The following is a 114,011-nucleotide window of genomic DNA, read 5'->3' as shown; positions in this document are numbered from 1 at the left end:
ACCAGCAGCGCGACGAACATGTAGAACTGCATCTCCAGCGACAGGCTCCACAAATGCCCGGCGAAAAAGAGATAAGGTTTATGGTTGTTGGCGAAGAACAGAAGATTTGCGGCGACCGTCTGCCAGGACGATGCCTGGGTCGCGACGACCAGCAGGACGAACGTCCATGCCAACGGAACGATGCGGAACAGCCGTTTGATCAGGAAAGGAAGGACCGACGAATCCTTGAGCAGCGCCTTAGTGATCAAAAAGCCCGACAGAGTGAAGAACAGCGACATCCCCACCATGCCGACGGCTTCGTTGAGCTTCAGCGCCTTGGGACTGAGCGGCAGCATGTGTGCCGCCAGCACGAGCAGGATCGAAATCCCGCGCCAGCCGTCGAGAATGGAGACATGCGGCGTGTCGGCTTCGGCGACGGGTCTGGCCAAGGGGTGCGGCGCGGCGATTGAGGCGTTCATCGCAGCATAGCTGAAGCATTGCGAATCATGGTCGGCATGAGGCGCATATGGATCGGAAAAAGACGTGGATAAAGGACAGAAATTCCTCAATGCTCCGCTATGGCACAATCCGAACCCATAGCTGATCGACCGTATATGGATAGTTCAATTCCTGCCGCTTTTACGTTAGGAGTCCGTGCGACTTGGGGCCTTCATGACGGATTCCGGACGGAAAAGGTCATCGGCAATATAATGGGACAACAGATGATCATCGGATATTTCACCAACCAATATCCAAAGGTCAGCCACACCTTCATCCGGCGGGAAATACTGGCTCTGGAGGCGGCAGGCGTGACCGTCGAACGCTGGGCATTGAGGGGATGGGACGCTGACATCGCCGATCCCGCCGACGCGTCGGAACGGGACCGGACACGCTATATCCTGCAACGCGGCCCCTTGCCGCTGCTGGTCGCGGCGCTGATTCTGCTGATTGCCCATCCGGTGCGGTGGCTGAAGGGGCTGCGGCTGACCATGCGGATGATGCCCAAGACCGATCGGTCGATCCCGCTGCACCTGATCGCCTTTCTGGAGGCGGCGTTGCTGGCGCGGCAGGCAGCGGCGGCAGGCGTGCGGCAATTGCATGCCCATTTCGGCACGAACGCCGCCGAAGTCGCCATGGTGGCCGCGACCCTGGCCGGCATCCCCTACAGCGTCACCGTGCATGGATCGGGCGAGTTCGACCGGCCCATCGGCCTGCATCTGGGGACGAAGATCGAAAAGGCCGCCTTCGTGATCGCCATCACGCATTTTTGCGCCAGCCAGCTCTATCGCTGGTGCGATCCGCAATATTGGAACAAGATCAGCGTCGTGCATTGCGGCCTGTCCCGCGAATTTCTGGATGTCGAACCGACGGCCCCGGTAGCGGCCCCGCATTTCGTCAGCGTCGGACGGCTGAGCGGCGAGAAGGGGCATCTGCTCATGCTGGAGGCGCTGGCCCAGGTGCGTGACGGCGGCGTTCCCGCCACGCTGACCCTGGTCGGCGATGGCGAGATGCGCGGGCGGATCGAGGCGGCGATGACGCGGCTGGGGCTGAACGAGGCGGTGAAGATCACCGGCTGGGCCGACGAAAGCCAGGTCAGGAGCCATATCGCAACCGCCCGCGCGCTGGTGATGGCGAGTTTCGCGGAAGGGTTGCCGATCGTCGTGATGGAGGCGTTCGCCCTCGGTCGCCCTGTGCTGGCCACCAATGTCGGCGCGCTGGCCGATCTGGTCGTCAACGGCCGCACCGGCTGGCTCTTCACGCCGGGATCGGTCGACGCCATCGCGCGGGCGATGCGGGATTGCGCCGACACGCCCCCGGCTGCGCTGGCCGCGATGGGCGAGGAAGGACGGCGGATCGTGCGCGAAGAGCATGATGCGCAGCGGGAAGCCGCGAAGCTGAGGGTCCGCTTCGCCGAATCGCTGGGCCATGCGGATGCGTCTTCCAAATATGAATGGCCGGAGCGGACGGAAATCGAGCGCGCCTGACCGTCGGAATTAACCATTTTCCAGTGCAGAGATTAAAGCTTCTTGAACCTTCTTACCGATTTTCAAGCATTTTAATTGCGACCGGGCGGCGGTTTGTGTATCCGAAGATATATGTCGAAGTTTTTTATTGCCTGCATGATCGCCTGCGCTTTACCGTCTTTCGCGCAGGCGGCGGCGCCGGAAGGGGCCGCCGTGGAACCGGCGGCCGCGACGGCCGATGCGGCGGCATCGACGCTGACCGATTACAAGCTGGGCGTCGCCGACAAGGTCAGGATCATCGTCTTCAATGAAGAGACGCTGTCGGGCGAGTTCATCGTCGGCGACGGCGGCACCCTGTCGCTGCCGCTGATCGGCGAGGTCAAGGCCATCGGCCGCAGCCCCAGGGAAATTACCAGAGATATCGAGGCGAAGCTGGCCGACGGCTATCTGCGGGAACCCCGCGTCAGCCTGGACGTGCTGAGCTATCGCCCCTTCTATATTCTGGGCGAAGTGTCCAAGCCCGGCGAATATTCCTATTCCAACGGGCTGACCATATTCAACGCGGTCGCCCGCGCCGAAGGTTTCACCTATCGCGCCAACAAGCGAAAAATCTACATCAAGCGCTTCGGCGAAGTCGTCGAGAAGGAAATCAAGCTGACGCCGGACCTTCAGGTCTTTCCAGGGGACACGGTCCGGATCGGCGAACGTTTCTTTTGAAGTTGTCGGCTATCGACCGGCGATATCATGAAGTGGTTCATGGGGGAGGTTGAGGGTTTCCGCCTTGCGTGGAAACGCTCTTTTATTTTGGGTGACGCATTTTCGGGGCCGCCGACCATTGGCGACCCGGAAATGCCCTGAATTTCGAAGGGGGAAATATTTCATGCCTGTCCAGAAAAAAGGCGCAGCGGTCGCCGCGTTGCTTTCCGTCGTTTCGGCGTCGCTGGCCGCCATGCCGGTGCACGGGCAGACGGCTTCCGCCCCGGCGGCCGAACCGGACCCCGCCGCCGTGGAGAAGCTGATCGCCAGCATCGACGCCGCCGTGGCCGCCCTGCCCGGCACCGCCACCGCGCAGGATGTGGAGGCCGCCGTCACCTTCGCCATCGACCAGCAGCAGCAGCCGATGAACGTCAATCTGGCCGCGCTGGAATTCATCGCGGCGCGCAAGAACAAGCCGCGCAAGGTTGAGACCGCCGTCGCATCGGTCATCGCTTCGCTGCGGCGCGGACTGGCGGGCACCGGGGGTATTTTGTCGGGCGGCGGAGCGTCGCTGGCGGCTGGCCCCAATGTCGGCGGCGGCGGCACGGGCGCGAGCTACACGCCGCAGAACTGACAACGTCGCAGCCCGTCTGCCGTCATCCCGTCCATCGATGATCGAATTCGAAAAGGCCGATCATGACCTTCCGCTTCTGCTCGCCCATCGCTGCCATCGGCGCGACCATTTTCCCCGCCATCGCCATGGCGCAGTCGACGATCGATACGGTCGTCCCGATCATATATGACCGGGGCCGGAATGTGAGCGTGACGGAACGGGCGCGGCCGGAAACCAACCCGGTCGGCCTGCCCGCGGGCGGCTTCACCATTTTCCCGTCGCTGGACGTCCAGCCCGGCTATTCGGACAATGTGTACCAGACGCCGGACGACAGGCAGGGCGATTTCTTCGTCAGCGCCACGCCCCGCGTCCTGGCCCGGTCCAACTGGTCCCGCAACAGCCTGCAGGTCGAGGGCAGCGGCAATCTGATCCGCTATGCGACGGAGACGCCGCGCAACCAGAACGGCTGGCAGGTCGCGGCGCGCGGCCGCTATGACGCGGGTAGCAACCTGACGCTCAATCTGGGCGTCGACACGGCGCGGCTGTTCGAATCGCAATTTTCCGGCGCCGCCGTCACCGACGTGCGCAGCCCCACCCCCTATCAGCGCAGCCAGGCGCGGTTCCTGACGGATGCCCGCTTCGCCCGGTTCAGGGTCGTCGCTGCGGGCGCCTATGCGGATTACGACTTCCATTCCGTCGACACGCTGGCGGGCGCGATCCTTTCGCAGGAAAATCGCGACCGCAGGATCGCCAGCGGCGCGGTGCAGCTTGAATATGGGGTGACGCCCGACACCGGCGTTTTCGCCCAGTTGACCTACACCGACACGAAATATGACCGGGTGCTGGCGCCGGGCGTCGCCAATCGCGATTCCACGGAATATCGGCTGCTGGGCGGCATCACGCTGGACATAGCGGCGCTGGTTCGGGGCACGTTCGGCGCGGGCTATATCGACCGCAAGTTCGATTCCGCCCTCTATCAGGATGTGAAGGGCTTTTCCTTCGACGGCAGGATCGAATATTTCCTGTCCGGGCTGACGACGATCACCCTGTCGGGTTCGCGGGACATACAGGATGCGTCGGCCACCGGCAGCGGCTTCTTCACCACCATGGGCGCGGTCCGGGCCGATCATGAACTGCTGCGCAACCTGTTGTTGAACGCCACCGCATCGCTGTCGGAAGACAAGTTTTTCGGATTTGACGGCAAGGCCAGGGTCACGCGCCTGTCAGGCGGCGCGACCTATCTGACCAACCGCATGTTCAGCGCGAAGCTGGACCTGTCCTATGCCCGGCGCAAGAACGACTTCGCCGCCGGCAACGGCACCACCCTTTCCGAATTCCGGCTGCTTGCCGGCATTTCGGTGCACCCCTAACCCGATAGGGCAGTCAGAATGTTGGACCAGACCGGCGCATCCCACGCGGACATCACCGCCCAGGCTTCCGCTTCGGGGATAATATCCTCGCTCAATACGGCAGTCATCGGCATGTTCCGGCGGCGCTGGCGCACATTCGCCATCGTGTCGACGGTCGCCTTCACAGTCGCCGCCGCGCTGATCCTGATGATGCCGTGGAAATATTCGGCGACGGCGCGGGTCAAGATCGATCCTTCGGCCAACGCGGCCCTGGGGCAGATGAGCGGAAACGAGCGGCCGGACCAGAATATCTTCGACACCGAAGTCAATGTCATGCGGTCCCGCGATATCGCCAAGGGCGTGGTCCGCGAACTCCGGCTGGACAGCAATCCGGAATTCGTCAAGGGGCTGGATCCCCTGCCCGCCCGGCCGACGGCGCATGAGCGCGACGAGTTCGAAACCGCGCTGGCCGACAGGCTGCTGGGCAATCTGGAAACCGCCCGCGACAAGATGACCTATATCGTCAATGTCGGCTATACCGCCAGGGAACCGGCGGCGGCGGCGGCGATCGCCAACGCCTTCGCCACCCAATATATCGCCTACAGCGTGGGGCGGCGCACGGGCACGGCGTCGCGCGAAACCAGCTATCTTGACCAAAGGCTGGCGACGCTGAACGATCAGGCGGTGCAGGCCGACGCCCGGCTGGCCCAATATCGCGCCACCGCCGGCATCGTCAGCGGCGGCGACACCAGCGTCACCGACCAGCAGATCGCGCCGCTCGCATCCCAACTGGCGACCGCGCAGTCCGAAGCGGCCGCCGCAAGCGCGAAACTGGCCGCCGCACGGGCGCAGGTGGCTTCGGGCGGGCTGGACGCGGTGTCGGCCGTGCTCAATTCCCAGGTCATCGCCGACCTGCGGTCGCAGCGCGCCCAACTGATCCAGCGGCAGGGCGAGGTCCTGTCCCGCTATGGCCCCAAGCATCCCGAATCCGTCAAGGTCATCGAGCAGTTGCGGGCGCTGGACGCCCAGATCAAGGATGAGGCCGACCGCATCATCGGCGGCCTGGTCAGCGAAGCCAGCGCGGCCAACGCCAGGGCGGCCAGCCTGCGGTCGGACATGGGCCGCCTGCGCAGCCAGCAGTCGACGGATACGCGGGCCAGCGTCATGGCCGACACCTATCAGCGCCAGGCCGACGCCGCCCATTCCGCCTATAACAAGCTGGCCGAACAGGCGCAGGGCATGAGCCAGGTGGCGCGCAGCGCGCTGACCCAGGCGCAGGTCATCGAAACGGCGGTACCGCCCGCGAAGCCGACCTCCCCCAATCGCAAGCTGCTGTTGGCGCTGGCATTCATCGGCGCCGTCGCCGCGGGCAGCGGGGTCGTGCTGATGCGCGAGATATTGGCCAAGGGCCTGTACAGCGTCGCCGACCTCGAACGGCTGGGCGTGCCGGTGCTGGCCAGCATACCGCGCATCGACACGGGCAAGCTGCGCGATGCGGACGGACGGCCCTGTTCGGCGCCCGCGACCCTGATCAACAAGGCGATGAGTTCCTATGCGGAATCCTATCGCGTGCTGCGCCGGTCCCTGCTGGGCCGGGACGGCGCCGATATGCGGGTCATCACCATCGTTTCCAGCCTGCCGGACGAAGGCAAGACGAGCAGTTCGCTGACCCTGGCCCGCATATGCGCCATGGCGGGCGAGAAGGTGCTGCTGATCGACACCGACCTGCGCCGCGCCGGTCTGCGCGAGGCGGCGGGGATCGACGTCGACCGGGGGCTGGTCGAAATCCTGACCGGCGACCTGCGCGCGGAGGACGCCATCGTCCAGGACGCGGTGGCCGGGCTGGACATATTGCCGGTCGCCTCGACATCCTTCGTGGCGGAGGATCTGTTCAGCGGCAGGAAGATGCGCGACCTGATCGACGCGCAATCGCGCATCTACGACCGGATCATCATCGACACGCCCCCGCTGCTGGGACTGGCGGATGCCCGGACCGTGGCGCTGCTGGCCGACGCGGTGGTGCTGGTCGTCAAATGGGGCGACACGCCCGCCAATGCGGTGAAGACGTCGCTGTCATGGCTGACGAGTGACGATGCGCGGCTGGCCGGGGCCATCTTCTCCATGGTCGATGCGGGGGAAGAGGCCTATGGCGCCCTCTATTATTCGCGGAAATATTCGCATTACTACCACTCCGAATAAGGGCGGAAGGCGCGGCAGCCCCATCGCGAACGGGGCAGCGCTCGTCGTGCTGGCGGCTTGCCTGGCCTTCGCCGGGCGGATGCTGGCGGTGGAATATGACGTGATGGCGGCGAAGGCCGCCTCGGCGCGGCAGGCGGGCGGCTTGTCCGGGTTCCAGGCGGCGGTGGATTCGAACCGGCCGTCAGCGGAACTGCCGCCGCGCAGCGCACTGTTCCGCGGGATCATGCGTGCCCATGCCGCGGTGGAGGAACCGGGCAAGGCGGCGACGCTGCTGCGGCTGGCGACGGCCGACATGGATCATGCCCTTTCGGCGCGCCCTTCCTGGGGAGAGGCGGAGGTCAGCGCCGCCTATCTGGCGATGCTGCGCGACGGGGCGGAAGCGGCTTCGGCGCGGGAAGCGCTGCGCCGCAGCTATGCGGCCGCGCCCTTCCTGCGCGGCAGCGCGCCGTGGCGCATCCGCTATGCCGTGTCGGTCTGGGGCCTGCTGGACCCGGAGACTCAGTCGCGGGTCGTGGACGAGACGGTGTGGCTCGCCCGCGCCACGAGCCGCACCTATAATTATGCGCGCGGGCTGGTGGCTCAGACCCCTGCGGCTCCGCTGGTCGAAGCGAAGCTGAGCAGCAGCGGGGATTGACTGCGGTGGTGGGCGCCGGCCGCGGCGCCCCATGTCAGGCCCAGCAGCATCGCCCCCAGCGCCGCCATGCCCGGCATGTCGAGCGCTATGTCCACGCTGGAGCAGACGAGAATGATGGCGAGCGCGCCGACGGCGGATGCCAGTGTCGCGCCCTGTTCGCGGGCCGACGGCCGGCGCAGCGGGAACAGCAGGGCGGCGGTCAGGGCGATCAGCAGCAGCAAATAGGGCCAGCCGCCGTTGATCAGCAGCGACAGGAAGACGTCATGCGCGGAGTTCACGAACCAGAGCATATTGGCTTCGTTCACCGATGCATAGGCGTGGAGGGCGGCGTCCTCCAGGCCGCCCGGCCCATGGCCCAATGGCGCGGATCGGGCCAGCCGCCAGTAGAATGACCAGATTTCCACCCGCAAACTGCCGTCCTGGTCGACCTGCCTGAATCGTTCGGCCGTGCTTTCGCCCACCAGCGCCAATATCAGCAGGATCGCCGTGGCGGTGCCGGCGAAGACGAGCGCGGCATGCCCCTTCGCCCGGTTGCGATATTCGGTCCAGCCGAACTGGATCGCCAGCAGGATCAGCGCCGCAAGCGCTGCGACCAGAGCGGTTCGCGATCCGGTGATGGCGCAGGCGCCCAAGCCGCCCAGCAGCGCGACCGGCGCGACCATCTGGGTGATCAGCGGCGCCGGGGCAAACCGGCCGCGCCACAACATGATGCAGCGCCCCAGGGCCAGCGTAGCGAGCACCGCGTAAAGGCAGCCCGCCGCATTGGCGTTGACGAAGGTGCCGGTGAAGCGGTCGCGCAGGAAACCCTTGTCGACGCCCCAGACGCTGTTGGGGTCGGACTGGCGCAGGAACAAGGCGACGGCCAGTTGGATAAGGCCCAACAGCAGCCAGCAATCGATCGAAAGGCGCAGGCCGCGCCGCCGCCAGCCGACCGCCGCCGACGCCAGCAGGACAGCGCAGCCGCCAAGAAAGCGGGCAAGCGCGGAAGGCAACAGGTCGGGCGCGGCCCAGCTTCGCCCGAACATGTCAGGCCCCGGCATCATCGCCGACGCGAGCCAGGCCCATGCCGCCGCCGCCGCCAGCAAGGGCAGGGAGAAGGCGCGCCAGAAAGCGACGCTGGGACGCAGCAGCCAGAGGACGATCATCGCCCCGGCAATTTCCGCCACCGCCGCAACCGCGCCCAGAAAGGGGCCGTCCGCACCCAGGGCCAGCATTTCGCAAAAGAGGATGACCGGCATGATAAGCGCGGCCTGCGGCAATCTGTTCGTCATGAAGTCCCCCGCCGCCCTGCATCGGGCGGCGGGGGACTTCTTAGTTCGGACGAGGCCGAACACCAAGAAATTTAACCATATTCGGGCGCGTCAGGGCATTTCCAGATCGTCGACGGTGACGACGTCGATATTGGCGCGCTGCGCGTCCAGATAGGCCATCATCGCATCGAAGCTGCTCTGCCAGCTTACCCCCGCCGAATTCAGCCCGCCATGGAACACCAGGAAGGCGACCCCTTTTTGCGCGATGGCGCTGTCGATATAGGGTTTCCAGCGGTTGGTGAATAAATCCGCGTCGCTATTATATTGAAATTCCCCCGCGCCCTGCGCCTTGATCCGCATGGGATCGCCCCAGGGGAAGGTTTCCGGCGGGACCGGCCCGAAATAATAGGCCCGCATCGACCGGAAATGCTGACGGAACATGGGATAGGCGATCATGTCCGCCACGCCGACATTGCTGAAATAGCTGCCATGCGCGCCGCCCGTCAGGCCCAGCGCATTCTGCATGTTGCGCAGCTTCGCCATTTCCGCCGTGCGCTGGTCGTTGGTCATCAGGTCGATGCCGCCCGCGCCGACGTTGTTTTCCGTGGACCAGGCCTGGCTCGCAATCTGCCAGCCCAGATTGTCGTGCAGATTCTTCACCATCGGCACCGTCAGCTTGCCCCCCTGCCCCAGCGTGATCAGGCTGCTGGGATAAAGCATGGCGCGAAAGCCGTAACGGGCCATGACGCGGGACGCATATTGCACCGTCTGCGGATACATGTCGTCGAAGGCGACAATGAATTTCGCCTTGGCGATGCCGTTGGGAACGACCTCCACATTGCCGAAGCGCAGGATCATCTGGCTGGTGGTGGACGCGGCCGCCATGTCGACCACCGCGAAGGTGATCGCGGAAAGGTCGGCGCCCGTGCCCACCGCCGTGAAGGCGGCGGGCGACGCGCTGAACGACATCCACCGCGTTTCGCCGTTGCCCATGGCGGTCTTCACGTCCCCGCCGGCGGCATAGACATGATAATTGGCGCCGGGGCTGGACGGGGAGCCAGCCGAATAGAGCCGAATGCTGAAAGTGCCGAGGCGGGCGTTGGCGTCCTGCCCGCCCTTCACCCACCAGCGGATGATCTGGCCCCGCACGTCGACCGGCGCGCGCGCGGCGGCGGGCCGCACCTGCGTGGTTGCGGTGGACGATGGCGTGAAGGTGAGCGACGAAGCGCCGTACAGCGCGTCGTCCGCCGTCACGTCGGCGATGCCCGCCGGACTGCCGGACAGGCGCGAGACGAGATCGAAGGACGCCAGCACGGCGTTCGCCTGGCCGACGTGGTAGCGTTGGTTGATGCGTCCGCCGACGCCGGGCGCCTTGTCGCCGTCGGCGGGCTGGGACAGCCATTCGGCGCTCGCCTGCGCCGTTTCGGCCGGACGGACGGCATCCACATCCTGCGCCGTCCCCGAACCGGGGAGAGCCGACAGGGCGAGCAGCGCGATCTGCGCGATCGTCTTTCTGATCATATCAGGGAACCCTCGACAAAATGGCGTTGCAGCCCGTGGTGCCGGAAATGGCGGCGTCCACCACGGCGGCGTTGGCCAGATAGACGGACGTGCCGGTGGTCGCGTCCGACGCGCCCTTCGTCACCAGCGGCAGCATCGTCGCGCCGTCCGCGCCCCGGTAGCGCAGGGCAAGCGTTCCATAGGCGCCGCACGACTGGCTGAGAATATAGCGGCCGCCCAGGACAGTGCGGGCCGCCGCCGCTTCATTCCCCGACACCAGGACCAGCCGTTCCTGCGGCGGCGCGACCGGCAAGGGGGCGTCGGCCGAAAGCGGACGGCAAATGCCGTCCGTCTGGACCGAACAGGGCGCGGACAAGGGAGCATAGCCGCCGGGCGCCTCCACCTTTTGCGCCATGGCGGGCCATGACGGGAGCAGCAGCAGGGCGGCCATCAGCCCATATTTACCTATTTGGCTATATTTTGACATGAGTCCTCCTCCTCAACGATGAGGAACCAGCCTATGCGCCATGGCCGAGCCTGTAGGACAGCATTATTTTTTCGGGATAGAATCAGTCGAAATCAGAGATTTTTCTTGGGTCGACACGGTTCCGGGAAGGCATTGGCGAGGATTGTCGCGGACCATGCGCTGGCAATCCCATTGTACCATATCGGCTCTTCCGGGGGCTTTCGAATAGATGAAGAGGATCTGGGCAGGGCGCGCTTCCGTCACGGCGACGGGCACTTGCGCGACCGCGCCCCAGCCGTAGACGCTGCATATCTTGCGGCTGGCGCAGATCTCCACCGCCCGCACGGCGAAATGGCCGGGATAGTCCGCCGGACTGAAATAGGCATAATAGATGCCGCGCCAGTCGTCGGACCGCACCACGCCGCCGCTAGGCACAGTGGCCGTCGCGGACATGGCGGGGGACGGCGCGCCATCGTCCGCCACCGCGCTGCCGTCCGGCTGACCGGGGGCCGCCGCCGCCACGAAGCGGGCCAGCATCCCCGGCGATTCCCCACCCGCATAGCGCCCGGTGAAATTGCGCGCATCCCCGGCGGGCCCGCGCCAGCGGAAGAACAAATGACCGTGAAAGGCCAGTAATTTGTCCATCGCGCCGCTCCACTGCGGGACGACATAGTCGGCATGATAATGGGTGGCGTTGCCCGCCATTGCGAAAACGCTGCCGTTCATGGCCAGATTGGCGGTCGCCCGCGCCAGCGACAGGGCCGCGGGCGAAGGAGAGCGCCGCTTCAGCGATCCGTCGCACGTAAAGCTGAACTGGCATCCGGTCGCGCGTTCGGCGCCCTGCAGCACCACCCCGCAAATCGAATGGGGAAATGCGGGGTGCCGCGCACGGTTGAGGATGACCTGAATCACTGCCGCCTGACCCAGCGGATCGTTGCCCGCCTCATAATAAGCGGCGGCCGCCAGACAGGCCTGGGCCCCGGCCGCATCCTGCGCCGCGCCCGCGAAACGGAAGGGCTTTGCCGCCGGATTCGGCACGGCGGCCAGAGGAACCAGCGCGTTGATCCGCCGCGCCCGGTCGGGCGTCACATCCAGATTCCTGACCGGCTCCACCAGCGGAACCAGCGGCGCTGACGGCAAGGGCTGTAGCTTCATGGCCGACGGCATCGGCCATGGCGACCAGTCGCTGACCACAAGAGCGGCAAGCGCCGCCGCCGCAATCAGGAAAGGCAGCAGCAGCCAATTCCCCCCACGAACCGGCAAGCGCGGCGCACGGACAAGGGCTGGCAGATCGAACCGCATTACGACGCACACCCCTTCACCCGCCGGACCGCCCCGCATCGCTAGACGGATTTTGCTGCGGATGCGAACCTTTTCGCGAGAGCAGCCTTGGATAGTGAGATTGGGATGAAAGCGACCTATCCCAATCCTCCCCATCGAGAGATGGGGAGGGGGACCGGCCGAAGGCTGGTGGAGGGGAATGAGGCACAACCTCCGAATTTCTCCTACCGCACAGCAGTTCATATATAGTTAATCATAAAATAACTTCAATATTTTACTATGTAATAACCAAGTAAAATTCAATATCTCATGATAAATTTCGAATAAACTATTTCCCTCAATTACGGATAAATTGGCGCAAACTTAAATAAACCTCCTTCGCAAAGGGGGTTTCGTGCGTTCAGCGTTCCTATCCGCTATTTCCGCCATTGGCCTGATTGCCCTGGCCATACAGCCCGTTCATGCGCGGGCGGGCGCCTCCTTCTTTATCTCCAGGGGGGCGCCGGTGGAGGCCCCTCGCGGTTTCGTCGCCATGTGCAACACCGACAAGACCTTCTGCGCGACATCCAGCCATGAGGCCCCGACGGAGGAAAGCGGCCGCCAGACGCTCGACATGTTCGAACTGCCAGGTTTCGCGCGGTTCAGCGAAGCCGGACGTGGCCTGCCAAGACCGTCGGCTTGCGGAGCCTTTTCCTTCACGCCAATGGCGAGCGGCAACAAAACCACCTCCCCCGCCCTTGACGAACTGGACGAATTACTGGCCAGGCTGAAGGCGGTTCCTGTCGGGAACGGTGCATCGCTCTGCATGGCAAGCCATGAAGCGCCCGTGCTGGCCGCCTTTGCGGGGATGCCGACCGCCGGGTTGAGCGTGAAGCCCTTCCGCCTGACGCGGGAGACCGGCGCGGCGACGCCGCAGGCCGAAACGCTGAAGCCGGATGACGGGCGGCGGAAGGCCGCGCTGCTGAAAGAAGTCAACAATCTGGTCAACGGCCGGGTCCGCCAGCGCCCCGACATGGAAATCTACGCCGAAGCCGAGCATTGGGTACGCAGCGGCATCGGACCGCGGGCGGCGGGGGATTGCGAGGATCTGGCGATCGAGAAACGCTATCAATTGCTGGCGCGGGGCTTCGATCCCGCCGATGTCAGCTTCGCCGTGGTCTTCTCCACCGCGACCGGCCTGCACACGGTGCTGGTGGCGCGCACGGAAGAAGGCGACATGGTACTGGACAGCGCCACCCCCTGGGTCCGCCGCGCCGACCAGACCGGCTATAGCTGGATCAGCATCCAATCCACGAACGACCAGATGACGTGGGTCAGCGCCCGCGTTTGACGCTTAGGCGGGCGCGTGCCTTGACGGGGCCGTCATGGACGGCTTGCGGGTAAGGGAAGCCTTCACGATATTCCTGATCGTTCCGGCCTCATCGCTGTCGGGCGCGTGCCGCGTCAGGAACCGGGCGAAGCGGGCGAGGGTCATGGGCAGGTTGCGCGTCGCCAGCACCCGGCGGAAGGCCAATTCCCTCCGCACCCCAGGCACGTCGCCAAAGGCCACGACAAGGATCGCCTCCATCGCCGCCCAGCGCGCCGCGAGATCATGGGGGGAAGTATCGCGGTAAAGGCGCGCGCCGTGATTGCAGAACGGGACCGGGTCTTGCCAGTCCACGCCATGATGCGCGGCAACCAGTTCCATCAGATGGCGGGATATGTCGGCGGACAACAGCATCTGCCGGTCGAAATTCATGACGCTGGTCGCGCCAGCATGCCTGCGATAGCGCAATATGGGCACCGGGACGTTGCCGCACAGTCCTAGCACCGCCAACTGCCCGAACAGCAGATAGTCTTCGGCGAAGTTCGTCAGTTCCATGGGCGCGATCCCATAGCGGACGGCCAGTTCCGACCGGCCATAGCGCAGGCCCAGATCCTTGAACGCGCCGGTGCGCAACATGACCGTCGGGTGCGCGACAGGGTTGCTGAAGAGGTAGGCGGTTGACAGCCGCTTCGGATCGGAGGGCAATAGGCGCGAAGAGAGGCGCGCGCCGTTTCCGTCCATGATCTCATAGCCTCCGCCCGCGAGCACCAGTCCGGGCTGGGCTTCCAGCAGCGCCAGTTGCAGCGTCATCCGCTCAGGGAGAGAGGCATCGTCGGCATCGTGCAGCATGGTGAATGGCGCATCGCACAATGCGATGCCCGCATTGCGGACGTCGGATACCGTCATTTCCGCGCCAAAGGCCACGGTTTCGATCCGGCTGTCTTCGCGGCATAGCCCGTCCACGATCGCGGCCGTCCCGTCACGGGAAGCATGGTTAAGGACGATAAGCCGCCAGTCCCGCTCCGTCTGCCCCATGATGGAACGAACAGCCTCGTCAATATAGGCTTCTCCGTCGCGGACAGGCATGATGATATCGACGCGCGCCATTCCGTTCCCTGGATCGAACCATTGAAATCCGCAAATGATTGGGCAGGATCAATGAAGAATTATCGAATTTCGTGCCCCCAATAATGCCATGCACGATTAATCCTAAAGAAACTATAGACGTTCGCGGGATCATTTCGCATAGTTGATGCTGCAATGCGGTCGGGTCTGCACCCTGACGCTGCGGCGGGGCAAACAGAAACGGGATATCCATTCATGACGACGATTTCGGTCGTTATTCCGGCGCGCAATCGCGCCGCCGTGATCGGGCGGGCGATCGAAAGCGTGAAGACGCAGAGCTTCCGTCCCATGGAAATCATCGTCGTCGACGATGGATCCGACGACGATGGCGCGACCGTCGCGGCCGTGCAGGCCCAAATGGACGGAACGCTGCCAATCCATCTTATCACCCTGGAGAAGCGAGGCGGTGCGCCCCGCGCCCGCAACATCGGTGCGGGCGTGGCGAAGGGGGAATGGATCGCCCTGCTCGATTCGGACGATGCATGGGATCCGGAAAAGCTTCGCGAACAGGTGAAGCTGATCGACGACGACGTTGGTGCGGTATTCACCGATACGCTGTTCGAGAATCCCGGTGGACAGAGGACGACGAAGTTCGCCGGGCAAGTGATTGATCCCGCGGATCTGGTCTTCACCAATTGTCTTGGCGGCTGTTCCGCGGCGCTGATCCGCCGCGAAGCGTTCGACGCGATAGGAGGATTCGATGAAAGCCTTCCTAGCTGTCAGGATTGGGATTTGTGGATCAAGCTGCACGACCATGGCGGCATCCGTGTAAGTCCCCTTCCCCTCACCCTCTATTATTTCGACGGCAATGAACGCATTTCCCGCAACGTCCAATCCGTCGTCAAAGGCCATGAAAGCCTGTATGCGCGCATCATCGCGCGCATGGACGAGGGTTCGGCCCGCAAGATGCGGCGGTTCCAGTCCTTTCACCTGGCCCAGACGAAAGTCTATTTCGCCAATACCGCAAGGGGCGCATTCGCGCCCGCCCTCCTCAACCTCATCAATCCCCATCCCCGGACATTGAGACGGTCTTCCCTGCATCTTCTATGGTCTGGCCTGAAACTGAAGATGGAAACGATGGGCAGAGACCAGCGGTAGAACGTCATAGGTATCGGCATGACATCGCAATTCGCACGCCTGTTGGAGACGATCCTTGTCGAATGAAGGGGGCTATGGGCGGAAAGTCGCGGGGGGGATAGGATCGACCGCCGTCGCGCAACTGATTCGCATCTGTTCCAGCATGGGACTGGTGATCATCGCTTCTCGCATATTATCCCCCGCCGACTATGGCATCTACGCCATGGCAGCGCCCATCGTCGGCCTGGCGATGATGTTCCAGAATATCGGCTTCGACCATGCGATAGTTCAGGCGAAGCAAGTGTCTGACGACCAGATATCGTCGCTATTCTGGATGAATATCCTGATGTGCGCGACAATATCGGCGGTCTTGATCATGATATCCCCGCTGGCATCTATATTCTATCGGAACGACGCGGTCGGGCCGTTGGTCGCAACGTCGAGCCTGCTGATATTGGCGATGGCGCCCAGTCCGCTCTACAATGCGCTGCTCAACCGCCATTTGCGGTTCCATACGCAAAGCCTGATCGATATCGCCAGCAGCGTGACGGGCTTCGTCGTCACCATCGCAGCGGTATTCCTGATCCGATCCTATTGGGCGCTGCTGGTGGGGGCGCTGGCGACCACGATCGTCAGCGTGATCGGATTCATGACGGCGGAACGGTGGCGGCCGCGGCTCGTCTTCCAATGGCGCGATATCGCGCCGATGGTCCGTTTCGGCGGCGGCGTGTCGGTTTTCGGCATGGCGACCTTCGTCACGCGCAACATCGACAATATCCTGCTTGCCCGCGTCTGGGGCGGGCAGACGCTGGGCTATTACGACCGGGCTTACCGGCTGATGTTCCAGCCCCTGCAAAATATCTGCGCCCCGCTGGCACGCAACCTGTTGCCGGTGCTAGCCCGCACGCGGGATGATCCGGAGCGGTATCGCCGGGCCTATCTGCTGTTCGTCCAGGGCATCGCCGCGTTGGTGATCCCCGGCGTCATCGCCTGTTCGGTGAGCTCCCATGAAACGGTCGGCCTGCTGCTGGGGGGGAAATGGCACGCGTCGGCGCCTATCTTCGCCTGGCTGTCCGCCGCCACGCCGCTCCTGCTGATCAACGAGACGGTTCCCTGGCTGTTCATGTCGTCCGGACAATCGCGCAGGATGATGCATTGGGGACTGTTCGCCTCCGCCACCGTGATAGTGGGCTTCGCCATCGGCGTGTTCTGGGGCGCGGTTGGCATGGCGATGGCTTATTTCATCGGCGAAGCGGCGCGTTCGCCCCTGCTGTTCAGACTGGCGTCGCGGGACATGCCCGTCAGCTTCGGAGACTTTGCGCGGCTGCATATCGTCACGGTCGTGTGCGGGGCGGCCTGCTGGAGCGCGGGAGCGCTGCTGCCCGTCGAGGTCGCCGGCGTGGTCCGCTTATCGAGCCTGGTGGCAATTTCCTATCTGGCGGCGCTGGCGGTGCAATTCGCCTCCGAACCTGGACGGGAATTGTTGAGGATCGCGCGCGGCGTGCTGCTGAACCGTTTGGTGGAGCGGCCTAAACCGCGCCATGAGCGTGGCTGATCGTCCATGATCATCATGCCACCCCAGTAATTTGCGAATTGGAGGAAATATTCATGCGCGGAACGCTCCGGCGGTCGGTTGGACAGGAATTGCTGAAACATTTCGGCGCCATTCGCATTATCAACCTGGCGTCGCGAGCGGATCGGCGGCGTGAAATAACCAGGGAATTCGCGAAGATCGGCCTGGAGATCACGGCCGACGGCCCGGTCCGATTCCATGAAGCTGCCCTATTTTCCGACCCCGGTCCCTTTCCGCTGATCGGTGCTCGCGGCTGCTGGCACAGTCATGTGGACATATTGAGGGAAGCGCTGGACGGGCAGGACAATATCCTGATCTTTGAGGATGACTGCGATTTCGTCGCCGGTATCGAAGACAAGCTGCCAAACGCCCTAGCCAGCCTGGCGCAAAAGCCATGGTCGATATTCTATGGTGGCCATGACCTGATCGACAAACCAGAGCAGGTGGATCCCTTCATCCATATCGACCATGGCGTCCAATGGCTTCGGGGCACGCATTTCGTCGGTTTCCACCGATCCATATTGGAACAACTGGTTGCCGAACTGGATAAATATCTACTGGACCTGACCGCCGGCAAGGATGCGCCGAAGGGAATTGACGGCGGATATTCCTGGTTTCGGAACCGGTATCCTGATCTGCAGGTCTATCTGGCATGGCCGAAACTGGGTTTTCAGCGGCCCTCTCATTCCGATATTTCTGGGTCCTCTGCAATGACCCGGCTGATGCCGCCAAGCTTCCTTTCCGTCATCCGGGCATTCAAACGCCATGTAAAAAGGGCACGCACCGCCTGATCTTCGACATGGTTCGAAAATTATCGAGCGACCTCCTCCGCGACCCGCCTTATGGAAAGCAGATAGTCGGCCAGTCCGAATTTTTCACGAGCCGCTGTTCGGCCAGCGGCGCGGATATGATCGACAGCGGCGCGGTTATTCTCATCCCTCGCCCAAATGACGGCGTCCGCAATGGCCTGAGGCGTGCTGTCAACGATGAGGCCCGTGACGCCATGTTCCACATAGTCGCGCACGCCGATCACGTCATTGACGATCGTCAATTTTCCCAGAGCCATTGCGTTCAGATAAGTCTGCTGTCCGGCGCTGCGCTGGCTGGGCTGCAATGGAACGACCACAATGTCGGACCGGCGAAGCTCTTCCATATAGGCCTGGTGAGCCAGAGGGCGGCAAAGCACGTTGACGGGCAGATCGTCCATCCTGAATGACGACGCGATCCTCAGCGGCTGCGATATTTTCTCGAAAGCCCTTATCAACAGGGGATAATCGCGCAGGGAGTTGCCACCGGAAAAGACATAATCTTCCGGCGCGGCTTCTTCCACCACGTCGAATAAAGTGTGACAGAATGGTGTGAAATATATTCGGGCCGAATCGACGCCCCAATTTTCGCCGAAATTCTTCTTTTCGTCAGAGGAAAGCACGCAATAAATCGCCTTGCGATGATCAAGGCAGGAAATCATCCATTTCGACAGCTTCGGCCAAAGCCATGCAAGCATTGGCAGCTTGCGAGCCAACGCCCTGCTTCCCGTCTCCCACGTGCAATCGACCAGAATGACCCAGGGTCTATGAACCCGCAATTTCGCAACCAATGCGGCGAGCAAATCGCAATATCTGTCCGGCCATCCCAGAGCGCCATTCAGGATCAGGACATCGCTCTCCCCCGCTCCTTTCCATATGCGCCAAAGATATCGCAAAAGGCCGACATCCCGGCGGTCGATAAGCTTGGTCGCGCTCCAGACCGCCTCATTGCTCCAAATCGACGTCGCAATTCTGGTCATCGATCAACCCCTCTGGACATACGCCAATCTTTTTATCGGACCAGTTAATCTATCATCTCCCATATTGCACATTGCAAATATAACAAACCAAATCGCGATATTTATTGATAAATAATATAACATATTATCAGAATAAGAAGCCACGGAGTATGTGACAATTAATAACCAGCAATAAACTTTATCAAATTTATTTATATTTTTATTGTAAAATTGAATAAAAATAATAGAAAATATTATAAATATATAAGATATCAGCATAATCATTCCGCCCTCAAACAATATCTGAATATAGACATTGTGAGCGCCACTCCCGTTCTCGGAACTGAGAGGAAAGAAATCCAGGGAATAATATTTAAATGACCCCAAACCGTAACCGAATATCCAATTCTGCTGTATCCATGGCCACGACGCCTGCCAAAGATAACGGCGCCAGGTTCCAGAATCGAGCTGCAGCACACCTGAATCGGAAACATCGCCGCGCATAGCACTGACCAGATAGTCGTAAGTGACAGGCGTTGTACCTGATATGGCATCATTGATGCGCTCAGCTACCGCCGGGATCAGCAAAACGATAGGAGGCAAAAGGAGGAGCGGCAGAATAAGTAAGGGTTTACGAAAAGCGGAGTAAAGAAGGAGAAATAAATATGTAGATAAGTAGGCGGAGCGAGTGCCCGTCAGCAACAGCGCCAGCGTTGCAGCGCCAATCAGCCCCCAAATCACCGACTTTCCCGCGAATGAACGCAGATAACCGCTGAGCTGCGCGTGAAACAAAAACGAAATATATAAGAAGCAGAAAAATGCCAAGATGTTAGGATGGCCGAAAGTGGATGAAATCCGGGACGGCGCCGAACCCAGCGCGACCTGAAAAAGGCCAAAGAAAATGGGAACCACGCCCGAAAGCGCAATGATGATGGTCAATGACCTGCGACTTAGGTCGGCGCTATATACCAGTCCGATATAGGCGATGGCGCCATAAGTCAGGAAATTGAACAGGATTTGAATGCCATCGATTGGCACGGGCGCGCGAACCGCAGCCATTGCGCTTGCCAGCAGGAACGGCATCCAGATAATCGACACCGTCAATACGACGCGCTGCTGAAGCCGATTGACCAACAGCGCATGGCCCATAAGAACAGCCGCCAAAGACACGATGAAAATATTGAATAGGAATCCCAGGCTTAAAGACGTCCCCGCCATAGGCAAACGGATCAGCCCGAACAGATTATCCAACGATGGACGCGCCACAAGGAGAGGAATCGCTATGGCTCCAAAGGGTGGCATTCTAACCGCGGGATAAGTTGCAATTGCCACATTCTACCCTTTAGCAAAGCTCGATTCTGTCACCAGATACTGCTCTGGCCGTCGCAAACGACCTAACCAAACTTTGCGGCGAAGCAAGCCCAAGCCCGCTGCCGCGCCATCCTCTCATTCATGAATTTTGCCGGATCAGGCTTGAAGCATTCCAAACAGCATCGTGGCCGGTCGAGCAGAAGAAATACCCTTGATGCGCGTCAAGCCTGACCTCTGCATTTTGCAGGAAAACCCAACCCTATAAGCGCGAAAACAATGAACCAAAATATGACATTTATCGAAAGATAGAAAATCATATTATCAAACATCGCCGCTATCAAGAAAGACATAACGACAAGAATGCAGTAAATTATATCACATTTCGCAAATTTTATATTTGTTATAATTTTAAAAATTTGCGCATGCATGAATATATATGGAAAAAGCACCATGCACCCACCATCGAACAGAAGTTGGATGTAGACATTGTGCGCCTGATTACCTTCTTCGGCGCTGAGAGGGAAAAAACTTCGCGAATAGGTTTGAAATGACTCCAGGCCATATCCAAAAAATGGCTTTTGCTCGATCCACGGCCATGCGGCTTGCCAGAGATATCGCCGCCACGTTCCCGAATCGAGGATCAATATCCCGGAATTTGCGACGTCGCCGCGCATCGCGCTTATGAAATAGTCGTAGCTGACCGGGCTCGACCCCGACAGGGCGTCAGTGACGCGGTCGGCGACCGCCGGAATGAGCATGGCCAGCGGCGGCAGCAGCAACAGCGGAATGAGCAGCAACGGCTTGCGCAGAGCGGAATAGGACAGGAGAAACAGGAAGACGGTGATGTAAGCCGCCCGCGTGCCGGTGAAGAGCAGCGCCAGGACGGCGGCTCCGATCAGGCCCCATATCGCGACCCCCGCCGCCCGATTTTTGACATATCCGCTCAGTTGCGCGTGAAAAAGGAAGGATATGTAAAGCAGGCAGAAGAAGGCGAGGATGTTGGGATGGGCAAAGGTCGAGGCCAGCCTTTCCTCCGACATGCCCAGCGCCACCTGCCCCAGCCCGAACATTATCGGAACCACGCCGGACAGCGCGACGACGATCGTCAATCCCGTCCGGCCGAGCGCCGGGCCATAGATCAGGCCCAGGAAAGCCACCGCGCTGTAGGTCAGGAAGTTGAACAGCATCTGCACGGCCTCGACCGGGACCGGCGAGTAGGAGGCGGCCAGCGCGCTTGCCAGCAGGAACGGACCCCAGATGACCGCCATCGTCAGCACCGACCGCTGCTGCGTCCGATCCACCAGCAAGGCATGACCTGCCAGCGCCGCGGCCACCAGCACCATGAAAATGTTGAACAGGAAACCGGGACTGAGCGACGCGCCGCCGACCGGCAGGCGGATCATGCCGAACAGATTGTCGAGCGATGGCCGGGCGATCATGAGGGGAATGACGACGGTGCCGAACGGCAGGGTTCGTTTCACGCTAGCCGAAATTGCCACATGCTTCCCTTCATCAGCCCAGGGACGCAGTTAGCGGCTTCACATCATATGGTAAACCATTCAAAAACCATGAAGGATCATGAGTGCCATTGCGGCACAGAAAGAGCCGCCCCCTGCCCGCGCTCAGGCAGCGGCTCGCGGATCCCTCGTGGTCAGTTCCAGCCTCATGCCGGCCTGCGGTCCTGCCGGTTTGTCGATCTGCATTTCGACCAGCGTCGCGTCGGCAGGCCACAGGAAGGTCTGCCCTCCGCCGGGGGAAAGGATGTCAGTGGCGCCGACCTGACGATATTCGCCGTTCAGGAACAACAGCCTGCCCTCGATCGCGCCCACCCCCACGGCGGCCAGCCGATATTCCGCACCCAGCACGGGATTGGAGAAAAAGGCCTGCCCCGTCATCCACTGCCGCCAGGATGCCGTCTGGCCGGGATCGCGCCGGACGAGACGCTTGACCATGCCGCAGGGCGCGGATGTCGCCGGAACCAGAAGCATGTCGGCCGCGCCATCATAACGCCCCAGGGCCGATCCGCCCCCAGCCGCCGACCAGGGCCCCCGCATCGACAGGATATTCTGCCACCCCCAAGGCGTGGGGGTAAAGGGCGCCCCATTGGCGTCGAGCCAGCCCGCGACGGACGTGACCGCCCGCAGCGCGCCGAATATCCGCTTCACATCCTGAGCCCAGCTATTCTGCCAGACGCCGTCGACCGAGGATTTGCTCCAGCCGGACCCGATTTCCGCCGAAAGGGATGCCGTCCCTATGGTGGCGTCGACCAGATAGGCGCCATGCCGCTTCAACGTGCGCGCGATCACCCGCGCCTCCTCCCAATGCAACGCCTCCGCATCGAAATGGGGCGGCAGCAGGAACAGCGTGCCCATTTTGAACGACTGACCGGGCTTGCCGGTATAGTCGCCGTGGACGCCCTTATAATCCTCCATCGTCGCGGGAAAGACGGGACCGGACGAAAAGCTGGACAGGTCCAGGCAAAGCGCCAGCGCATGGGGCAGGACGGCCAGCCCGCGTTCCGACGCCAACATCATGCCGGCGACGGACGAGGTGCCGGAGGCGCGCACATTGTCGGGATTGCTTGCCGTGCCGAAACCCGTGCCCGCCAATGGGGACGCCACATATTTGGTTGCCCGCCATTGTCCACCAACCTTCTTCAACTGCCAGAAGCTGTGCAACAGGCCCGTCGCGGGATCGACGATGGCGCAATGGCCGTCCGTTCCGGTGGCCGGCATAGTGTCGGCGGGAAAGCGGGGGATGTCGACGGCGCGCCAGACGCCTTCGTTCGCGACCTGAATGTCGTCGCCGCCCGTCCTGCCCATGATCGTCATGGGCTTGTCGTCCTGTGCCGCGAAGAATATCCGCGAGGCATAGGCGCCCTCCTCTATCCACGGCGTCTGCGCGGGTGAGATGGGAATGTCGCCCAGCAGCGGATCGACCGGCGTGGCGTTCCACAGCGACTGCGGCGAAAAGAGAGTAGGCTTGGCGGTAACGGGCGGCGTCGAGGGCGGCGCCGCATCCGCCGCCTCCTTCCCGCCCAGCGCGACCACCGGAAGCGACGACAGCAACGAAAGCATCCGGCGGCGATCGATTATCGGGTTCACGGCTTTCGCGGCCTTCCTGCATGGGATGAAAGTGGCCTAGCCTATCCGCAAGGCCGGGAAAATCCCCAAGCCATATGATATCAGAGCCTTGGGGCGGATTTAGGCATGGCTTTCATGCCGTTCGGACCATTTGCCCATTTTTTTGAGGCGGGCGGCTTTCCAGCCCCTTGCCATTTGCGGAAAGCCGCTGCATATGCGCGGCCTGCCCAGCGGAAGCCGGGCCGCTCCCCGATAGCTCAGCGGTAGAGCATTCGACTGTTAATCGAATGGCCGTAGGTTCGAATCCTACTCGGGGAGCCAATTTTCACCCTTTCCCGCAGGCACGAATGGCCGGGAGTTTCCGGAAATCGGCGATGTGCCTTTGGCGCTGACAAAGGGAATGGGCGCCCCTCCACCACCGCGCGAAAGATCACCCTCCCCACGCTGCGCGCAGGGAGGATTGATCGATTAACGGGAGGCGTATTGGCGTGCGCGGGTAGTCAGGGCCCAGCGTTGGGGCGTCGCGTCGACCGCATTTTCACGGACGAAGCATTTGCCGCGACGGGCCTGAATGGTCCGGCAAAGCGCGGCGGCTTCGGCCCGGTCGTCAAAGCCGCTGACCGCCAGCCGGGAAAAGGTCGCGCCATTCAGCGTGATCTGGCTGGTGACGACGGGCAGGTTCGCCAGCGCGCTGTTGCGGCTGGCCATGGCGTACCATTTTTCCTTCGCGATGGCCGCATTGTCATAGGCGCCAAGCTGGACCACCCAGTTGCTGCCGCCCTTGCCGCTAGGGCTGAAGGCGGCTTTCTGGATGCGAGCCGGGGCGGCGGCATGACGCAGAGCGGCGCTGCGGGCCGGAGCGGCGAATGTCTGGATGGCTGGCGCGGGCGCTTCTTCGGCGACCACGGGCTGCGGTGCGGTATCGGCGGCGGCGGTTTCGACCGGGGCAGTTTCGACCGGGGCGGTTTCACCCGGCTGTTCGACCGGTGCGGCCTGCGCCATCTGGACCGGCGCGGACGCGAGGGCGAGGGCCACCGGCTGGCCTGCGTCGGCGCGATCGATCGCAACGCCCATCAGGGTCGCGACCCGCTGCTGCGAGAGGCCCGGCGCGGCGTTCTGCGCCCATTGGGTGATGCGCTCGTTCGCGGCGAGCGGATCGAGGTCGAAGCCCGCCATCATGCGCGCATCCTTCCACCGGCCCGCCAGCGCATAGGCATAAGCGAGATTCTGCCGGGTCTGCGCGGTGGCCGACGGATCGTGGATCACTTCGGAAAGGATGCGCACGCCTTCCGCCGCGTCGCCAGCCATCGCCATGGCAAGGCCATAGTCGGCGGCGGGCACGATATCCGCTTGGGTGGCAAGCAGATCGCGAGCGGCGCGGTCCTTGCCCAAGGCCACCTCGACCAGCGCCAGCGTGATGATGGTGCGCGCATCGCGGTTGCCCAGCGTCATCGCGTCCGTCAGCGCGGTTTCGGCCGAGGCGAAGCGACCCGCCGCCACATAGGCACGGCCCAGCAACTGGCGATGGCGGACGTCCTGCGGCGCGGCCTGCACGGCTGCCTCCGCCAGTTCGACGGCGCGAACGCCATCGCGTTCGGCCAGCGCTTTTTCGACCTGCGCGGCAAGGCGATCCGGATTTTGCTTCGGAGCGATGGCACCAACATGACCGGCATTGCGGAAGGCCGCGCCGGTGCATCCCACCATGGTCGTGCCGACGAGCATCGACGCGACCGCCGCTTTGGCAAAGGCCTTGCGCTTCATGGCTTTGCGAAATCCCTTAATTGTCGCCGCGAGAGCGCGGCAGTTGCTGGGCCAGCCGGTCCACTTCGGGCAGGCTGCCGAGATAGGCGTCGAGCGCCTCGGTCACCATCTGCTGCGCCGAACGGCCGACGATGGCGCTGGCAAGCCGCAGCTTCAGATGGCGGTCGGCGTCGAGGCGCAGGGTGAAGGCGGCCTTGCGGCCCTTCGTCACGGCGGCGGTGCGGGCCTTGGCGGGCTTTTTGGGCTTTTCGGCCTTTGCCGGGGCAAGCTGCGCCGGAGCAATCTGCGCCGGTACGCCAGCTTCGGCGATGCGTTCGGCCAGTTCCTCGCGCTCGGTCACGACGGCGGGGATCGGAGCCAGGGCCGGAACCGCTGTCATCGGCGTCAGGCCCGCAACAGAGCGCGCCTCCGTCGGCGCGGGTTCGGACTGGGTCACGTCAAAGCCCATGTCGTTCCAGCCCAGATCCTCCTGAAGCGCAGTCGCGCCGGAGGCCATGCCGAAGACGGGACGGCGCATGGCGGGCGACGCGCCCCCCTTGCGGGCCAGCAGGCCGGAGGTCAGCGAGGCGAGAGGTTTCGGTTCGACCATGATATTCCTTCCCCTCTTATTGCGAGATGCGACGGCCAAAGCCGCCATTTGCCGGACGGACCGCGCCCGCCGCGCCGACCGCATTGTGCGGAACGGCAAAGACGGTGCGGCGGAAATTCTTTTCGAGCCGGTCCGATATATAGGTCCATAGGTGCGCGACCTCCCCAGCGGAGCGGCTGTTGGGGTCGACCTCCATCACCGTGCGGCCGTCGATCATGGACGCGGCGAAATCGGTGCGGTGGTGCAGCGTGACCGGCGCGACCGTCCCGTGCTGCGACAGGGCGACGGCGGCTTCGGAGGTGATCCGCGCCTTGGGCGTGGCGCCATTGACCACGAAGATCAGCGGCTTGCCCGCGCGTTCGCACAGGTCGACCGTGGCGCCCACGGCGCGCAGGTCGTGCGGGCTGGGACGGGTCGGCACGACGATCAGTTCGGCGACGGAAATGACGCTCTGGATCGCCATGGTGATCGCGGGGGGCGTGTCGATGACGGCCAGCTTGAAGCCCTGCTGGCGCAGTATCTCCAGGTCGGCGGCCAGGCGGGCGACGGTGGTCTGGGCGAAGGCGGGATATTCGGCCTCCCGCTCGTTCCACCAGTCGGCCAGCGATCCTTGCGGGTCGATGTCGATCAGCACGACCGGGCCTGCGCCCGCCATTTGGGCCTGAACGGCCAGATGGCCCGACAGGGTCGTCTTGCCCGACCCCCCCTTTTGCGATGCCAATGCCAATATGCGCACGCAACTTCCCCCAAGAAATGCAATCGGTGGAAGGAGTGCCACAGGCCCGCCTAAGAATTGGTTAATCGGCGCGGAAGCGTGAAGGGGGGCAAAAAGACGATGTTCTTAATGCTAAGTCGCTATTAACCTTGGTGCGGCATAGGATGGACGCATAGGTTTTGACGGGACTCGTTGGGAGCATGAGCATGAAGCGCATCTGGGGCATGCTGGCCGCTGGAACGATGTTGGGCCTGACGCCATTCGGCCTGACCGGGGCGGCGCGGGCCGATGTGAAGATGGGCGTCGATGCCTGGCAGCAGGGCGACTATGCCAAGGCCATCGCCGTGTGGCAGCCGCTGGCGCAGGCGGGCGACCCCGACGCGCAGTTCAACATGGGCCAGGCCTACAAGCTGGGCCGGGGCGTCAAGGCCGATCCCGCCGCCGCGATCGACTGGTATCGCAAGGCGGCGAAGCAGGGGCATAGCCGCGCCGAGGATAATCTGGGACTGCTGATGTTCCAGCAGGGCGACCGGGCGGGCGCCTTTCCCTATTTGCAACGCGCCGCCGAGCGGGGCGAACCGCGCGCGCAATATATTGTCGGCACGGCCCTGTTCAACGGCGACCTGACGGCGAAGAATTGGGTGCGGGCCTATGCGCTGATGACGCGAGCGTCGGACTCCGGTCTGGCGCAGGCGACGGCGAGCCTTCGCCAGATGGACAAATATATCCCGCAGGAGCAGCGCAACGACGGCATCGCCATGGCGCGGTCCATCGCCCGGCAGGGACAATCCGGGCTGGCGGCGGACGAACCCCGTCAGGCCGCGCCGGTATCGCGCGATGCGCCCAAGCCGATCCGGTCGGCGGAATTGCCGCCTTCGACGCCGCCCAAGCCCAAGCCCGAACCAAAGCCCCAGGCCAAACCGGCCGAGGCGGCCCCTACCCCCAAGCCCGCACCCCCCAAACCCGCGCCCGTGAAGGCGGCCGCGGCAAAGCCTGCCCCCTCCCCTGCCCTGCCCAAACCGGCGAGCGGCGGATGGCGCGTGCAGATCGGCGCGTTCAGCGCGGAGGCGCGGGCCCGGACGCTCTGGAGCCAGCTTAGCGCCAAGGTCAGCGGCCTGTCCGGATATCAGCCCTATATCACCACCAGCGGCGGCGTGACCCGGTTGCAGGCCGGGCCTCTGGCGAGCAGCGCGGACGCCAGCAAACTATGCGGCGCGATCAAGGCGGCGGGCGCGGAGTGCATGCCCAAGAAGATGTGAATCTTGCAGCATCTTGGAATTTTATTTCAAGCATGCGATAAGGGGGCTTCATCAGGGAGCGTCCCATGACGGTCGAGAATCAAAGGGTGGTCAGCGCGCTGGTCGAGGGGATTTTGGGCGCGGAGGCGGCGAATACGGCGATGGACGCGCTGGAAATCGATCCCGCGCTGATGAACGAGCGCGGCCCCCATGTTTCCCGCGCCGCCTTCGCCATGGCGATGAATGTCGCCCTGTTCCACGGCCTGCTGGAGCGGGTGCCGAGCGGCGCGGCCTATGTCGCCGACCGGCTGGCCCGTGGGGGCAAGGTGGTGTTCGATCATGGCGCCTTGCGCACCGTGCGGCTGATTGACGGACCTACCGGTGAATTGCCGCCAGGCGAAGAGGCTTTCTCCCGCATATTCGCCCCGTTGGGCTATCAGATGGCGGCTGTCTATCCGCTGGACCGGCTGCGGATGACCGGGCGCGCCTATCGCCACGCCGATTTTCCAGAGGGGATCCCGCAATTCTTCCTGTCGGAACTACATGTCGACCGGTTCGACCCTGAATTTGCCGATGCGGCGGCGCGGGTGTTCGGCACGTCCCGCGATCCCCTAACGGCAGAGGCCAAGGCGGTGCTGCGCAAATATGCGGACGGCGCGCCGGTCTCGCTGGCGGAGGCGGAAGCGGCGCTGCCGGTGATCGTCGCGGCCTTCGACCGGCAGCATGCGCCCGTCTCCATCGAGGATTATGAACTACTCCTCTCCCGATCCCATGAGGCCGCCTGGATCGCGACGGAGGGCAATGCCTTCAACCATGCGACGGACCGGGTGGCGGACGTCGCCGCACTGGCCGAGCGGCTGAAGGCGGAGGACTGGCCGATGAAGGACAGGCTGGAAATCTCCCGATCCGGCCGGGTGCGGCAGACGGCCTTCCGCGCCGACACGGTGGAGCGGCTGTTCGCCGGAAACGCATTGCGGCAGGTGCCGGGGTCGTTCTACGAATTCATCAGCCGCGATATCGATCCGGAAACCGGCGGGCTGGACCTGGCCTTCGACACCGGCAATGCCACCGGCATCTTCGCGATGACCAGCGCGCCGGGCGACGAACGCGCATAACGGGTTGATCGGCGGGCAGGCTTGGGGCAACGCATCCGGCAGTTTTGCGGGGGAGATGCGCGTTGACTGATCCGGTTGTTCCATCCTGGGTGCTGACCCTGGCCTGCGCCGACCGGGTGGGCATCGTCGCAGCGGTCAGCCAGTTCCTGGCGGAGCGCGGCGGCTTCATCACCGACAGCCAGCAATATGCGGACCGGGAAGCCGGCCGCTTCTTCATGCGCGTCGCGTTCGAGGCGACCGATGACCGCATGGGCGATACGGACCGCCTGCGCGGGGATTTCGCCGATGTGGGGACGCGCTTCGCCATGGACTGGCGGCTGACGGCGGCGGACGAAAGGCCGCGCATGCTGATCGCCGTGTCCAAGGGGTCGCATTGCCTGGCCGACCTGCTGCACCGCTGGCAGACGGGGACGCTGGCGGTCGACATCATGGGCGTGGTGTCCAACCATCCCGACATGCGGCGGATCACCGAATGGCACGGCATCCCCTATCATGAACTGCCGCCCAACGGCGACAAGGCAGCCCAGGAGGCCGCTTTGCTGGGGATTTTCGAGCGGACGCAGTCGGAATATCTGATCCTGGCCCGCTACATGCAGGTTCTGTCCGAAGGGCTGGTGGAGGCGCTGGCGGGACGTTGCGTGAATATCCATCACAGCTTCCTGCCGGGCTTCAAGGGCGCGCGCCCCTATCATCGGGCGCACGAGCGGGGCGTGAAGCTGATCGGCGCGACGGCGCATTTCGTGACGGCCGATCTGGACGAGGGGCCGATCATCGAACAGGCGGTGGAGCGGATCGACCATCGCGCCACGGCGGAGGACATGATCCGGATCGGGCGGGATATCGAGGCGCAGGTGCTGGCGCGAGCGGTGGGCTGGCTGGCCGACCGGCGGGTATTGCGGAACGGCGGCAAGACGGTGGTATTCCGCTAGGCAGCACAAACCTTCCTATTCCTCCCCATCGATAGATGGGGAGGGGGACCGGCCGAAGGCTGGTGGAGGGGAAATGGCGTGACCTCCGAATTTCCCCTCCACCACTCGCTACGCGAGCGGTCCCCCTCCCCACGCTACGCGCAGGGAGGATTTGGCGGCTATCCCCCCGCCTTCTTCCGCCGGGTTTCCCAACCCTTTTTCGCAGCGGCAGAGCGGTCGGCCGCCGTTCGACGGGACGAGGCCGCCCCACCCTTTTTCCCGCCCTTGCGGGATGAGACGCGGGTATCGGCCTTCCCCCGGCCGGAACCGGATTTGTTCCCGCCGCCCGATTCCTTGTTCACCGTGGCCCAGGCGCGCCGTTCCGCCTCTTTTCCTGAGACGCCGCGATCCTCATAACCCTTCTCCATATGCTCGGCCTTGCGCTTCTGCTTGTCGGTGTAGCTGCTCTTGTCGCCCTGGGGCATGGCTCTCTCCTTTCGATCCCCGCTTCGCTGCAACGAGCGACGGGCGTTGCCGTTCACTCCGTTACGAGGCGGGAACAGAGCGATGCCGCCCGCGTTCATCCCGTCATGGAGCAGCGCACCCTATTGGAACGGCTGGCCCGCCACCTGGCCGCCGGGAACCCCGATGACTGGCGGGATCGCGTGGAGCAGGCGGCCGGTCTGATCGCGATCATGAAAGACCCGGACGACGCCATGGCGGAGGCGGGCGATGGACAGGTATGGCGAGCGATGATCGACGCCGCGCTGCGCCAGCGCTGGTCCATCGCCGCCGCGCCCGCCGTCGAACCGCCGGGCGGCACCGACGAGGAAGGCGAAATTCCGCTGGCGCCCGACAGCGTCACCGGCAACCGGGCCGATTGGGTTCATCTGCATGACAGACAGGAGAAGCCGAAATGAAGGGGTTATTGAAACTGGCATTCCTGACCGGATTGGGCGCTGCGGCGTGGAAGGGATGGAAGCGATCGCAGGGCAAAGGCGAAACCGGGGACCAATGGGGACGCGCCTTCACATCCGGCCGGGTGCGCGATGCCGGGCCGGAAGAGCAGCATATCGACGCGCGCGACTGGGATTTGGTGGACGAGCAGATCGACGAAAGCTTCCCCGCCAGCGACCCGCCCGGCAATTATCGCGGGCTGCACTGATAAACTGCGCGCCGGCCATTTGTCGGTCAAAGCCGTTCGGGTCCATTGCCCCGCCCTTGCCCCGCCTCTATGAGACGGCTTCCGGTTCCGTGTCGGGATCAACAGGGGAATTTTATCAATGCCTTCGGGTCTGATTGCGCTGCTGGACGATGTGGCGGGGATTGCAAAGCTGACCGCCACTTCGCTGGACGACGTCGCCGCCGCAGCGGGCAAGGCGGGGTCCAAGGCGGCAGGCGTCGTGATCGACGACACCGCCGTCACGCCGCGCTATGTCATGGGGCTGACGCCCGACCGCGAACTGCCGATCATCTGGAAGATCGCCAAGGGATCGCTGCGCAACAAACTGTTGTTCCTGCTGCCCGCCGCGCTGCTGCTGAGCGCCTTCGCGCCATGGCTGTTGCCGCCGCTGCTGATGCTAGGCGGCGCGTTCCTCTGTTTCGAGGCTGCGGAGAAGCTGCTGGAAGCCGTGCAGGGCGGCCATGATCTGGCCGAAGAGGCGCTGGAAACGCACAGTTCTAAGGAATTGGAGGACCAGAAGGTGTCCGGCGCGATCCGCACCGACTTCATCCTGTCGGGCGAGATCATGGCGATCGCGCTGGGCACGGTGGCCGCGGAACCGATCTGGGAACAGGCGATCATATTGGTAGTCGTCGCGATCCTGATCACGGCGGGCGTCTATGGCGTCGTCGGCTTCATCGTGAAGATGGACGATATCGGGCTGCATCTGGCCGAACGGCGGTCTGCGGGTACGCGGGCGCTGGGCCGGGCGATGGTGAAGGCCATGCCGGTGCTGATGCGGATATTGTCGGTCGTGGGCACGGCGGCGATGCTGTGGGTCGGCGGCGGCCTGATCGTCCATGGGCTGCATGAATTCCACTGGGATCTGATCCCCGGCGCGATCCATCATGTCGCGGAAAGCGCCGCGCAGGCCGTGCCAGCCGTCGGTCCCGTCGTGGATTGGGTGGTGAACGCGGTGGGCGCGGGCATCGTCGGGCTGGTCGTCGGCGGCATCGTCGTGGCGGTGCTGCACCTTTTCAAGAAGCATTGATGGCGTCACCCTGGCGTCTGGAAGCCGGGGCGCTGACGGCGCTCGCGTTGCCGATGATCGCGGGCAATATCGCCTGGGCGGGAATCGCGGTGACCGACCTGCTGCTGCTGGGCCGGTTGGGCGCGAGCGCAGTGGCTTCCGGAGCGCTGGCGATCAACCTGTTCAACGCGCTGCTGATCTTCGGCATGGGGCTGGTCACCGCCGCCGCGCCGCTGATCGCGACCGAGCGCGGGCGGCGACGCCATTCGGTGCGGGACGTGCGGCGCACCGTGCACCAGACCTTGCGCGCCGCCGCACTGTTCGTGCTGCCCGCCTGGGTCTTGTTATGGGAGAGCGAGGCGATCCTGCTGCTGATGGGTCAGGAAGCGGACCTTGCGCGGCAGGCCGGTGAATTGATGCGCGGGCTGCAATGGGCGTTGCTGCCCTTTCTGGGCTTCACGACGCTGCGCAACTTCATTGCCGCGCTGGAGCGGCCGGTCTGGGGCCTGATCATCATGGTCTGCGCCATTCCGTTCAACGTGCTGGCGGGGTGGGCGCTGATCTTCGGCCATCTGGGCTTCCCGGCGCTGGGCATGTTCGGCGCGGGGATTGCGAGCAGCCTCTCCTCCTCCTTCCTGTTCTTCGGGTTGCTGGCGGTGATCCTGATCGACCGGCGGTTCCGGCGCTATCGCCTGCTGGGCCAATTCTGGACGCGGGACCGTGAACGGCACCGGGCCGTCTGGGCGCTGGGCCTGCCGATCGCCATCACCCTGGGGTTCGAGACGACGGTGTTCAACGCATCGGCCTTCCTGATGGGGCTGATCGACCGCGACTCGCTGGCGGCGCATGCGGTGGCGATCCAGATCGCGGCTTTGGTCTTCATGGTGCCGATGGGCATCGGCCAGGCGGCGACGGTGCGCGTGGGGCTGGCCTATGGAAAGCAGGACCGGGCGGGAGTCGGCCGGGCGGGATGGCTGGCGCTGGCGATCGGCACCGGATTCGCGCTGATGGCGGCGGCGATGCTGATCGCCTTTCCCCGGACGCTGATTTCGGCCTTCCTCGACCTGCACGATCCGGCCAACGGGCGGACGGCGGCGCTGGCGGTGAGTTTTCTGGGCGTCGCGGCGCTGTTCCAGTTGGTGGATGCCGCGCAGGCCGTGGGCGCAGGCGTGCTGCGGGGCATACAGGATACGCGGGTGCCGATGATCTTCGCCCTGATCGGCTATTGGGTGATCGGCATCGGCGTCGGCGTCATCCTGGCCTTTCCGCTGGGGTTGCAGGGGCTGGGCATCTGGCTGGGACTGGCGAGTGGACTGGGGGTGGTGGCGTTGTCGCTGGTGACGCGCTGGGCGTTGCGGGAGCGATTGCACCTGCTGTCGCATGCGCGAACCATCTGACCCCGCCAATCCGCCTGATTGCATTGCAGGACGATGGTGCGATGCACAAAGCAATTGAACCTGGGCGTCAAATTTGTCATGAAAAGCGCATCATGAACGCTCCCACCATGTTCTTCGAAGCCATCGCGCTCCAGAAATGTCTGACCGCGACCTATAACAAGATGGTCGTGAAGCTGGCCCCGCACATTCTCTACACGCGGCATGACGAGATGTTCATCGACGCCGTGACGATCGAACGCGACGGCCGCCCGCCAAGGGAGTTGAAGCTGGGCACCTTTAAGCTGGCGGGATTGAACGACGTCAACCTGATCGAGGAAAAGTTCGAGGCCATGCACGGCCTCTACGATCAGGGCGACAGCAAATATAAGGGCGTGACCCTGTTCGCCGTGGAGCCGGAGAGCGCAGCGGCCTGAGGTCTCGCGGTTCGGTTTGGCATTCTCGGCTTATAGCCAATAGCTGACCTCAATTCCTCCCTACGCGCAGCGTGGGGAGGGGGACCGTCGGCACAGCCGATGGTGGAGGGGAAATTCGGAGGTCGCGCCTCTTTCCCCTCCACCAGCCTTCGGCTGGTCCCCCTCCCCATCTCTCGATGGGGAGGAATAGGATAGGTCCGCTTTCCACCCCCAATCAGGCGAGTCCAGATTTATCCGCGTCGTCCGGGCAGGCCTCCTAAGCGCCTCCGTCACCGCCGATGCTTTCCCCGCTTGGCGCCAATATGCCGGATATTGGCGGGCCGCCCGCGCCGGGCACTGCCCGGCCGCGCACGATCCTTCCTGAAGCTGGGCCGCTGCGGCAGGGCGTCGGGCAGTTCGAAGCGCAATGCCCCGTTTATCGGGTCCGCCTCCACCAGCCGCAATTGCAGCCGCTGCCCCACCGTATAGCGGTCGCCGCTCTCGACGCCCTCCAGCGCCCGCCCCGCCTCGTCATAGAAGAAGCGCTCGTCGCCCAAAGTCGACACCGGCACCAGCCCGTCGCCGCCCAACCCCTCTACCGTCGCGAAGAAGCCGAAACTCTGCACCCCGGTGATCCGCGCCTCCACCAGATCACCCACATGCGCCGCCAGGAAGGCCGCGACATAGCGGTCGATGGTCTCGCGCTCCGCCTCCATGGCACGGCGTTCATGCTGGCTGATCATCTCGCCGACGCGGCCCATATTCTCCATATCCTCGCCGCTCAGCGAAGACCGGTCGGGAATGTCCCCCTTGGGCGCGGGCAGTTCCAGCCCATAAGCGCCCACCAGCGCCCGGTGCACCAACAGGTCCGCATAACGCCGGATCGGCGAGGTGAAATGGGCATAGGAACCCAGCGCCAGCCCGAAATGGCCCAGATTGGACGGCGCATAATAGGCCTGTGTCTGGCTGCGCAGGATCTGCTCCATGATCTGGGACTTTTCCTCGGCGTCCCCGACGCGCTTGATCAACTGGTTGAAGGTCGCGGGCTTCACCACCTGCCCCAGCGCGAATTCGATGTCGAACGTCGCCAGATAGTCCTTCAACGCCACCAGCTTGTCCCGGCTGGGCGGTTCATGGACGCGGTACATGACCGGCGCCTTCTTCGCTTCCAGCGCCTTGGCCGCCGCGACATTGGCCGCGATCATATAATCCTCGATCAGCATATGCGCGTCGAGCCGTTCGCGCACCGCGACGCTGACGATCTTGCCATAATCGTCCAGCACCACCCGCCGCTCCGGCAGGTCCAGCGCCAGCGGCTCCCGCTTGTCCCGCGCCTTGCGCAACAACGCCCAGCAGGCCCAGAGCGGCTTCAGCGCGGTTTCCAGCAAATCAAGCCCCTCCCCTTCAGGGGAGGGGTTGGGGTGGGGGCTATCGGCCAGACGCTGCGCTTGGGGGACGCCCCCACCCCCAACCCCTCCCCTGAAGGGGAGGGGCTTATCGCCATCGATCGCCGCCTGCGCATCCTCATAGGCCAGCACCGCCGCCACCCGGATCACCGCGCGGGAGAAGCGCCAGCTCTTCACCTTGCCCGCAGCGTCGAGGACAAGGTGACAGGCCATCGCCGCCCGATCCTCGCCCGCCCGCAGCGAACACATGTCCGACGAAAGCTGATGCGGCAGCATCGGCACGACCAGATCAGGGAAATAGACGCTGTTCCCCCGCTTGCGCGCCTCCCGGTCCAGCGCGCTGCCCGGCCGCACATAATAGCTGACGTCCGCAATCGCGACGATCGCCTTGTAGCCACCCACATTGGCGGGATCGTCGTCTGGAGCGGCCCAGACCGCATCGTCGTGGTCCCGCGCATCGACCGGATCGATGGCGACGATGGGCAAATGCCGCAAATCCTCCCGCTTATCCTCATGCAGGGCGAGTTTCGATGCCGACACCGCCTCTTCCTCCACCCGATCGGAAAAGACGTGGGGAATGCCATGCTTGTGGATGGCGATCAGGCTGAAACTGCGCGGGACGAAGGGATCGCCCAATATGTCCGTGACCCGCGCCGTGATCCGGGGAGGCCGCCCCACCGGCTCGGCCAGCACCAGATCGCCCTTCTTCGCGGTTCCGGCGTCGGAAATCGGCGTGTCCCGGCGGATGCGCTTGTCGACGGGGCGCAGCCACAGCTTGCCCCCATCGCCCTCCTCCACCACGCCCAGCAATTCCTCGCTGGCCTTGGCGAGCTTCTTCATCGGATGCGCGACCCAGCCGCGCCCGGCCTCCTCCGTGCGCGCCAATATGCGGTCGCCGATCGTCAGCGCCCCCCGCTTGCCCCGCTCCACAATGCGCAGCCGGGGCGCGGGCTGCCCCTCCGCCTCCCAGCGTTCGGGCGTGGCGATCAAAGTCGTGTCGTCCACATCGACGATCCGCAGCACCGTGACCTTGGGCACGCCGCCCATCTTGTGGAAGGCGCGGGCGGGGCCGATGTCGATCAGCCCTTCGTCCGCCATGTCCTTCAGCAGCGCCTTGAGCGCGATCTTCTCCTGCCCCTTCAGGCCGAACGCCTTGGCGATTTCCCGCTTTCCCGCCGCCTGTTCCGAAGTGGTGATGAAATCCATCACCTGTTCGCGTGTCGGGAAGCCCGCGGGCCGCACCTTGGTACGGGCGGAGACGGTTTTCTTCTTCTTTTCGGTGGATGCCATGGACCAGCTATAGGGAGAGCTGTTGCGCCACGCCAGTGTCTGCGGCCAGCCTATGGCTCATGCGAGTTTCCGCGCCCGTTCGCGCCATGCTTCGGCCAGCACCGGCATGTCCGCCAGCGCCCGCACCGCGTCCGGCTCGGCCTTGTGCCCGCCGCCGATCAGCAGGCGGAACAGACGCGCCACCGGCCAGTCCGGCAGGGGCCGTTCCAACAAATCCATCCGCGTGCCGGACTCCGCCTCCCCCTCCCGGATGACGCGGAAGTAGATGCCGCAGCGCGCCGTCTTGACGATGGTCGCCATGACGTCCCGCGCCCCGAAACGATGGTCCAGCTTCCAGCAGGGCTGCCGTCCATGGCTCACCTCGACCACGGCGCTGCCCAGCGAGAAGCGATCGCCCAGACAAATCTCCGCCTCCGTCATGCCGCGAGACGCGATATTCTCGCCGAACGCCCCCGGACGGTCCAGCAGCGGGTGCCCCGGCTTGCGCTCCCGCCACCAGCCATAATGATCCTGCGGATAAAGGTGGATCGCCTTGTCCCAGCCGCCATGATGCAGGGCGTCGGCCACCCCGTCGCCTTCCAGCCCCAGCCAGCCGATCCGCACCGGCCCCTCCACCGGCGTCTTCGCGATGGCGCTATAGTCGCCGTCCCGGAACGGAACGGGCGTCCCGGTCAGCAGCGCGTCGACGGTCATGGAAGGCGTGGTCATGGCCTTCCCTGCCACGGAATCCGTCTGCGGGGAAAGGCCGTTCGATACGCAAAGGCATCGGGACGGGGGAAGTTCCGGCCCCCTTGGGTTTTGCGGTCGTCTGCGTTAAGGGCGGCGGATGGATGTCACGGGGCTTCGGGTCGCGCTCTTCAGCGGCAATTATAATTATGTGCGCGACGGCGCGAACCAGGCGCTCAATCGCTTCGTCGGCTATCTGTTGCGGCAGGGGGCGACGGTTCGCGTCTATTCCCCCACCACCGACACGCCCGCCTTCGAACCGGCGGGCGATCTGATCAGCGCGCCTTCCTTCCCGGTTCCGGGCCGCCGCGAATATCGGATTCCCTACCGCATGTCGGGGGCGGTGCGCCGCGACCTGAAGGCGTTTCGCCCCAATCTGGTCCATGTTTCCAGCCCCGATCCGCTGGGCCACCGGGCCGTCGCCTGGGCGCGGCGGCATGGCCTGCCTGCCGTCGCATCCGTCCATACGCGGTTCGAAACCTATCCCCGCTATTATGGCCTCGCTTTTCTGGAGCCGGTGATCGAATCGATGCTCCGCCGTTTCTACCGCCGCTGCGACGCCATCGTCGCGCCGTCCGAATCGATGGCGCAACTGCTGCGCGAACAGCGGATGAGCTATGATGTCGGCATCTGGACCCGCGGCATCGACCGGGAAATCTTCCATCCCGGCCGCCGCGACGCGGACTGGCGCCAGTCGCTCGGCATAGCGGACGACGAACCGGTGATCGGCTTCATCGGGCGGCTGGTGATGGAAAAGGGGCTGGATGTCTTTTCCGACACGATAGACCATCTGACCGCGAAGAATGTCCGCCACAAGGTGCTGATCGTGGGCGAAGGCCCGGCGCGTCAATGGTTCGAAAACCGCTTGCCCAACGCCGTCTTCACCGGCTTTCAGAAGGGGGCGGACCTGGGCCGCGCCGTCGCCAGCATGGACATGCTGTTCAACCCCAGCGTCACCGAAACCTTCGGCAACGTCACGCTGGAGGCGATGGCCTGCGGCCTACCGACCGTCGCGGCGCGCGCCACCGGCAGCGAAAGCCTGGTCACCGAAGGCGTGACCGGCCGCCTGATCCGCCCCGGCGCGATCATGGCATTCGCCGACGCGCTGACCGCCTATTGCACCGATGCCGCCGCCCGCTCCGCCGCCGGGGCGGCCGCCATGGGGGAAGCGGAACGCTATGGCTGGGATCAGGTGAACCAGGCGCTGGTCGACACCTATGTCCGCGTGATCCGCCAGCGCGAACATGGCGCGGTCGTCCGGTCGAGTCCTGTTCCCTAAGCCGGGGTCCATCCCTATATTCCGTTCGGGCTGAGCCTGTCGAAGCCCTTCCTTTTCTTCCAGAAAGAACAGCCCTTCGACAGGGCGAACGGTAGTGGGAATGGCCGATCTATTTGCCCAGAATGAAAATTTTTCCGATGCCACCCCGGCCGACGCCCCGCTGGCGGACAAGCTGCGCCCGCGCACCCTGGCCGATGTGGTGGGGCAGGACCATCTGACCGGTCCCGAAGGCGCCATCGGCCGCATGGTGGCGGCGGGCCGCCTCTCCTCCATCATCCTGTGGGGGCCGCCGGGCACGGGCAAGACCACCATTTCCCGCCTGCTGGCCGATGCGGTGGGCATGCGTTTCGAGCCGATCTCCGCCGTCTTTTCCGGCGTGGCGGACCTGAAAAAAGTCTTTGCCGCCGCCAAGGAACATGCCCGGGGCGGCGAAAAAACCCTGCTCTTCGTGGACGAAATCCACCGCTTCAACCGGGCGCAGCAGGACAGTTTCCTGCCCTTCGTGGAGGACGGCACCGTCACGCTGGTCGGCGCGACGACGGAGAATCCCAGCTTCGAACTGAACGCAGCGCTGCTTTCCCGCGCCCAGGTGCTGATCCTACGCCGATTGGACGCGAGCGCGCTGGAGCAATTGCTAGACCGCGCCGAAGCGCTGACCGAACGCCCCCTGCCCCTGGACGCCGCTGCCCGCGAAGCGCTGCTCGCCAGCGCCGACGGCGACGGCCGTTTCCTGCTCAACCAGGTCGAAACGCTCTATTCCATCGACATTCCCGAACCGCTCGACCCGGCGGGCCTCTCCGCCCTGCTCCACCGCCGCGTCGCGGTCTATGACAAGGATCGGGAGGGGCATTACAACCTCATCTCCGCGCTGCATAAAAGCCTGCGCGGATCGGACCCGCAGGCGGCGCTCTATTATCTCGCCCGGATGCTGACGGCGGGAGAGGAACCGCTTTACGTCCTGCGCCGTCTGGTCCGCTTCGCCGTGGAGGATATCGGGCTGGCCGACCCGCAGGCCGTGGTCCAGTGCCTCGCCGCCAAGGACACATATGAATTTCTCGGCTCTCCCGAAGGCGAGTTGGCCATTGTGCAGGCCTGCCTCTATTGCGCCACCGCCCCCAAGTCGAACGCCGCCTACGCCGCGATGAAAGCCGCGTGGAAATCCGCCCGCGAGACAGGATCGCTGATGCCGCCGCAGAATATCCTGAACGCCCCGACCAAGCTCATGAAGAATATCGGTTACGGCAAGGGCTACCAATATGACCATGACGCGGCGGACGGCTTTTCCGGCGACAATTATTGGCCGGAGGAGATGCAGCCGCAGAATTTCTATGCCCCCACCGAACGCGGTTTCGAAGCGCGCATCGCCGAACGCCTCGCCTATTGGGACCGCCTGAGGGCCGAACGCCGCCAAAAATGACGCCGCGCTTCGATCGTTACGCCGTAATCGACTGGTCGGGGGCCAAGGGTTCGCGGCACAAGGGCATAGCCGTGGCCCTGTGCGAAACGGGCGATGCCGTCCCCGTGCTTCAGCATCCCGAAGGCGGCGGTTTCTGGTCGCGGCGGGCGGTCGCCGACTGGCTGATCCGGACTGCCCGTGAGGCCCCCACCCTGTTCGGCTTCGATTTCAGCTTCGCGCCGCCTTATGTCGCCCGTCGCAGCTACCTTCCCGGCGACGAGGCGCCGGATAGCGGCCCCGCCTTCTGGGCCTATGTCGACAGCATTTGCGAGGATGATGATCTGGGCGCGGCCAGCCTGCTGGAACGCACGCACCGCCGCCATTTCTATTTCGGCAAGGCGGACGGGGTGAAGGCAGACTATATGCACAACCGCGCCTGCGAAGCCCATTACAATACGCAGGGCGGCGGCAAGCCCTCCACCGTCTATGACGCCATCGGCGCGGCGCAGGTCGCCAAGGCGAGTTTCGCGGGAAAGCGGCTGCTCCATTATGTGCATGCCCATGTGCCGGTCTGGCCCTTCGACCCGCCGCCTCCGACCGGTTCGCTGATCGTCGAAATCTACACCAGCATCGCCGCCCGCGCCGCCGGACGCCCCAAGGGCAAAGCCAAGATGCGCGACCTCGCCGCGCTGAACGACGCGCTCTTCGCCGTCGAATCGCAACCGCATCCGGGCTTGCCGCCCGACGATCACGGCGCCGACGCAATCCTGACCGCCGCCTGGCTCCGCCGCGCCGCACCCCGCCCCGGCCTGTGGACTCCCGCACCGCTCAACGCGGAAATCGCCGCAACAGAGGGCTGGACGTTCGGCATCATCTGATAGTAAGGCGCTCTCCGTCCAAGCGGACATGCCGGATTAGCACAGCGGTAGTGCAGCGGTTTTGTAAACCGAAGGTCGGGGGTTCGATCCCCTCATCCGGCACCATATTTCAGGCGAAACGCGAACGCTGCCCCATGGGCGCGGCCTGATTTGCGGGACGCCGCCCCGCCACCGCCAGCGCCAGCCACAATTCCGCGGCCCGCACGACCTGCCCCTTCATCAGATAGCGGATCGCGACCTCAGAAAAGGGCACGGGCGAATTGCCCTCCATCATGCCCCTGTACCGCGCAACCTGATCACGCAGCGCGGCAAAGTCCGCATATTGGCGCGATCGCAACAGGCGCCTCGACAGCTTGAAGAACTCCCGCGAGATAAAACGCCCCAGCAGCGCCTCCGTCTCCTGCCCCACGCTGGGAATCGCATGGGCAAGATCATGGTGAAACCCGTTGAGCGCGCTCGCCAGTTCATCATTCCGCCGAACGTCGAACTGCCGCGGCACCCTGGAAATCTGGGCGATGATGCTGCCGGGCCGCGACCGGTAATAGACCCATGGCTGGGCCGCATAATAATAGGTCTGCGCCCGCAGCATCAACCAGGGGACAGTGGCCATGTCCTCGAAACAGGCACCCTCCGGAAAGCGGATGCCGCTGGCGAAGAGATCCCGATGCCAGACGCGCGACCAGATATGCAGCCGCCGGTTGGCGAAGGTTCCGGCGATCAGCGCCTCTATATCGTAATCCAGCCTGCCCGCCGGTCCGGCAAAGGCGGCGATGGGCGCCTCATCGCGCACATAATCGCACAGCACCACATCGGGCCACGACGCGTGAACAATGTCTCGCAGCGCCGCGACAGCCCCCGGCAACAGCTTGTCGTCCGAATCGACGAACCACAGATAATCGCCCGCCGCCGCTTCCAGCATCGAATTGCGCGCCGCGCTCAGGCCCCGATTTTCCGCATGATGCATCATCCGGACATTGCATCGCGCCCCGGCGATCAGCTCCGCGCAGAGTTCGGCCGATCCATCCGTCGACTTGTCGTCCAGCAGGATGAGTTCGATGCCGCCGTCGCCGTCCATCTGTCCGATGATGGAGGACAGGCACTCTTCCAGATAGGGCAGGACATTATAGACCGGCACCAATATGCTGAGCCAAGGCTGCCCGGCGCCCGCCGCATCGGACCCGCGCTTCGCCGCGAAGGATCGCTCCTCCGCAACCCTGCGAATATCGGTATCCACCTTACCCTCCAGATTAAGAGCAGGTTCCCCCCCTGCCCGCGCGACCCGATGCCGGGCTATCATATCGATACGCAAAGTTAAACCGGGTTTTCGGGCCGTGAAGGAAGCGGGCCGCCCTTCCCTCAACAACGCAACCGGCCCAAAGCAAAATGGGGGCCGGCATTTCTGCCGGTCCCCACTTCCGTCGTGTCTCTCGATCCGCTTCTCTTTCGAGATGCGATCATCGGACTCGGCGCGCGATAGATCCGCCTCAAAGGCTTTGCTATCGTGTCGGCTCCGTTCGTCCGGCCGGTCGGCCGTTTTCCCGCAGCCTGTCCTCTTCATCCGATGCCCGACGTTCACTTTCGCGCGTGCACAGCATCTTCTATCGAGGACCATCGGCTTTCCGCATCTTCCTTCCGGTCCATGCTTCTTTCCCGACGCTCGTAAAGCCCTTCAAGTCACTGATTTCTCACTGACTTTGGCATCCAGATTTCTCTGTCTCCCGGTCTTTCCGATAAGGGGATGCTCTCACCAAAAGCGAGTCGCTCAAAGCGGAATCTTGCACCTTGAAGATGCATTCGCCCTAAAGCTGTGGATAAATGTGGATAATTTTTCCCACGCGCTTCAGCCGCCCGGCGACCAGCCGTCGGGCGCCAGCGCGAAGCCCGAAAATTCGAAGCCGGGCACCACGACGCAGCTTGCCAATGTCCAGCCGCCCATGGGCCGCGCCGCCTGCCAATGATGCGCCGGGACCAGCCATTGCGGCCGCTGCCCCGCCAATATGTCGCCGCCCAGCACCCGGTCCTGCACCGGGCCATGCTCCGCCGCGATGGAAAGGCTCAGCGGCGCGCCGCCATGCCAGAACCAATGTTCGTCGGCATCGACCCGATGCCAATGGGATCTTTGGTGCGCCTCCAGCAGGAAATAGATCGCCGTTCCCCCGGCCCGCTCACCCGGCGAGGCGTCCGCCCGCCAGCTTTCCCTATACCATCCGCCTTCGGGATGCGGGGCAAGGCCCAGCGTCTCAATCAGCGCCCTTGCCGTCCCGTCGTGCCCGCCCATCACTTCACCTCATATTTTATCCCTGCGGAAACAAAGGGATGCGCCGTTGTCGCAGGTTCATGCAACCTCGATCAATATGGACGGGTTGAACGATCAAAGCACGTCTTTTGGAGGAGATAAAATGCGTAAAGCTCTCATGGCCCTGGCCGCCGTTTCGCTGGCGATCCCGGTTTCGATGGCCGTCCCCACGGATGGCGCGAACGCCCGCAAGCACTATCAATATCGCGAATGGCGCGGCCGCGACGGCCGCACCTATTGCCGCAAGTCGGACGGCACGACCGGCCTGATCGTCGGCGGCGTGGGTGGTGCGCTGGTCGGCCGCGCCATCGACACGCGCGGCGACCGCGCCACCGGCACCATATTGGGCGCCGCGGGCGGCGCTTTGCTGGGCAAGGAAATCGACAGCAAGCGCCGCTGCCGCTAAGGCAAAGCGCCAATGCTTCAAAACGAAAAAGGGCGGCTTCCTAGTGGGAGCCGCCCTTTTTTGCGAAAGAAGCGTCAGTCGGCTTATTCGGCCGCGCCGCGCGCTTCCTCCAGCTTGAAGGCAACCGACTGGCCGCCGGAAACGCCCGACACGCGGCCGTTCTTGACGGAAAGGTTGAAGGCGACGGCGTCGGGGTAGCGACGGCCGGAAATCACCTTGCCGGTCTTGGTGTCCTTGACGTCATACACATAGGTATAACCTTCGTGCGTGAACTTCTGCTTAGCGGCTTCTTCGGCATGGGCCGGAGCGTTGGCGGCGCCAAAGGCGAACAGGGCGGAAAGGACAAACTTGGACAGCATTCGCATGGGTCAACTCCTTGTGAATGCCGATCAAACACCTCTGGAAATATTCTTTTCTGTTGACCCCGACTTATGGTGCGGTGCCGCAAAACGACAATCGCAAACAAAGGCGAAACGATTGCATTTCCCGCAACCGGCCATCAAGCCTTTGATAAAGCGACGATATGCTTGAACTCCGCTTCCGTCAGCGGGGATACGGACAGGCGCGATTGGCGTATCATCGCCATATTAGCCAGCGCCGGATCGGCCTTCATCGTCTTCAACGTCACGGGTTTTTCGAACTTTTCCTTCGGCCCCACATGGACTGCGATCCACTTGCCCGTATCGTCGGTGCTGTCGGGCGCGGCTTCCTCCACGATCTGCATGATGCCGACCGCCTCCACCCCGATATTGCTGTGGTAGAATATCGACAGATCGCCCTTTCGCATCGCCTTCATATGGAGCTGCGCGGCATGGTTGCGCACGCCGTCCCATTCCGCCTTCCCCTTTTCGACCAGATCGTCGTAGGAAAAGACATCGGGTTCGGATTTCATCAGCCAATAGTTCATGGCTTCTCCTTGCATCAGCCGCCAAGGGCGATCAAGGATATGCGCATGGCCGCGTGACACGCCGACGGCGCGCCGGGCCGATCCTGTTGATTTCGGAGAATAAACGTGTCGCAACCGGTGCTGGAGCAAGTGCCCGTCCTCTCCATGGCGGAGATGGCGAAGGCCGATTTTTCCGCCGCCTTCGGTGGTTCCTTCCAGCGTTTCGGTTTCGCCATGGTGAAGGACCATGGCATGGACCAGGCGCTGATCGACAGAGGCTGGGCGCTGGCCCGGCAATTCTTCGCCCTGCCCGAAGAGGCGAAGCGCCGCTATGACGCCAAATATAATGGCGGCCAGCGCGGCTATACGGCCTTCGGTGTGGAAATCGCCAAGGGCGCGAGCGAGAATGATCTCAAGGAATTCTGGCATGTCGGGCGGGATCTGCCCGAAGGCGATCCTCTGGCGGAAACCATGCCGCCCAATGTCTGGCCGGACGAACTGCCCGAATTTCACGAGACTTTCGCGAAACTCTATGCGGAATTCGACCGGGTGGGCGCTGAACTGCTTTCCGCCATCGCGCTTTATCTGGGGCTGGAGGAACGCTGGTTCGACAAGCCAGTCGAAAACGGCAATTCGATCCTGCGGCTGCTCCATTATCCGCCGGTTTCGGCTGAGGCACCCGGCATCCGCGCCGGGGCGCATGAGGACATCAACCTCATCACCCTGCTGCTGGGCGCGGAGGAAGGCGGGCTGGAACTGAAGGATCGCGGCGGCAACTGGCTGCCCATCGTGCCCCCGCCGGGGGCGCTGGCCATCAATGTGGGCGACATGCTGCAACGGCTGACCAATTACGCCCTGCCGTCGACCAGCCACCGCGTCGTCAATCCACCGCCGGAACGGCGCGGCCATTCGCGCTATTCCATGCCCTTCTTCCTGCATCTGCGGCCGGATTTCCTGATCGACGCCCTGCCGCAATGCGTGGACGCGGACCATCCAAGGCGCGATCCGCCGATCACCGCGCATGATTATCTGACCGAGCGGCTGCGGGAAATCGGGCTGATCAAGGGGTGACAGTCAACCGCCTATGGAATGAGTCAGCCACCTATAGAAATAGCGTCATGCTGAACTTGTTTCAGCATCCATTGTGCCCCAAGGAGCCTTGGTCGCATGGGGAGAGATGGATGCTGAAACAAGTTCAGCATGACGATCGGCAAATGGCAGGACTCAGCGCCGCCCACGCCCCATGGTAATGCCGATTTCCTCGCCCTTTTCGCTAAGCGCAAGCTTCACGATCTTCACCTCGACATGGCTGACCTTGTCATCCTGGAGGAAGATCGTCTCTATGATATGGTCGGCCACCGCCTCGATCAGCGTGAAATGCCGGCCTTCGGGCAGCGCCGCGCTCGCGGCGTGCTTCAGGTCCATATAGTTTTTGGACCGCGACAGGGGCGTATCCGGGTCATAACGGTCCGCGATCTTCAGCCGCGCGCGGATCGATATGCGCAGCGGCTGCGGCAGGTGCGTTTCCTCCGAATAGATGCCGGTCAGGACATCCACATCCAGATTATTCACCTCCAACGTCAGGAAATCGTCAAATCCGCTGTTCATAGCTCGCCACGTTCGGTCCCTCCCTGCTGCGGGAGGGGGCCAGTTTAGACTTTTAATTTGCGAGCCACGCGCTAAAGCCCGCCGCTCTCGGCGCGTCCATGCGCCATTGAGGACGGATCGGCAAGACGTGTCTGTTATAGTGCCCCTCAACATCATGTCGCAGGACGCGATCGAGCATCTGCTCGACGCCGCCTTCGGCCATGACCGGCACGGCCGCACCGCCTATCTGATTCGCGACGGGATGCCGTGGCTGCCCGAACTGTCCTTCGGGATAGAGGATGAGAAGGGCAGGCTGATCGGTTCGCTGCAAAGCTGGCCCGTCGCCCTCACCCATGAAGATGGCGGCCAGACCCCGCTGATCATGGTCGGCCCCGTCGCGGTCGACCCGTCCGCCCAGGGCACCGGCCATGGCCGCGCCATGATGGACGCCGTCGTCACCGCCGCCCGCGCCCAGAAAAGCGATCCGCTGATGATGATCGGCGATCCGGAATATTATGGCCGCTTCTGGGGCTTTTCGGCGCAGGGCACCGACGGCTGGAACTGCCCCGGCCCGTTCGAGGCGCGTCGCCTGCTGGCGCTCTCCGTCGACGGGCGCGCCATCGGCGGGACGGGCATGCTCGGCCCCCGGATCGCCGTCCGCGCCTGAAATTTCCCTTTTGCCTTCGGGCGCTCCGCCCCCTATCTCCGCCCTATGCCGATGGAGCCGCCCCCCGATCTCGCCAGCCTTTCCCTGACCGATATTGCGCGGCTCCTCCAGGAAAAGCGCCTGCCGCCGGTGGAGAAGTGGAATCCCGACCATTGCGGCGACAGCGATATGCGCATCGCCCGCGACGGCACATGGTTCCATCAGGGTTCGCCCATCGGCCGCGAGGCCATGGTCCGCCTCTTTTCCACCATCCTTCGGCGTGAGAAGGATGGCAGCTATGTTCTTGTTACACCAGTCGAAAAACTCTCGATCGAGGTGGAGGACGCCCCCTTCATCGCGGTGGAACTCAAAAGCGAAGGCGAAGGCCGCAAACGCAGCCTGGCCTTCCGCCTCAACACCGGCGATCTGGTCGCCGCCGGTCCGGATAATGCGCTCATCCTGCGCGAAACGCCGGACGGGCCGCATCCCTATCTCCATGTACGCGGCGGCCTGGAGGCGCTGATCGCCCGCAGCGTCTATTATGAGCTGATGAACCTCGCGCTGGACGAGGGCGGCGATCCTGTCGGCCTTTGGAGCAACGGCGCCTTCTTCGCGCTGGACGGGTCGGCATGACGCTGGCGGAGCGGTTGCGGACCGCCTTGAAGGAAGGGCATGAGCGCGAGGTCGGCCTAATGCTGTCCGACACCCGCGACCCGCGCATAGAGGGCGACCTTGTCCTGGCCCCCGCGGCTGTGCTGGTCGCCATCACCGACCGCCCCGAACCCGGCCTCATCCTGACCCAGCGCTCCGCGAAATTGCGCAAGCATGCGGGTCAGGTCGCCTTTCCCGGCGGGCGGATCGACGATGACGACAGCGACGAAATCGCCGGAGCCTTGCGGGAGGCGCAGGAGGAAATCGGCCTGGTCCCGGATGTGGTCGACATCATCGGCACATCGGATCGCTATCACACCTTCACCGGCTTCGACATCGTGCCGGTGCTGGGCGTGATCCCGCCCGACCTCCCGCTCTTCCCGCAGGAAACCGAGGTGGCGGAACTGTTCGAACTACCCCTCTCCTTCGCGCTGAATCCCGCCAACCGGATCACGAAATCGATGATATTCCAAGGCGCTGAGCGGCATTATTACGAAATATTCTGGGAAGGACGCCGCATCTGGGGAATTACTGCTGCCATCCTCGCCAATCTCTCGCGGAGGCTAGGCCATGACCAGCCTGCCTGACGCCGACTGGCGCCACCGCCCCGGCCTGGACGCGCTGCTTCAGGCACTGGGCGCGGAGCAGGGCCTTGTCCGCTTCGTCGGCGGCGCCGTCCGCGACGGGCTGCTTGGCCTGCCGGTGAACGATCTGGACATCGCCACCGTCACCGACCCCAATGGGGTGATGGACCGCCTGAAAGCCGCCGGGATAAAGGCGGTTCCGACCGGCATCGACCATGGCACCGTTACAGCGGTCATTCATGGCTGGCCGGTCGAGATCACCACCCTGCGCCGCGACGTCAGCACCGACGGCCGCCGCGCCACCATCGCCTACACAAACGACTGGCGGGAGGATGCGGCGCGGCGCGATTTCACCATCAACGCCCTTTATGCCGACCCGCTTACCCATGAAGTCACGGATTTCTTCGGCGGCGTGGCGGACCTGAAGGCGCACCGGGTCCGCTTCATCGGCGATGCCGACGCCCGCATCGCAGAGGACCATCTGCGCATCCTGCGCTATTTCCGGTTCCTCGCCCGCTTCGGCCATGACGAACCCGATCCCCAAGCCTACGCCGCCTGCCGCGCCGCCGCCAACAGCCTGATGGCCCTTTCCCGCGAGCGCATCGCGGACGAATTGCTGAAACTGCTCGCCCTGCCGCGCCCCCTCGCCTCGCTACGGCTGATGATCGACGGGGGCATATTGCAGCCGGTCATTCCGGAGATCGACGGGAACGGACTTGCCCGCCTCTCCACCCTGATCGAGCGAGAAGCCGTCTCCAGCGCCGATCTTTCGGCGGTGCGCCGCCTGTCCGCCCTGCTCCCGCCCGATCCGCGCACCGCCGATCAGGTCGGCGCCCGGCTGAAATTGTCCAACAAGGCCCGCAAGCGCATGATGACCGCGCTGGAGGGAAGCGGCACGGAAGCCACGCCCCGCACCCTCGCCTTCCACATCGGCGTCGAAGGAGCGATCGACCGCATCCTGATCGATCCCTCCGCACCGCTCGACGGCATGGCGATGCTGACGGACTGGACCCCGCCCCGCCTGCCCATCAGCGGCGGCGCGCTGATCGCGCGCGGCCTGCAACCCGGCCCGGACGTGGCGAAGGCACTAGCGCAAGTGCAGGAAATATGGGTGGCGGAGGGCTTTCCCGACGAAGCCCGCGTGGCCGAGATCGCGGATCAGACCGTTTCGAAATTCCAGCGCGCCCGCCAATAGTCGAAGGCCTCGGCCTCCGGCATCGGCCGCGCGAAATAATAGCCCTGCCCCTGCCAGCAGCCCAGATTCTGAAGCGCAAGGGCCAGTTCCTGCGTCTCTATCCCCTCCGCCGTCACATGCAGGCCCAGCGATTCCGCCAGCGACAGGATGGTCCGCACCATGATTTCCTTGTCGCGATCCTCCAGCATGGAGGTCACGAAACTGCGGTCGATCTTCAATATATCGATGGGCAGGCTGTGCAGGCTGGCCAGGTTGGAATAGCCCGTGCCGAAATCGTCCATGGCGATCGGCATGTGCAGATCCTTGAGCGCGAACAGCAGCTTCCGCGCCTTTTCCGGATCGGCGATGATCGCGCTCTCGGTCAGTTCCGCGGTCAGGCGATTGCCCGAAATGCCGGAATATCGCAGCGACTCCTCGAACATCGACGCGACATCGTCCCGCGCCATCTGAATGGGGGACAGGTTCACATTGACGCCCACCGGCACAGGCTGGCCGAATTTCGCATCCCACCGGCTGAGCGCCTGCGCCGCCTCATAGGCCGCCCAGCGTCCCAGCGACGTGATCAGCCCGCTTTCCTCCGCCACGGCGATGAATTCCACCGGCGAGACATGGCCCAGCTCGTCATCCTCCCACCGGGCCAGCGCCTCGAAACCGGTAATCTCCCCGGTCTGCAAATGGATGAGCGGCTGGAAGGCCAGCGTCAGTTCACCCTGCGCCAAAGCATCGCGCAAACGGCTCTCGACGGAAAAGCGTCGCTGCGCCTCCTTCAATACGCCGTTGCGGTAGATTTCCACCTTGCCGCTGCGCTTGGCGATCTTCACCGCCGCCTGCGCCTTGCGCACCACATCTTCGGGATCTTCGCTCAGGCTGGTCGACAGGGCGCAGCCGATGGCGCAGTCGACCCGGATTTGCAGATCGCTGAGCCTGATCGGGTAGCTGAGCGCATCGCGAATGCGCTGAACGATATGAAGAGCGTCCGACAAGCCATTGTTCAGCCTGGCGAAAATCGCAAAATCATTGCCACCGATCCGCGCCAGAACATCCCCCTGGCGCAGGCCGGACTTCAATCGCTTGGCAACGGTGATCAGCAATTCGTCGCCCGCCATCGGACCCAGCGATTCATTCACCCGGCTGAACCGGCTAAGGTCGATGGCGATGATTCCGAACTGCGCATTGTCCGGCCAGGGCATGTTGGACAGCCGGTCCTCAATCTCCTCGCCAAAGCCGGTGCGGTTCGGCAGGGCGGTCAAACCGTCGGACAGCAGTTCGCGCCGCAGATTCTTCTCGATGGCCCGGTCGCTCGTCCGGTCGAGCGCGGTGAACAGGAAAAGGTCGGGCTGGCCCGCCAATTTGGGCAGGCGGCCCACCGTGCAGTAGAAATATTCAGGGCCGAGGATGCCGTCGCGGCGCAATTCGAACGCTTCCGAATCGCGGTCGGACTGGATGCACTGGATGATCCGCTGGCGCCATTCCGCGGCATGGGGCCGTTCGGGGGCGTCCGGCCCGGCGAAATAATTGCCGAAGGCCGCATTGGTTGCCACCATCGACAACTCATTGTCCTTGAACGAAATTATCGCGCCCGGATAGGGCAGCGCGATCAACCAGTCGGCCAGGGCCACGCGGTGCGTCGGATGCGCGTCGTCCGGCCCGGAAAGAGGGCCGTCATCCGGCGTTTCAGTGGGCCGATCACGCATCGACATGGATTCCATAGGCCCGGCGATAGGACCAAAGGGTAAATTTTCGGGAAACGACATTCCCGATTCCCATGCGATTGTACCCGAAAAAATCCGCCTGTCAGAAACGGTTATCGCGGGGGAAGCCGGTGGGCGGCATCCGCCCCGCAGCACCCCTGGCGACGCGCCATGGCGTCATGTCCGCTTCCGTACGGGTGCGGCCTGACCCGCCGCCCATCGCCCAGCTAAGCCCATCCGACAGGCGGAAGGCGATGGCGTCCGACAGTCCGCCGTCGCGGTAACGCTGCATCTGCACGCCCTGCCCCCGCGCCATGCGCGGCATTTCGATCAGGGAGAAGACCAGCAGCTTGCGATTCTCGCCCACCACGGCGACGCTGTCGGCATCGGCCGCAATGGGATGCACGACGCTCAGCTTCGCGCCGGTACGGACATTGACGACCTGCTTGCCCTTGCGGGTTTCCGCGATCACATCGGCCACCGCCGCCACGAAGCCCCGCCCGTCGGAGGATGCCAGCAGCAATTCGCCGCCGGTCCGCGCCGGCATCAGCGCCACGATCTGGCCGGTCCCGTCCATGTCGACCAGCGACCGCACCGGATCGCCGAAACCGCGCCCGCCCGGCAGCTTGTCCGCGCCCAGGGTGAAGATGCGCCCCGTCTCCGTCGCCAGCAGCAGCTTGTCGGTGGTCTGCGCGTGGAAGGCGATCATCGGACCGTCGCCTTCCTTGAATTTCAGCGTATCGGCGGAGGCAAGGTCGCGATGCCCGCTCATCGCCCTGATCCAGCCGCGCTCGGACAGGATCACGGTGATCGGCTCCTTCTCGATCATCGCCTCCAGCGGGATTTCCCGCGCAGGCGCCGCTTCCTCGACCAAGGTACGCCGCCTGCCGAAATCGCTGTCGGGGGAATAGCGCTTGCGCAGGTCGGCCAGATCCTTTTTCAGCCGCGTCCGCTGCCGCGCCGGGCTTTCGACCAGCTTGAGGAGGTCGTCGCGCTCCTTGAGCAGTTCCGAATGCTCGCGGCGCAATTCCATCTCCTCCAGCTTGCGCAAGCTGCGCAGCCGCATGTTCAGGATCGCCTCGGCCTGCCGGTCGGTCAGGCCGAATTCGGCCATCATCACCTCTTTCGGCTCATCCTCGGTCCGGATGATCTCGATCACCCGGTCCAGGTTCAGATAGGCGATGATATAGCCGTCGAGCAGTTCCAGCCGCGCCGCGATCTTGTCCAGCCGATGCTGGGCGCGCTTCACCAGCACGTCGATCTGGTGTTTCAGCCATTCGATCAGGACCGGCTTGAGCCCCAGAACGCGGGGCGTGCGCGTCGCGTCGAGCACGTTCAGGTTCAACGGGAAGCGATTTTCCAGATCGGTCAGCCGGAACAGGCTATCCATCAGCACGTCCGGATCGACGGTGCGGGCGCGGGGCTCGATGACGATGCGGATCAATTCGTCGCTCTCGTCCCGCACATCGGCCAGGATCGGCAGCTTCTTGTCGTTGATCAGCGCGGCGATCTGCTCGATCAGCTTGGATTTCTGCACCTGGAAGGGGATTTGCGTGACCACCGCGACCCAGGTTCCGCGCCCGCCATCCTCCTTGTGCCAGCGGGCGCGGGTTCGAAACGATCCCCGCCCCGTCGCATAAGCCTCTGATATGATGGAAGGACTGTCCACCAATACGCCGCCGGTCGGAAAGTCCGGCCCGCGCACGATCCGCATCAGGTCGGCATGTTCGGCGTCCGGATTGTCGATCAGCAGGCTGGCCGCGTCGATCAGTTCCGCGACATTATGCGGCGGGATGCTGGTCGCCATGCCGACCGCGATGCCGCTGGCGCCATTGGCCAGCAGGTTGGGGAAGAGGCCGGGGAAAACCTCCGGCTCCTGATCCTCGCCATTATAGGTGGGGCGGAATTCGACGGTGCCCTCGTCCAGGCCCGCCATCAGGTCGGCCGCCGCCTGCGTCAGCCGCGCCTCGGTGTAGCGCATGGCCGCCGCATTATCGCCGTCGATATTGCCGAAATTGCCCTGCCCGTCGACCAGCGGCGTGCGCAGCGAAAAGTCCTGCGCCAGCCGCACCATGGCGTCATAGACCGACGCGTCGCCATGCGGGTGATATTTGCCGATGACGTCGCCGACGACGCGGGCGCATTTCTTGTAGGAGGTGGTGTTGCGCGCCGGATTGGCGACCAGCACATCGGGCGAAGCGCCGCCCGGCTCCATCTTGAGCAACCGCATCGCCCAAAGCAGGCGGCGATGCACCGGCTTCAACCCGTCGCGCAGGTCCGGCAACGACCGAGCTGTAATGGTGGAAAGCGCATAGACGAGGTAGCGCTGGGACAGCGCATCGTCGAACGGGTGATCCTTGATAGCGTCGAACGGGTCGCGAAAATCGGTCATCGCAAAGGGGAATAGCAGCGCCGCGACAAAACGGAAACGGAGTTTAATCCCACCGTGCGCCTGCGAAGGCAGGAGCCCGGTTCCGCCCCAGGCAGTGTGGACAAATTCAAGAGCAGACCTCTCCTATTCCTCCCCATCGGAAGATGGGGAGGGGGACCGCCGCTGAAAGCGGTGGTGGAGGGGAAGATACGCAGGTCACGCCATTTCCCCTCCACCACGCTTCGCATGTCGAAGAGAGTCACGTGCCTCTCTTCGACCCTCCCCACGCTGCGCGTAGGGAGGATTAAGAGCGTCCCCTAATAGCCATCCGATTCACCGCGGCAAAAACCGCCCATCCGGGTCCGCCGCAATCTCCCGCGCAAACTCCGCGCCAATCCAGTCGCGAAACGCCTTCACCTTGGGCGCATTCCGCGCATGGGGCGGATATGCCACCCAATAGCTCGCCCGTTCCCGCACATAGGATGGCACGGCCTCCACCAGCAACCCGGCCTCCACCTCCGCCTTCCACAGGAAGGGATTGACGATGGCGACGCCCTGCCCAGCCATGGCGGCGCGACCCTCCATCACCTGGGAATCGAGCGCGATCGCAGGCCGCAGCCCCTTGCCGTCCGCCTCCACCCCGACGCCTGCGAACCATTCATGCCACCACAAGTCGTCCGGCGACAGGCGCGGCATGGCGTGCAGCGCATGGGCGTCGGCAATCGGGCCGTTCTTCGCAAGCCAGCCGGGGCTGCACACGGGCGCGATCCGGTTGTGGGTCAGCAGCTTCGCCTCCACACCCGGCCATATCCCCTCCCCGCCCCGCACCGCGACATCCACGCCGTCGCGGGCGAAATCCACGACCCGGTTCGTCGCGTCGATCCGCACCGCCAGCCCCGAATGGCGCATCTGGAAAGTCCCGATCCGGGGCGCCAGCCAGAGATGGGCGAAGCTGTTCATGCAACTGATCGTCAGCACCGTCGAATGATCCTGCGTCAGCGCGGCGAACCCCTCCCGCATCTGGTCGAACGCGCGGGATACGACCGTCGCGATCTCCCGCCCCTTGTCGGTCAGCGCCACTTTCCGCCCGGCCCGCTGGAACAGGCTGATGCCCAGCCGTTCCTCCAGCAACTTCACCTGATAACTGACCGCCGCCTGGGTCATCCCCAGTTCCTGCGCGGCGGCGGTGAAATTCTCCAGCCGGGCGGCGGCTTCGAACACGCGGACGGCGGACAGGGGCGGCAATGAACTCATCCGCCATGGATAAGCCACCCTTATGATTCGCGTCCACCCTTTTGTTGGCCGTCCCCCTGCAAAAGCGCGATAGGAAATCCCGCGAAACGCCGTTCACTTCACCAATTCAATCATGGAAAGGAACCGTCATGCCCATGTCCAATGACGCCCGGCTGTCCCCCCACAGCCATGAAACCCGCCAAGGCCTGATCGCCGCCATCATGCAGGCTTTCTGCGCACTCCACCGCATCGCCTGGTCGGCGCCCTGGGCGGAGGAACGTCGGTGAAGTCCCTCAAAAATCGCCAAGAGGATCAGAGGGGACTTGCGCATTCCGCGCCATGCGCCACTTTGCCCGCGTGTCCGATTCCCGCCTTTCCCCTCTTCCCGATCTTCCCCCTCCGCCGCTCGCGCTACTGAGCGGGGCTTCGCTGTTCCTCGACTTCGACGGCACGCTGGCGCCGATCGCGGATACGCCCGACGGCGTCGTGGTGGACGGGGAACTGCTTGCCCTGCTGGAACGGCTGCGCGAGCGGCTGGACGGTCGCCTCGCCATCGTCAGCGGCCGCTCCGTCGCGACGTTGCGGGATCTGGGCTTTGGCGCCTTCCTGCTGGCGGGCACCCACGGGCTGGAATTCGCGGAACCGGGCGAACTGGCGGAGGCCCCCGCCCGCCTGCCCGCCGTCGATGACGCGGAGGCGGCCTTCCATTCCTTCGCCACCCACAAGCCCGGCCTGCTGGTAGAGCGCAAGACGATCAGCGTCGGCCTTCATTTTCGCGGCGCTCCGCAATGGGGCGATGCAGCCCGCGATCTGGCCGAAGGGCTGGCCGACCGGCTTGGCCTGGCCTTGCAACCGGGCAAGATGCTCTATGAATTGCGGCCCGGCGGCGCGGACAAGGGTACGGCCGTCCGCACCCTGATGCAACGCAGCCCGATGGCGGGCGGAAAACCTGTCTTCATCGGCGACGACGTGACCGATGAAGAGGGCTTCGCCGTCGCCCGCGACCTGGGCGGCGCGGGCGTTCTGGTCGGCGCGCCCAGGGCCACGCTGGCCGCATTCTCTTTGGAACAGGTTGCCGCCGTCAGGCATTATCTCGCGCAGGGGGTCGCTGGTACCGGCTGATCCGACGGTCCGGCGCCCCTGTCGTGCACGAACAAGGGGGACCGACCGATAGCGATGCAGAAGAAGGACGTGATGGGCGGCGGCGAGCGTACGCTCGACCTCTGGCCCATCGGCAATTGCCAGGCATCGGCGCTGATCGACCGCGCCGGACGGATGATCTGGGCGTGTGTGCCCCGCGTAGACGGCGATCCCGTCTTTTCGGCATTGCTGGACGATGCCGCCTGGGACGCCCCGGACGCTCGCGGCTTCTGGGCCATCGAACTGGAAAACTGCACCCGGATCGAACAGCATTATGTCCGCAACACGCCAGTGCTGGTCACGCGCCAGAGCGACGATCAGGGCAATGCGATAGAGCTTTACGATTTCTGCCCCCGCCACAAACATATGGGCCGCATGTATCGTCCGGTGGCGTTCGCCCGCATTGTCCGGCCCATTTCGGGAAGCCCCCGCGTCCGTGTCAGGCTGCGCCCGACCACCTCCTGGCATTCGGAAAAGGTGCCGATCAGCTATGGTTCCAACCATATCCGGCTGGTGCTGTCCTATATGGCGATGCGCGTGTCCACCAACGCGCCCATCGGCCTGATCAGCCAGGAAAGCTGGTTCCGGATCGAACATGACATGCATTTCTTCATGGGGCCGGACGAAAGCTTTTCCGACGCGCTCCGTCCCGCGGTGGAGCGGATGCTGGACGACACTATCCTGGAATGGCAGATGTGGGTCCGGGGCCTGGCCATCCCAGCCGAATGGCAGGAGGCGGTCATCCGGTCCGCCATCACCCTCAAGCTCTGCCAGCATGAGGAAACCGGCGCCATCGTCGCGGCGCTGACCACCAGCATCCCCGAACATGCCGACAGCGGCCGCAACTGGGATTATCGCTACTGCTGGATCAGGGACGCCTATTATACGGTCGAGGCGCTGAACCGGCTGGGCGCGCTGGACGTGCTGGAAAGCTATCTCGTCTATCTGCGCAACATCGTCGACGGTGCGCGGGGCGGCCATATCCAGCCGCTCTACGACGTGCGCGGCAACGCCACGCTGGAGGAGCGGGAGGCGCGGAACCTGCCCGGATATCGCGGCATGGGACCGGTGCGGATCGGCAACGCCGCCTATGCGCAGGTCCAGCATGACGCCTATGGCCAGATCGTCCTCTCCTCCGTCCAGGGCTTCATCGACCAGCGCCTGCTGCGCATGGCCGGAGAGGCGGATTTCGAGGCGCTGGAGGCGGTGGGCGAGCGGGCCTGGCAGGTCTATGACCAGCCCGACGCGGGCCTTTGGGAATTGCGCACCCGCGCCCATGTCCACAGCTATAGCGCGGTCATGTGCTGGGCGGCGTGCGACCGCCTGGCCCATGCGGCGATCGCCGTGGGGCAACCGGAGCGCGAAGTCCATTGGCGCGAGCGGGCGGAGGTCATGAAGGCCCGCATCCTGCAATCCGCCTGGCGGACCGACAGCAACGCCATCTCCGCCAATTTCGAGGACGATGCGCGGGATGCGTCGCTGCTCCAACTGCTCGACCTGCGTTTCCTGACGGCGGACAATCCCATGTTCATCGGCACGCTGAAGGCGCTGGAGCAGGATCTGCGGCGCGGCAACGACATGCTGCGCTACAGCGCGCCGGACGATTTCGGGGAGCCGGTCACCGCCTTCAACGTCTGCACATTCTGGCTGATCGAGGCGCTGCACCGCACCGGACGCGGCGAGGAGGCGCGGGCCCTGTTCGAGGAGATGCTGTCCCGCCGCACCGCCGCCGGGCTGCTGTCGGAGGATATCGACCCCGCGACCGGGGAATTGTGGGGGAACTATCCCCAAACCTACTCATTGGTCGGCATCATCAACTGCGCCGTGCTCTTGAGCAAACCATGGAGCGTGATGCGATGAGGCGCCTTGATTGGAGGCTCCGGCCATGAGCCGATTGATCGTCATTTCCAACCGGGTCAGCAGGCCCGGCAAGGCCGGCAATCAGGGCGGCCTTGCCGTCGCCCTTTCCCAGGCGCTGCGGGAAAGCCGGGGCATATGGGTCGGCTGGTCGGGCGAGGTCACGGAAAATTTCACCGGCCAGATCGGCTTTTCCGAGGATGACGGCGTCAAGACGGCGACCATCGACCTGGAAGAGCAGGACGTCGACGAATATTATAATGGCTATGCCAACAAAACGCTGTGGCCGCTGTTCCATTTCCGCATCGACCTGGCTGAATATGAGCGCGATTTCGAGGGCGGCTACAACCGCGTCAACCAGCGCTTCGCGGACACCACCAGCCCGCTGATCGAGCCCGAAGACATCATCTGGGTCCAGGATTATCACATGATCCCGCTGGGCCGGATGCTGCGCGACCGGGGCCATGACAATCGAATGGGCTTTTTCCTGCACATTCCTTGGCCGCCGACCCGGCTGCTGGTGTCGCTGCCCCATCATACCAAGCTGGTGGAGGCGCTGTTCGCCTATGATGTCGTGGGCTTCCACACAGAGGAATGGCTGGAATCCTTCCGCCATTATGTGGAGCGGGAGATGGGCGGGTCGGTGGACGGCGACCTGGTGACGCTGGGCGACCGGACCATCCAGGCCATCGCCTGCCCGATCGGCATCAACGCGCAGGCGTTCGCCACCGCCGCTGTCAGCGAGGCGGCCAGCGACATGTACGAAAAGGTCCGCCGATCATTGCAGGACCGCGCCATGATCGTCGGCGTCGACCGGCTGGACTATAGCAAGGGGTTGGAGGAACGGTTCAACGGCTATGCCCGCTTCCTGAAGGACCATGCCGAACATCATCGCAACGTCGTGCTGACCCAGATCGCCCCGCCGTCTCGTGGGGAAGTGGAGAGCTACCAGCAGATCCGCGCCACGCTGGACGCGCTGGCGGGCCGGATCAACGGCGAATATAGCGATGTCGACTGGACGCCGATCCGCTACGTCAACCAGGGCTATCCCCGCGACAAGCTGGCGGGCATCTATCGCGCCGCGAAGATCGGGCTGGTGACGCCGCTGCGCGACGGCATGAATCTGGTCGCGAAGGAATATGTGGCCGCGCAGAACCCCGACGATCCGGGCGTTCTCATCCTGTCGCGCTTCGCCGGGGCGGCCCAGCAACTCAAGGACGCGCTGCTGATCAATCCCTATAGTCCGGAGGAAATGTCCGACGCCATCACTCGCGCTCTCGCCATGCCTCTCGACGAGCGCAAACGCCGCTGGCGCGCCATGATGGACAGCGTGGAGCAGCAGGACATAAGCTGGTGGCGACAGCGCTTCACCGAACGACTGATGGCGGTGCAGCGCAAGGGCGAAGTGAAGACGGAAGCGGAACCGGCTTAACTTTCCTGCATCCGCCGTTACTGTCGCAACGATGGAAGATGAGGAACAAGCAAGCGGCCCGATTGCCGCCATCCGCGCCCGGTCGGGCGTCATATTGGACGCGGTGGGCCTTGCGGGCTGGCTCGCGCTGATCTGGCTCATGTTCGGGGACGTATTGTAGCGGCCCATATATTTGCACCCTTGCCCACTTTGGTCTAAGGGCCAGCCCAAGCAGCCCCGGCACCCGCTGATCCTTTCCGATTCGCGTTTGCCGGGGCACATTCATTCTTGGGAAGACAGGAACCGCGCATGGCCCGTCGCCGCCAAATCTACGAAGGCAAGGCAAAGATCCTTTACGAAGGCCCGGAGCCGGGCACGATCATCCAATATTTCAAGGATGACGCGACCGCCTTCAACGCCCAGAAGAAGGGCACGATTTCGGGCAAGGGCGTCCTGAACAACCGCATTTCCGAGCATATCTTCACCCTGCTCGGCCAGATCGGCGTTCCCACCCACTTCATCCGCCGCCTCAACATGCGCGAGCAGCTTGTCCGCCAGGTCGAGATCGTTCCGATCGAGGTCGTGGTGCGCAACGTCGCCGCCGGTTCGCTCAGCAAGAAGCTGGGGATCGAGGAAGGGACGCAGCTTCCCCGGACGCTGATCGAATATTGCTACAAGGACGACGCGCTGGGCGACCCGCTGGTGTCGGAAGAGCATATCGCCTGCTTCGGTTGGGCCACGCAGGACGAGATGCACGACATCGCCGACATGGCGATCCGCATCAACGATTTCATGTGCGGTCTGTTCGCGGGCATCGGCATCCGCCTGATCGACTTCAAGCTGGAATTCGGCCGCCTGTGGGACGGTGACTATAGCCGCGTCATCCTGGCCGACGAGATCAGCCCGGACGGCTGCCGCCTGTGGGACATGGCGACCGGCGAGAAGCTGGACAAGGACCGTTTCCGCCGCGACCTGGGTGGCGAAGTCGAGGCTTATCAGGAGGTCGCCCGTCGTTTGGGCCTGATGCCCGAAGGCGTCGATACGACCGTCCTCGACCTGGACACCCACCGCAAGAAGCGCAGCAAGGACTGACGAAATTCGGCGCGCTGCTCAGGCGAGCAGCGCGTCCACCAGCAGCTTGATGCCCAGCAGCACCATCAGCACGTAGATGAGCGTGTAGAAACGCGCCGCATCCACCCGCTTCACCAGCACCACGCCCGCCAAGGTCGCCGCGACGGCGACGGGAATCAGCGTCGCGGTCGCCAGCAGGTTGGTCCGGGTGAACTGCCCCAGCGCGGCATAGGCGGGCACCTTCATCCAGTTCATCGTGGCGAAGGTGACTGCCGTCGTCCCGACCAGCATATCGCGAGGCAGGCGCTTGGGCAGCACCCACATCTGGAAGGGCGGCGACCCCGCATGGGCGATCTGGCTGGTGAAGCCGCTCGCCATGCCGAACAGCACGCCGATCCAGCTTGGCGAATTGGACGGCAGCACCATCGCGCCGCCACGCTCCACCCAGAGCCGTTGCAGGCCGAACAGCGCCGAAATCAGGCCCAGCACGCCCAGCACCGCGACTTCGGAAACCTGGGCCGCGAAGACATAGCCGATGGCGACCCCCATCGCCATTCCCGGCAGCATGACCTTCGCTATATGCCGGTCCCAGCTATGGCGGAACGACCAGACGCTGACCGCGTCCTGCAGGATCAGGATGGGCAGCAGGATCGCCGCCCCCTTCACCGGGTCCACGCCCAGCGCCATGATCGGCATGGCCAGCGCCCCCACCCCGGCGAACCCGCCCTTGGCGAGGCCGGACAGGATCACGGCCGCGATGGCGCACGCATAATAAAGATATTCCTGATTCATGGCGCCCGCCTAAAGCAACGCCACCGATCAGGAAAGCATAATGCCTTGCCTGCGGGAGCCGACGGGATTAGGGGGTGCGCGAAAGCCTGATTACGGAGTTCCCTGCCCCATGAAAGCCCGCATCTTCGTCACCCTAAAGGGCGGTGTCCTCGATCCGCAGGGCAAGGCGATCCACCACGCGCTGGAAGGCCTTGGCTTTGGCGGGGTCAATGACGTGCGCGCAGGCAAGCTTATTGAGCTGGACCTGGCGGACGGCACCAGCGACGAGGATATCGACGCCATGTGCCGCAAGCTGCTGGCGAACACGGTGATCGAAAACTACCGCATCGAAAAGGCCTGAGCCATGAAGAGCGCCGTCATCGTCTTCCCCGGCAGCAATTGCGACCGCGACCTCGCCGTGGCGTTCGAGGCGGCGACCGGCGCGAAGCCCGCCATGGTCTGGCACCGCGATACCGAACTGCCGGACGATATAGACCTGATCGGGGTGCCGGGCGGCTTTTCCTATGGGGACTATCTGCGCTCCGGCGCGATGGCGGCCCGTTCGCCGGTGATGCAGGCGGTGGCGAAGGCGGCTGACCGGGGCGCCTATGTGCTCGGCATCTGCAACGGTTTCCAGGTGCTGACCGAGAGCGGTCTGCTGCCCGGCGCGCTGCTGCGCAATGCGGGTGGACATTTCGTGTGCCGCGACGTCGCGCTGACGGTCGAGAATGCGCAGAGCGCCTTCACCAGCCGCTATGAGGCGGGCGAAGCGATCAGCTTTCCGGTGGCGCATCATGACGGCAATTATTTCGCCGATGCGGCGACGCTGGACCGGCTGGAAGGCGAAGGCCGGGTGGCGCTGCGCTATGCGGAGAGCGTCAACGGGTCGGCGCGGAACATCGCAGGCATATTGAACGAAGCCGGCAATGTACTGGGCATGATGCCGCATCCGGAGCGCGTGATCGAAGCGGCGCATGGCGCGACCGATGGCCGGCGGCTGTTCGAGGGGCTGGTCGAAGGGCTGCTGGCGCGGGCCTGAGAGGCGCTGGAGCAGGCGACATTGCTGAGGTTATGGAAGGTCAGGAAACTGCGGTTTTCTGGCCTTTTTCCTGTTTTCCATCGAGCGTTTCACCCCGAAGTTCACAGTGTATGCGCGCGCGTGCCTGGGCGCGCATATGCGTGGTGGGGCGATTGGTCGGACGTTTCAAAGAGGGATGCGGGATAGGCTGGCTGGCGTGGAATAGGACAGGCGATATTGTGGCTTGTTGGAGAAATAGGATGTTTTTGGAGAAAGCTGTGGCCATTGGGTTACGCCTGATGCTCAGGCAATCATTCAGGCTCAGGGCCGGATGATTGAAAGGAGAGTCTGAAAACGACCATTTTTTGCCGTTCAAACGTACCGCAGTCATTTCTTAGAAGCCGACAATAGGATTAGACGTTGCCGCCGCCAGCACATCGCTGCAAATTCACGATCATGAGCGACGCAGAATACGAATGGAAACCCCGCCCTCCAAATTTGCGCGAGCGAATCATCGCAGGCGTTTTCGTAACGGTTCTTCTTATCACCCTGGCCAGTAAGTACGCAGGATGGGGCGTATTCGCAGGCTACGAGAAGCAGGTCATAGGCCTGTTGATATTGATTGGATTGATCCTGCTTAGGTTCGCGCCATCGGTTCACCGCCGTTAGCCGACCATTTGTGTTCTTTCGTATTGAGATATACTGATCTCCATAGCGGACATTCAATTCCATGCTAGACAGTGAGTATGAAACGCCTTTTCGACGCCCTGTTTAGCGTCACTCACCTCTGGATTGCTTTTTTTGCGGTCTGGTTTGGCATGGCCTTCGTGGCGATGGAAGCGACAGGCTTGGTCCAACCCGATTATCGAAGGCTGCTGTTCGGGGTGATCCTCGCCTATTGGGGACAAGTGACCGTTCAGTTAGGATTTTTCCGTCGTCGCAAGGCAAGGCAGTAACGATCAGAAGTAGCCTTCCCCGAACACAGATCATATGCTCGACACCAGACATGCCGACAGGGAGTAGGGCGCATCGTGACGGGATTGGCCAGCTTCTTTTTATTTGCGGCAGTGGGGCTTTGCTGGGCACTCGTGCGCGCCTTGAAAAATGGCGTCACCACTTATCAAGGCGTTACTCATACGCGACGAAGCGAGCCATTTAGATTTTGGCTGGCAGTCATTTTTTATGCTGCCATGGCGGCGATTTTTGGTTCGGCTGCGACCAGCATTTGGAGCGCAAATTAAGTGGTCTGCTTCGGCGATCTGAAGTTTGAAACCCGACCGACCGCTAGCCACCCATCTTCGTCATTCCCGCGAAAGTGGGAATCTATCTCTTCACGTTGCCTCAAGCACAAAGGTTGGGAGATGGATTCCCGCTTTCGCGGGAATGACGGAGGGAGGTCGAGGGACGCCTAACCGCCCCGGTGATAGTCATATTCGAAGGGGCGGCCTTCCTGTTTGGTGAGGATCGCGCCGATAATCGCGCCGCCTGCCCGCCGCAGCCGGTCGACCGCCACGCGCAGGCCGCCATGGTGGTTGCGGCCCCATTCAACCACCAGCAGCGTCACCTGCGCCTTGCTCGCGAGCAGGCAAGCGTCGGACAGGCCCAGCACCGGCGGGGCGTCGATCAGCACCGTGTCATAGCGTTCGCGCACGGTCGCCAGCAGGGAGTCCATCGCGGGCGTGACCAACAGTTCGGCCGGGCTGGGCGGGATCGCGCCGCAGGGGAGCAGGGACACGCCCGCCACGCCGCTGTCGACGATGACCTCGTCCATCTTCGCCTGCCCCGTCATCAGTTCGCTGATGCCGCGGGTGGGCGAGATGCCGAACAGGCTGTGCTGCTTGGGCCGCCGCATGTCGGCGTCGATCACCAGAACCCGCTTGTCGAGTTTCGCCAGCGCTTTCGCCAAGGCATGTAGGGTCGAGGACTTCCCCTCCCCCTCCTGCGCGCTGGTGACGAGGATCGAGCGCGGCAGACCCGCCGCCGACCCCAGCAGCAGCGAGGAGGCCATGGGCGCGAAAATCTCCGCCGCCGGTTTCTCGCCCGCCGGGACCGCGCCGAGCAGCGGCAGGTTCACCCGTTCCGCCAGCGTGTCGGCGGAGGTCACCGCGTCATCGAAAATATGCCGTCCGGCCACCGCCATCAGGCCGAGGAGCAGCCCGCCCAATGACGCGAACAGCATGGTGACACCGATATTGGGCGAGGATGGACGCGATGGCACCGCCGCCCGGTCCAGCGGCTGGATGCGGCCCGCCTGGAAGCCCGCCTGGGAAGCCATGTCGCGATAGCGCTGGAGCAAGCTGTCGTGCAGCAGGCGATAGGTGTCGACCTGGCGCTCCAATATGCTCATCTGTACGCCGCGCCCGCGTTCGGCCTGGGCCTGCCGCTCGACCTTGGCGATTTCGGACTGGATCTGCCTTTCGCCATGGACGGCGACGTCGAACTGTTCCTTGAGCGAGGCGCGGATGGTGTTCGCCATCCCCTCCGCTTGATCGTCCAGCGCGGCCAGCCGGGCGCGGGCTTCGCGCATTTCGGGGTGGGCGTCCTTGCGGAACTGCCGTTCCTGCACGACCTGCGCCCGCGCCTGCGCCCGTTCCGTCATGATCTGCTGCATCGCGCCGTTGTTCAGCACTTCGGGCAGGGTTTCGACGCTGGACAGGCGGGCGCTTTCCCAGCGTTTCTGCGCGGCGATGCGGTCCGCCGTGGCCTGAGCGCGGAAGGCGTTGAGCTGCGCCAGCCGGGTCGCGGTGGTGCCTTCGGGCGGGGCGCTTTCGCCATCGTTCGATTCCGGCGGCGCTACCGCCCCGGTGTTGGCGGCATAGACCGCCAGATCGCGCTCCGCCCGTTCCAGATCCTTGCGCGCCCCGTCCAGTTCGCCCAGCAGGAAGCGGCGGGCCTGAACGCCGGATTCGAAGCCGCGTTTCAGATCGGCGCGGATCAGGCTGTCGGCATAGCTGTTAGCGACCCGCGCCGACAGCACGGCGTTGGCGCTGGTGAAGCCGATGCGGATGACGCGGGACTTGCCCGGCAGTTCGACGTGCAGATTGTCGCGCAGCAGGTTCACAACCATTTCGGTTTCGACCTGTCGCTGACTGAGCGAGCCTGTCCCCCGGTCCGGGCGGCGGACGTCCATGCCGTCGAAGAAGGTGCGGCTGCCGACCAGCGCCAGTTCGCGGGCCACATCCTCCGCCAGGGCACGGCTGCGCAGCACTTCCAGTTCGGTCTGCATCAGCGATTCATTGTCGGATGGGGTCGCCGGCCTTTGCGCGGCGGCAGCGCCAGCGGCCCCGGCGGGGACGTCCTCCACCTCGACCGAGGCGGTCGCCCGATAATCGGGGGTGGAGAGCAGGATGAAGATCACGCCCGCCAGCACGCAAAGCGCCATGGTGACGAACAGGATGATGCGATGCCGCCGCACCGCCGTCCATGCGCCGTTCGCGGCGGCGGCGAAGCGCGCAGGGCGGCCCTCCATCGCGGCGTCGATCAGCAGGCCCGGCCCCGCCATCAGAGTCCCCCATCCAGCGCGACGAAGCCCGCGCCGACCGCTGGCAGGGCGAGCAGCGCGCCGCCCAATATCGCCTTGGCCCGCGACAGGCCGACGATGATCGTGTCGCCGGGCAGGATTTCAGGATCGGGCGCCTGCCCCTTCCGAATCGCGCCGAGGTCGAACATCGCCGCCTTGCGCTGGCCGTCCGACTGGCGGACCACGACGATCCGGCTGAGGCTGGCGAGACGGGTTGGCCCCTTGGCGAGGGCGACCGCCTGTTGCAGGCCGAGGCGGCCGTCGAGGGGGAACAGGCCCGGTTCGCGGACTTCGCCGTCCACGGTGATGCGGCGGCCCACCGCCTTCTTGACGAACACCGTCACCTGCGGGGAGACAAGGTAGCGGTCACCCAGACGGCCTGCGATGACGTCAGAAGCCTCGCTCGCGGAAAGGCCCGCGATGGAGACGTCGCCGATCAGCGGCATGCGCACCATGCCCGCCGCCGTCACCTGCGCGTCCTCCAGCGACAGGCCGGGTTCATGATAGACCTGGATGCGCAATATATCGTCGGGGGATATGCGGTAATCGACGCCAACGGCCGGAGCGGGCGGGATGGCGGCATAGGCGCCCTCCCCCCTTGGCGCATCCTCCACGGTCGAGCAGGCGCCGAGCAGCGCGCAGGCCAGGGCCATGACCAGCGCCTGGCTCTTGCTGTCGGTGGGCCGGTTCATGCCGCTGGAAAATCCCCGCAATTTAATCGGCACGCAGGAAGCATGCCGTTGCGGGCGGGGTTAACGGCGCGGCGGGGACATGGCAACCATGCGCTCGCCCGCGCCGCCGATCAGATGGCGATCCGGGCCTGATCCGGGGCAGTCTGACCGGCACTTGGTCGCCGGGGCTGATCCGGCCAGACGCCGCGGGTGTCGTAGACCGCCTTGTCGGCGCGTTCGTCCACCGGAACGGATTTGAAGACATCATGATCGACAAGAATGACGAAAACGCCGCATTGTTCCAGAGCCGTATCGAGATCGATCAGGTCGGCCCCGGTTCCGGCGAATTCCATCGGCAGGTCGTGGGCATAGGGTTCGACCAATTTGATGCGGCGGCCATAGCGCTTGGCGAGGCGGGCGGCGACCTTCACGGCGGGGCTTTCGCGGAAATCGTCGATATTGGGTTTGAAGGCGAGGCCGAGGCAGGCGATCTGCTGTCCCGGATATTCGTCGATCAGGTCGGAGGCTTTCGCGACGACATAGTCGGTCTTGCCGTCATTGACTTCGCGGGCGGTGCGGATGAGGCGGCTGTTTTCCGGGTCGCCATGGACGATGAACCAGGGATCGACCGCGATGCAGTGACCGCCGACGCCGGGGCCGGGCTGGAGGATGTTGACGCGGGGGTGACGGTTGGCGAGGCGGATGACTTCCCACACGTCTATGTCCATGCGTTCCGCGATGACGGACAGTTCGTTGGCAAAGGCGATGTTGACGTCGCGGAAGCTGTTTTCGACCAGCTTCACCATTTCGGCGGCGCGGGCGGAGGTGGTGATGCAGGCGCCGCGCACGAACTGGCGGTAGAAGCCCAGCGCCTTGCGGGCGCAGCGCGGGGTGATGCCGCCGATGCAACGGTCATTGTCGATCAGTTCGACCAGGATGCGGCCGGGAAGGACGCGTTCGGGGCAATATGCGATGGCGATGTCGCCCGCCACGCCGGGTTCGGGCATCTTCAGGTCAGGGCGGAGTTGCGCGAAGAGGTCGCGCATGGCTTCGGTGGTGCCGACCGGTGAGGTGGATTCGAGGATCACCGTGTCGCCGGACTTCAGGACTTGAGCGACGGTGCGGGCGGCCTTCAGGACATGGCTGATGTCCGGGGCGCGGTCTTCGGCGACCGGGGTGGGGACGGCGATGATGAAGACGTCGCTTGGCTCGACCGTCAAGCTGGCGCGCAGGTTGCCGCGGGAGACGACACCCTGAACGAGGCCGTCAAGGTCGACTTCCTCGATATGGACGCGGCCGCTATTGACCGTCTCCACCACATGGGCGCTGACGTCGACGCCCACCACCTGCGCGCCGCCGCGAGCGATCAGGGCAGCGGTCGGCAGGCCGATATAGCCCAGGCCGATGACGGATACCTTCTGCTGGAGCTTTTCGAGGGGCATTGAGGAGTCCTGGGAAGCCGATGATTGGCCTCGCTTTGTGACGGGAAATGCTGAAGATTTCGGTAACGGACTGCCTGTCCCCAATTCGTCATGCTGAACTTGTTTCAGCATCTATCGTGCCCCCACAGGCTGCGGAGCGGGAGGAGAAATGGATGCTGAAACAAGTTCAGCATGACGGGTTCGAACTCAGGCCGCCTCGTTCATATCGGCCCGCGCACTGGCGGCGATGATGTCGGCGATGCGCTCTGCCGCGTGGCCGTCCCCAAAGGGGTTATGGGCGCGAGACATGGCGGCGTAGGCGGCTTCGTCATCCAGCAGAGCGAAGACCGACTGGACGATCTTTGCGCGGTCGGTGCCCACCAGTTTCGCCGTGCCAGCCGTCACGCCTTCGGGACGTTCGGTCGTCTCGCGCATCACCAGCACGGGCTTTCCGAGCGAGGGCGCTTCCTCCTGCACGCCGCCGCTGTCGGTGAGGACGAGGTGGCAGAGGTCCAGCAGGCGGACGAAATGGGGATAATCCAGCGGCTCGATCATCGCGACATTGGGCAGGCCGCCCAGCACCGCGTCCATGACCGGGCGGACATGGGGGTTGGGATGGACCGGGAAGATCGCCGCCACGTCCGGGCGCTCCGCTATGTCAGCGATGGAGCGGGCGATCGCCTCCATGCCGCCGCCGAAATTCTCCCGCCGGTGGCTGGTGACGGCGACGATGCGCTTGCCCGCGAAGCGCCGGGCCAGATCGTCAAGGCCGGACGCGAGGCCGGGTTCGGCCAGCACGCGCCGGCGGGTGGCAAGCAGCGCGTCGATCACGGTGTTGCCGGTGACGTGGATGGTCGCCGGGTCGCGACTTTCGGCCAGCAGCGCGTCGGCGGCGGCCTGCGTCGGGGCGAAGTTCATGTCGGCGATGCAGGCGACGACGCGGCGGTTCACCTCCTCCGGCCAGGGGTGATGGATGTCGCCGCTGCGCAGGCCCGCCTCGACATGGGCGACGGGAATCTTGCGGTAATAGGCGGCAAGGCTGGCGACCATGGTGGTAAGGGTATCGCCATGGACGACCACGCGGTCGGGCTTCTCCGCGTCGAAGGCCTTGCCCAGTTCCACGATCAGCTTCGCCGTCAGGCCGTCCAGCGTCTGGTTCGGCGTCATCACGTCCAGGTCGATGTCCGGAGCGATTCCCGCGATCTCCAGCACCTGGTCCAGCAGGCCGCGATGCTGCGCGGTTACGATCAGGCGGGTTTCCACATCCTCCCGCGCCCGCAGCGCGTGAATCACCGGAAACAGCTTGATCGCTTCGGGGCGCGTCCCGAACACCAGCGCAACCTTCATTTGCCGTCCTTTGCAAGCCGTCTTTCGGATAAGGCCTTGGCAGAAAATGGTAACCATCCCCTGAACATGGGTAATCCCGACGCCCGCTTTCGCATTGGCGGACAGCTATGCTAGAGGCCAGCTAAACCATCTTCCCAATCGAGGGCTGCGTTATTTTATGAAGATCACGATGATCGGCACGGGCTATGTCGGGCTGGTGTCAGGGGCCTGCTTTGCGGATTTCGGCCATGACGTGGTGTGCGTGGACAAGGATGCGGGCAAGATCGCCGCCATCGAATCCGGGCGCATGCCGATTTTCGAGCCGGGTCTGGACCATCTGGTGGGCAGCAATGCGGCGGCGGGGCGGCTGACCTTCACCACCGATCTGGCGGAAGGCGTGAAGGGCGCGGACGCGATCTTCATCGCCGTGGGCACGCCTTCGCGGCGCGGCGACGGGCATGCGGACCTGAGCTATGTCTATGCGGCGGCGAAGGAAATCGCGGAATCGCTGGACGGGCCGACAGTGATCGTCACCAAGTCCACCGTCCCGGTCGGCACCGGCGACGAAGTGGAGCGGATCGTGCGGGAAGCGCGGCCCGATCTGGACATCCAGGTCGTGTCCAACCCCGAATTCCTGCGTGAGGGCGCGGCCATCGGGGATTTCAAGCGGCCGGACCGGGTGGTCGTGGGCACCACCGGCAGTGAGCGCGCCATGGACGTGATGGCGCAGGTCTATCGCCCGCTGAACCTGAACCAGGCGCCGGTCATGTTCACCGGGCGGCGGACAGCGGAACTGATCAAATATGCCGCCAACGCCTTCCTGGCGACCAAGATCACCTTCATCAACGAAATGGCGGACCTGTGCGAAGCCGTCGGGGCGGAGGTGCAGGACGTGTCGCGGGGCATTGGCCTGGACAACCGGATCGGGTCGAAATTCCTGCATGCCGGGCCGGGTTATGGCGGGTCGTGCTTCCCGAAGGATACGCTGGCGCTGGTGAAGACCGGGCAGGATTACGACACGCCGATCCGCATCGTGGAGACCGTCGTGCAGGTGAACGACCTGCGCAAACGGGCCATGGGGCGCAAGATCGTGAAGGCGCTGGGCGGCGAGGCGCGGGGCAAGACGGTCGCGCTGCTGGGCCTGACCTTCAAGCCCAATACCGACGACATGCGCGACGCGCCCAGCCTGGCCATCGTCCAGGCGCTGGAGGATGCGGGGGCGAGGATCGTCGCCTATGATCCCGAAGGCATGGAGGTCGCCGCGCCGCTGATGCCGGGCGTGAGCATGGCGAAGGACGCCTATGAGGCGGCGACCGGGGCCGACGCGCTGGTGCTGGTGACGGAATGGGACGCGTTCCGGGCGCTGGACCTGAAACGGCTGGCGGCTTCGATGAACGGGGCGGTGCTGGTCGACCTGCGCAACATCTATCCGCGGCGGGAGGCGGAGGCGGCGGGCTTTTCGCTGACTCGGGTCGGGGGCAAGGGCGTCAACGTCTGATGCTGCTGAAACCAGAGGGAGGGCGCGACGGACGCGCCCTGCCCCGGCTGCATCATTGGGCGATGGCGACGGCTGCTTTGGTGGCGATCATGCTGGTCGTGCCGGTGATTGCGGGGTTGAGCTGATATAGCACCGTGCTCCTGCGCAGGCGGGAACCCAGATCGGAAGTCGGAACTGGGCTCCTGCCTTCGCAGGAGCACGTTATCTTATGCTCATCCCTATGCTCACCCTGATCAGGCCTTAAGCTTCCATCCCCGCTTGAGCAGCGCATAGCAGAACAGGCCCAGCGCGATATTCAGGCCCAGCAGCACCAGGCTGCCCACCACCACATCGCCGTCTGCCGCCGCGACGAAGCCGTAGCGGAAGCCGGAAATGGCGTAGAAGAAGGGGTTGGCGTGGCTGATGGCGCGGAAGGCAGGCGCCAGCCGGTCGATGGAATAGAAGGTGCCCGACAGCAACGTCATCGGCCCGATCACGAAATTGGAGATGGCGGCGGCATGGTCGAACTTTTCCGCCCAGATGGATGTCAGCACGCCGATGAAGGCGGTCAGCCCCGCGCCCATCAGCCCGAACCAGAGGATGGCCCAGGGATGCGCCGGGGTGACGTGCACGCCCGGCCACAGCGCCATGGCCGCCCATAGCGCCAGCCCGACGCAGAAGGCCCGCGTCACCGCCGCGCCCACCAGCGCCAGCAGCAATTCCCCGACCGACAACGGCGGCATCAGATAATCGATCAGCGTGCCCTGCATCTTGCCCGCCAGCAGGGAGAAGCTGCTGTTGGCGAAGGCGTTGTTCATCATGCCCATGATCATCAGGCCCGGCGCGATGAAATCGGCGAAGGGCACGCCCAGCACATGCCGATTGGCGCCGCCCAGCGCCAGGGTGAAGATGACCAGGAACATCAGCGTCGTCACGGCGGGCGCCCATATGGTCTGGAGCTGCACCTTCATGAAGCGCCGGATTTCCTTCCGGTAGAGGGCGCGGGTGCCCGCCCAGTTGACGTTGCGGATGACCAGCTCGCCCGGTTCATGGAAAGGCGGCCGGTGCGACGGGGAGGCAGCAATTTTGGACTGGTCGTTCATGGTCGGATCGACTATCGGCTGAGGGGTTGTGCCGCAAGGGCGTTATGCGCGGGAAATTGAACCCCGCGCCTGCGCGCCCCATATAGGGCGCGAATTTGAGATTTTGAGGAGTCATTCATTGTCCTGGACCGACGAGCGCATCGACCAGCTCAAGGCAATGTGGGAACGGGGCCTGACCGCCAGCCAGATCGCGGACGAACTGGGCGGGGTCAGCCGCAACGCCGTGATCGGCAAGGCGCACCGCCTGGGCCTGCAATCGCGTCCTTCCCCGGTGAAAGCCAACGAAGCGCCGAAAAAGGCCGCCCCGCCCCCGCGCAAGCCCGCGCCTGAGGCGGAAGCTCCAAAACCAGCCGCTCCGGCGCAGCATGCTTCGCCGGTCCGGACCGTGCCCCCCGCCGCGCCCGCCCCTGCTCCGGTTGCGGCCGCAGCGGAAACGGAAGCGCCAAAGCCACAGCCGCGCATCATCTCCGTCGGCCCCGGCGGCTTCCTGCGTCAGGGGCCGGGCGACCAGCAGGCGCCGATCCCCCCTGCCCCGCCGCGCCGCCTGGTGCCGGCCAAGCCCAGCCCGGAAATCGCGGGCAAGACGTCGCTGCTGGACCTGACAGAGCGCATCTGCAAATGGCCGATGGGCCATCCGGGCGAACCGGACTTCCATTTCTGCGGCGAAGCGGTGAATCCCGGCTTCCCCTATTGCGTCGAGCATTGCGGCCGCGCCTATCAGGCGCAGTTGCCGCGCGGCACGCGCCGTCCGCCGCCGCCCCTGCCCTTCGGCGGGCCGCGGGTCCGCTGATCGCCTGATTTCGGCATGAAAAAGGGCCGCTCCCGCCGGGAGCGGCCCTTTTTCATTGGTTTCTGCCGGGATCAGGCGCCAAGATCAGGCGATGGTCAGCCCGACGTCGAGGTTATTGCGGGTGGCGTTGGAATAGGGGCAGATCTGGTGCGCCGCCTCGACCAGCTTTTCCGCGTCGGCGCGTTCAACGCCCGGCAGGCTGATTTCCAGATCGGCGGTGAGGCCGAAGCCGCCCGCCGAACGCGGGCCGATCCCGACCGTCGCGGTGACGCTGACATCCTGCGGCACGCGGATCTTCAACTGGCCGCCCGCGACCTTGAGCGCGCCGATGAAACAGGCCGAATAGCCCGATGCGAAAAGCTGTTCGGGGTTGGTGCCGTCGCCGCCGGGGCCGCCCAGTTCCTTGGGGGTGGACAGCTTCGCGGCGAAACGGCCGTCTTCCGTGCGGGCTTCGCCGTCGCGGCCGCCGGTGGCCGTGGCGCGGGTGACATATTTCACATCGATGGACATGGGCTTGCTCCTTTATAGTCCGCGATAATCATTATCGCGATAAACATTAAATATGCGAGTCGCGGCCCCTTGTCCAGCATTTATTTATCGCGATATCTATTTTCGTGCTATGAAAGCCGCAAAGGAGACCGATCATGTCCGCCGCCCTTCCGCTCGACGACCAACTCTGCTTCTCTCTCTATGCCGCCAGCATGGCCATTAGCCGCGCCTACAAGCCGATGCTGGATCGGCTGGGCATCACCTATCCGCAATATCTGGTGCTGCACGCCCTGTGGGAGCAGGACGGCCGCACCATCGGCCAGATCGCGGAGCGGCTGTCGCTCGAATCCAGCACGGTGACGCCGCTGGTCAAGCGGCTGGAGGCGGGGGGCTTCCTGACCCGCGCCCGCAGCGCGGCCGACGAGCGGCGCGTCGATGTGCGCCTGACGGAACGCGGAGCGGCCATGCGGGAGGAATGCGGATGCCTGGGCGAGGCGCTGCTGGAACGGTCGGGCATGGACGGAGCGCGACTGGCCGACCTCAACGGGCAGGTGAAGCAGTTATGGAGCGCGTTGCGGGAGCCGACCTCCTGACCAACGCGTGCTTGCGCCCGCCGCCTGCCTGCTTATAGCTTGTGCCCATGTCCGAAGACCTGTTCGCCGCAAATTCCTCCACCGCCGCGCAATATGACGCCTCCGCCATTGAAGTGCTGGAGGGGCTGGAGCCGGTGCGCCGCCGCCCCGGCATGTATATCGGCGGCACGGACGAGCGGGCGCTGCACCATCTGGCCAGCGAAGTGCTGGACAACAGCATGGATGAAGCCGTGGCGGGCCACGCCACGCGGATCGAAGTGCTGCTGGAGCCGGGCAACAGGCTGACCATCACGGACAATGGGCGCGGCATCCCCGTCGATCCGCATCCCAAATTTCCGGGCAAGTCAGCGCTGGAGGTGATCCTGACCACGCTGCATTCGGGCGGCAAGTTCAGCGACAAGGCTTATGCGACATCGGGCGGCCTGCACGGCGTCGGCATCAGCGTGGTCAATGCGCTGTCGATCAACACGGTGGTCGAGGTGGCGCGCAACAAGGAATTGTTCCGCCAGAGCTTCACGCAGGGCCTGCCCAGCAGCGGGCTGGAGAAGGTCGGCGCGGCGCCCAACCGGCGCGGCACGTCGGTCAGTTTCATCCCCGACACGGAGATTTTCGGGGAGCAGAAGTTCAAGCCGTCCCGCCTCTACCGGCTGGCGCGGTCCAAGGCCTATCTGTTCGCGGGCGTGGAAATCCGGTGGAAATGCGCGCCCGAACTGATCGCCGACGACACCCCGGCCGAGGCGGTGTTCCAGTTTCCCGGCGGCCTGGCGGATCATCTGAAGGAACAGGTGGGCGACCGGGAATGCGCGACCAGCGCCTTCTTCTCCGGATCGCAGGATTTTCCCGATGCCGCGGGGCGGGTGGAGTGGGCCGTCGCCTGGCCGCTCTGGTCGGACGGTAGCTATAGCTGGTATTGCAACACCATCCCGACGCCCGACGGCGGCACGCATGAGACCGGCCTGCGCGCCGCTTTGGTGAAGGGCATCCGCGCCTTTGGCGAACTGGTGGGGCAGAAGAAAGCGAAGGACATCACCGCAGACGACATCGTGACCTCTTCGGAGATCATGCTGTCGGTCTTCATCCGCGACCCGCAGTTCCAAAGCCAGACGAAGGACCGGCTGACCAGCCCGGAGGCGGCGCGGCTGGTCGAAAATGCGGTGCGCGACCATTTCGACCATTATCTGTCCGACCATATGGAACGCGGCAAGGCGCTGCTCGCCTATGTGCTCGACCGGATGGACGAGCGGCTAAAACGCAAGCAGGAGAAAGAGGTCAAGCGCAAGACCGCGACCAACTCGCGCAAGCTACGCTTGCCGGGCAAGCTGACCGACTGTTCCAACGACGATCCGGAAGGCGCGGAGATTTTCCTGGTCGAGGGGGACTCGGCGGGCGGATCGGCCAAGCAGGCGCGGGACCGCAAGACGCAGGCGATCCTGCCCCTGCGCGGCAAGATATTGAACGTCGCGTCGGCCAACACCGCCAAGATCCTGGCCAATCAGGAAATTGCCGACATGATCCTGGCGCTGGGCTGCGGCACGCGCAAGGACTGCAACCCCGATCATCTACGCTACGAACGCATCGTCATCATGACCGACGCCGACGTCGACGGCGCGCATATCGCGACGCTGCTGATGACATTCTTCTTTCAGGAGATGCCGGAACTGGTGCGGCGCGGGCACCTCTATCTGGCGCAGCCGCCGCTCTATCGCCTCGTTGCCGGAGGCAAGAGCCTCTACGCGAAGGACGATGCCCATCGCGAAGAAATCCTGCGCAAGGAATTCAAGGGCAAGAAGGTCGAGGTCAGCCGCTTCAAGGGGCTGGGCGAGATGAATCCGGGCCAGTTGCGCGAAACGACGATGGACCCCAAGACCCGCAGCCTCATCCGCGTGACCCTGCCCGACGATATCGAGGACCGGCAGCAGGTGCGTGAACTGGTCGAACGGCTGATGGGCACCAATCCGGCGCATCGCTTCGCCTTCATTCAGGAAAATGCGGCGACGGTGGATGAGGAGGCGATCGACGCCTGAAAATTGCCGGGCGGCAAATGGCCGGCAATTTTTTGCCTACCGCGGCGTTAACCAGCGCGGGGCACCGGATGTTCAATTTTCGGCGCGATACGGGCAAGCATGTCAGGCTTCGTCCCGTCCTCCCGCCCGGCCCTTTGCCGCATCGCGCTTCGCGCCGCCCCTGCGCTACTGCTGGCGACGGCAGGCAGCCATGCCTTGGCTCAGGCTCCGCTGGGGGCATTCCCGGAGGCCTTCGGTCAGGGCCGCGTCGCCTACACGCCCGCCGACCGGGTTTCCGCCAATCTTCTCGCAGGCGGCATGAGCCGTCTGGCGGCGATCAGCGCGCAGCAGGGCGGCGCGGTCAATCCGGCGCCCTGGATCGCGCAACCGGCCGCTCCGGATGCGATCGTCAACGACCGGCGCATCAACGATTTCAGCGGCAAATTGCCCGGCTGGCGGTTGCAGGGCGTCCAGCTTTCCGTGGTGAGCTATCGCCAGCCCGAACTGGTGCCGACCTTCATGCGGGGCTTCCTTTCACCCCCCACGGCTGGCGCGCTTCCGCAGGCGAGCGCCTTCGTCATGCCGGCTCGCCCGGTTCCCGCCCTTTCGGGCCAGGTCATACCGCCGCGCAGCGGGCAACCCGATGTGTTCGGATCGGTCGCCATGCCGATTTCCCGGACGCTGCTGGACGGCAAATGGGCTTCCGTTTCGGCGGGGCTGCCCGGCAAGGGGATCTGGAGCGGCGTCCTGAACGCGGCGCGGGGATCGGCGGCGCAGCAGCAGGTCGAAATGATCAATAGCTGGGTCAACGGGCGGCTGCGCTTCGTGGACGACCGGCAGGGCGGCGATAACTGGGCGTCGGCGGCGCGGACGCTGCAAAATGGCGTCGGCGATTGCGAAGATTATGCCATCGCCAAGATGAAGCTGCTGGAAGCAGCCGGTTTCGACCGGCACGCCATGTTCCTGGTCATCGCCCGCGATCTGGTGAGGCAGGCTGATCACGCCGTGCTGGCGGTGCGGATCGGCGGGGAATTGATGATTCTGGACAATATGACCGACCGGGTGCTGCCCTCGTCCAGCGTCAGCGATTACCGGCCGATCATGAGCTTCAACGCCTTTGGGCGGTGGACTCACGGCTATCGGGTAACGACGCCGGCGAAGGTGCAATTCGCGGCGCGGTGAACAAACCTTCCTGGTGAATCGTGCTCCTGCGTAGGCAGGAGCCTAGCTCGGATGGCAGAACTGGGCTCCTGCCTTCGCAGGAGCACATTTTATGTGCGCGGAAGGCTTACCGTTCCCGCAACGCTTCCGAGCGGGCCTTCATGATGGGTTTCAGCAGATAGGCCAGCACCGACTTGCGACCGGTCATGATCTCCACATCGCACACCATGCCGGGCGTGATCGGCAGCTTGTGCGCGCCTGAACCGAGCCAGGCGCGGTCGGTTTCCACCACCACGGTGAAATAGGCTTCGCGGGTCGCCTCGTCATAGACGCTGTCGGCGGAAACCTGCTGCACCGTGCCGGTCAGGCCGCCATAGATGGAGAAGTCATAGGCCGTCACCTTCACCACGGCGCGGTCGCCGGTCTTGATGAAGGCGATGTCGTTGGGCTTCACCCGCGCCTCCACCAGCAGTTTTTCGCCGACGGGGACGATCTGCATGATCTTCTGCCCCGGACTGACATAGCCGCCGATGGTCGTCACCTGCACGTCGTTCACCACGCCGTCGACGGGCGAGCGGATCTCCGCCCGCTGCGCCCGTCCCTTTGCACCCCGAAGAGACTCGCTGTTGACGGCGATCTTCGCCTCCAACTGGCTACGCTCGTTGAGCGCGTCCTGACGGAACTGGAAATTCGCTTCAGACTGCTGCGCCTGCGCCTCGCGGATCGCGGCGGAGGCGCGGGAGGCCTGCTGCTGCGCAGCATTCAGGCGGCCTTGCGCGTCCACCAGATCGCGGCGGGCGTCCAGCAATTCGGTCTGCGGGATGATGGATTTGGCAGCGAGCGGCTCCAGCATCGCGACCCGCTGGCGCGCAAGCTGCACGCTGCCGCCCAGGCTGTCGATGGTCGCTTGCGCCTCACCCAGTTCGCGGCGGCGCTGGTCGACCTGAGCGGAGAGCGCATCCTGCTTGCTGCGCAGCGCCGACTGGCGGACGGCGGCCAGCGCCTGTTCCAGCGCGCATTCCGGCCCGCCGGTCGTGCAGGCCGCGCCTTCGCCCGTGCCTTCCCGTTCCAGACGCCCGGCGCGGGCGGTCAGGGAACGCGTTTCCGCCTGAATCTGGCCCAGTTCGGACGCCAGCATCGCATCGTCCAGCCGCACCAGAAGTTGGCCCTTGCTTACCTTCTGCCCGGACCGAACGAGGATTTCCTCTATGGTGGTCGGTTCGGCGGACTGGATGACCTGCGCCTTGCTGGACGGGATCACCCGGCCCTGCCCGTGCGTCACCTCGTCCACCGGGGCGAGGCTGGCCCACATCAGGAAGACCAGCATGCCGCCGCCGCTGTAGAGAATGACCTGCTTGTTGCCCGGTTGCCCCCGCAGCCAGTTGATCCAGCGCGAAATCATGGTTGCACCCCTTGGATATGATGGTCGTCCGCCGCCAGTGTGACCGGCCCAGTCCTCGATTCACCTTTCTGTTGGCGGGCGAGCATGTCGCCCAGCGCGCCGCCGCTTGTCTGAGGATCTGGGATGGAGAGCTTCCAACCCTTGGTCGGGTCCATGCGGCCGCCGACATCGTTCGCCGCCCGCCGTTCGGGCAGGGCCGCGACGGGCGGATAGTCGATGGCCGGTTCGGCCGCCGCGGCGAAGCGCGACGGATCGAAGGCGGGGATATGCTCGCCGCCCGCATAGCGGCCGGTGAACGCCCCCGGCATGCCCCAGCCGCCCGGCCAGCGGTAGAAGATATGCGCGCCGATCTGCGCCAGCTTCGCCAGATGCGGGGCCCAGCGCGGGAACACATAATCGGCATGATAATGGGTGGCGGTGCCGACTTGCCTTTCGACCCGGCCGGTCAAGGCATCGGCGGCGATCCGTTTCGCCCTGGCCCAGAGGTCGGGTAGCGGGCGGCGGGCCATCGAACCGTCGCAGACGAAGCTGAACTGGCAGACCGACGCGTCGAAGCGCTGATAGACGACGCCGCACACCGTCTTGGCGAAGGCGGGGTGGCGGACGCGGTTCAGCACCACCTGCGCGACGGCGCGCTGGCCGCTTTCGGGTTCGCGGGCGGCTTCATAATAAACGGCCTGGGTCAGGCATTGGAGAGCGCGGTCATGGTCCTCGCCTGCGGCGGCGATCGCGCGGAAGGGCTTGGCGGAGGCGATGGCGCCGGAGAAGCCGAGACGCTGGTTTTCCTCGCGGGCCTTGTCGCCTTCGGCCTCTGGGGCAGTTTGCTCCGTCATCTGGACCAGCGCCAGATATTGACGGGGGATAGCAGGTGCGGATTCGGTGATCTTGGCCTGCATGACGGGCTGGGGTTGGTCGTGGTGCCAGAGTGCGGCCAGAGCAGCCGTGGCGGCTAATGCAAAGCCGATAGCCGCAACGCCCCGTGTTCCTGCGAAGGCAGGAACCCAGTTCCGCCGTCTGAATTGGGCTCCGGCCTTCGCCGGAGCACGTTCCGTCAAGAGGGGAGCCTTTATCGCGCTCATTGTCCGGCCCCCCGCTGGAGCTGACCGATAATCTCGTCACGCGGGCCATCGGCCAGCACCACGCCCTGATCGATCACGATCAGCCGGTCCACAATCCGCAGCAGCGCATGGCGGTGGGTCGACACGATCAGCGTCTGGTCCGGCTCCAGCGCCTTTTCGAGATGGTCGATGAAGAGATTCTCGGTCTGATTGTCCATCGCGCCGGTCGGCTCGTCCAGGAAGAGCAGCTTCGCCGGTTCCACCAGCGCCCGCGCCATGACCAGAAAGCTGCGCTGCCCACCGGAAAGGCGGCTGCCGCGCTCGCCGATATGCAGGTCGAAGCCCGCCGCGTCGCGCCCGAAGAAGCGGGACGCGCCGGAACGCTCCAACGCATCCAGCAGCTTTTCGTCGCTGGCTTCGCGGGCGCCCAGCAGCAGGTTTTCGCGCACCGAACCGCTGAACAATTCGGCGTCCTGCCCGACATAGCGGAAGGCGGAGCGCAGTTCATGCGGATGATATTGGCGGCTGTCGACGTCATCGACGGTCAGCAGGCCCCCGGTGGGCGGATAAAGGCCGCAGATCACCCGGCCCAGCGTCGACTTGCCGGACGCGACCCGGCCGATGATGCCGATGCGCTCGCCCGGCTCGATGCGCAGGTCGATGCCCTTCAGGCTGGGCTGGCTGGCGCCGGGGTAGGCGAATTCCAGACCCTGCGCGACGATGGCGCCCTTGCGGATCTTGGGGATGATGCCCCGCGCCCCGTCCAGCCGTTCGTCGGGCTGATCGATCAGCGTTTGCAGGCTGTCCAGCGTCGTCATCGCCTGCCGCGCCCGCACGATCACGAAGGCAAGCTGCCCGACCGGCGCAAGCGAGCGCCCGGCCAGCATGACGATGGCGATGATCGCGCCCATCGAAATATTGCCTGCCGCGAACATGTAGAAGCCGCCGATGACCAGCGCGATGCTCGTCACCTGCTGGCACAGGGCCGCCAGCGTGACGCTCTTGGAGGAGAGCCTGCGCAGCTTTTCCTGGGTCGCCGCGCTCATCCGGGCGTAACGGCGCCAGCGTTCCAGCATCCGCCCCTCGGCGCGGCAGGCCTTCAGCGTCTCTATGCCGCCTATGGCCTCCACCAGCGCCGCGCTTTGCAGGCTGGAATCCGCCTGCGCGTCACGCGACAGGCGGGCCATCGACCGTTGCAGGAACCAGCCCGCGCTCGCCATGATCCCCATCATGACGACCGGTACGATGGCCAGCCAGCCCCCCAGAAGCGCGATGATCGCGACGAAGAAGAAGAGGAAGGCGATGTCCACCACCAGCACCACGGTGGTCGAGGTGAAGAATTCGCGCACGGATTCGAATTCCGACACCCGCCGCGCCAGCGCCCCGGTACTGCCGGAACGGCTTGCCAGCGGCGTGTTCAGAACCTTTTCGAACAGGCGTTGCGACAGGCGCTCGTCGATTTCGCGACCGGCCTCGTCCACCAGCCTTGAACGGGCGATGCGCAGCGCGAAGTCCAGGCTGAAGGCCAACATGACGCCGACGCCCAGCACCCAGAGGCTGGACGCCGCCTTGTTCGGGATGATCCGGTCATAGACGTTCATCGTGAACAACGGCAGCGCGAAGGCGAGCAGGTTGATGATCGCCGCGGCCAGCATCACATAGCCGAAGCCGCCGCGGGCGCGCCACACTTCGCGCCAGAACCAGTGCTGGCGGGCGCGTTCGTCCCAGGGGCGTTCCTCCGCCCGTTCGCGGCCATGATCGGCCATGACCACCAGCGCCTCGCCGGTGAAATAGCCTTCGAAATCGCTGAGCGGCGCCCAGACGGCTTCGTTCGCATGGGGAAGCTGGACCAGCGCGTCGCCCGCCTTGATGTCCATCAGCAGCAGGAAGCGGCCCCCACGCAGCGGCAGGATGGCGGGCAGGTTGCCTGGCCGCCATTTGTCCAGCCGCCCCCGGACATGATCGCTCAAGAGGCCGATCTGGTCGAGCGCGGATTCCGCCTGATGAAAGGGCAAGCGCCCGGACTCATCGACGGCAAGACCGGCGCGAAGGCTGACGATCCCCGGCGAGCGGTCGAAATGCCGCGCCGCATGGGCGATGCTCTCAACCAGCTCGTCGCCGGGCGTGCCTTGTTGGTCCAGCCATTCGGCCAGACTGAGTGTGCTTCGTTCCAACATTGTTTACCCCGCGCCATCCCGGCTTGCGCCGGGATGACCCCCAATAATGAAACTCAGCCCGGATAGCGCCGCCGCTGCAATTCGGCGGGCGGCAGATCAGGGACGTCATATTTCTTCCGGGCATAGGGATTGGCGCCCGAAGGAGCCGCCAGGCCCAGAGTATCCAGCAGCGTGTTGGTTGCGGCCAGGATTTGATATTGCGCGAAAATCTCCGAGAAACGCGCCGTTTCCGTCCGCACCTGCGTGTTGAAGCGGGTGTTCTGGCTGTCCAGCACATCCAGCAGCGACCGCCGCCCGACATTGAACTGCTCGCGATAGGAGACCAGCAGCCCGTCGGACACCGTGCCCTGCCGCGACAGGTCGGTGACGCGCTTCTTTTCCGTGTCCCAGCGGTTCCAGGCGGTGCGGACATCCTCCTCCGCTTCGCGTAGCCGCTGGCTGAGGCGGAAACGCGCCTGGCTCGACCGGCGGGTCATTTCCTGGACCTTCGCCCGGTTGATGCCGCCATTGTAAAGCTGCCAGCGAACGACCACCCGGCCCTGGATGTCGTTGGTGCTGCCCCGGAAGCCGTCGACATCCTCACCGACGCGGCCGGTGCCTTCCAGGGAGACCGTCGGCCCAAGTTCCGACTTGGCTTCATCCACCACGGCATGGGCCGCCTGGATGTCCGCCTCCGCCTCGCGCACCAGCGGATTGTGGGTGCGGGCGGCGGCGATGGCTTCGTCCAGCGTCGGCGGAACGGCGCTCGTCACCGCATCGGGCATGGTGACCTGATCGATGGTAAGGCCGGTCAGCGTGCGGAAGGCGATGGCCGCATTGGTCATGTCCTGCTCCGCCTCGCTCTTGCGGACGAGGGCAGCTTGCAGCCTTTCCTCGGCCTGCTGCTGGTCGGCGATGCTGATCGATCCCTTGGAAACGCCTTCGCCCAGATCGCCCAGCAGCTTGCGGTGGAAGGCGATATTGTCCTCCGCCGCCGCGACGACCCGCTGCTGGAGCATATAGTCCAGATATTGGCGGGTGACGTTCAGCGCCACGAACTGCGAGCGTTCGCCGACGCGCAGGGCCGCGCCGTCGGTGCGGGCCGCCTGCCGCCGCTTTTCAGCGCTGCGGTAGCCGGAATCCCACACGGTCTGCTCCGCCCGGACGCTGGCTTCCAGCGGCCAGAGCGTCTGGTCGTCCAAGTTGAGCGCGCGGCGGGTAGCGTTTTCCAGGCGGCGGACGCCCGCCGATCCTTCGACGCTGACGCGGGGCAGATAGAGGCCCTTTGCCTGTTCGCGTTCGAATTCGATGGCTTCCTTGTTCTGGATCGCCTGGTTGATCTCCGGATGGCTGTCGATCGCCGCGGCGATCGCGCTCTTGAGATCGGTGGTCTGGGCCCAGCCCGTGCTCACCATGGCCGCCGCGCATAGGGCGATCAGGCTGCCGCATGTCTTGCGCATGATAGTCATGCCTTCCTCCCCTTAATTCGCGCTGGCGGTGATTTCGACCCGACGGTTCATCGGTTCGCGCACACCATCGGCGGTTTCGATCTTCAATTGGGTTTCGCCAAGGCCGGTGACGGTCATGGCGTCGGCGGCGATGCCGCCCTGGCTCATCAGGCTGGCGACATTCTGCGCCCGGCGCAGCGACAGGCCGTCATTATAGCGGTTGCTGCCCGACGTGTCGGTGTAGCCGGTGACGCCGAAGCGCGTCCATCCGCACTGCGCCGCCGTTTGGGTCAGCGTGGAGATGGTGCTGACGCCTTCGGGAAGCGGCGCGTCCATGTTCCAGTCGAAGAAGATTGACACCGCCGGCGCCGTGCAGTCCAGCGCGGGTGGGGCTGAAGCTGGCGGCACCGGCGGCGGTGGCGGCGCCGAAAGGCGGGCCACAAAGTCGTCGCACTTGTTGATGCTGTCCGCATCCTTCGTGCCGGATTTGATGAAACCGATGGCGATGCCGCACTGGTTCTTCGCCTCGACCGCATAGGTCCAGCGGCTGTCCTGCGCAGCGCGCACGCTGGCGTCGCCCACCGCCTTGACGGCAGTGTCGTACCGGCTGGTCAACGCGTCCCGCAATTCGGACTTGCCCAGTTGCAGCAAGGGCGAAGCAGGCGCCGCCCAGGCCGCTGTCGTCAGCATGACGGTCGCCAACCCGGCGGCCGCAGCCTTTCCAACTGCATTTCGCATATTCACTCTCCCCAAATTTCCCCGCGAGAAAATGTCCAGATCGGCGCCAAGCTCAGCCATGGGCGACCGCCATCGCTTCATGCGCGACCATCGCCGCTTCGAAGATGGCGGTGGCCGCCGCCAGATGCCCGCTGTCCACCGCATCGCCCGCGACCGGGTTCAGCAAGGCGGGCATCGCGGCATGTTCTCCACCCGGCAGGGCGGCCAGCAGCGCGTCGATGTTCGGCGCATCATGGGCGCCCAGCGCTTCCTTCACGACATCGGCTGCATTCGCCGCCGAAATCCCAGGCTGCGCCGCCTGGGCCGCCAGCACCGCCGCCGCATTGCCGTCGAAGGCGGGCGGCAGGTCGATGGATTGCGCCAGCAGACCCTGATGACCGCTGAGGTCGGGCTGAGGCGCTTCCGCCGTTTCGGCAGGAGCATGCGCGTCGCCGCCGTCCGAAAGGGTGGCATGTTCCGGCGCGGCTTCCTCACCGGCATGGCCGGTCGGCGTGGGCTGTTCATGAGCCGCCTGATCGTCGTTCGCCGCGAGCGTGGTCGGCGCGCTTTCCTGCGTCGTGGTGGGCTCGTCCGAGACCGTCGCGGCGGATGCGGTTTCCGTGATCGGGGCGGCGGTTTCAGTCGTCGTCGGCGCGGGTTGCTGCTCCGTCATCGTCTCGGCCGCGCCAACCACCGCGACCAGGCTGGCCGCGACCAGGGCCTGGTTGAAGCCGGTAGCGGTGCTTTCCGTCTTGCTCGCGTCGCTTTCCTTGGCCCCCGTCGCGAACATCACGTCGCCGATGACGCCCTTGGTCCCGTCGGTGCGGACGAAGCTCGCCTCGCCCAGTACGCTGACGTCGCCATCGGCGGTGGTGTAGCCATTGCCGTCGGCGGTCAGTTCGATGGCGGCGATTTTCGCGTCGGCGAGCGACTTGAACTCGCCCGCATCGACCGCGCCGTTGCCGTTCGCGTCCTGCCACACGCCGAATTCGGCGAATGCGGCGTCCTTCGCATCGAACACCCCGTCGCCATTGCTGTCATAGGCAAGGCGCAGGCCGTCCAGGTCGCTCTTCGCGCCCGCTGCATCGTCGGCAAAGACGATGTCATAGCCGCCGCCCGTCGCATGGGCGAGCAGCCCGTCGTCGGACGAGACCCAGGCGGTCGCGACTTCGCCCTGGCCGTAATCGTGGGTCACGCCCGCAGACAGGCCGACGAATTCCAGCCCGTCGCCGTCCAGGTCGATGGCGACCGGGGGAACAGCAACCGGGGTCAGCGTGACGCTGACCGAGCTGTTGACGCTGTCGCCGTCGGCGTCCGAAGCGACAATGGCGTGGTTGATAAGGATCGGCGCGCCGCTGTTCAGCGTTTCGACCGAGAAGACGCCAAGGTCGAAGGGATTGTTGACGTGCGGCGATTCCACCAGCACCGCGTCGAAGCCCTTGGAGCCGACAATCTCATATTTGTCGTTCACCTGAAGGCCGCTGATGAAGACGCTGCCGGAGGAGAAGGTCACGCCGAACCCGGCCTGCGTGCCATCGCCGGTGAAGGTGTAGACAAGGCCCATGCTGAAATCGGTCACCGACACCTTGACGATGGGAACGAAGCTTTCGCCCGCCTCCGGCGTCACGGACGAATAGCCCAGATCCTGATCGTTGTCGGCATCGATGGCCGTGACCTTGACCGTCACGGTGTTGCCGGGGCTGCCGCCGACCTGGGCGATAACCTGCTCGAAGCTGATGACGTTCTGGTGATCGGCATAGGCGAAGCCCGTGGCCGTGCCGACGCTGGTGGTCAGCGTCTTCACCAGGTCGATGCGAACCGCCTCGTCCGGATTGACCGAATTATTATCGACGCCGATGGAGTCGCTGTCGGTATTCACCGATCCGCGCGTGCCGGCGGAACTGCGCCCGGAAAGGAGCACGTCGATGGCGTCGGTGGTGTCGACCCCCAGGCCGCGATAGTCGGTATTGCCCGCCTTCGCCGAACTGAAGCTGCTGATCGAAATCTCGCTGCCGTTGGTGATCGTGCCGTAGAGGTCGAACACATATTTGTCCGTCCCCGGCTGGAGCGTGACGGTATAGCCGACATCGCCGTCCGCCGTCCGGGCGGTCAGCACATTGGTGCCGCTGCCGAAGAGGAACAGGTCTTCGCCGTTGAACCGCAGCGTCGCGCCGCTGGTGTCCTTCGCCAGCGCGCCGTCGACGATGTTGAACAGCGCGTTGCCCACGCCGTCGGCCCCGGCCACGGCGGCGAAGTTCAGGTTGAACTGCGTCGCCGGGCTGTCGTTGTTCGCCACCGCTCCGGCGGCGGGCGTGAAGGCGCTGGGCATGTCGTCGTTGAAGACGATCCTGAGCTGGCCGACAGCCGAGGAGGTGGGGTTGGTCGCGGCGTTGTAATCGCTGTCCGTCACCAGGAAATTGATGTCGACCTGCGGCGCATCCGCCTCATTACCGCCCGGCGCATGCAGGACGTTGTCGAGCAATGTCACCGTGTACGCCCCGGTCGTGGGATTGACGACGACCTGGAACAGCGGCGTGCCGCGCCCACCGACCGTGGTGATGGTCGCCGTCAACGTGTTGCTGGCGGCGTTCCAGCTATAGGAAACCGTGTCCGTGCCGACAGTGCCCGTCAGGCCGTTCATGTTGGCGAAGGTCACGCTGCCGCCGCCGTCCGCGCCGAAGGTGAAGGGCAAGGTGCCGCTGTAGCTGGCCTCGCCTGGCCCCGCCGCGCCGCTGTCGCCCACATTGGCGTCCGCATCGCCAAGCGTGCTGAGCGGATTGCCGCCGGTCAGGCCGTCATCGTCCAGCTTGGCGGCGGTATTATCCGCCGTCGGCTTGTTCGCGTCGCCCTGGAAGGTGAATTTCAGCGTCGCGCTGGCCGTGTCGTTGTCGGCGTCGCGCATGACATAGGTGAAGCTGTCGACCGAACCCGACGGGACCGACGCCTTGGGCGTGTAGGTGTAGCTGCCGTTGGAAAAGAGCTGCAACGTACCGAAGGCGCCGACGATCGTCTGGCTGCCGCCCAGCGCGATGGCGTTGCCGCCGACCGACACCACCGCGCCGGGCGTGTCCGCGCCGACCTGGTCGTTCGTCAGCACATTGCCGGTCGATGCCGCCGCCTTTTCGATGGTCGTCACATTGTCGTCGGCGGCGATGGGGCTGTCATCCTCTATCGTGACGGCGATGCTGGTGGCGACCGTGGCGGTGCCGTCGCTGACGTTCACGGGGACCAGGAAGTTCTTCACATCCTCGACATTGATGCCGCTATGGTCGACCGACTGGAGCAGCGTCACCGTATAGGCGCCGCCATTGGTGATGGTGATGGTGATCACCTGCACCGCGCCGACCGAACCGGTCAGCGTCTGCGTGCCGACGCCGGTCCAGGTGACGGGCAGGCCGTCGGCGGTCAGGACCGCGCCCGGATCGCCCAGCGTCATGCCGATGCTGTCGCCGTCGACATCGGTAGCGGTGATCGTGCCGTTATAGACGGTGGCGTTGGTTGTGTCGTTCGGCAGGCCGGGAGCGGTGTCGGCATTGCCGCCGGTCAGCCCCTCTTCCGAAACGACCGCGATGCCGCTGCCGACCTGGGGCGCGTCATTGGTGCCCTGGATGGTGATGGTCAGGGTGGCGGTGGCGGTGTCGCCGTCGCGATCCGTGATCGTGTAGGTGAAGATGTCGCTCAGCGTCTGGCCGTCGTCCAGTTGCTGCACCGCGGCCAGGCCATTGTTCAGCGTATAGGTGTAGCCGCCCGTGGCGTTGAGGACGAGCGTGCCGTAGCTGCCGACCGCATTGCCGCCGACCGTGCCGCCAGTGACCGCCGTCACAGCGCCGCCCGCCGCCGGGCCGTCCGCGCCCAGCGAGTCTACGCCCGCCGGATTGCCGTCGCTGCCCGCGCCGGTCAGCACATTGCCGGTGGCGGTCTGCGTGACGTCTTCCTTGACGATGTCGGTGTCGTTGGCCGCGACCGGCGTGTCGTCATCGACATTGATCGTCAGCGTGCCGGTGGCCGTGTCATTGTCGGCATCCGTCACCCGATAGGCGATGTCGAAGCTGACATTATTCTCGTCGCTGCCAAGCGGATGGACGATGGCGGCATTCTGCACCACCGAATAGGTGCCCGCGACGGGATCGGTCAGCGTGACGGTCAGCACGGTGGTGCCGCCCTGCTTCACCAGCAGCACGGTGCCGTTGCTTTCATAGGTGAAGCCGGACGGCGCGCCGGTACCCAGCAGGGCGATGCCGCCCGGCCCGTCGGCGCGATAGTCATGGCCCAGCGTGCCGGTGGCGTTCAGGCTGTTCGCGTCGTCGCCGGTGCCGTTGGCGTTGCCGCCCAGCGCGTCGTCGTCCAGTTGCACGACCGGATTGGCGCTGACCACCGGCAGGTCGTCGGATACGCTGACCGACACGGTGCCGGTGGCGGTGTCGCCGTCCGTATCCTGCGCGACCACCTGGACGGAGCCAAGCGGGACCAGATCGTCCGCATTGATGCCAGGATGCGTATCGTAATTGTCGTTGAGCGTGGCCGTCACTGTCGCGACATTGCCGACGACCGACAGGTCCAGAGTCACGACCACGCCGCGCTCGTCCGAACCGGTGATCTTGGTGTCGGATACCCGCAGCCAGGTCAGGTCGCCGGTCAGGCTGCCAGTGCTGCCGAAGACGATGGAGGTGATGGCATCCGAACCGGGCGTGAAGGTGATGCTTCCGCTGGTCGAGTCCGGATTGCCCTGCGTTGTGCCGCCCGCCAGATTCTGGTCGTCCAGCGCAAGGGTGATCGGGTCGCCCGCGGTGGGATTCGCGCCGTCCGTGACCGTGATCGGCTGCACGGCGGTCGACTGGTCCCCGTCGCCATCGGTGATGACGTAGGAGAAGCCCGCGCTGACGCCGCTGGCATTATTGAGGTTGGTCGACGGGTTGAAGGTCCACGCGCCTGCCGCCGTGAAGGTGTAAGCGCCAAAGGCCCCGCTGACGTTGGTCGTGCCCACGGCGTTGATCGCCGTCGTGACGCCGCCGATGGTGACGGACGTCAGGGTCGCGCCGTCCGCGCCCGGCGTGTCGTTGGTCAGGACATTGCCGCCGATGTCGGCGCCATCCTCCGCTACGGTCAGGAGAGCATCGTCCGCCGCTGTCGGGACATCATCCACCACGTCGATGGTGATCGTGCCGTTGGCGATATTGCCGGAGCCGTCGACCGCCTGATAGGTGAAAACCTCCGCGCCCGCGAAGGTCAGCGGACCGTCATTGGCCGTCGGGCCGTCCACGGGCGTGGTCAGCGTGTAGGTATAGCTGCCATTGGCGTTCAACTGAATCTGGCCGTGGCTGCCGGTGGCGGAGCTGGTCAGCGTGTAGCTGACCGCGCCCACGACGTTGAGCTGGCCGGTCGCGGTTTCGGTGGTCTGGCCCGGCGCGCTGCCGGTGACGCTGCCCGCCGCGATGTCCGATCCGGTGATGCTGGTATCCAGCGCGGCTTCGAAAACGGTCTTCGTCTGATTGTCCGCCGCCAGCGCGACATTGGCGACGTTGATCGTCAGCGTCGTTGTCGCCAGATCGCCGTCCGCGTCGCGGATCGTGTAGACGAACACGTCCTGCTGATCGGCCGAGATGGCGTTGGGCGTCGCGTCATAGCGATAGCTGCCGTCGGCGAAGAGCGTCAGCGTGCCGTAATCGCCCGCGACCGCAATGCCGACCTGGCCGCTGACGGGCGTGTTCACGTCGCTGCCCTTGGCCACGCCGACCACGCCCGGCGCATAGCCGTCCGCGCCCGGCTGGTCATTGGCGAGCACGCCGTCGGCCGCGACGATCAGCGATCCGCCCTCGTTCACCGAACCGCTGTCGGCCGTCGCGATGGGCGCATCGTCCAGCACAGTCACGTTGATCGTGTCGGCGGGCGAGACGTCGCCGTCGCTGTCGGTCACGCGCACCGCGAAGGCGTCGCCCGCCTTGGGGTCGGCCGCGCCGCTGATGCCGTCGCCGTCGCTGGTGATGGTGTCGGGATGGGTCGGGTCATTGACCGCCAGCGTGTAGCTGTAGCTGTAATGCCCCGCCCCGTCGGACGTCACGGTCAGCGTGCCCGCCGCGCCCGCGACGACCACGGGCGTTCCCGCCGTCGCCCCGGTGACGTTGACCCAGGCGCCGTTCTTGTCCTGCACCTCGACCTTGGTCAGCGTGTCGCCGCCGGTCGCGATGGTCATGGAGCCGGTCGCGGTCTCGCTGTTCCCGGCCTGCTGCGTACCGCCGGGCAGGCCCGCTTCGGACACGGTCATGTCGGTGACGCTGACGGTCGGCGTCGAATCCTGGAGCAGGTTGATCGTCACCGTGGCGGTGGACTTGTCGCCGTCGCCGTCGGTGATCGTGTAGGTGAAGCTGTCGCTGCCCTCCGCGCCCGCATTGGGGGTGTAGAGGAAGACGCCATTGCCCTGATAGACGACGGTGCCCTTGGCCGCGCCGGTTTCCAGCGCCACGCCGCTGGCGAGGTTGACGCCGTCCGCACCTGCCACGTCATTGGCGAAGACGTCGATCGTCACCGCCGCATTTTCGGTGAGCTGGCCCGCGACGTCGTTCACCGCCGTGGGCACGTCGTCGACGACGCGGATGTCCAGGCTGGCGCTGTCTGTCGACCCGTCAGTATCGGTGACGACGACCGCGAAACTGTCCGTCAGGCTACCGTCATTGGTACCCGTGTGCAGCAGCGTGTTGTCGGTGAGGACATAGCTGTAGCTGACGGTCCCGCCGGTCACGTCGCCGTCCGCGCCCACCGTGGGCGTGAAGCCGGTGATGCTGAGCGTGCCATAGGCGTTTGCGATGGTGACGCCGCTGATGAAGCCGCCCGCGCCGAAGATAGGCTGGCCGCCGACCGTGACGGTCGCCACGCCGTCCGGTGCGGACAGGGTGAAGCTGCCCGTCTGGGTCAACGCCGCCGCATTTTCCGAACTGCCCCCCGGCAGGTCGTTTTCGAAGACGGTTTCCTCCGCCCCTTCGCCGTCCAGGCCGTTGATGGTCACGCCATCGTCGCTGCCCTGGATGGTGATGGTGATGGTCGCGCTGGACGGATCGCCGTCGCCGTCGGTCAGCGTGTAGGTGAAGGTCTCGGTCAGGATCTCATTCTTGTCCAGACCCTGGACCACGCCATTTTCATTGTTCAGCGTATAGGCATAGCTGCCGTTCGCCTGGATCACGAGCGATCCATACAGCCCGGCCAGCGGCGCGCCGACGGTTCCGACCGTCCCGCCAAAGGCGATGGCGGAAACCTGCGCGCCGTCGGCGCCCTGCACGTCGGCATTGCCGTCGGTCGCATTGACGTCCTGTCCGCCCGAACCGGCGATGACGTTGCCGTCCGCCACCAGCGGGCCATCCTCGCGAACCGAATCCACGTCCGCGACGGCGGTCGGCTTATCGTCCAGGATGGTGATGGTCAGCGTGTCGGTCGCCGTGTCGCCATCCACGTCGGTGACGGTGACGACGAAGCTGTCGGTCACATCGTCGCCGGTCGTATTGGTGGTCAGCGTATAGCTATAGTCGATCCCGCCTTCGCCGAGGCCGGTGATCGTCAAAATGCCCTTGTCGGTGGTGATTTGCTGGCCGACGCCGGTGATCGGAATATTGTTGATGGTGATCGTCGCCGGGCCGTCCGGCGCGGTGTAGGTGATGGTGCCATCCGTCGTGTCGACGCCGCTGCCCGCATTGGAGCCCATCGGGTCGACCAGACCGGATTCGTCGACGATCGTGCCTTCGCCCACCTTGGGGATGGAGATGATCATGACGTTGCTGTTCGCGATGTCGATCCGCAGCGTGGCGGTGGACAGGTCGCCGTCGCCATCGCGCAGCGTGTAGCTGAAGCTGTCGCTCACCCCGCCCGGCGTGCCCGCCGCGCGGACATAGCTGTAGCTGCCGTCGGCGTTCAGCGTCAGCGTGCCGTACGCGCCCTCGAACGTGCCCGTGGTCGACACGACCGCGCCGTCCGCGCCCTTGACGTCGGCGCCAGCCGCGCCGGAGACGGTGCCCGCCCCAGTGATGACATTGCCGGTTTCCGGACCGTAAGTGCCCGCCGCGACGCCATCGACATCATTGTTGGCGGTCGGCACGTCGTCCACGATCCGCACGTCGACAGAGGCGTTGGCGGCCGACCCGTTGCGGTCGGTCGCGACGACGGCGAAGCTTTGCAGGATGCTGTCCGCACCCGCCGCGCCGTGGTTCAGGCTGTTGTCGGTCAGCACGAAGCTGTAGGTGAAGGTTCCCGCCGTGGGCACGCCGCCCTGGGTGGCGGTCGCGGTGAAGCCGGTGATGGTGAGCGTGCCGACCGGCGTCGTCACCACCTGCCCAACGACGAAGGCGCCGTTCGACAGCACGGACACGCCGCCGACAGTGACGCTCGACAGGCCGTCGGGGCCATTGACGCCGAAGGAGCCGGTCTTGGTCAGCCCCGCCGCGTCGGGCGAGCTGCCGTCGGACAAGTCGTTTTCCAGCAGGACGACTTCGGCGCCCTCTATCCCCGGCGTGCCGTTCAGGCCGGTGATGGTGACGCCATCGTCCGCGCCGTTTATGGTGATGGTCAGCGTCGCCGTGGAGGGGTCGCCATCGGCATCGGTGATCGTGTAGCTGAAGCTGTCGGTCAGCGTCTGGCCAGGCACCAGGAACTGCACCGCCGCATTGCCGTTGGCCAGCGTATAGCTGTAGGCGCCCGACGCCGTCAGCGTCAGCGTGCCATAAGCGCCCTGGAAGCTGCCGGTGGTCGACACGACCGCGCCGTCCGCGCCCTGGATGTCGGCAACGCCGTCCGTCGTGTTCGCATCGCTGCCCCCGCTGCCGGTCAGGACATTGCCGTCGGCGACCAGCGGGCCGTCCTCGGTCACGCTGTCGGCGTCGTTGACGGCGGTCGGAGCGTCATCCGCGATGGTGATGGTCAGGGTGGCGCTCGCCTGGTCGCCATCGCTGTCGGTGACGACGACGGTGAAGACTTCGGCGGGCGGCGCGCCCACCACATTGTCGCTCAGCACATAGCTGTAGCCGATGGCGGACGGCGTGATCGAAGTGATGGTGAGGACGCCGAGCGGCGTCGTGACCGTCTGGCCGACCGTGGCGATCGCAACGCCGTTGATGGTCACGCCCGCCAGCCCGTCCGTGGCGGTGATGGCGATGGTGCCCGTGGTGCGCTCGCTGTCGCCCGCGGCCGCGGAACCGGCAGGCTCATTGCCGCGCGCGGGAAGGCCCGCCTCGCTCACCCCTGCGGTGGCTGCGGTGGCGCCGGCCGGCTGGTTGGGGGTGATGATGGTGACTGCCGGCTCTTCATCATCCTCCGGCGCGATCGGCAGAATTTCCCGCGTTTCGGGCTGGGTGAACAGCAATTCGGTGGGCGGCAGCAGGTCGCCCAGGCCATGGGGATCGCCCACATTGCCATCCGGGCCGATGAAATTGCCGCCGGAGCTGCGCGGCGGACCGGCGGCGGGCTGGGGCTCTTCGCCGATCAGCAGCGCGGCCAGGTTGACCGAAGGAATTTCGACATCGCCCACGACCAGGCGCGGCATGACCACCGCGCCGTCCAGAATCACCATATCGGTGCCGTCGGGCAGATGGACGATCAGATTGCGTCCCGAAACCTCGATCTGGTTGATGTCGGTTCCGGCGGGCAGCATGACGGTGCCGTCGGGATTGGGCGCGACCGTCCGCACGACGTCCGCATGATGCATCTTGCCGGGATGGACCGCCTTGCCCTTCGCCGCCAGGGCGGCCGCTTCCGGATGAAGGGCCTGCTGATGGTCGGCGGTGCCTTTGCTATCCCAATCGCGCTCGAAATCCATTGTCCATCCCACCTGTCGCCATGGGGCATGGAAGGAGCGCGCAAAAGGCCTCGCCCCGAATGCATATGCACGCGGACCTGGTGCCTTCACCGACATTGCGGCAATCAGCGGATCAGCTATTGCCCCTAGTCACGTTCTCCCGCCGGCAGGACCTTTTTTGCCAAGATCGACTGCCGCCCCGGATTAACCATCTGCTTTTGTGTTTTTACTGACCCGATGGCTGATGTTATTCGCCGCCCTGATAAATGAGTCACGCAGAATCAAGTTTTGTTAACCATTTTAACGCGATAGGGCCGAAAAAATAACTTAAGGATTATTACGAAGGATATAGTTTCTGGATTTTCGATATATCCTTGAACCTATGCTCATCTGGCATTTGGTTAACAAACAAGGCTTACGGCATATGCGACTCGGACGAGTCGACCGCCTGTCGGCTCATCCGAAACGCATCGATGGAAATGAAATGCGACAAGGTGAATGCGGAAACGGGCGACCGGCTTGTTCAGCCGACCGCCCGTCCTGATTGCGACCCATAGGCTTATCTTGCGGAGCCGTGCTTTCCTTTCCCCGGCTTCGTCCGGTCAGCCTGCGACCGGCGATAAGCTATGGAAAATCAACCCCCTCCGACAAGAATCAGGAATAACCGCCGCATTATTTTAATCAATTCTCCCGACGACTTATATCCAAGGTTAATTTCTCAGGACTAGGCAAGAAAAAACAAGGATATCCGCGATCAAGGGCGGTTTTCGTCTGTCGGTTCCATTGCGGGGGACGGTATTTTTTCCACATTCTCGACTTGCCGCACGGGGTCTGCCGGGGACGCCGTCGCCGCATCCTCCACGGTTTCGGACGGCGGCGGCGCGACGGGAGCCGGTTTCGGCATGGCGGCGACGATCCGTTCCATGCGCTGGCTGCGCGCGCTGCCCGCGCCAGTGGTCCGCCGGAAGCTGCGCAGCGCATAATCGGCCAGCGGCCCCGCCGCGTCATGGCGATTGCGCGCCACATAGAAATCGACCAGATTTTCGAGGGCAAGCTGGGTGTTGGGATCGTCCTCCCCTCGCGTCCGCAAATAGCTGTCGAAGACGCGCCGGTACAGGCCTTCCGCCTCCCGATAAGATCCCGTCGCTTCCAGTTGCAGCGCCAGGTCGTTGGCGGAAATCAGCGTGCGGGGATCGTCCGGGCCGAACAGATCGTCAGCCAGCGCCAGCCCCTTGCGCGCCGGATCGACGCCGTCGGCTGGCTTGCCCGACGCGTAGGCCGCTTGGGACGCCGCCACCAGCTTACGCCATTCCTTTTCCCGCGCTTCGGTGACGTCCGGCACATAGGGCGCCTGCGCATGCAACGGCGGCGTCAGGCAGAGCAGCAAGACACTCCGCAATATCCAGCCCGTCCTGCCGCCGGTCATGGCCCATCCTCTCCGCGCTAAGCCCTACCGGTACAGGCTATGCGCGAGAGGATTAAGAAAGTGCAAGCGGTATGGGAGTAGGCAAATGCGAACATTAAAATCCTCCCTACGCGAAGCGTGGGGAGGGGGACCGCTCGCGTAGCGAGTGGTGGAGGGGAAATTCGGAGGTCGTGCCCCTTTCCCCTCCACCACGCTTCGCGCGGTCCCCCTCCCCATCTCTCGATGGGGAGGAATAGGGCAAGTCCCTATCCCGTCAGCGCCTCGACCAATGCCTTGACCTTCTTCTGCCGCCACTGCGGCAATGGCGCGATCAGCCAATAGGCCAGCGGCGAAGGCGCGGCGTCGCCGACCTGCCGAACACGTCCTGCCGCCATGTCCGCCTGCACGAGCAGGAAAGGTACGCAGGCATGGCCGAAGCCGTTGGCCGCCGCCTCTATCGCCAGTCCCGCATCGGCAACGCGGATGGTCGCGGGCGCGTCCCCCTTGGGGCAGCCGGGCCATTCGATGCGATGGTCGGGGCCGCCCTGCGCCGCTTCGACAGTGACGAAGGACGCTTCGCCCAGCTTGATGCCCTCATTCTCCCCCGGCCCTTCGGCAAGGCGCAGGGCGATGTCCAGATTGGCCTCGGTGAAATCCAGCGTCTCGTCCGCCGCGACCAGCGCGAACTTCAGGTCCGGCTGGCTGGCCGCATAGCCCGCAAGGCGCGGCTGGAGCCATTTGGCGGTGATGTCGCGGGGCGCGGCGATGGTGAGCGAACTGCTGGACTGGCCCGCCTGCATGGCGCGCACCGCTTCCTCGAACTCCAGGAATCCGGCGCGCAGGGCGGCAAGGCCCGCCTCCGTCTCCGGCGTCAGTTCCAGCCCCTTGGGCGTGCGGCGGAACAGGACGACGCCCAGCAGGTCTTCCAGCGCGCGTATCTGCTGCCCTACGGCGGCAGGCGTCACCGCCAGTTCGTCAGCCGCGCGGGTGAAAGACAGGTGCCGCGCCGCCGCGTCCAGCACGCGCAGGCCGTTGAGCGGCAAATGGGTACGCTTCATTCGGCCACCGCAGGCGCGATCAGCGCGAAATGGGGGATGGCGATGTCGAACGTCTCGCCGCTGGCGCCGATCATGTGATAATGCCCCTTCATCGAACCGGTCGGCGTATTGAGCGGGCAGCCCGACACATAGTCATAGCTTTTGCCCGGCTGCACCACCGGCTGTTCCCCCACGACGCCGTCTCCGTCGACCCGGTGCTGCGCGCCCCGCCCGTCGGTGATGATCCAGTGGCGGGTCAGCAGTTGAATAGGCTGGCTCCCGTCATTCTCTATGCGGATATGATAGGCCCAGAACCAGCGGCCCCGGTCCGGTTCCGACTGTTCCGGCAGGAAGGTGACGGCCACGTGCACGTTGATGTCGCGCGTCGTGGCGTGGAAGGGGAAAAGTGCGTTCACGGCTTAAGAAATGCGCCTTTCACCCCTGTTCCGTCAACGGCCTATCGACTTCAAAGCGCGATCCAGATCCTCGATCACGTCGTCCGGGTCTTCCAGCCCGACGTTGAGGCGCAGCATATCCTCCGTGATGCCGACCTCCAGCCGCGCCGCTTCCGCCATGCCATAATGGGTGGTGGAGGCCGGGTGCGTCATCAGCGAGCGCGAATCGCCGATATTGTTGCTGATGTCGACCAGTTCCAGGCCATTGAGCAACCCATGCGCCTCCGCCCGGCCGCCGCCGACATAGAGGGAGAAAATGGGACCGGCCATCTCCATCTGCTTGCACGCGAGGGCATGTTGCGGATGGCTTTCCAGGCCCGGATACAGGACTTTCGCCACGCGCCCTTCCAGGAATTGCGCGACCTTCAACGCATTTTCGCTCTGGCGGCGGATGCGCAGGTCCAGCGTCTCCAGACCCTTCAGCACGACCCAGGCGTTGAACGCGCTCAGCGTCGGCCCGGTGTTGCGGTGGAAGGGCAGCAGCGTGTTGACGATGAAATCCTCCGTGCCGCAGATCGCGCCCGCAAGGACGCGGCCCTGCCCGTCCATCATCTTGGTCGCGCTATAGGCCACGACATCCGCGCCGAACTCCATCGGCCGCTGGAGCGCGGGCGTGGCGAAGGCGTTGTCGACGACGCTGACGATGCCGTGCGCCTTCGCGATGCCGCAAATGGCGGTCATGTCCGCCACGTCCATCGTCGGATTGGCCGGGGTTTCGAAGAAGAAGACCTTGGTATTGGGACGGATCGCCGCTTCCCACGCCGCATTGTCGGTCGCGTCGACCGTCGTCGTCTCGATCCCGAACTTCGGCAGCAGCGTGTCGGTCAGCCAGCGGCAGGAGCCGAACAGCGCCTTGCCCGCCACCACATGGTCGCCCGCCGACAACTGGCACAGCAGAGCCGCCGTCATCGCCGCCATGCCGCTCGCCGTGGCGCGGCAGGCCTCAGCGCCCTCCAGCAGGGCGATGCGCTGCTCCAGCATCTCCACCGTGGGATTCTGGAGGCGGGAATAGGTCATGCCCTCCTGCTCCCCGGCGAAGCGCGCCGCGGCATCCTCCGCCCGGTCGTAGCTGTAGCCACTGGTCAGGAACAGCGCCTCCGACGTCTCGCCATATTCGGTGCGGGCGCTGCCGCCGCGCACGGCGAGCGTCGCGGGACGCCAGTTGCGGGTGATTTCGGGATTCTGTCCGCTCTTGCGCTTCATCGTCCTATCCTCAGTTCAGCGCGGCCAGCACGGCGTCGCCCATTTCGACCGTGTTCATCGTCCCGCCCAGATCGAAGCTGCGCGCGCCGTTGGCGAGCGCCTTGGCCACGGCGGCCTCGATGCGGTCGGCCTGTTCCGGCAGGTTCAGCGAGTAACGCAGCATCATCCCCGCCGACAGGACCGTTGCCAGCGGATTGGCCTTGCCCTGCCCGGCAATGTCGGGCGCGGAACCGTGGATCGGCTCGTACAGGCCCTGGTTGCTGTCGTTGAGCGTGGCCGACGCCAGCATGCCGATGGAACCGACACACATGCTCGCCTGGTCGGACAGGATATCGCCGAACATGTTGCCGGTGACGATCACGTCGAACTGGCCCGGATTGCGCACCAACTGCATCGCGGCATTGTCGACATACATGTGGCTCAATGCGACGTCGGGATAATCCGCCGACACTTCGATCACCACATCGCGCCAAAGCTGGCTCGTCTCCAGCACATTGGCCTTGTCCACCGAGCAGAGCTTGCCCCGGCGGGCACGCGCCGCCAGGAAGCCCTGATGCGCGATCTTGCGCACCTGCTCCTCATTATAGGACATGATGTCATAGCCTTCGCGCAGCCCTTCGGGCGTCTTGCGCATGCCCTTTTCGCCGAAATAGACGTCGCCGTTGGTTTCGCGCACGATTAGCAGGTCGATGGCGCTCGCCACCTCCTGCTTGAGCGCGGAGGCGTCGGCCAGTTCGGGGAATACCTTGGCGGGACGCAGGTTGGAGAAGAGGCCCAGTTCCTTGCGCAGGCCCAATATCGCCTGCTCCGGCCGCAGATGCCGTTCCAGCGAGTCGCAATCGGGATCGCCCACCGCGCCGAACAGGATCGCATCGGCGCGCTTCGCCAGTTCCAGCGTTTCGGGCGGCAGAGGATGGCCGACCGCCTTATAGGCCGCGCCGCCGACCAGCCCTTCCTCATAGGTGATGCCGGGGATCGCCAGCGCGTCCAGCACGCGCTTCGCCTGGGCGACGATCTCAGGACCGATACCGTCTCCGGGGAACAGGGCGATCAACATGGGGCAACTCCTTCAAACGCGTCGCCGCCCCTTATGAAGCCGCCGCCGCCAGCGCAAGCCTTTAGGCAAAGGGGAAAAGGAAGCGCGCCGAACACGGTGCGCCCCCGATTTAGGCGACAACCCTTTTCAACCGATCCACCAACCGCTCCCGCGCCGCCAGCACATCCACGCGCCAATCGGTAAGGACGGAGCGTTCGAGGAAGAAGCCCGTCAGCCGCAGCCCATCCAATATGGCGGGCCAATCCCCTGCCCCTCCCTCCAGCAGGAAAGCTGGCAGGGGCAGCAACCGGTCCTCATAACCGGCCGCCCCTGCCCGGCTGACCGCCGCCGCGCTGCGCGGGGATATATAGGCCAGATCGTCCCTGCCGCCGGTCGCCGCGCAACGGGTCAAATCCAGCCCGAATCCCAGTTCCGCCAGCATCAGCAATTCGTAACGGATCAGCGCCGCCGCCCAGCCCCTGGCCGCAGGCGCCGCCTCCACCGCACCCAGCACGCCGTCCAGCGCCTGATAGAGCGCGGGATAGGGCGTCCCTTCCGGCAGCGCGACCGCCGTCAAGGCGCAGGCCCAGTCGATGGCCGCCGCCGGAAGCGGCTCCGCCAGCAACGGGGCGCGGCTATGATCCAGTTCGACGGTCAAACCGGCCAGTTGCTCCTCCGTCCGGGCGCGGAACTCGGCCTTGACGGCGTTGCCCGGCAGCAGGACGGGCCGCATCCGGCGCGAGCGCCCGCCCCGCACATAGCCAGCAAGCAGGCCATGATCGGGCGTCAGCAGCCGCGCGATCGCGCCATGTTCGCCATGGGGCCGCAGGGCGCAGACAAGGGCCGGGGTGATCAGCGTCGCCATGCCGTCCTCTTAACGGTCAACGGTCCGTCGCGCCATCCGCGCCCCGTTCACGCCCGCCTGTTGAAGCCCGATTGTCCCGAAATCGTCCAGAATCGCCGCATCGCGAGCTTCTGCCTTTCGTTATAGGTTGCTTTTCCATCGGGTCATGCGCACAATTATCTCCGGGGACTTGTCGGGGGACAAATTTCGCCATGTATCACATGCCCTTGGCGTCATCTTCCGCGATGGATCGCCTGGTGCTTTGGCTGGGACGTTCGCCGACGCTGGGTTTCGCCATATCCCGCGTCGCCTTTTCGGCTGCCGCGACCTGGCAGGTCGGCGCCATGTTCGGCAACGAACCGGAATTCGCCCATACGGCGTTGCTGCTGAAGGCCGCCGTATGGACATGGACGGCGATCAGCATCGCGCAGAATTCGCTGACGCCGCCGCTGGGCCTGCTGTTGCGCCCCATCTTCCTGATATTCGATCTGATCATCTTCCTGACGGCTATCGTCCTGTGCGAGCCGTTGCAGATCGCAGCGCTGGGATGCCTGTTCTTCGTCGCATGGTCGGCGTCGGACCGGTTCGGCCGCGGCGCGGTCCTCATATTGGGCATTTGCCTGATCTTCGCCTTCATCGTTCGCGGCTATTATGAAAGCTGGGCCTCTGCCCGCCACGTGCCCGCCGTGGACCGCGCCATAGACAGCCTGACCATCGTCATCGGCTGCGTCATCGCGGCGTCCATGTTGAGCATGAACATCCTGGAACGGCGGCTGATAAGCTGGTCGGAACGATTGCAGGGCGTCGGCCTTTCCTTCCAGAAATCGCTGGCGCAATTCCTGGTGGAGCAGATCTCCCAATTGATGAACTCCCGCTATTGCGCGCTCGTCTGGGAAATGACGGACGACACTGCCGTCCATTGCGAACTGGGCGATGCGGAGGGCGTGCGCCACCTCGTCCTGCCGCAGAAGCAGATTGACGGCCTGTCGAACGTGACGCCGCGGGAGGCGCCCTTCCTCTATTCCACCCAGTCGCCCCGGCTGCTGCTGCGCAGCCGTCTGGGCATATTGAGGAACGAGCGGGCGGCGGACCTGACGGAAACCATATCGGACGTGTTCGGTCCCGGCCAGGGGGCGAGCTTCCATATCCAGGCCGGGGAATTGCGCGGGCGGCTGTTCATCGGGACCAGCCATGGCTGGTCGCCCGCCCTGCTGCTGCGCTGCCTCCGCATACAGGAGGGGATCGACCTTTTCCTGGAGCGGCATTTCTTCTTCCTCGCCTGGCGGCAGCGGACCTTCGCCGAAGCGCGGCAGGCGCTGAGCCGCGACCTGCACGACAGCGTGCTGCAAACGCTGGCGGCGCTGCGCGTCCGGCTGGCGACGACGATCCACGGCCTGTCTGACGCGGGCGTTCCGGACAAGTTGGCGGAATTAAAGTCGATGGAAGAGCTGGTGACGGCCGAACAGGCCCATCTGCGCCGCCTGCTCAGCCAGCAAAGCCCGGTTCCGGGGCAAGGCGATGTCGATCTGGGCCGGCAGGTGGAGCGCTGCTGCCGCTTCATCGCGCTGCAATGGGCGATCGACTGCCGCCTGAACCTGGCCGAACGATCCATGACCGTATCGGCCGAAACGGCGGCGGAGGTCGAATTCCTGATCCGCGAAGCCGCCGCCAATGCGGTGAAACATGCCAATGCGCGCCACATCACCGTATCGATCGCGCAGGCCGACGATGAGATATTGATCGCCCTGAAGGACAATCCGGGACCGCAGGCCGTCGCCAGGGAAAGCTATACCGGCGACTTCGAACTCCAGTCGCAATCGATCATGAAGCGGCTGGGCAAGATCGGCGGAACCGCCTATTTTCATAATCTGAGCATGAATTCCCTGATCTCCATCAGACTACCCTCCTCTTTACCAAGGTCTCCGATATGATGGCCCAGATTGCGATAGTCGACGATCATCCGATCTTCCTGGACGGCATGGCGCAGTTCCTGAACTCCCATGGCCATGACATATTATTCTGCGCCCGATCGGTCGAAGAAGCGCTGGAGCGGATGGAGACGGGCGAGCCGGACCTGCTGATCCTGGACGTCAGCATGAAGAGCGGCGGCGGCCTGGCGATATTGTCGGCGCTGCGCAACGGCGGCAGCACGGTGCCGGTCATCTTCATGACCGTGCATATTCGGCCGGAACAGACGCTGGAGGCGATCAAGCTGGGCGTCGACGGCGTGGTGTTGAAGGACAGCGATCCCAACGAACTTCTGTCCTGCATCCAGCAGGTGATGGGCGGCAACAAGAGCATCGCGCCCTTCGTCATGGAACAGGCGCTGGTGCACAGCATTTCCGCGCCCGCCAACGAGGCCAATGTGCTGGCGGCATTGACCGACCGCGAACTGGAAATCGCCGGGCTGATCCGGGCAGGCTTGCGGAACCGGGAGATCGCGGGGCGCTGCGGGCTGACCGAGGGCACAGTGAAGGTGCACCTGCACAGCATTTTCCAGAAGCTCAACATCAAGTCGCGCTCCGAACTGATCATCATGATGATGTCGATGGACAGCGAAATGCCCGCCGTGGGGATGGAGCATTAAAGGACGGTTGGCGGATAAGGGTAGATTGCGAACCTTCCTTATTCCTCCCCATCGATAGATGGGGAGGTGGCAGCGCGAAGCGCTGACGGAGGGGAAGATGCGCAGGTCACGCCATTTCCCCTCCACCAGCCTTCGGCCGGTCCCCCTCCCCACGCTGCGCGTAGGGAGGATTTAATGTCCCCTAATAGCCAATACCCACCGAAAGCTTCAGCGCAATCCGTGAACGAAATCGGGCATATGGGCGATCCCGCTGGGATTCGGCCCCGCCATATAAAGCGCCATGATCGTCCCCAGCGCGATCGCCACGCCATAGGGGATCGGCCCTTTCTTGTCGAACAGCGCGATGGACGAACCTTCCCGCACGCCCTGCGGCACCAGCCGCCGTCCGATCATGAGCACCAGCGCCAACACCCCGCCGCCGACTGTCACATAGACCAGCCAGGGCACCACCCCCACCCAGTCGAACCATAGCGCGCAGGCGCTCATCAGCTTGATGTCCCCGCCGCCCATCCAGCGCATCGCGAACAACCCGCAGCCGAGCGCGAACATCACCAGAAAGACAGTGCCGTTGCGCCAGATATCATTCTCCCATCCCGCCACGGCGACCCAGACGGCATAAAGCCCGATGACCAGTAACGGAAAAATATTGGATATGCGCAGCCGCGCCATATCCTCGACCGCCGCCGCGATCAGCACCAGGGAGACGGCGAGCAGAACCATATCCTTCATCATTTCCCTGCACTCCCCATGGCGGCGAGCGCATCGGCCGCGTCCGGCACGAAGCCATCCGCCTCCGTCACGGCGCGGCTGAGATAGGCCTGCGCCCTGGGCAGATCGCCCATCCTCATCGCGACCTGCCCCGCATTGCTGAGCCGCCGTCCCCATTCATCGGCCGTATCGGCGGGGCGGCGGTGTATGTCCTGCCCCGACATCACATAGGCGGTATCGCCGTTGGTGATGATCCGCACATCGTCCGGCGCGCTTTCTCGCGCCCTGTCGAAGATCACCGCCGCCTTGTCCGCCTTACCCTGTTTGAGCAGCGAAAGGCCGTAATTATTGAGGATCTGCGCCGGTTTGTCCGTCAGTTGGAACGCCCGTTCATAGGCCGCCGCGCTCAGCGCCCAGGATTGCGCCTGATCATAGGCCACGCCCAGCCCGTTCCACGCCCGCCAACGGTCCGGGCAGACATCCACCGCCCGGCGCAGCGGTTCCAGCGCCTCCTGCGACCGGCCCAGCCGCAACAGGGCAATCCCCTGCCCCTCATCGACCCGGCAATTTTTGACGCCGCTCTGGCGGAGCGCGGTGAAGCGCGTCATCGCCTCTTCGTCGCGGCGCTTTTCCAGCGCCATGCGCGCCGTCGCAATCTCGATCGGCTGGCTGTCTTCGGTCCGCGCCTGCCCGCGCCACTGGGTCAGCATCGCCTCCGCCTGGATGATGCGGCCTCCGTCGATCGCCTCATCCACCAGCCGGGCATAGTCCAGCGGCGGCGAAGGCGGCAGGGCGGGAACCGCCGCAGCCTGCGGAACGGCCGCCGACAGGAGCAGTGCCCAGATCACCCCCGCTCGCCCTTCCGCCCGGCCGGACGCATGATGCTTCTCCATAGCCGTTCGAACGTGCCGTCGTTCGCCTGTGGTTCGGGTCGAGCCTCAGCTATCCCCGCATTCGGCCGCGCAACGGTTTCGGGCCTGTCGACGGTGATGATCGGCGCTGTCAGTTCGCGCTTCGCTTCCTCCCCGGTCACGATCCGGGTCGTCAGTTGCGGCCTGATCCGCTCGGCCGGGGCGCTCGTCTCCATCGTTCGCAGCCGCACCTCGCCCAGCGAGATCCGCTCCAGTTCCACACCCGCCATTTGCGCAGGACGCGCGGCGGGAGCGGCGGAGGCCAGTTGCGCCAATGTCGGGCGAGCGGTCGCAGGCGCGCCGGTCGCCGCCGCGCCCGCCTGCGCCAGCAGCGCGTCGGCCTCTCCCTTCAGACCCTGCGCCGACAGGCTACGGGCAAAGTTGCGGGCGATGCGCGCATCCTGCGGCGCGCGCGCCAGCGCCAGTTCGAAAAATTCGCGAGCCAGATCGTGCCGCCCCATCGCCGCATAGCTGATCGCCACGCCGTTCAGGCCATGCGCGTCAGCAGGATCGTTGCGTACCGCCCGGCGAAAGGCGTCCAGCGCCAGCGCATATTCCCCCCGCGTGAACAGCAGGTCGCCCCGCGCCAGCGCATCTTGCGCCGCGCCGTCCGCCTGCTGATTGACGGGCCTGATCGACAGCACGCCCTTTTGCGGCGAAGCGCACGCTGCCGTCGCCATGATCAGAGCGACTGCCAATACCCCTTTTTTCATGGCCCCCTCCTCTTGTCCTAACGCGTCATGACCGGCAGAATGTCGCGCACCACGCGCACCACGGCGGGCAGCATCAGCACGCCGATCATCACCGGCAACATGCAGGCGACCAGCGGCACCGACAGCAACACCGGTAAGCGATGCGCCTTTTCCTCAGCACGCATCCGCCGCTTTTCCCGCATTTCCGCAGCATAGACGCGCAGCGTCTGGCCGACGCTGGACCCCAGTTGGTCGGACTGGATCAGCAGCGTCGCGAAAGACCGGATCTCATCCACGTCCACATCGTCGGCCATGCGCCGCAGCGCGTCCTGGCGGCTGCGCCCGGCGCGCAGCTCCAGCACCACCTTGCCCAACGCCGCCGACACCAGCGGATGCGACAGGGCCAGTTCGCGGCCGACGCGGTCCATCGCCGCCTCCAGCCCCAGCCCCGCCTCGACGCAGACCAGCATCAGGTCCAGCGCGTCGGGAAAGCCATGGACGATCGCTTCCTGCCGCCGCGCCGCCTTCGCGGAAATGAAGAGGTTCGGCAAATAAAGGCCCAGCACCGCCAGCAGCGACGCGATGAAATAGAGTTTGAGCGCGCTCGGCGGCTCCGCCTTGCTGAGCGCCATGACGACGAAGATCGCGGGCAAGGCGAAGGTCAGCACCAGCCGGAAGAAGGTGAACAGCTTCGGCGCTTCCGGCGACATATAGCCTGCCGCGATCAGCCGCCGGCGCAGGCCCACATTGTTGGTGTCGACCAGGGAAATGCCCATTTTCTCGATCCGGTCGACCAGCTTCTTCCATTCGCCGTCGTTCCGTTCGCCGCGCAGCGTCTGGCTGCCCTGCGCCGCGCCGCCCGCATCCCCGACGATGTCGAGGCGGCTGCGGACCCGCGCGTTGCGCATGACGATCTCCGACAGGCCGAAGACCAGCGCCACGATGGCTATGAACAGCAACCCCAGGATGAAGGGCCGCAACTGGATCATGATTGCCGTGTTCAGCATCGCATCACACCTTCAGGTCGACCATGCGGCGTATCGTGACGAAGCCGATGATATAGAGAGTGATCAAGCCGACGAAGCCGACGATGAACATCTTTTCCTGCGCGACATCCAGATAGAAGGCCGGATTGACCAGGAACAGACCGACAAAGGCCAATATGGGCAGCGCCGTCAGCATCACCGCCGTCATCCGCCCTTCGGAACTCAGCGCCCGCACCTTCATGAACAGGCTGGCCCGCTCGCGGATCACGGCCGATAGATTTTCGAGGATTTCGGCCAGATTGCCGCCCGTCTCGCTCTGCACCGACAGGGAGATGACGAACATGTGCATCTCATTCATGTCCCAGCGTTCCGCCATGCGTTGCAGCGCGTCGCGCAGGTCCGCGCCATAGGTGACTTCGTCGACCACAATGCCGAATTCGCTGCCGATGGGATCGCGCATCTCCTTGGTCAGCAGGTCGAGCGCGGCGGCGATGGGATGCCCGGCGCGCAGGCCCCGGACGAACGTGTCGAGCGCGACCGGAAACTGCTCCTCCATCTTCTTGCGGCGCCGCTGGGCCAGGCGCGTCAGCACCATCATCGGCAGCATGATGCCCAGCGCCCCCGCGAATGCCGCCGCCATCACGAACATGCCCGCCGTCAGCGCATAGCCAGCCGCCATGCCGCCGATCATCACCATCAGGAACAGCAGCCCCGTCGCGATCAACATCGCCATCAGCACCGTGCGCGCCGGGAAAGTCAGCCCCGCGCCGTGCAGCACCCGCATCACGCCCAGCCCGGCGCGGCCGAACAGGGTGGAGCGGTCGAAACTCACCGCCTCGTCGCTCCGCCGCAGCTTGGAGAGGACGGTGCTGCGTTCGAAGCCCGCCGCGATCATCTTCAACCGCCGGTTGACCACGCGGTCGGTCGTCGCTCTGGCGCGCATCCAGCCCGCAATGCCCTCTATCAGCAACAGCACCGCCGCGAACAGCAGGATCAGCACGAACAGGCGGATATAGAGCGGGTTCATCAGTGGATCACCGCATCGGGGCGGAACAGTTCGGCGGGAAGGGTTATCCCCCGGTCGGCCAGTTCGTTCATGAATTTGGGACGGATGCCGGTCGCCTCGAAATGGCCGCGCACCATATCGTTTTCGTCGCGCCCAGTCATCTTGAAGCGGAAGATTTCCTGCATGGTGATGACCTCCCCTTCCATGCCGGTGATCTCCGACAGGCTGAGCAGGCGACGGCGGCCGTCGGCCAGGCGCCCCACCTGCACGACCACGTTCAGCGCCGATGCGATCTGCGCCCGCGCCGACCGGGGCGAGATGTCGATGCCGCTCATGCCGATCATCTGTTCCACGCGGGACAACGCGTCGCGGGCGGTGTTGGCGTGGACGGTGGTCATCGACCCGTCATGGCCGGTGTTCATCGCCTGGAGCATGTCGAACGCCTCCCCGGCGCGGACTTCGCCCACGATGATGCGGTCGGGCCGCATGCGCAGCGCATTCTTCACCAGATCGCGCTGGGTGACTTCGCCGCGGCCCTCGATATTGGCGGGGCGGGTTTCCAGACGGGCCACATGGCGCTGCTGCAATTGCAGTTCGGCGCTATCCTCTATGGTGACGATGCGCTCATGTTCGTCGATGGCGGCCGACATGGCGTTGAGCAACGTCGTCTTGCCCGATCCCGTGCCGCCGGAGATCAGCACATTGCGGCGCGCCGCCACCACCGCCGACAAGACCTGCGCCATCGGCGCGGGAACGCTGCCCAATTCGGTGAGCCGCGCCATGCTGATCGGCACTTTCGCGAACTTGCGGATGGAGAGCAGCGACCCGTCGATCGCCAGCGGCGGCACCACCGCATTGACGCGGGAACCGTCCGCCAGGCGCGCATCGACAAAGGGCGACGCTTCATCGATCCGCCGCCCGACCGCAGCGACGATCTTCTGGATGATGCGCAGCAGATGCTTCTCATCCTTGAACCGGGTAGCGGTCTCCACCAGGCGGCCGTTGCGTTCGACGAACACGATCTTGTGGCCGTTCACCAATATGTCGGTGATGCTGTGGTCCTTCAGCAGCGGCTCAAGCGGCCCCAGCCCCAGCAGTTCGTCCAATATGTCCGACACCAGCCGCCGACGCTCTTCCAGATTGAGCGCATGTTTCTGTAGCGCCAGTTGCTCATGGACGATCTCGCCCACTTCGACTTCCACCTGCGCCCGCGACATGGTTTCCAGCGCGGCGAGGTTGATGAGGTCGAGCAGCTTCTGATGCAGCGCGACCTTCAGTTCGGTGTGCCGGTCCTCTTCCCAGTGGACCGCTTCCGTCTCGGTCGGCCCGACCTCGTCCCGCGGGTCGCCCCGTTCCCCTTTTCGGATCTGCCACATCAGCCCTTCTCCGCCTGACGTTCGGCCTCGGCCGTCTGTACGCAACAATCGACAACGTCCTGCAAATCCTTGCAGATGCGGCTGCGCGCCTTCAGTTCCTGGATCAACACGCCCTGGTCGAGCGCGGAACTGACCAGCGGGAAGTCATTGGCGATGCTCAGCTTCACCGGATGATCCAGCGCGGCCGCCGCATCCTCCAGGCCGATGGCGCGGAAGAATTTCTTCTCGACGCGATTGGCGATGACATGGATGCGCGAAGGATCAATGTCCTGGTCGCGCAGCAGCGAAATCTGCCGCCGCGCCTGCCGCAGGCTGGCGATGGTCAGTTCACACACCAGGAACACGACCTGCGAACGCGCCACCAGCGACATCGACCAGTTGGTCCAGTTGCCCGGCAGGTCCAGATAGACCGTATCGAAATTGCGCTGCGCCAGTTCGACGATGCGGAATATCTGGTCGGCGTTCACCGCCTCGATCGGCATGATCTCCGCCGGAGCGGTCACCAGCCGCAGGCCGGTGGAGGTTTCCACGGTAACGGTGCGCAACAATTCGCCGTCGACGCGATTGCCCCCATTCAGCAGGTCCGCCAGCGTCAGCGGCGAGGAAATGCCCAGGAAGGTGCCCGCATTGCCGAACTGTATATCCAGGTCGAACAGGCAGATTTCGGCACCCTGCTGTTTCGCGGAACGGGCGTGCAGGCTGGCGGCCTGCGTCGCGATGGTGGTCGCGCCGACGCCGCCGACGCTCTTGATGATCGAGACGATCTGGCCCGTCCTGACGTCGTCCTGGCGGGTCGCGGCGATGCGGCTCTTCAGATCGTCCAATATCGCCGCCAGGTCATGAGCGCGCAGCGGCAATTCGATGACGTCGTTGATCCCGCTGCGCAGCAAGGCGCGCACGACCGCGATCTGCGCATCGCGCACCGCCGCGACCAGCATCAGCTTCGGATTGGCGGCGCGCAACCCGGCGAGCCGCGCCATGGATGCTTCGTTGCCGGGCTGCACCTCCACGATGATCGCCTTGGCTTCGGCAATCAGTTGAGGCGGCACCGGCGCGCTGGCGGCCAGCATGGACAGGGTCAGCGCCTGGCCGGTCAGGCGATCGCCCAATATGTCGGACGCTTGCACCTCCTGCTCGGAGAGGATCAGGTGAAGCCCCTCATCCCCGATATTGAGGGTCCAGCTTTCGGCGGGTTCCGCTGCGTTCGTCACGATGCCCACTATCTTGTCCCTCAATTTGATGCCGAGCCCTGGCCGTCTTCCATGGTGAGAGCGGCGCTGATGGTTCGAAGAGTAAAGCTGGTTCCAAACACAGCCAAGCTGCGCGGCTGAAAAGCGAGATTTTTCACAGATACCGTAACCACGGGATAAAAATCCCGCCCTGTAGGATCGCCCGCATAACCCAATCCTGAATTGGAATAGCTTATTTCGATATTTTTGCGTTTCAATTCCGGAAGGAAATTCTTCATCCAATTGTAAATCGCATCGAAAGAGGTGGTGGAAATGCTGCCTAGAAAGTTGCAGTTAGTGGCCGGGGCCGTGAACTGGCATGTTGGGGCAGCAGTTTCACTGTCATTGCTCGCTATACTGTAAGTAAACTTTCCCATATCATATTGATCAAGGGAATCGCCGCTGGTCAGTACTTTGCCGCTTGAATCCGTCAGCCCTACCCCGGAAACCTTCGACGCCGATAGATTGCTGAGCTTTGCTGGAACAGGGGTGGTCACGATGGCATAACGCACCCCCATCTGCGTTGCCTTTTCCACGCGGTTTATTGTCCACAACAGCCGTCCAACATCGATGATCCCGATCAGGAAGATCAACAGCAAAGGCAGCACCAAAGCGAATTCGGCTGCGGAACTGGCGCGCCGATCGTTGAAAAGGACACGCAAGCTCTTCATAGCCCCATAACCGGCGCTTGGGATTGCGAATTCAAGCGCAGGTTGGCGCTGGCAAACCCGACTTGCGTCAACACCGAGGGATAACGAACATTCGCTGCCACCGTGATGACGGGAATATTGCCCGGCATGCCCGATAATGCGCCTGAGAAATTACTGGCCAACCTGCATGTGATGGTCAAAGTGATCGGGCTTCCCGTAGGCAGACCGGCAGATTCCTGCGCCGCGCTCCAATAGGAGAGCCGGGGCGTGGCGGAGCCGTCAATGCTGCCGGTGCGCGTGATGTTCCTGATCTGACTTTGCTGGGCTGTGGTGCCGGTTGCAAAACTGCCGGCCGAACCATCGGCCCCGCCACTTGGACAGCTATAGGTCGATATCGGCAGCCGACTGGCATAACGCGCGCCATCCCGTACGGCCTTGGCAACCGCATGTTCGCTCATGAAATAGTTGCCGAGTTCAAAACTGCCGAACATCAAGACAATGAGCAGTGGAGAGACGAGAGCCATCTCCACAGCGGCGCTGCCGGAACGATCCGTCCACAAAGATTTCACCCGCCGCCTCATTTCAGTAGATAAGGCCGATTTCGGCCATAATATTGAAATGCATTGGCTCCCCCTGGCTTGGTGGCTTCGCCGATCACCTCAACGTAGATTTGTTCCTTTCCAGTCGAATAGGGCGACGTTCTGGTGACAGACGGTTCGACGAGCAAAACATCCACCCATTTCTTGACCTTGACCGAACTCCTGCCGTTCAAGCCCGTGCAATCCACAGCGGCGATAGTCAGGATACGTCGGTCCTTCTGCGTAGCGCTGGCCGCGACGGCCGTTGCGTTTACGGGTTGGGGATAGGCGCAATAGTTGGTGTAGGTATATGTTACGTTGGCACTTCCCCCGCCGCCACTACCACCGCCACCGCCGTTGCTGCCACCGCCGCCGCCGCCATTGCTGCCGCCGCCGCCGTTACTGCCGCCACCTCCCCCGCCATTGCTGCTCTGGGCCGATGTCGAACTGATCAGACGGGTCGGAAGACGCAGCGATTTTTGTTCCAATTCCCATTTATAGACGTTGTAGCGGCTCGCCGCTGCACCGCTGGGAACCGCATCGGCCGGATGGTTGGCGGCAAAATATCCAGCAACATCCCATGTACCGTTGCCGAAGTTGCTCGTACAACTGCCGTCTATATGACAAGTGTCCCGCGTAAATCCCTTTGCGTTCGGATATTGTTCGAAATCAGAAATGGTAACTTTAGGGCCGTTGGCTCCGTTTCCATTGGTCGCTCCACAACCTGGATTTGCAGGGGGTAGCGCCGGATCCACATTTTTGAACTCGACCTCTTCCTTCCGCGCGAAATCCTTGCCGACATTCTCTGCCGGACAGTAATCCCCTGTGCTGGTGGAGCAACTATATTTCTTGCCTGCATCAAGATCGAATCTTGTATTCAGCGCTTCCGTGACGCTTGCCTTATTGCCAGGCTCCGTCTGCAATCCGCCGGAATTATCCATGCAGTTGGCGGCCTGGTTGTTCGCGCCCAGGTTGGTGGCAAGCCCACTCGCGCCGTTTCCGAAATCCAGATAGCCATAATCACCCGGCACCCAGGCCCCTGTCTGCGGACCAGGCTGCAAACGCAGTCCATCCCCTATGTCAGCAGAGGAAGGAAAGGTTTCCGACGGAATGCACAACATCAGAGGCGGCACTTTGCAAATCGCCGAACCCAATCCAGCCGTCGCAAACGCGTTCAAATTACCTGACCGAAAAAGCTGAACAACCGGCGTCAGGGCGTAGACCGCCTCTCGAGTTCCCACCGACACCTGCACAAATTTCGCGGCGGTGGCGCTGGTCGTAACCGTGCCGGTATCGGCATCCTGATCGTAGCTGGAATAAAATGTCAGGGTAGGCACGGTGACCGACAATCCCGAAGCATTGCCGTCATTGGCAAAACGCGTCTGGTTGACGATCAAAGACTGCGCGGCGCTGGTGGCTCGCGTGATCGCCGTACTCGTCCCGTCGAGTTGGCTTGCCGCCGCCAATGCTGCCTGATCCGCTGCGTTTTGCAGTTCGGTATCCAGGCCCGCCATCCGCGCATAATCAAAAGCGATCCCGCCCGCCGCAATCAGCCCGAAAAGCGACAGCGCGACCGTAGGCGCAACTGCGCCTCCGGTCGACTGCAACAGTCCTTTTCGTGCGCCGGACATGAAGTCACTCCTTCTCCCTCAATCAGTTCGCACCGCCGCCACCGCCGCTGGCGCCGCTGGTGGTATGCATCGTCTGGGGCTTCTTCACCTTATCGGTGCGATAGCGCTCCACGGCCGCTGCGGAGGTCTCGCCATTGCCGCCCTCTACCAGCGTACCCTCATAATGCGGATCGGGATTGATCACCTGCATCGCGTAATTGCTGCGCACCGCACCGCCAAAGGTCGGGTCGTTCGCCGTGCAACCCGCCAGCAGCGGCAGCAGCAGGGCGCTTCCAAGATAAGCCACGCGCATGGTCAGCCTCCTGCTCACAATTCATATCCGCTGGGCGCCTTGCCCGAAGCGGGCGCTTCCTTCGCCGGCGCGGGCGCTTTTTTCGGCGCTTCGGGCGGCATCGCGTTGGGATCGAGCGGGTTGATGCCCACCGCCTTGTCAGTCCGCCCCATCAGAAACAGGTCCAACTCATGGGGCGGCTTCACCCGGTCGGTGGGCAAAACGACATCCTCCGCCCGCATCGGCTTCACCAGACGCGGAGTCACGATGATGACCAGTTCGCTCTCGCTCTTCTGGAAACCGCTCGACCGGAACAGCGCGCCGATGATCGGGATGGAACCCAAAATCGGGAACTGCCGCACCGTATCCTGGAAATCCTTGCGCAGCAGGCCCGCCAAGGCAAAGGACTGCCCATCGCGCAGTTCCAGCGTGGTGCTGGCCCGCCGCGTCTGAAGACCGGGAATGGTGAGACCGTTGACCGTCACCGATGCCGAAGGATCGATGGAACTGACCTCCGGCTCCACGACCAGGTTGATGATGCCATCATCCAGCACCGTGGGCGTGAAGCCCAGGCTGACGCCGAACGGCTTGAATTCGATGGTGATGGCGTTGCCGCCATTGCCGCCGCTGCTGCCGCCACTGTTGCTCTGTGCCACCGGAATAGGAAATTCGCCGCCCGCCAGGAAGGACGCCGTTTCGCCCGAAAGTGCGATCAGCGTCGGCTCCGCAAGCGTGGTCACCACGCCCTTGCGTTCCAGCGCGTCGAGCGCGGTGGTGAGGTTGAGGCTGCCTATCGAATAATTGGCCGCGCCGATGCCGAAGCTGTCGAGTATCTTACCCAAGTCGACGATAGGCCGCCCATTGGTGTCGGACAGGATGGCGGAGGATTGCGCCGCATTGCCGATGCCGCCCACCACCTTGCCGCTGTCGGACAGGAAGGCGGTGTTGATGCCGAACTGCTTGGCCGCGCCGCGCGACATTTCGGAGAAGCGCACCTCCAGCATCACCTGCTGCGCCGCGCCCACCGACATCATGTTGACGACCTTGTCCCCGGCATAGGTCTTGGCGATCTGCACCGCCCGATCGACCGCCGCCGCGCTGGACACGGTGCCTGTCAGCACCACCGAGTCATTGGAGATGCGCGCGCCGATGGGCTGGCCCGGCAGCAGGTCCGACAATTGCCGCTTCAGCGTCACGACGTCCGGCCCGACCGCCACGTCAACCACCGCGATCATCATGTTGCGGCTGTCATAGAGGGTCAGGCTGGTCGTGCCCATCTTCTTGCCCAGCACATAGACCGAGCGGTTGGTCATGGGCAGGACATCGGCGATTTCCGCATTGCCGACCAGCGCCTTGGCAAAGGGCCGGTCGACCGTCAGCACCTGGCTCTTGTTGAGCGGCACGTCGAGTTGACCGGCATGATTGGCGTTGCTGAGGTTGAGGGAGGCGATCTGGGCCTGCGCCTGCATCGGCAGCAGCGACGCCCCGGCGCCCAGCGCCAGCAGGGACGCCAGCATCGGCAAGGACTTAGCGGGAACCATAACGCTTCACCTCATAGCTGGTGCCGGTTGTGCCGCGCACGATCTCGACCGATGCGGTTGATGGCAGGGCATTCATGTTCTTTGGCACGGCACGGCGTGCCGGACGGAAGGCGGACGTGGGGCGCGGCGGAAGATAGGCCATGTCAGCGACGCGAGCGCGGGGTCCGGCATATCCGCCGACATAGGCGCCGTCGCGCAGATCCTCTATCCCCACGGTCTGCACCGCCGGATTGGGCTTGTCGGTCAGGTTGCGCAGGACCAGGGTGAGTTGCCCCACCTGCTGGGCCAGTACCAGCTTCTGCGCGTCGACCTGATTGACCTCTAGCGTGGCGGTCTTGCCGACGGCCGGGTCTTTCGAAGTGTCGTTAGCGTTCTGGTCGATGGCGATCACGCGGGTGCCTTGCAGCAGCACGTCGGTGATCTGCTGGCTGGCGCCGCCCATCGGGTCCTGAAACGTGCGCGTGACGAAGACGTCGACCGTATCGCCCGGAAGCACAAAGCCGCCCGCGGCGGCCACATCGCTGACGCGGACGGCGACGGCGCGCATTTCCGGGGCAAGCACCGCCGACATGGTGGCGCGCCCCCCTTCTCCGGAAAGCTTGGAGGCCAGGATCGGTTCGCCCGGTTCGATCTGCCGGAGCACCACGCGGCCCTTGCCGAGCGACGTCAGTTGGATGGGATCGCGGAAAGCACCGGGCGGCACCGAATTGGCGGGCCAGTCAACTACGCGGATTTTCTCGGCTGTGACCGCCGATCCGAAGGGCAGAGAGACGGTCGCCACGACGACCTTCGCCATTCCGCCTTCCGCTGCCGGCGCCTTTTCAGCACGGCTCAGATAGGAGTTGGCGATGAAAACGGCCGCAAGGCCCAGCAATATTGCGAGGCCAAGGACTATAAGAGATCTGCGCTGCCCCACGACAACTCCCCCCGGAATTGCAAAGTAGCTGCAAGAGTTGAAATAGCTCTCTATTTCAACTCTTGCAGAATCAAAGTATCAGCAATCAAGATCGCCGACGGCCTGTGCGCCGCTACCGCTAGCGATACAATCCTTAGCATTGTTCATCGCACCGCTCACGGCATCGCCAAGGTTCCACGCAGCGATGGCAATACCCGTGCCCACGATCGCCAGGATCAGCGCATACTCAGCAGCGGAAGCGCCGCTCTGATCATTCCACAGGTTCTTGAAAAAAGTCATGTCTTTCACCCCTATTTCGCCGGTAACCATAACCGGCCGCTCTTGCTCAGTTCTACGGTAGGGGCCTGTCCACCTCGCGACCCCAGCGCTGGTATCTCCAGTCGCCAGGCAGTTGGCAGTTCCCGTAGAACTTGGGGTCAAATTGAACCAAAGCTGAGGTTGTGTGCGTCAAGTTCTGCAAATAGCGGCGGGCATGCTGGCTAGGCGGCTTGACGTAGATCGGCTTTCTTCATCTCCTTAAGGTCGTTCATGTTGAGATAGCGGTTGGCTTCGAGCCAGTTTTCGTGGGTCTCGAC

General features: G+C 64.4%; 104 protein-coding genes and 2 tRNA genes (1 of these 106 running past the window's edge). 48 read left to right on the top strand and 58 right to left on the bottom strand.

Annotated elements, in window-relative coordinates; translation table 11 throughout:
* A protein-coding gene (locus BV95_RS07640; RefSeq protein ID WP_234703119.1) for an acyltransferase family protein crosses the window boundary here: on the bottom strand, window positions 1-428 show its start. Its footprint begins 586 nt before the window's first position; only the first 428 of its 1,014 coding nucleotides appear in the window; its start codon is at window positions 426-428; its stop codon lies beyond the left edge, outside the window.
* Between the two features lie 273 nt (window positions 429-701).
* Here BV95_RS07640 and BV95_RS07635 point away from each other — a divergent pair, with 273 nt between their 5' ends.
* The 6 genes from BV95_RS07635 to BV95_RS24730 all read left to right on the top strand — a co-directional run bounded on the left by BV95_RS07635 (window position 702) and on the right by BV95_RS24730 (window position 7,434).
* Window positions 702-1,964: a glycosyltransferase gene (locus BV95_RS07635; RefSeq protein ID WP_037449562.1), complete on the top strand. Its 1,263-nt coding sequence runs from the start codon at window positions 702-704 to the stop codon at window positions 1,962-1,964.
* 111 nt (window positions 1,965-2,075) lie between these two features.
* Window positions 2,076-2,660 carry a polysaccharide biosynthesis/export family protein gene (locus BV95_RS07630; protein ID WP_037449559.1) on the top strand — a complete coding sequence of 195 codons (585 nt, stop codon included), beginning with the start codon at window positions 2,076-2,078 and terminating at the stop codon, window positions 2,658-2,660.
* Window positions 2,661-2,823: 163 nt separating this feature from the next.
* Complete coding sequence (locus BV95_RS07625; protein ID WP_037449556.1) at window positions 2,824-3,273, top strand: hypothetical protein; 450 nt, start codon at window positions 2,824-2,826, stop codon at window positions 3,271-3,273.
* Between the two features lie 62 nt (window positions 3,274-3,335).
* Window positions 3,336-4,622, top strand: a complete 1,287-nt coding sequence (locus tag BV95_RS07620; protein ID WP_037449553.1) for an outer membrane beta-barrel protein — start codon at window positions 3,336-3,338, stop codon at window positions 4,620-4,622.
* Window positions 4,623-4,640: 18 nt separating this feature from the next.
* The gene (locus tag BV95_RS07615; protein ID WP_037449549.1) at window positions 4,641-6,800 is read left to right on the top strand and encodes a GumC family protein; all 2,160 of its coding nucleotides are present in this window, start codon (window positions 4,641-4,643) and stop codon (window positions 6,798-6,800) included.
* 46 nt (window positions 6,801-6,846) lie between these two features.
* Window positions 6,847-7,434, top strand: coding sequence for a hypothetical protein (locus tag BV95_RS24730; RefSeq protein WP_037449546.1), 588 nt, complete (start codon window positions 6,847-6,849; stop codon window positions 7,432-7,434).
* Here BV95_RS24730 and BV95_RS07605 read toward each other — a convergent pair.
* The 4 genes from BV95_RS07605 to BV95_RS07590 all read right to left on the bottom strand — a co-directional run bounded on the left by BV95_RS07605 (window position 7,380) and on the right by BV95_RS07590 (window position 11,952).
* Complete coding sequence (locus tag BV95_RS07605; RefSeq protein ID WP_037449543.1) at window positions 7,380-8,705, bottom strand: O-antigen ligase family protein; 1,326 nt, start codon at window positions 8,703-8,705, stop codon at window positions 7,380-7,382. The two genes, BV95_RS24730 and BV95_RS07605, sit on opposite strands and share 55 nt — an antisense overlap.
* A gap of 90 nt (window positions 8,706-8,795) precedes the next feature.
* Window positions 8,796-10,205: a polysaccharide deacetylase family protein gene (locus BV95_RS07600; RefSeq protein WP_037449540.1), complete on the bottom strand. Its 1,410-nt coding sequence runs from the start codon at window positions 10,203-10,205 to the stop codon at window positions 8,796-8,798.
* A 1-nt stretch (window position 10,206) separates the two neighbouring features.
* Complete coding sequence (locus BV95_RS07595; protein WP_037449538.1) at window positions 10,207-10,671, bottom strand: hypothetical protein; 465 nt, start codon at window positions 10,669-10,671, stop codon at window positions 10,207-10,209.
* A gap of 63 nt (window positions 10,672-10,734) precedes the next feature.
* Entirely contained in the window at window positions 10,735-11,952 is a 1,218-nt protein-coding gene (locus tag BV95_RS07590; RefSeq protein ID WP_037449536.1) for a cell wall hydrolase, read from the bottom strand.
* A gap of 373 nt (window positions 11,953-12,325) precedes the next feature.
* Between BV95_RS07590 and BV95_RS22675 the strand changes: the two genes are divergently transcribed.
* The gene (locus tag BV95_RS22675; RefSeq protein ID WP_156028611.1) at window positions 12,326-13,261 is read left to right on the top strand and encodes a transglutaminase-like cysteine peptidase; all 936 of its coding nucleotides are present in this window, start codon (window positions 12,326-12,328) and stop codon (window positions 13,259-13,261) included.
* A gap of 3 nt (window positions 13,262-13,264) precedes the next feature.
* Here BV95_RS22675 and BV95_RS07580 read toward each other — a convergent pair whose 3' ends face one another.
* The gene (locus BV95_RS07580) at window positions 13,265-14,344 is read right to left on the bottom strand and encodes a glycosyltransferase family 2 protein (protein WP_037449533.1); all 1,080 of its coding nucleotides are present in this window, start codon (window positions 14,342-14,344) and stop codon (window positions 13,265-13,267) included.
* Window positions 14,345-14,557: 213 nt separating this feature from the next.
* On the opposite strand from BV95_RS07580, the gene BV95_RS07575 reads away from it, so the two are divergent.
* The 3 genes from BV95_RS07575 to BV95_RS22670 are packed head-to-tail and all read left to right on the top strand — an operon-like array spanning window position 14,558 to window position 17,803.
* Window positions 14,558-15,460 (top strand): glycosyltransferase family 2 protein, encoded by a 903-nt coding sequence (locus BV95_RS07575; protein ID WP_037449530.1) that lies wholly within the window; start codon window positions 14,558-14,560, stop codon window positions 15,458-15,460.
* A 55-nt stretch (window positions 15,461-15,515) separates the two neighbouring features.
* The gene (locus BV95_RS07570) at window positions 15,516-16,994 is read left to right on the top strand and encodes a lipopolysaccharide biosynthesis protein (RefSeq protein WP_037449527.1); all 1,479 of its coding nucleotides are present in this window, start codon (window positions 15,516-15,518) and stop codon (window positions 16,992-16,994) included.
* A gap of 53 nt (window positions 16,995-17,047) precedes the next feature.
* Window positions 17,048-17,803 (top strand): glycosyltransferase family 25 protein, encoded by a 756-nt coding sequence (locus BV95_RS22670; RefSeq protein ID WP_051749652.1) that lies wholly within the window; start codon window positions 17,048-17,050, stop codon window positions 17,801-17,803.
* A gap of 20 nt (window positions 17,804-17,823) precedes the next feature.
* Here BV95_RS22670 and BV95_RS07560 read toward each other — a convergent pair whose 3' ends face one another.
* The 4 genes from BV95_RS07560 to BV95_RS07545 form a co-directional block, all read right to left on the bottom strand.
* Complete coding sequence (locus BV95_RS07560; protein ID WP_234703118.1) at window positions 17,824-18,621, bottom strand: glycosyltransferase; 798 nt, start codon at window positions 18,619-18,621, stop codon at window positions 17,824-17,826.
* A 180-nt stretch (window positions 18,622-18,801) separates the two neighbouring features.
* The gene (locus BV95_RS07555; protein WP_234703117.1) at window positions 18,802-20,109 is read right to left on the bottom strand and encodes an O-antigen ligase family protein; all 1,308 of its coding nucleotides are present in this window, start codon (window positions 20,107-20,109) and stop codon (window positions 18,802-18,804) included.
* A 200-nt stretch (window positions 20,110-20,309) separates the two neighbouring features.
* Entirely contained in the window at window positions 20,310-21,569 is a 1,260-nt protein-coding gene (locus BV95_RS07550) for an O-antigen ligase family protein (RefSeq protein ID WP_037449520.1), read from the bottom strand.
* A gap of 141 nt (window positions 21,570-21,710) precedes the next feature.
* On the bottom strand, window positions 21,711-23,192 hold the full coding sequence (locus BV95_RS07545; RefSeq protein ID WP_037449518.1) for a hypothetical protein: 1,482 nt from the start codon (window positions 23,190-23,192) through the stop codon (window positions 21,711-21,713).
* Window positions 23,193-23,417: 225 nt separating this feature from the next.
* Here BV95_RS07545 and BV95_RS07540 point away from each other — a divergent pair.
* Window positions 23,418-23,492: transfer RNA gene (locus tag BV95_RS07540), tRNA-Asn, on the top strand.
* Window positions 23,493-23,639: 147 nt separating this feature from the next.
* On the opposite strand, the gene BV95_RS07535 is transcribed toward BV95_RS07540, so the two are convergent.
* Genes BV95_RS07535 through BV95_RS07525 form a run of 3 tightly spaced genes read right to left on the bottom strand, consistent with a single transcriptional unit; the run spans window position 23,640 to window position 26,257 of the window.
* Window positions 23,640-24,932, bottom strand: coding sequence for an SPOR domain-containing protein (locus BV95_RS07535; RefSeq protein WP_037449516.1), 1,293 nt, complete (start codon window positions 24,930-24,932; stop codon window positions 23,640-23,642).
* A 16-nt stretch (window positions 24,933-24,948) separates the two neighbouring features.
* The gene (locus BV95_RS07530) at window positions 24,949-25,521 is read right to left on the bottom strand and encodes a hypothetical protein (RefSeq protein WP_037449514.1); all 573 of its coding nucleotides are present in this window, start codon (window positions 25,519-25,521) and stop codon (window positions 24,949-24,951) included.
* Window positions 25,522-25,537: 16 nt separating this feature from the next.
* Entirely contained in the window at window positions 25,538-26,257 is a 720-nt protein-coding gene (locus tag BV95_RS07525) for a ParA family protein (RefSeq protein ID WP_037449512.1), read from the bottom strand.
* 179 nt (window positions 26,258-26,436) lie between these two features.
* Here BV95_RS07525 and BV95_RS07520 point away from each other — a divergent pair, with 179 nt between their 5' ends.
* From BV95_RS07520 to purU, 3 genes are all read left to right on the top strand, one after another.
* Window positions 26,437-27,495, top strand: coding sequence for an SPOR domain-containing protein (locus tag BV95_RS07520; RefSeq protein ID WP_037449509.1), 1,059 nt, complete (start codon window positions 26,437-26,439; stop codon window positions 27,493-27,495).
* A 65-nt stretch (window positions 27,496-27,560) separates the two neighbouring features.
* Window positions 27,561-28,589, top strand: coding sequence for a DUF1338 domain-containing protein (locus tag BV95_RS07515; protein ID WP_037449506.1), 1,029 nt, complete (start codon window positions 27,561-27,563; stop codon window positions 28,587-28,589).
* An 89-nt stretch (window positions 28,590-28,678) separates the two neighbouring features.
* Complete coding sequence (gene purU, locus BV95_RS07510; RefSeq protein WP_409372083.1) at window positions 28,679-29,518, top strand: formyltetrahydrofolate deformylase; 840 nt, start codon at window positions 28,679-28,681, stop codon at window positions 29,516-29,518.
* Window positions 29,519-29,676: 158 nt separating this feature from the next.
* On the opposite strand, the gene BV95_RS07505 is transcribed toward purU, so the two are convergent.
* A complete protein-coding gene (locus tag BV95_RS07505) occupies window positions 29,677-29,982 on the bottom strand; it encodes a hypothetical protein (RefSeq protein ID WP_037449500.1) in 306 nt (101 codons plus the stop codon).
* Between the two features lie 105 nt (window positions 29,983-30,087).
* On the opposite strand from BV95_RS07505, the gene BV95_RS07500 reads away from it, so the two are divergent.
* The 5 genes from BV95_RS07500 (at window position 30,088) to BV95_RS07480 (ending at window position 33,499) form a co-directional block, all read left to right on the top strand.
* On the top strand, window positions 30,088-30,417 hold the full coding sequence (locus tag BV95_RS07500) for a hypothetical protein (RefSeq protein WP_037449497.1): 330 nt from the start codon (window positions 30,088-30,090) through the stop codon (window positions 30,415-30,417).
* Complete coding sequence (locus BV95_RS07495) at window positions 30,414-30,662, top strand: hypothetical protein (RefSeq protein WP_037449495.1); 249 nt, start codon at window positions 30,414-30,416, stop codon at window positions 30,660-30,662. Before BV95_RS07500 ends, BV95_RS07495 begins: the two co-directional genes overlap by 4 nt.
* A gap of 118 nt (window positions 30,663-30,780) precedes the next feature.
* On the top strand, window positions 30,781-31,710 hold the full coding sequence (locus BV95_RS07490; RefSeq protein WP_037449493.1) for a DUF808 domain-containing protein: 930 nt from the start codon (window positions 30,781-30,783) through the stop codon (window positions 31,708-31,710).
* Window positions 31,710-33,086, top strand: a complete 1,377-nt coding sequence (locus tag BV95_RS07485) for an MATE family efflux transporter (RefSeq protein ID WP_037449491.1) — start codon at window positions 31,710-31,712, stop codon at window positions 33,084-33,086. Before BV95_RS07490 ends, BV95_RS07485 begins: the two co-directional genes overlap by 1 nt.
* Window positions 33,087-33,178: 92 nt before the next feature.
* Window positions 33,179-33,499, top strand: coding sequence for a hypothetical protein (locus BV95_RS07480; protein WP_037449489.1), 321 nt, complete (start codon window positions 33,179-33,181; stop codon window positions 33,497-33,499).
* Between the two features lie 269 nt (window positions 33,500-33,768).
* Here BV95_RS07480 and BV95_RS07475 read toward each other — a convergent pair whose 3' ends face one another.
* A complete protein-coding gene (locus tag BV95_RS07475) occupies window positions 33,769-36,174 on the bottom strand; it encodes a ribonuclease R family protein (protein ID WP_037449487.1) in 2,406 nt (801 codons plus the stop codon).
* Between the two features lie 57 nt (window positions 36,175-36,231).
* The gene (locus tag BV95_RS07470) at window positions 36,232-36,882 is read right to left on the bottom strand and encodes an MOSC domain-containing protein (RefSeq protein WP_037449483.1); all 651 of its coding nucleotides are present in this window, start codon (window positions 36,880-36,882) and stop codon (window positions 36,232-36,234) included.
* 118 nt (window positions 36,883-37,000) lie between these two features.
* Here BV95_RS07470 and BV95_RS07465 point away from each other — a divergent pair, with 118 nt between their 5' ends.
* The 4 genes from BV95_RS07465 (at window position 37,001) to BV95_RS07450 (ending at window position 40,558) form a co-directional block, all read left to right on the top strand.
* Window positions 37,001-38,179, top strand: coding sequence for a glycosyltransferase family 4 protein (locus BV95_RS07465; RefSeq protein WP_037449479.1), 1,179 nt, complete (start codon window positions 37,001-37,003; stop codon window positions 38,177-38,179).
* Window positions 38,180-38,279: 100 nt separating this feature from the next.
* Window positions 38,280-39,596, top strand: a complete 1,317-nt coding sequence (locus BV95_RS07460) for a replication-associated recombination protein A (protein ID WP_037449475.1) — start codon at window positions 38,280-38,282, stop codon at window positions 39,594-39,596.
* Window positions 39,593-40,453: a hypothetical protein gene (locus BV95_RS07455; protein ID WP_037449472.1), complete on the top strand. Its 861-nt coding sequence runs from the start codon at window positions 39,593-39,595 to the stop codon at window positions 40,451-40,453. The genes BV95_RS07460 and BV95_RS07455 overlap by 4 nt, the downstream gene beginning before the upstream one ends.
* Before the next feature lie 30 nt (window positions 40,454-40,483).
* A tRNA-Thr gene (locus BV95_RS07450) sits at window positions 40,484-40,558 on the top strand.
* 4 nt (window positions 40,559-40,562) lie between these two features.
* Here the strand turns inward: BV95_RS07450 and BV95_RS22665 are convergent.
* Together BV95_RS22665 and BV95_RS07440 are read right to left on the bottom strand one after the other, a co-directional pair.
* Window positions 40,563-41,687 (bottom strand): glycosyltransferase family 2 protein, encoded by a 1,125-nt coding sequence (locus tag BV95_RS22665; RefSeq protein ID WP_051749651.1) that lies wholly within the window; start codon window positions 41,685-41,687, stop codon window positions 40,563-40,565.
* Between the two features lie 606 nt (window positions 41,688-42,293).
* Window positions 42,294-42,731: a cupin domain-containing protein gene (locus BV95_RS07440; protein ID WP_037449469.1), complete on the bottom strand. Its 438-nt coding sequence runs from the start codon at window positions 42,729-42,731 to the stop codon at window positions 42,294-42,296.
* Between the two features lie 121 nt (window positions 42,732-42,852).
* On the opposite strand from BV95_RS07440, the gene BV95_RS07435 reads away from it, so the two are divergent.
* Window positions 42,853-43,155, top strand: coding sequence for a glycine zipper 2TM domain-containing protein (locus BV95_RS07435; RefSeq protein WP_037449466.1), 303 nt, complete (start codon window positions 42,853-42,855; stop codon window positions 43,153-43,155).
* 83 nt (window positions 43,156-43,238) lie between these two features.
* On the opposite strand, the gene BV95_RS07430 is transcribed toward BV95_RS07435, so the two are convergent.
* On the bottom strand, window positions 43,239-43,520 hold the full coding sequence (locus BV95_RS07430; protein WP_013846376.1) for a hypothetical protein: 282 nt from the start codon (window positions 43,518-43,520) through the stop codon (window positions 43,239-43,241).
* Window positions 43,521-43,654: 134 nt separating this feature from the next.
* A complete protein-coding gene (locus BV95_RS07425; protein ID WP_013846375.1) occupies window positions 43,655-44,062 on the bottom strand; it encodes an EVE domain-containing protein in 408 nt (135 codons plus the stop codon).
* A 105-nt stretch (window positions 44,063-44,167) separates the two neighbouring features.
* On the opposite strand from BV95_RS07425, the gene BV95_RS07420 reads away from it, so the two are divergent.
* Window positions 44,168-45,112: an isopenicillin N synthase family dioxygenase gene (locus BV95_RS07420; protein WP_037449460.1), complete on the top strand. Its 945-nt coding sequence runs from the start codon at window positions 44,168-44,170 to the stop codon at window positions 45,110-45,112.
* Between the two features lie 153 nt (window positions 45,113-45,265).
* Here the strand turns inward: BV95_RS07420 and BV95_RS07415 are convergent, their stop codons facing one another.
* Window positions 45,266-45,649, bottom strand: coding sequence for a dihydroneopterin aldolase (locus tag BV95_RS07415; RefSeq protein WP_013846373.1), 384 nt, complete (start codon window positions 45,647-45,649; stop codon window positions 45,266-45,268).
* A 154-nt stretch (window positions 45,650-45,803) separates the two neighbouring features.
* Here BV95_RS07415 and BV95_RS07410 point away from each other — a divergent pair, with 154 nt between their 5' ends.
* Genes BV95_RS07410 through BV95_RS07395 form a run of 4 tightly spaced genes read left to right on the top strand, consistent with a single transcriptional unit; the run spans window position 45,804 to window position 48,704 of the window.
* Complete coding sequence (locus tag BV95_RS07410; RefSeq protein ID WP_174544446.1) at window positions 45,804-46,295, top strand: GNAT family N-acetyltransferase; 492 nt, start codon at window positions 45,804-45,806, stop codon at window positions 46,293-46,295.
* Between the two features lie 45 nt (window positions 46,296-46,340).
* Window positions 46,341-46,907: a DUF1285 domain-containing protein gene (locus tag BV95_RS07405; protein ID WP_037449453.1), complete on the top strand. Its 567-nt coding sequence runs from the start codon at window positions 46,341-46,343 to the stop codon at window positions 46,905-46,907.
* A complete protein-coding gene (locus BV95_RS07400; RefSeq protein ID WP_037449451.1) occupies window positions 46,904-47,512 on the top strand; it encodes a CoA pyrophosphatase in 609 nt (202 codons plus the stop codon). The genes BV95_RS07405 and BV95_RS07400 overlap by 4 nt, the downstream gene beginning before the upstream one ends.
* Window positions 47,496-48,704: a CCA tRNA nucleotidyltransferase gene (locus tag BV95_RS07395; RefSeq protein ID WP_037449448.1), complete on the top strand. Its 1,209-nt coding sequence runs from the start codon at window positions 47,496-47,498 to the stop codon at window positions 48,702-48,704. The genes BV95_RS07400 and BV95_RS07395 overlap by 17 nt, the downstream gene beginning before the upstream one ends.
* Here the strand turns inward: BV95_RS07395 and BV95_RS07390 are convergent.
* From BV95_RS07390 to BV95_RS07380, 3 genes are all read right to left on the bottom strand, one after another.
* Window positions 48,668-50,404 (bottom strand): putative bifunctional diguanylate cyclase/phosphodiesterase, encoded by a 1,737-nt coding sequence (locus BV95_RS07390; RefSeq protein WP_409372082.1) that lies wholly within the window; start codon window positions 50,402-50,404, stop codon window positions 48,668-48,670. The two genes, BV95_RS07395 and BV95_RS07390, sit on opposite strands and share 37 nt — an antisense overlap.
* Window positions 50,405-50,498: 94 nt before the next feature.
* The gene (parC, locus tag BV95_RS07385) at window positions 50,499-52,787 is read right to left on the bottom strand and encodes a DNA topoisomerase IV subunit A (RefSeq protein ID WP_037449442.1); all 2,289 of its coding nucleotides are present in this window, start codon (window positions 52,785-52,787) and stop codon (window positions 50,499-50,501) included.
* A gap of 312 nt (window positions 52,788-53,099) precedes the next feature.
* Window positions 53,100-54,020, bottom strand: a complete 921-nt coding sequence (locus BV95_RS07380) for a LysR substrate-binding domain-containing protein (RefSeq protein ID WP_174544445.1) — start codon at window positions 54,018-54,020, stop codon at window positions 53,100-53,102.
* Window positions 54,021-54,148: 128 nt separating this feature from the next.
* Between BV95_RS07380 and BV95_RS24285 the strand changes: the two genes are divergently transcribed.
* The 6 genes from BV95_RS24285 (at window position 54,149) to purC (ending at window position 59,499) form a co-directional block, all read left to right on the top strand.
* The gene (locus BV95_RS24285; RefSeq protein WP_169804652.1) at window positions 54,149-54,286 is read left to right on the top strand and encodes a hypothetical protein; all 138 of its coding nucleotides are present in this window, start codon (window positions 54,149-54,151) and stop codon (window positions 54,284-54,286) included.
* Between the two features lie 70 nt (window positions 54,287-54,356).
* Window positions 54,357-55,121 carry a trehalose-phosphatase gene (otsB, locus tag BV95_RS07375; RefSeq protein WP_037449588.1) on the top strand — a complete coding sequence of 255 codons (765 nt, stop codon included), beginning with the start codon at window positions 54,357-54,359 and terminating at the stop codon, window positions 55,119-55,121.
* Between the two features lie 54 nt (window positions 55,122-55,175).
* Window positions 55,176-56,999, top strand: a complete 1,824-nt coding sequence (locus BV95_RS07370) for a glycoside hydrolase family 15 protein (protein WP_255265413.1) — start codon at window positions 55,176-55,178, stop codon at window positions 56,997-56,999.
* A gap of 25 nt (window positions 57,000-57,024) precedes the next feature.
* On the top strand, window positions 57,025-58,428 hold the full coding sequence (gene otsA / locus BV95_RS07365) for an alpha,alpha-trehalose-phosphate synthase (UDP-forming) (protein WP_037449436.1): 1,404 nt from the start codon (window positions 57,025-57,027) through the stop codon (window positions 58,426-58,428).
* Between the two features lie 31 nt (window positions 58,429-58,459).
* The gene (locus BV95_RS24725) at window positions 58,460-58,588 is read left to right on the top strand and encodes a hypothetical protein (RefSeq protein WP_255265412.1); all 129 of its coding nucleotides are present in this window, start codon (window positions 58,460-58,462) and stop codon (window positions 58,586-58,588) included.
* A gap of 128 nt (window positions 58,589-58,716) precedes the next feature.
* Entirely contained in the window at window positions 58,717-59,499 is a 783-nt protein-coding gene (gene purC, locus BV95_RS07360) for a phosphoribosylaminoimidazolesuccinocarboxamide synthase (RefSeq protein ID WP_037449433.1), read from the top strand.
* 18 nt (window positions 59,500-59,517) lie between these two features.
* Here the strand turns inward: purC and BV95_RS07355 are convergent, their stop codons facing one another.
* A complete protein-coding gene (locus tag BV95_RS07355; protein WP_037449430.1) occupies window positions 59,518-60,270 on the bottom strand; it encodes a sulfite exporter TauE/SafE family protein in 753 nt (250 codons plus the stop codon).
* A gap of 109 nt (window positions 60,271-60,379) precedes the next feature.
* Between BV95_RS07355 and purS the strand changes: the two genes are divergently transcribed.
* Entirely contained in the window at window positions 60,380-60,610 is a 231-nt protein-coding gene (gene purS / locus BV95_RS07350; RefSeq protein ID WP_007682101.1) for a phosphoribosylformylglycinamidine synthase subunit PurS, read from the top strand.
* Window positions 60,611-60,613: 3 nt separating this feature from the next.
* Window positions 60,614-61,288, top strand: coding sequence for a phosphoribosylformylglycinamidine synthase subunit PurQ (purQ, locus tag BV95_RS07345; protein ID WP_037449427.1), 675 nt, complete (start codon window positions 60,614-60,616; stop codon window positions 61,286-61,288).
* Between the two features lie 40 nt (window positions 61,289-61,328).
* Here the strand turns inward: purQ and BV95_RS23480 are convergent, their stop codons facing one another.
* The gene (locus BV95_RS23480) at window positions 61,329-61,658 is read right to left on the bottom strand and encodes a hypothetical protein (protein ID WP_156028610.1); all 330 of its coding nucleotides are present in this window, start codon (window positions 61,656-61,658) and stop codon (window positions 61,329-61,331) included.
* 65 nt (window positions 61,659-61,723) lie between these two features.
* On the opposite strand from BV95_RS23480, the gene BV95_RS07340 reads away from it, so the two are divergent.
* The 3 genes from BV95_RS07340 to BV95_RS23475 all read left to right on the top strand — a co-directional run bounded on the left by BV95_RS07340 (window position 61,724) and on the right by BV95_RS23475 (window position 62,508).
* The gene (locus BV95_RS07340) at window positions 61,724-61,936 is read left to right on the top strand and encodes a hypothetical protein (protein ID WP_037449422.1); all 213 of its coding nucleotides are present in this window, start codon (window positions 61,724-61,726) and stop codon (window positions 61,934-61,936) included.
* Between the two features lie 77 nt (window positions 61,937-62,013).
* A complete protein-coding gene (locus BV95_RS07335; RefSeq protein WP_037449419.1) occupies window positions 62,014-62,223 on the top strand; it encodes a hypothetical protein in 210 nt (69 codons plus the stop codon).
* A 75-nt stretch (window positions 62,224-62,298) separates the two neighbouring features.
* Window positions 62,299-62,508 (top strand): hypothetical protein, encoded by a 210-nt coding sequence (locus BV95_RS23475; RefSeq protein WP_156028609.1) that lies wholly within the window; start codon window positions 62,299-62,301, stop codon window positions 62,506-62,508.
* 167 nt (window positions 62,509-62,675) lie between these two features.
* Here BV95_RS23475 and BV95_RS07330 read toward each other — a convergent pair whose 3' ends face one another.
* The 4 genes from BV95_RS07330 to wecB form a co-directional block, all read right to left on the bottom strand.
* Entirely contained in the window at window positions 62,676-64,769 is a 2,094-nt protein-coding gene (locus BV95_RS07330) for a GumC family protein (RefSeq protein ID WP_037449416.1), read from the bottom strand.
* Window positions 64,769-65,479 carry a polysaccharide biosynthesis/export family protein gene (locus BV95_RS07325; protein WP_037449414.1) on the bottom strand — a complete coding sequence of 237 codons (711 nt, stop codon included), beginning with the start codon at window positions 65,477-65,479 and terminating at the stop codon, window positions 64,769-64,771. Before BV95_RS07325 ends, BV95_RS07330 begins: the two co-directional genes overlap by 1 nt.
* A gap of 110 nt (window positions 65,480-65,589) precedes the next feature.
* Window positions 65,590-66,900, bottom strand: coding sequence for a UDP-N-acetyl-D-mannosamine dehydrogenase (wecC, locus tag BV95_RS07320; RefSeq protein WP_037449411.1), 1,311 nt, complete (start codon window positions 66,898-66,900; stop codon window positions 65,590-65,592).
* 186 nt (window positions 66,901-67,086) lie between these two features.
* Complete coding sequence (gene wecB / locus BV95_RS07315; RefSeq protein WP_037449408.1) at window positions 67,087-68,226, bottom strand: non-hydrolyzing UDP-N-acetylglucosamine 2-epimerase; 1,140 nt, start codon at window positions 68,224-68,226, stop codon at window positions 67,087-67,089.
* Between the two features lie 157 nt (window positions 68,227-68,383).
* Here wecB and BV95_RS07310 point away from each other — a divergent pair, with 157 nt between their 5' ends.
* Together BV95_RS07310 and BV95_RS24720 are read left to right on the top strand one after the other, a co-directional pair.
* Window positions 68,384-69,703, top strand: a complete 1,320-nt coding sequence (locus BV95_RS07310; protein ID WP_037449405.1) for a UDP-glucose dehydrogenase family protein — start codon at window positions 68,384-68,386, stop codon at window positions 69,701-69,703.
* On the top strand, window positions 69,703-69,828 hold the full coding sequence (locus BV95_RS24720; RefSeq protein ID WP_255265411.1) for a hypothetical protein: 126 nt from the start codon (window positions 69,703-69,705) through the stop codon (window positions 69,826-69,828). The genes BV95_RS07310 and BV95_RS24720 overlap by 1 nt, the downstream gene beginning before the upstream one ends.
* Before the next feature lie 108 nt (window positions 69,829-69,936).
* On the opposite strand, the gene BV95_RS07305 is transcribed toward BV95_RS24720, so the two are convergent.
* Window positions 69,937-70,785 carry an ABC transporter permease gene (locus BV95_RS07305; RefSeq protein ID WP_013846353.1) on the bottom strand — a complete coding sequence of 283 codons (849 nt, stop codon included), beginning with the start codon at window positions 70,783-70,785 and terminating at the stop codon, window positions 69,937-69,939.
* 118 nt (window positions 70,786-70,903) lie between these two features.
* Between BV95_RS07305 and BV95_RS07300 the strand changes: the two genes are divergently transcribed.
* The gene (locus BV95_RS07300) at window positions 70,904-71,575 is read left to right on the top strand and encodes a GcrA family cell cycle regulator (protein ID WP_037449402.1); all 672 of its coding nucleotides are present in this window, start codon (window positions 70,904-70,906) and stop codon (window positions 71,573-71,575) included.
* Window positions 71,576-71,659: 84 nt separating this feature from the next.
* On the opposite strand, the gene BV95_RS07295 is transcribed toward BV95_RS07300, so the two are convergent.
* Window positions 71,660-72,085: an organic hydroperoxide resistance protein gene (locus BV95_RS07295; RefSeq protein WP_037449399.1), complete on the bottom strand. Its 426-nt coding sequence runs from the start codon at window positions 72,083-72,085 to the stop codon at window positions 71,660-71,662.
* Window positions 72,086-72,219: 134 nt separating this feature from the next.
* Between BV95_RS07295 and BV95_RS07290 the strand changes: the two genes are divergently transcribed.
* From BV95_RS07290 to BV95_RS07280, 3 genes are all read left to right on the top strand, one after another.
* On the top strand, window positions 72,220-72,657 hold the full coding sequence (locus tag BV95_RS07290; RefSeq protein WP_013846350.1) for a MarR family winged helix-turn-helix transcriptional regulator: 438 nt from the start codon (window positions 72,220-72,222) through the stop codon (window positions 72,655-72,657).
* Window positions 72,658-72,704: 47 nt separating this feature from the next.
* Window positions 72,705-74,681 carry a DNA topoisomerase IV subunit B gene (gene parE, locus BV95_RS07285; protein WP_037449396.1) on the top strand — a complete coding sequence of 659 codons (1,977 nt, stop codon included), beginning with the start codon at window positions 72,705-72,707 and terminating at the stop codon, window positions 74,679-74,681.
* 99 nt (window positions 74,682-74,780) lie between these two features.
* On the top strand, window positions 74,781-75,842 hold the full coding sequence (locus tag BV95_RS07280) for a transglutaminase-like cysteine peptidase (protein ID WP_037449394.1): 1,062 nt from the start codon (window positions 74,781-74,783) through the stop codon (window positions 75,840-75,842).
* 106 nt (window positions 75,843-75,948) lie between these two features.
* Here BV95_RS07280 and BV95_RS07275 read toward each other — a convergent pair whose 3' ends face one another.
* From BV95_RS07275 to recO, 12 genes are all read right to left on the bottom strand, one after another.
* Entirely contained in the window at window positions 75,949-77,223 is a 1,275-nt protein-coding gene (locus tag BV95_RS07275) for an HlyD family type I secretion periplasmic adaptor subunit (RefSeq protein WP_037449391.1), read from the bottom strand.
* Window positions 77,220-78,119 (bottom strand): cell wall hydrolase, encoded by a 900-nt coding sequence (locus tag BV95_RS07270; RefSeq protein WP_051749650.1) that lies wholly within the window; start codon window positions 78,117-78,119, stop codon window positions 77,220-77,222. Before BV95_RS07270 ends, BV95_RS07275 begins: the two co-directional genes overlap by 4 nt.
* A gap of 179 nt (window positions 78,120-78,298) precedes the next feature.
* Window positions 78,299-80,458: a type I secretion system permease/ATPase gene (locus tag BV95_RS07265; protein WP_037449389.1), complete on the bottom strand. Its 2,160-nt coding sequence runs from the start codon at window positions 80,456-80,458 to the stop codon at window positions 78,299-78,301.
* A 53-nt stretch (window positions 80,459-80,511) separates the two neighbouring features.
* Window positions 80,512-81,906, bottom strand: coding sequence for a TolC family protein (locus BV95_RS07260; protein ID WP_037449386.1), 1,395 nt, complete (start codon window positions 81,904-81,906; stop codon window positions 80,512-80,514).
* A gap of 12 nt (window positions 81,907-81,918) precedes the next feature.
* Entirely contained in the window at window positions 81,919-82,623 is a 705-nt protein-coding gene (locus tag BV95_RS07255) for an OmpA family protein (RefSeq protein ID WP_174544443.1), read from the bottom strand.
* A gap of 52 nt (window positions 82,624-82,675) precedes the next feature.
* The gene (locus BV95_RS07250) at window positions 82,676-92,395 is read right to left on the bottom strand and encodes an Ig-like domain-containing protein (RefSeq protein WP_051749649.1); all 9,720 of its coding nucleotides are present in this window, start codon (window positions 92,393-92,395) and stop codon (window positions 82,676-82,678) included.
* 733 nt (window positions 92,396-93,128) lie between these two features.
* Window positions 93,129-93,800, bottom strand: coding sequence for a tetratricopeptide repeat protein (locus BV95_RS07245; protein ID WP_037449382.1), 672 nt, complete (start codon window positions 93,798-93,800; stop codon window positions 93,129-93,131).
* 245 nt (window positions 93,801-94,045) lie between these two features.
* Entirely contained in the window at window positions 94,046-94,837 is a 792-nt protein-coding gene (locus BV95_RS07240; RefSeq protein WP_037449379.1) for a LysR family transcriptional regulator, read from the bottom strand.
* Window positions 94,834-95,232 carry a Co2+/Mg2+ efflux protein ApaG gene (gene apaG / locus BV95_RS07235; RefSeq protein WP_037449376.1) on the bottom strand — a complete coding sequence of 133 codons (399 nt, stop codon included), beginning with the start codon at window positions 95,230-95,232 and terminating at the stop codon, window positions 94,834-94,836. Before apaG ends, BV95_RS07240 begins: the two co-directional genes overlap by 4 nt.
* 33 nt (window positions 95,233-95,265) lie before the next feature.
* Window positions 95,266-96,474, bottom strand: coding sequence for an O-succinylhomoserine sulfhydrylase (gene metZ, locus BV95_RS07230; protein WP_037449373.1), 1,209 nt, complete (start codon window positions 96,472-96,474; stop codon window positions 95,266-95,268).
* A 10-nt stretch (window positions 96,475-96,484) separates the two neighbouring features.
* Entirely contained in the window at window positions 96,485-97,531 is a 1,047-nt protein-coding gene (gene leuB / locus BV95_RS07225; protein WP_037449370.1) for a 3-isopropylmalate dehydrogenase, read from the bottom strand.
* 109 nt (window positions 97,532-97,640) lie between these two features.
* Window positions 97,641-98,375 (bottom strand): DNA repair protein RecO, encoded by a 735-nt coding sequence (recO, locus tag BV95_RS07220; protein WP_037449367.1) that lies wholly within the window; start codon window positions 98,373-98,375, stop codon window positions 97,641-97,643.
* A 200-nt stretch (window positions 98,376-98,575) separates the two neighbouring features.
* On the opposite strand from recO, the gene BV95_RS07215 reads away from it, so the two are divergent.
* Complete coding sequence (locus tag BV95_RS07215) at window positions 98,576-100,285, top strand: sensor histidine kinase (protein ID WP_234703116.1); 1,710 nt, start codon at window positions 98,576-98,578, stop codon at window positions 100,283-100,285.
* A complete protein-coding gene (locus BV95_RS07210) occupies window positions 100,282-100,941 on the top strand; it encodes a response regulator (protein ID WP_037449361.1) in 660 nt (219 codons plus the stop codon). The genes BV95_RS07215 and BV95_RS07210 overlap by 4 nt, the downstream gene beginning before the upstream one ends.
* Before the next feature lie 207 nt (window positions 100,942-101,148).
* Here the strand turns inward: BV95_RS07210 and BV95_RS07205 are convergent, their stop codons facing one another.
* The 14 genes from BV95_RS07205 to BV95_RS07140 form a co-directional block, all read right to left on the bottom strand.
* Complete coding sequence (locus BV95_RS07205) at window positions 101,149-101,673, bottom strand: A24 family peptidase (protein WP_037449360.1); 525 nt, start codon at window positions 101,671-101,673, stop codon at window positions 101,149-101,151.
* Window positions 101,670-102,542 carry a tetratricopeptide repeat protein gene (locus tag BV95_RS07200; RefSeq protein WP_234703115.1) on the bottom strand — a complete coding sequence of 291 codons (873 nt, stop codon included), beginning with the start codon at window positions 102,540-102,542 and terminating at the stop codon, window positions 101,670-101,672. The genes BV95_RS07205 and BV95_RS07200 overlap by 4 nt, the downstream gene beginning before the upstream one ends.
* Window positions 102,494-103,273 (bottom strand): tetratricopeptide repeat protein, encoded by a 780-nt coding sequence (locus BV95_RS07195; protein WP_037449358.1) that lies wholly within the window; start codon window positions 103,271-103,273, stop codon window positions 102,494-102,496. Before BV95_RS07195 ends, BV95_RS07200 begins: the two co-directional genes overlap by 49 nt.
* Window positions 103,274-103,290: 17 nt before the next feature.
* Window positions 103,291-104,259 carry a type II secretion system F family protein gene (locus tag BV95_RS07190; RefSeq protein WP_037449356.1) on the bottom strand — a complete coding sequence of 323 codons (969 nt, stop codon included), beginning with the start codon at window positions 104,257-104,259 and terminating at the stop codon, window positions 103,291-103,293.
* A gap of 4 nt (window positions 104,260-104,263) precedes the next feature.
* Window positions 104,264-105,265 carry a type II secretion system F family protein gene (locus tag BV95_RS07185; protein ID WP_037449353.1) on the bottom strand — a complete coding sequence of 334 codons (1,002 nt, stop codon included), beginning with the start codon at window positions 105,263-105,265 and terminating at the stop codon, window positions 104,264-104,266.
* Window positions 105,265-106,620, bottom strand: a complete 1,356-nt coding sequence (locus tag BV95_RS07180; protein ID WP_037449350.1) for a TadA family conjugal transfer-associated ATPase — start codon at window positions 106,618-106,620, stop codon at window positions 105,265-105,267. The genes BV95_RS07185 and BV95_RS07180 overlap by 1 nt, the downstream gene beginning before the upstream one ends.
* Entirely contained in the window at window positions 106,620-107,840 is a 1,221-nt protein-coding gene (locus tag BV95_RS07175; RefSeq protein WP_234703114.1) for a CpaE/TadZ family protein, read from the bottom strand. The genes BV95_RS07180 and BV95_RS07175 overlap by 1 nt, the downstream gene beginning before the upstream one ends.
* Before the next feature lie 11 nt (window positions 107,841-107,851).
* Window positions 107,852-108,520, bottom strand: a complete 669-nt coding sequence (locus BV95_RS07170; protein WP_037449344.1) for a TadE/TadG family type IV pilus assembly protein — start codon at window positions 108,518-108,520, stop codon at window positions 107,852-107,854.
* On the bottom strand, window positions 108,517-109,068 hold the full coding sequence (locus BV95_RS07165) for a TadE/TadG family type IV pilus assembly protein (protein WP_037449340.1): 552 nt from the start codon (window positions 109,066-109,068) through the stop codon (window positions 108,517-108,519). Before BV95_RS07165 ends, BV95_RS07170 begins: the two co-directional genes overlap by 4 nt.
* Before the next feature lie 8 nt (window positions 109,069-109,076).
* Window positions 109,077-110,708, bottom strand: a complete 1,632-nt coding sequence (locus BV95_RS24280; protein WP_037449337.1) for a pilus assembly protein TadG-related protein — start codon at window positions 110,706-110,708, stop codon at window positions 109,077-109,079.
* A 22-nt stretch (window positions 110,709-110,730) separates the two neighbouring features.
* The gene (locus BV95_RS07155) at window positions 110,731-111,000 is read right to left on the bottom strand and encodes a hypothetical protein (protein ID WP_037449334.1); all 270 of its coding nucleotides are present in this window, start codon (window positions 110,998-111,000) and stop codon (window positions 110,731-110,733) included.
* A gap of 14 nt (window positions 111,001-111,014) precedes the next feature.
* A complete protein-coding gene (locus BV95_RS07150; protein WP_037449331.1) occupies window positions 111,015-112,496 on the bottom strand; it encodes a type II and III secretion system protein family protein in 1,482 nt (493 codons plus the stop codon).
* Window positions 112,497-112,506: 10 nt separating this feature from the next.
* Entirely contained in the window at window positions 112,507-113,436 is a 930-nt protein-coding gene (gene cpaB, locus BV95_RS07145; protein WP_174544442.1) for a Flp pilus assembly protein CpaB, read from the bottom strand.
* A gap of 78 nt (window positions 113,437-113,514) precedes the next feature.
* Window positions 113,515-113,715 carry a Flp family type IVb pilin gene (locus tag BV95_RS07140; RefSeq protein ID WP_037449576.1) on the bottom strand — a complete coding sequence of 67 codons (201 nt, stop codon included), beginning with the start codon at window positions 113,713-113,715 and terminating at the stop codon, window positions 113,515-113,517.
* Between the last annotated feature and the right edge of the window lie 296 nt (window positions 113,716-114,011).

Source organism: Sphingobium chlorophenolicum (genome assembly GCF_000722875.1).
Taxonomy (GTDB): Bacteria; Pseudomonadota; Alphaproteobacteria; order Sphingomonadales; family Sphingomonadaceae; genus Sphingobium; species Sphingobium chlorophenolicum.
Note: the sequence above shows the minus strand (reverse complement) of the source record. Positions and strands in the feature narration are given on the sequence as shown.

What these genes read in the sequence shown, in the direction of transcription:
- BV95_RS07635 (WP_037449562.1), top strand. Translation starts at nt 702, where the DNA reads ATGATCATCGGATATTTCACCAACCAATATCCAAAGGTCAGCCACACC.
- BV95_RS07630 (WP_037449559.1), top strand. Translation starts at nt 2,076, where the DNA reads ATGTCGAAGTTTTTTATTGCCTGCATGATCGCCTGCGCTTTACCGTCT.
- BV95_RS07625 (WP_037449556.1), top strand. Translation starts at nt 2,824, where the DNA reads ATGCCTGTCCAGAAAAAAGGCGCAGCGGTCGCCGCGTTGCTTTCCGTC.
- BV95_RS07620 (WP_037449553.1), top strand. Translation starts at nt 3,336, where the DNA reads ATGACCTTCCGCTTCTGCTCGCCCATCGCTGCCATCGGCGCGACCATT.
- BV95_RS07615 (WP_037449549.1), top strand. Translation starts at nt 4,641, where the DNA reads ATGTTGGACCAGACCGGCGCATCCCACGCGGACATCACCGCCCAGGCT.
- BV95_RS07605 (WP_037449543.1), bottom strand. Translation starts at nt 8,705, where the DNA reads ATGACGAACAGATTGCCGCAGGCCGCGCTTATCATGCCGGTCATCCTC.
- BV95_RS07600 (WP_037449540.1), bottom strand. Translation starts at nt 10,205, where the DNA reads ATGATCAGAAAGACGATCGCGCAGATCGCGCTGCTCGCCCTGTCGGCT.
- BV95_RS07595 (WP_037449538.1), bottom strand. Translation starts at nt 10,671, where the DNA reads ATGTCAAAATATAGCCAAATAGGTAAATATGGGCTGATGGCCGCCCTG.
- BV95_RS07590 (WP_037449536.1), bottom strand. Translation starts at nt 11,952, where the DNA reads ATGCGGTTCGATCTGCCAGCCCTTGTCCGTGCGCCGCGCTTGCCGGTT.
- BV95_RS07580 (WP_037449533.1), bottom strand. Translation starts at nt 14,344, where the DNA reads ATGGCGCGCGTCGATATCATCATGCCTGTCCGCGACGGAGAAGCCTAT.
- BV95_RS07575 (WP_037449530.1), top strand. Translation starts at nt 14,558, where the DNA reads ATGACGACGATTTCGGTCGTTATTCCGGCGCGCAATCGCGCCGCCGTG.
- BV95_RS22670 (WP_051749652.1), top strand. Translation starts at nt 17,048, where the DNA reads ATGCGCGGAACGCTCCGGCGGTCGGTTGGACAGGAATTGCTGAAACAT.
- BV95_RS07535 (WP_037449516.1), bottom strand. Translation starts at nt 24,932, where the DNA reads ATGAAGCGCAAGGCCTTTGCCAAAGCGGCGGTCGCGTCGATGCTCGTC.
- BV95_RS07530 (WP_037449514.1), bottom strand. Translation starts at nt 25,521, where the DNA reads ATGGTCGAACCGAAACCTCTCGCCTCGCTGACCTCCGGCCTGCTGGCC.
- BV95_RS07520 (WP_037449509.1), top strand. Translation starts at nt 26,437, where the DNA reads ATGAGCATGAAGCGCATCTGGGGCATGCTGGCCGCTGGAACGATGTTG.
- BV95_RS07515 (WP_037449506.1), top strand. Translation starts at nt 27,561, where the DNA reads ATGACGGTCGAGAATCAAAGGGTGGTCAGCGCGCTGGTCGAGGGGATT.
- BV95_RS07505 (WP_037449500.1), bottom strand. Translation starts at nt 29,982, where the DNA reads ATGCCCCAGGGCGACAAGAGCAGCTACACCGACAAGCAGAAGCGCAAG.
- BV95_RS07500 (WP_037449497.1), top strand. Translation starts at nt 30,088, where the DNA reads ATGGAGCAGCGCACCCTATTGGAACGGCTGGCCCGCCACCTGGCCGCC.
- BV95_RS07495 (WP_037449495.1), top strand. Translation starts at nt 30,414, where the DNA reads ATGAAGGGGTTATTGAAACTGGCATTCCTGACCGGATTGGGCGCTGCG.
- BV95_RS07490 (WP_037449493.1), top strand. Translation starts at nt 30,781, where the DNA reads ATGCCTTCGGGTCTGATTGCGCTGCTGGACGATGTGGCGGGGATTGCA.
- BV95_RS07485 (WP_037449491.1), top strand. Translation starts at nt 31,710, where the DNA reads ATGGCGTCACCCTGGCGTCTGGAAGCCGGGGCGCTGACGGCGCTCGCG.
- BV95_RS07480 (WP_037449489.1), top strand. Translation starts at nt 33,179, where the DNA reads ATGAACGCTCCCACCATGTTCTTCGAAGCCATCGCGCTCCAGAAATGT.
- BV95_RS07475 (WP_037449487.1), bottom strand. Translation starts at nt 36,174, where the DNA reads ATGGCATCCACCGAAAAGAAGAAGAAAACCGTCTCCGCCCGTACCAAG.
- BV95_RS07470 (WP_037449483.1), bottom strand. Translation starts at nt 36,882, where the DNA reads ATGACCACGCCTTCCATGACCGTCGACGCGCTGCTGACCGGGACGCCC.
- BV95_RS07465 (WP_037449479.1), top strand. Translation starts at nt 37,001, where the DNA reads ATGGATGTCACGGGGCTTCGGGTCGCGCTCTTCAGCGGCAATTATAAT.
- BV95_RS07460 (WP_037449475.1), top strand. Translation starts at nt 38,280, where the DNA reads ATGGCCGATCTATTTGCCCAGAATGAAAATTTTTCCGATGCCACCCCG.
- BV95_RS07455 (WP_037449472.1), top strand. Translation starts at nt 39,593, where the DNA reads ATGACGCCGCGCTTCGATCGTTACGCCGTAATCGACTGGTCGGGGGCC.
- BV95_RS07440 (WP_037449469.1), bottom strand. Translation starts at nt 42,731, where the DNA reads ATGGGCGGGCACGACGGGACGGCAAGGGCGCTGATTGAGACGCTGGGC.
- BV95_RS07435 (WP_037449466.1), top strand. Translation starts at nt 42,853, where the DNA reads ATGCGTAAAGCTCTCATGGCCCTGGCCGCCGTTTCGCTGGCGATCCCG.
- BV95_RS07430 (WP_013846376.1), bottom strand. Translation starts at nt 43,520, where the DNA reads ATGCGAATGCTGTCCAAGTTTGTCCTTTCCGCCCTGTTCGCCTTTGGC.
- BV95_RS07425 (WP_013846375.1), bottom strand. Translation starts at nt 44,062, where the DNA reads ATGAACTATTGGCTGATGAAATCCGAACCCGATGTCTTTTCCTACGAC.
- BV95_RS07415 (WP_013846373.1), bottom strand. Translation starts at nt 45,649, where the DNA reads ATGAACAGCGGATTTGACGATTTCCTGACGTTGGAGGTGAATAATCTG.
- BV95_RS07410 (WP_174544446.1), top strand. Translation starts at nt 45,804, where the DNA reads ATGTCGCAGGACGCGATCGAGCATCTGCTCGACGCCGCCTTCGGCCAT.
- BV95_RS07405 (WP_037449453.1), top strand. Translation starts at nt 46,341, where the DNA reads ATGCCGATGGAGCCGCCCCCCGATCTCGCCAGCCTTTCCCTGACCGAT.
- BV95_RS07400 (WP_037449451.1), top strand. Translation starts at nt 46,904, where the DNA reads ATGACGCTGGCGGAGCGGTTGCGGACCGCCTTGAAGGAAGGGCATGAG.
- BV95_RS07395 (WP_037449448.1), top strand. Translation starts at nt 47,496, where the DNA reads ATGACCAGCCTGCCTGACGCCGACTGGCGCCACCGCCCCGGCCTGGAC.
- BV95_RS07390 (WP_409372082.1), bottom strand. Translation starts at nt 50,404, where the DNA reads ATGTCGATGCGTGATCGGCCCACTGAAACGCCGGATGACGGCCCTCTT.
- parC (WP_037449442.1), bottom strand. Translation starts at nt 52,787, where the DNA reads ATGACCGATTTTCGCGACCCGTTCGACGCTATCAAGGATCACCCGTTC.
- BV95_RS07380 (WP_174544445.1), bottom strand. Translation starts at nt 54,020, where the DNA reads ATGAGTTCATTGCCGCCCCTGTCCGCCGTCCGCGTGTTCGAAGCCGCC.
- BV95_RS24285 (WP_169804652.1), top strand. Translation starts at nt 54,149, where the DNA reads ATGCCCATGTCCAATGACGCCCGGCTGTCCCCCCACAGCCATGAAACC.
- BV95_RS07370 (WP_255265413.1), top strand. Translation starts at nt 55,176, where the DNA reads ATGCAGAAGAAGGACGTGATGGGCGGCGGCGAGCGTACGCTCGACCTC.
- otsA (WP_037449436.1), top strand. Translation starts at nt 57,025, where the DNA reads ATGAGCCGATTGATCGTCATTTCCAACCGGGTCAGCAGGCCCGGCAAG.
- BV95_RS24725 (WP_255265412.1), top strand. Translation starts at nt 58,460, where the DNA reads ATGGAAGATGAGGAACAAGCAAGCGGCCCGATTGCCGCCATCCGCGCC.
- purC (WP_037449433.1), top strand. Translation starts at nt 58,717, where the DNA reads ATGGCCCGTCGCCGCCAAATCTACGAAGGCAAGGCAAAGATCCTTTAC.
- BV95_RS07355 (WP_037449430.1), bottom strand. Translation starts at nt 60,270, where the DNA reads ATGAATCAGGAATATCTTTATTATGCGTGCGCCATCGCGGCCGTGATC.
- purS (WP_007682101.1), top strand. Translation starts at nt 60,380, where the DNA reads ATGAAAGCCCGCATCTTCGTCACCCTAAAGGGCGGTGTCCTCGATCCG.
- purQ (WP_037449427.1), top strand. Translation starts at nt 60,614, where the DNA reads ATGAAGAGCGCCGTCATCGTCTTCCCCGGCAGCAATTGCGACCGCGAC.
- BV95_RS23480 (WP_156028610.1), bottom strand. Translation starts at nt 61,658, where the DNA reads ATGACTGCGGTACGTTTGAACGGCAAAAAATGGTCGTTTTCAGACTCT.
- BV95_RS07340 (WP_037449422.1), top strand. Translation starts at nt 61,724, where the DNA reads ATGAGCGACGCAGAATACGAATGGAAACCCCGCCCTCCAAATTTGCGC.
- BV95_RS07335 (WP_037449419.1), top strand. Translation starts at nt 62,014, where the DNA reads ATGAAACGCCTTTTCGACGCCCTGTTTAGCGTCACTCACCTCTGGATT.
- BV95_RS07330 (WP_037449416.1), bottom strand. Translation starts at nt 64,769, where the DNA reads ATGGCGGGGCCGGGCCTGCTGATCGACGCCGCGATGGAGGGCCGCCCT.
- BV95_RS07325 (WP_037449414.1), bottom strand. Translation starts at nt 65,479, where the DNA reads ATGAACCGGCCCACCGACAGCAAGAGCCAGGCGCTGGTCATGGCCCTG.
- wecC (WP_037449411.1), bottom strand. Translation starts at nt 66,900, where the DNA reads ATGCCCCTCGAAAAGCTCCAGCAGAAGGTATCCGTCATCGGCCTGGGC.
- wecB (WP_037449408.1), bottom strand. Translation starts at nt 68,226, where the DNA reads ATGAAGGTTGCGCTGGTGTTCGGGACGCGCCCCGAAGCGATCAAGCTG.
- BV95_RS07310 (WP_037449405.1), top strand. Translation starts at nt 68,384, where the DNA reads ATGAAGATCACGATGATCGGCACGGGCTATGTCGGGCTGGTGTCAGGG.
- BV95_RS24720 (WP_255265411.1), top strand. Translation starts at nt 69,703, where the DNA reads ATGCTGCTGAAACCAGAGGGAGGGCGCGACGGACGCGCCCTGCCCCGG.
- BV95_RS07305 (WP_013846353.1), bottom strand. Translation starts at nt 70,785, where the DNA reads ATGAACGACCAGTCCAAAATTGCTGCCTCCCCGTCGCACCGGCCGCCT.
- BV95_RS07295 (WP_037449399.1), bottom strand. Translation starts at nt 72,085, where the DNA reads ATGTCCATCGATGTGAAATATGTCACCCGCGCCACGGCCACCGGCGGC.
- BV95_RS07290 (WP_013846350.1), top strand. Translation starts at nt 72,220, where the DNA reads ATGTCCGCCGCCCTTCCGCTCGACGACCAACTCTGCTTCTCTCTCTAT.
- parE (WP_037449396.1), top strand. Translation starts at nt 72,705, where the DNA reads ATGTCCGAAGACCTGTTCGCCGCAAATTCCTCCACCGCCGCGCAATAT.
- BV95_RS07280 (WP_037449394.1), top strand. Translation starts at nt 74,781, where the DNA reads ATGTCAGGCTTCGTCCCGTCCTCCCGCCCGGCCCTTTGCCGCATCGCG.
- BV95_RS07275 (WP_037449391.1), bottom strand. Translation starts at nt 77,223, where the DNA reads ATGATTTCGCGCTGGATCAACTGGCTGCGGGGGCAACCGGGCAACAAG.
- BV95_RS07270 (WP_051749650.1), bottom strand. Translation starts at nt 78,119, where the DNA reads ATGCAGGCCAAGATCACCGAATCCGCACCTGCTATCCCCCGTCAATAT.
- BV95_RS07265 (WP_037449389.1), bottom strand. Translation starts at nt 80,458, where the DNA reads ATGTTGGAACGAAGCACACTCAGTCTGGCCGAATGGCTGGACCAACAA.
- BV95_RS07260 (WP_037449386.1), bottom strand. Translation starts at nt 81,906, where the DNA reads ATGACTATCATGCGCAAGACATGCGGCAGCCTGATCGCCCTATGCGCG.
- BV95_RS07255 (WP_174544443.1), bottom strand. Translation starts at nt 82,623, where the DNA reads ATGCGAAATGCAGTTGGAAAGGCTGCGGCCGCCGGGTTGGCGACCGTC.
- BV95_RS07250 (WP_051749649.1), bottom strand. Translation starts at nt 92,395, where the DNA reads ATGGATTTCGAGCGCGATTGGGATAGCAAAGGCACCGCCGACCATCAG.
- BV95_RS07245 (WP_037449382.1), bottom strand. Translation starts at nt 93,800, where the DNA reads ATGACCGGCGGCAGGACGGGCTGGATATTGCGGAGTGTCTTGCTGCTC.
- BV95_RS07240 (WP_037449379.1), bottom strand. Translation starts at nt 94,837, where the DNA reads ATGAAGCGTACCCATTTGCCGCTCAACGGCCTGCGCGTGCTGGACGCG.
- metZ (WP_037449373.1), bottom strand. Translation starts at nt 96,474, where the DNA reads ATGAAGCGCAAGAGCGGACAGAATCCCGAAATCACCCGCAACTGGCGT.
- leuB (WP_037449370.1), bottom strand. Translation starts at nt 97,531, where the DNA reads ATGTTGATCGCCCTGTTCCCCGGAGACGGTATCGGTCCTGAGATCGTC.
- recO (WP_037449367.1), bottom strand. Translation starts at nt 98,375, where the DNA reads ATGGCGACGCTGATCACCCCGGCCCTTGTCTGCGCCCTGCGGCCCCAT.
- BV95_RS07215 (WP_234703116.1), top strand. Translation starts at nt 98,576, where the DNA reads ATGCCCTTGGCGTCATCTTCCGCGATGGATCGCCTGGTGCTTTGGCTG.
- BV95_RS07210 (WP_037449361.1), top strand. Translation starts at nt 100,282, where the DNA reads ATGATGGCCCAGATTGCGATAGTCGACGATCATCCGATCTTCCTGGAC.
- BV95_RS07205 (WP_037449360.1), bottom strand. Translation starts at nt 101,673, where the DNA reads ATGATGAAGGATATGGTTCTGCTCGCCGTCTCCCTGGTGCTGATCGCG.
- BV95_RS07200 (WP_234703115.1), bottom strand. Translation starts at nt 102,542, where the DNA reads ATGGAGAAGCATCATGCGTCCGGCCGGGCGGAAGGGCGAGCGGGGGTG.
- BV95_RS07195 (WP_037449358.1), bottom strand. Translation starts at nt 103,273, where the DNA reads ATGAAAAAAGGGGTATTGGCAGTCGCTCTGATCATGGCGACGGCAGCG.
- BV95_RS07190 (WP_037449356.1), bottom strand. Translation starts at nt 104,259, where the DNA reads ATGCTGAACACGGCAATCATGATCCAGTTGCGGCCCTTCATCCTGGGG.
- BV95_RS07185 (WP_037449353.1), bottom strand. Translation starts at nt 105,265, where the DNA reads ATGAACCCGCTCTATATCCGCCTGTTCGTGCTGATCCTGCTGTTCGCG.
- BV95_RS07180 (WP_037449350.1), bottom strand. Translation starts at nt 106,620, where the DNA reads ATGTGGCAGATCCGAAAAGGGGAACGGGGCGACCCGCGGGACGAGGTC.
- BV95_RS07170 (WP_037449344.1), bottom strand. Translation starts at nt 108,520, where the DNA reads ATGAAGAGCTTGCGTGTCCTTTTCAACGATCGGCGCGCCAGTTCCGCA.
- BV95_RS24280 (WP_037449337.1), bottom strand. Translation starts at nt 110,708, where the DNA reads ATGTCCGGCGCACGAAAAGGACTGTTGCAGTCGACCGGAGGCGCAGTT.
- BV95_RS07155 (WP_037449334.1), bottom strand. Translation starts at nt 111,000, where the DNA reads ATGCGCGTGGCTTATCTTGGAAGCGCCCTGCTGCTGCCGCTGCTGGCG.
- BV95_RS07150 (WP_037449331.1), bottom strand. Translation starts at nt 112,496, where the DNA reads ATGCTGGCGTCCCTGCTGGCGCTGGGCGCCGGGGCGTCGCTGCTGCCG.
- BV95_RS07140 (WP_037449576.1), bottom strand. Translation starts at nt 113,715, where the DNA reads ATGACTTTTTTCAAGAACCTGTGGAATGATCAGAGCGGCGCTTCCGCT.